The sequence below is a fragment of the Streptomyces sp. NPDC003247 genome, assembly GCF_042888135.1.
Classification (GTDB): Bacteria; Actinomycetota; Actinomycetes; order Streptomycetales; family Streptomycetaceae; genus Streptomyces.
Window position 1 is genome coordinate 108,813 of sequence record NZ_JBIAPF010000011.1, and the last position, 111,360, is coordinate 220,172.

General features: G+C 73.2%; 104 protein-coding genes, 1 tRNA gene and 1 riboswitch (2 of these 106 running past the window's edge). Of the genes, 57 read left to right on the plus strand and 48 right to left on the minus strand.

Annotated elements, in window-relative coordinates:
- Both ACFYWQ_RS32135 and ACFYWQ_RS32140 read right to left on the minus strand, forming a co-directional pair.
- On the minus strand, window positions 1–51 hold the 5' portion of the coding sequence (locus tag ACFYWQ_RS32135) for a hypothetical protein (RefSeq protein WP_389521613.1). The gene continues 408 nt to the left of window position 1, outside the view; only the first 51 of its 459 coding nucleotides appear in the window; it begins with the start codon at window positions 49–51; its stop codon lies beyond the left edge, outside the window.
- 220 nt (window positions 52–271) lie between these two features.
- The gene (locus ACFYWQ_RS32140; RefSeq protein WP_389521294.1) at window positions 272–1,360 is read right to left on the minus strand and encodes an ABC transporter ATP-binding protein; all 1,089 of its coding nucleotides are present in this window, start codon (window positions 1,358–1,360) and stop codon (window positions 272–274) included.
- Between the two features lie 206 nt (window positions 1,361–1,566).
- On the opposite strand from ACFYWQ_RS32140, the gene ACFYWQ_RS32145 reads away from it, so the two are divergent.
- Window positions 1,567–1,639, plus strand: a tRNA-Thr gene (locus ACFYWQ_RS32145).
- Between the two features lie 77 nt (window positions 1,640–1,716).
- Here the strand turns inward: ACFYWQ_RS32145 and ACFYWQ_RS32150 are convergent.
- The gene (locus tag ACFYWQ_RS32150; RefSeq protein WP_389521296.1) at window positions 1,717–2,982 is read right to left on the minus strand and encodes a HEAT repeat domain-containing protein; all 1,266 of its coding nucleotides are present in this window, start codon (window positions 2,980–2,982) and stop codon (window positions 1,717–1,719) included.
- Window positions 2,983–3,270: 288 nt separating this feature from the next.
- On the opposite strand from ACFYWQ_RS32150, the gene ACFYWQ_RS32155 reads away from it, so the two are divergent.
- From ACFYWQ_RS32155 to ACFYWQ_RS32170, 4 genes are all read left to right on the plus strand, one after another.
- Window positions 3,271–3,840, plus strand: a complete 570-nt coding sequence (locus ACFYWQ_RS32155) for a hypothetical protein (protein WP_389521297.1) — start codon at window positions 3,271–3,273, stop codon at window positions 3,838–3,840.
- 14 nt (window positions 3,841–3,854) lie between these two features.
- On the plus strand, window positions 3,855–5,846 hold the full coding sequence (locus ACFYWQ_RS32160) for a GMC oxidoreductase (protein WP_389521298.1): 1,992 nt from the start codon (window positions 3,855–3,857) through the stop codon (window positions 5,844–5,846).
- Window positions 5,843–7,045 (plus strand): ferritin-like domain-containing protein, encoded by a 1,203-nt coding sequence (locus ACFYWQ_RS32165; RefSeq protein WP_389521300.1) that lies wholly within the window; start codon window positions 5,843–5,845, stop codon window positions 7,043–7,045. Before ACFYWQ_RS32160 ends, ACFYWQ_RS32165 begins: the two co-directional genes overlap by 4 nt.
- A 143-nt stretch (window positions 7,046–7,188) precedes the next feature.
- Window positions 7,189–8,592 carry an NAD(P)/FAD-dependent oxidoreductase gene (locus ACFYWQ_RS32170; protein WP_389521302.1) on the plus strand — a complete coding sequence of 468 codons (1,404 nt, stop codon included), beginning with the start codon at window positions 7,189–7,191 and terminating at the stop codon, window positions 8,590–8,592.
- A 243-nt stretch (window positions 8,593–8,835) separates the two neighbouring features.
- Here the strand turns inward: ACFYWQ_RS32170 and ACFYWQ_RS32175 are convergent, their stop codons facing one another.
- The 3 genes from ACFYWQ_RS32175 to ACFYWQ_RS32185 all read right to left on the minus strand — a co-directional run bounded on the left by ACFYWQ_RS32175 (window position 8,836) and on the right by ACFYWQ_RS32185 (window position 12,665).
- Window positions 8,836–10,341 (minus strand): MFS transporter, encoded by a 1,506-nt coding sequence (locus tag ACFYWQ_RS32175; protein ID WP_389521304.1) that lies wholly within the window; start codon window positions 10,339–10,341, stop codon window positions 8,836–8,838.
- 104 nt (window positions 10,342–10,445) lie between these two features.
- Complete coding sequence (locus ACFYWQ_RS32180; protein WP_389521306.1) at window positions 10,446–11,426, minus strand: zinc-binding dehydrogenase; 981 nt, start codon at window positions 11,424–11,426, stop codon at window positions 10,446–10,448.
- 78 nt (window positions 11,427–11,504) lie between these two features.
- Window positions 11,505–12,665 (minus strand): NAD(P)-binding protein, encoded by a 1,161-nt coding sequence (locus ACFYWQ_RS32185; protein WP_389521308.1) that lies wholly within the window; start codon window positions 12,663–12,665, stop codon window positions 11,505–11,507.
- A gap of 246 nt (window positions 12,666–12,911) precedes the next feature.
- Between ACFYWQ_RS32185 and ACFYWQ_RS32190 the strand changes: the two genes are divergently transcribed.
- Complete coding sequence (locus tag ACFYWQ_RS32190) at window positions 12,912–13,589, plus strand: pentapeptide repeat-containing protein (protein ID WP_389521309.1); 678 nt, start codon at window positions 12,912–12,914, stop codon at window positions 13,587–13,589.
- Window positions 13,590–13,662: 73 nt separating this feature from the next.
- Here the strand turns inward: ACFYWQ_RS32190 and ACFYWQ_RS32195 are convergent, their stop codons facing one another.
- The 3 genes from ACFYWQ_RS32195 to ACFYWQ_RS32205 form a co-directional block, all read right to left on the minus strand.
- On the minus strand, window positions 13,663–14,163 hold the full coding sequence (locus tag ACFYWQ_RS32195; RefSeq protein ID WP_389521310.1) for a hypothetical protein: 501 nt from the start codon (window positions 14,161–14,163) through the stop codon (window positions 13,663–13,665).
- A 212-nt stretch (window positions 14,164–14,375) separates the two neighbouring features.
- Entirely contained in the window at window positions 14,376–15,362 is a 987-nt protein-coding gene (locus ACFYWQ_RS32200) for a GNAT family N-acetyltransferase (RefSeq protein ID WP_389521311.1), read from the minus strand.
- A gap of 32 nt (window positions 15,363–15,394) precedes the next feature.
- Window positions 15,395–15,796, minus strand: a complete 402-nt coding sequence (locus ACFYWQ_RS32205) for an ATP-binding protein (RefSeq protein ID WP_389521313.1) — start codon at window positions 15,794–15,796, stop codon at window positions 15,395–15,397.
- 223 nt (window positions 15,797–16,019) lie between these two features.
- Here ACFYWQ_RS32205 and ACFYWQ_RS32210 point away from each other — a divergent pair, with 223 nt between their 5' ends.
- Genes ACFYWQ_RS32210 through ACFYWQ_RS32220 form a run of 3 tightly spaced genes read left to right on the plus strand, consistent with a single transcriptional unit; the run spans window position 16,020 to window position 17,251 of the window.
- The gene (locus tag ACFYWQ_RS32210) at window positions 16,020–16,874 is read left to right on the plus strand and encodes a helix-turn-helix domain-containing protein (protein ID WP_389521315.1); all 855 of its coding nucleotides are present in this window, start codon (window positions 16,020–16,022) and stop codon (window positions 16,872–16,874) included.
- Window positions 16,875–16,885: 11 nt separating this feature from the next.
- Entirely contained in the window at window positions 16,886–17,062 is a 177-nt protein-coding gene (locus tag ACFYWQ_RS32215; RefSeq protein ID WP_389521317.1) for a DUF397 domain-containing protein, read from the plus strand.
- A gap of 12 nt (window positions 17,063–17,074) precedes the next feature.
- A complete protein-coding gene (locus tag ACFYWQ_RS32220; protein ID WP_389521318.1) occupies window positions 17,075–17,251 on the plus strand; it encodes a DUF397 domain-containing protein in 177 nt (58 codons plus the stop codon).
- Between the two features lie 149 nt (window positions 17,252–17,400).
- Here the strand turns inward: ACFYWQ_RS32220 and ACFYWQ_RS32225 are convergent, their stop codons facing one another.
- Complete coding sequence (locus tag ACFYWQ_RS32225; protein ID WP_389521320.1) at window positions 17,401–17,976, minus strand: TerD family protein; 576 nt, start codon at window positions 17,974–17,976, stop codon at window positions 17,401–17,403.
- Window positions 17,977–18,158: 182 nt separating this feature from the next.
- Here ACFYWQ_RS32225 and arfB point away from each other — a divergent pair, with 182 nt between their 5' ends.
- Window positions 18,159–18,596, plus strand: coding sequence for an alternative ribosome rescue aminoacyl-tRNA hydrolase ArfB (arfB, locus tag ACFYWQ_RS32230; protein ID WP_389521322.1), 438 nt, complete (start codon window positions 18,159–18,161; stop codon window positions 18,594–18,596).
- 29 nt (window positions 18,597–18,625) lie between these two features.
- Here arfB and ACFYWQ_RS32235 read toward each other — a convergent pair whose 3' ends face one another.
- Both ACFYWQ_RS32235 and ACFYWQ_RS32240 read right to left on the minus strand, forming a co-directional pair.
- Window positions 18,626–19,201, minus strand: a complete 576-nt coding sequence (locus tag ACFYWQ_RS32235; protein WP_389521324.1) for a GNAT family N-acetyltransferase — start codon at window positions 19,199–19,201, stop codon at window positions 18,626–18,628.
- A 48-nt stretch (window positions 19,202–19,249) separates the two neighbouring features.
- Window positions 19,250–19,768: a flavin reductase family protein gene (locus ACFYWQ_RS32240; RefSeq protein WP_389521614.1), complete on the minus strand. Its 519-nt coding sequence runs from the start codon at window positions 19,766–19,768 to the stop codon at window positions 19,250–19,252.
- Window positions 19,769–20,235: 467 nt separating this feature from the next.
- On the opposite strand from ACFYWQ_RS32240, the gene cdgB reads away from it, so the two are divergent.
- Entirely contained in the window at window positions 20,236–21,906 is a 1,671-nt protein-coding gene (gene cdgB, locus ACFYWQ_RS32245) for a diguanylate cyclase CdgB (protein WP_389521326.1), read from the plus strand.
- A gap of 142 nt (window positions 21,907–22,048) precedes the next feature.
- The gene (locus ACFYWQ_RS32250; protein WP_389521328.1) at window positions 22,049–23,005 is read left to right on the plus strand and encodes a carbohydrate-binding protein; all 957 of its coding nucleotides are present in this window, start codon (window positions 22,049–22,051) and stop codon (window positions 23,003–23,005) included.
- 3 nt (window positions 23,006–23,008) lie between these two features.
- On the opposite strand, the gene ACFYWQ_RS32255 is transcribed toward ACFYWQ_RS32250, so the two are convergent.
- The 3 genes from ACFYWQ_RS32255 to ACFYWQ_RS32265 all read right to left on the minus strand — a co-directional run bounded on the left by ACFYWQ_RS32255 (window position 23,009) and on the right by ACFYWQ_RS32265 (window position 26,217).
- On the minus strand, window positions 23,009–23,929 hold the full coding sequence (locus ACFYWQ_RS32255; RefSeq protein WP_389521329.1) for a 1-phosphofructokinase family hexose kinase: 921 nt from the start codon (window positions 23,927–23,929) through the stop codon (window positions 23,009–23,011).
- A 138-nt stretch (window positions 23,930–24,067) separates the two neighbouring features.
- Window positions 24,068–25,276 (minus strand): N-acetylglucosamine-6-phosphate deacetylase, encoded by a 1,209-nt coding sequence (gene nagA / locus ACFYWQ_RS32260; protein ID WP_389521331.1) that lies wholly within the window; start codon window positions 25,274–25,276, stop codon window positions 24,068–24,070.
- Window positions 25,276–26,217 carry an ROK family protein gene (locus ACFYWQ_RS32265; protein WP_389521333.1) on the minus strand — a complete coding sequence of 314 codons (942 nt, stop codon included), beginning with the start codon at window positions 26,215–26,217 and terminating at the stop codon, window positions 25,276–25,278. Before ACFYWQ_RS32265 ends, nagA begins: the two co-directional genes overlap by 1 nt.
- Window positions 26,218–26,546: 329 nt before the next feature.
- On the opposite strand from ACFYWQ_RS32265, the gene ACFYWQ_RS32270 reads away from it, so the two are divergent.
- The 3 genes from ACFYWQ_RS32270 (at window position 26,547) to otsB (ending at window position 29,116) form a co-directional block, all read left to right on the plus strand.
- On the plus strand, window positions 26,547–27,773 hold the full coding sequence (locus ACFYWQ_RS32270; protein ID WP_389521616.1) for an extracellular solute-binding protein: 1,227 nt from the start codon (window positions 26,547–26,549) through the stop codon (window positions 27,771–27,773).
- A gap of 22 nt (window positions 27,774–27,795) precedes the next feature.
- Window positions 27,796–28,035 carry a DUF3263 domain-containing protein gene (locus ACFYWQ_RS32275; RefSeq protein ID WP_389521335.1) on the plus strand — a complete coding sequence of 80 codons (240 nt, stop codon included), beginning with the start codon at window positions 27,796–27,798 and terminating at the stop codon, window positions 28,033–28,035.
- A 196-nt stretch (window positions 28,036–28,231) separates the two neighbouring features.
- Window positions 28,232–29,116: a trehalose-phosphatase gene (gene otsB / locus ACFYWQ_RS32280; protein ID WP_389521337.1), complete on the plus strand. Its 885-nt coding sequence runs from the start codon at window positions 28,232–28,234 to the stop codon at window positions 29,114–29,116.
- Here otsB and ACFYWQ_RS32285 read toward each other — a convergent pair.
- Together ACFYWQ_RS32285 and ACFYWQ_RS32290 are read right to left on the minus strand one after the other, a co-directional pair.
- Window positions 29,080–30,507: a trehalose-6-phosphate synthase gene (locus ACFYWQ_RS32285; RefSeq protein WP_389521339.1), complete on the minus strand. Its 1,428-nt coding sequence runs from the start codon at window positions 30,505–30,507 to the stop codon at window positions 29,080–29,082. The genes otsB and ACFYWQ_RS32285 overlap by 37 nt on opposite strands.
- Before the next feature lie 107 nt (window positions 30,508–30,614).
- A complete protein-coding gene (locus tag ACFYWQ_RS32290; protein WP_389521341.1) occupies window positions 30,615–31,559 on the minus strand; it encodes a glucosyl-3-phosphoglycerate synthase in 945 nt (314 codons plus the stop codon).
- Between the two features lie 170 nt (window positions 31,560–31,729).
- Window positions 31,730–31,897, plus strand: a riboswitch (SAM riboswitch).
- 18 nt (window positions 31,898–31,915) lie between these two features.
- On the opposite strand from ACFYWQ_RS32290, the gene thrC reads away from it, so the two are divergent.
- From thrC to groL, 4 genes are all read left to right on the plus strand, one after another.
- Complete coding sequence (gene thrC, locus ACFYWQ_RS32295; RefSeq protein ID WP_389521343.1) at window positions 31,916–33,229, plus strand: threonine synthase; 1,314 nt, start codon at window positions 31,916–31,918, stop codon at window positions 33,227–33,229.
- 89 nt (window positions 33,230–33,318) lie between these two features.
- Window positions 33,319–33,594 carry a MoaD/ThiS family protein gene (locus tag ACFYWQ_RS32300; protein ID WP_031478909.1) on the plus strand — a complete coding sequence of 92 codons (276 nt, stop codon included), beginning with the start codon at window positions 33,319–33,321 and terminating at the stop codon, window positions 33,592–33,594.
- Window positions 33,595–34,046: 452 nt separating this feature from the next.
- Window positions 34,047–34,250, plus strand: coding sequence for a cold-shock protein (locus ACFYWQ_RS32305; RefSeq protein WP_004986573.1), 204 nt, complete (start codon window positions 34,047–34,049; stop codon window positions 34,248–34,250).
- A 401-nt stretch (window positions 34,251–34,651) separates the two neighbouring features.
- Window positions 34,652–36,274, plus strand: a complete 1,623-nt coding sequence (groL, locus tag ACFYWQ_RS32310) for a chaperonin GroEL (RefSeq protein ID WP_389521345.1) — start codon at window positions 34,652–34,654, stop codon at window positions 36,272–36,274.
- A 160-nt stretch (window positions 36,275–36,434) separates the two neighbouring features.
- Here groL and ACFYWQ_RS32315 read toward each other — a convergent pair whose 3' ends face one another.
- A complete protein-coding gene (locus ACFYWQ_RS32315) occupies window positions 36,435–37,328 on the minus strand; it encodes a glycerophosphodiester phosphodiesterase (protein ID WP_389521346.1) in 894 nt (297 codons plus the stop codon).
- 426 nt (window positions 37,329–37,754) lie between these two features.
- Here ACFYWQ_RS32315 and ACFYWQ_RS32320 point away from each other — a divergent pair, with 426 nt between their 5' ends.
- Together ACFYWQ_RS32320 and ACFYWQ_RS32325 are read left to right on the plus strand one after the other, a co-directional pair.
- The gene (locus ACFYWQ_RS32320) at window positions 37,755–38,882 is read left to right on the plus strand and encodes an NADH:flavin oxidoreductase (RefSeq protein ID WP_389521348.1); all 1,128 of its coding nucleotides are present in this window, start codon (window positions 37,755–37,757) and stop codon (window positions 38,880–38,882) included.
- 297 nt (window positions 38,883–39,179) lie between these two features.
- Window positions 39,180–40,727, plus strand: coding sequence for a carboxylesterase/lipase family protein (locus ACFYWQ_RS32325; protein WP_389521350.1), 1,548 nt, complete (start codon window positions 39,180–39,182; stop codon window positions 40,725–40,727).
- Window positions 40,728–40,804: 77 nt separating this feature from the next.
- Here ACFYWQ_RS32325 and ACFYWQ_RS32330 read toward each other — a convergent pair whose 3' ends face one another.
- Together ACFYWQ_RS32330 and ACFYWQ_RS32335 are read right to left on the minus strand one after the other, a co-directional pair.
- On the minus strand, window positions 40,805–41,497 hold the full coding sequence (locus ACFYWQ_RS32330) for a DUF4232 domain-containing protein (RefSeq protein WP_389521352.1): 693 nt from the start codon (window positions 41,495–41,497) through the stop codon (window positions 40,805–40,807).
- A 70-nt stretch (window positions 41,498–41,567) separates the two neighbouring features.
- Complete coding sequence (locus ACFYWQ_RS32335) at window positions 41,568–42,203, minus strand: VanZ family protein (protein WP_389521353.1); 636 nt, start codon at window positions 42,201–42,203, stop codon at window positions 41,568–41,570.
- A gap of 157 nt (window positions 42,204–42,360) precedes the next feature.
- Here ACFYWQ_RS32335 and ACFYWQ_RS32340 point away from each other — a divergent pair, with 157 nt between their 5' ends.
- Window positions 42,361–43,557, plus strand: coding sequence for a sensor histidine kinase (locus tag ACFYWQ_RS32340; RefSeq protein WP_389521354.1), 1,197 nt, complete (start codon window positions 42,361–42,363; stop codon window positions 43,555–43,557).
- Window positions 43,554–44,204: a response regulator gene (locus ACFYWQ_RS32345; protein WP_389521355.1), complete on the plus strand. Its 651-nt coding sequence runs from the start codon at window positions 43,554–43,556 to the stop codon at window positions 44,202–44,204. The genes ACFYWQ_RS32340 and ACFYWQ_RS32345 overlap by 4 nt, the downstream gene beginning before the upstream one ends.
- Window positions 44,205–44,329: 125 nt before the next feature.
- Here the strand turns inward: ACFYWQ_RS32345 and ACFYWQ_RS32350 are convergent, their stop codons facing one another.
- The gene (locus ACFYWQ_RS32350) at window positions 44,330–44,896 is read right to left on the minus strand and encodes a hypothetical protein (protein ID WP_389521356.1); all 567 of its coding nucleotides are present in this window, start codon (window positions 44,894–44,896) and stop codon (window positions 44,330–44,332) included.
- 146 nt (window positions 44,897–45,042) lie between these two features.
- On the opposite strand from ACFYWQ_RS32350, the gene ACFYWQ_RS32355 reads away from it, so the two are divergent.
- Window positions 45,043–45,669 (plus strand): hypothetical protein, encoded by a 627-nt coding sequence (locus ACFYWQ_RS32355; RefSeq protein ID WP_389521358.1) that lies wholly within the window; start codon window positions 45,043–45,045, stop codon window positions 45,667–45,669.
- Between the two features lie 129 nt (window positions 45,670–45,798).
- A complete protein-coding gene (locus ACFYWQ_RS32360; protein WP_389521360.1) occupies window positions 45,799–47,364 on the plus strand; it encodes a subtype B tannase in 1,566 nt (521 codons plus the stop codon).
- On the opposite strand, the gene ACFYWQ_RS32365 is transcribed toward ACFYWQ_RS32360, so the two are convergent.
- The 3 genes from ACFYWQ_RS32365 to ACFYWQ_RS32375 form a co-directional block, all read right to left on the minus strand.
- Window positions 47,309–48,865, minus strand: coding sequence for a PTS transporter subunit EIIC (locus ACFYWQ_RS32365; RefSeq protein WP_389521362.1), 1,557 nt, complete (start codon window positions 48,863–48,865; stop codon window positions 47,309–47,311). The genes ACFYWQ_RS32360 and ACFYWQ_RS32365 overlap by 56 nt on opposite strands.
- 16 nt (window positions 48,866–48,881) lie before the next feature.
- Window positions 48,882–49,817 (minus strand): N-acetylmuramic acid 6-phosphate etherase, encoded by a 936-nt coding sequence (murQ, locus tag ACFYWQ_RS32370; RefSeq protein WP_389521364.1) that lies wholly within the window; start codon window positions 49,815–49,817, stop codon window positions 48,882–48,884.
- 176 nt (window positions 49,818–49,993) lie between these two features.
- Window positions 49,994–50,890: a MurR/RpiR family transcriptional regulator gene (locus ACFYWQ_RS32375; protein WP_389521366.1), complete on the minus strand. Its 897-nt coding sequence runs from the start codon at window positions 50,888–50,890 to the stop codon at window positions 49,994–49,996.
- 130 nt (window positions 50,891–51,020) lie between these two features.
- Between ACFYWQ_RS32375 and ACFYWQ_RS32380 the strand changes: the two genes are divergently transcribed.
- Both ACFYWQ_RS32380 and ACFYWQ_RS32385 read left to right on the plus strand, forming a co-directional pair.
- Window positions 51,021–51,449: a hypothetical protein gene (locus ACFYWQ_RS32380; RefSeq protein WP_389521617.1), complete on the plus strand. Its 429-nt coding sequence runs from the start codon at window positions 51,021–51,023 to the stop codon at window positions 51,447–51,449.
- Window positions 51,450–51,456: 7 nt separating this feature from the next.
- On the plus strand, window positions 51,457–51,741 hold the full coding sequence (locus ACFYWQ_RS32385; protein WP_389521368.1) for a DUF4031 domain-containing protein: 285 nt from the start codon (window positions 51,457–51,459) through the stop codon (window positions 51,739–51,741).
- Here the strand turns inward: ACFYWQ_RS32385 and ACFYWQ_RS32390 are convergent.
- Both ACFYWQ_RS32390 and ACFYWQ_RS32395 read right to left on the minus strand, forming a co-directional pair.
- Window positions 51,731–52,612, minus strand: coding sequence for a hypothetical protein (locus ACFYWQ_RS32390; RefSeq protein ID WP_389521370.1), 882 nt, complete (start codon window positions 52,610–52,612; stop codon window positions 51,731–51,733). The two genes, ACFYWQ_RS32385 and ACFYWQ_RS32390, sit on opposite strands and share 11 nt — an antisense overlap.
- Window positions 52,613–52,825: 213 nt before the next feature.
- The gene (locus ACFYWQ_RS32395; RefSeq protein ID WP_389521372.1) at window positions 52,826–53,470 is read right to left on the minus strand and encodes a hypothetical protein; all 645 of its coding nucleotides are present in this window, start codon (window positions 53,468–53,470) and stop codon (window positions 52,826–52,828) included.
- Window positions 53,471–53,680: 210 nt separating this feature from the next.
- Here ACFYWQ_RS32395 and ACFYWQ_RS32400 point away from each other — a divergent pair, with 210 nt between their 5' ends.
- Window positions 53,681–54,373, plus strand: coding sequence for a copper homeostasis protein CutC (locus ACFYWQ_RS32400; RefSeq protein WP_389521374.1), 693 nt, complete (start codon window positions 53,681–53,683; stop codon window positions 54,371–54,373).
- A 40-nt stretch (window positions 54,374–54,413) separates the two neighbouring features.
- Here ACFYWQ_RS32400 and ACFYWQ_RS32405 read toward each other — a convergent pair whose 3' ends face one another.
- Window positions 54,414–56,465 carry a HelD family protein gene (locus ACFYWQ_RS32405; RefSeq protein ID WP_389521376.1) on the minus strand — a complete coding sequence of 684 codons (2,052 nt, stop codon included), beginning with the start codon at window positions 56,463–56,465 and terminating at the stop codon, window positions 54,414–54,416.
- A gap of 202 nt (window positions 56,466–56,667) precedes the next feature.
- Between ACFYWQ_RS32405 and ACFYWQ_RS32410 the strand changes: the two genes are divergently transcribed.
- Complete coding sequence (locus ACFYWQ_RS32410) at window positions 56,668–56,868, plus strand: hypothetical protein (protein ID WP_389521378.1); 201 nt, start codon at window positions 56,668–56,670, stop codon at window positions 56,866–56,868.
- A gap of 25 nt (window positions 56,869–56,893) precedes the next feature.
- Here the strand turns inward: ACFYWQ_RS32410 and ACFYWQ_RS32415 are convergent, their stop codons facing one another.
- On the minus strand, window positions 56,894–58,540 hold the full coding sequence (locus tag ACFYWQ_RS32415; protein WP_389521379.1) for a DNA repair helicase XPB: 1,647 nt from the start codon (window positions 58,538–58,540) through the stop codon (window positions 56,894–56,896).
- 145 nt (window positions 58,541–58,685) lie between these two features.
- Window positions 58,686–61,220 carry a helicase-associated domain-containing protein gene (locus ACFYWQ_RS32420; RefSeq protein WP_389521381.1) on the minus strand — a complete coding sequence of 845 codons (2,535 nt, stop codon included), beginning with the start codon at window positions 61,218–61,220 and terminating at the stop codon, window positions 58,686–58,688.
- A 75-nt stretch (window positions 61,221–61,295) separates the two neighbouring features.
- Between ACFYWQ_RS32420 and ACFYWQ_RS32425 the strand changes: the two genes are divergently transcribed.
- Together ACFYWQ_RS32425 and ACFYWQ_RS32430 are read left to right on the plus strand one after the other, a co-directional pair.
- Window positions 61,296–62,363 (plus strand): hypothetical protein, encoded by a 1,068-nt coding sequence (locus ACFYWQ_RS32425; RefSeq protein WP_389521382.1) that lies wholly within the window; start codon window positions 61,296–61,298, stop codon window positions 62,361–62,363.
- A gap of 70 nt (window positions 62,364–62,433) precedes the next feature.
- The gene (locus ACFYWQ_RS32430; RefSeq protein ID WP_389521384.1) at window positions 62,434–63,063 is read left to right on the plus strand and encodes an HAD family hydrolase; all 630 of its coding nucleotides are present in this window, start codon (window positions 62,434–62,436) and stop codon (window positions 63,061–63,063) included.
- An 82-nt stretch (window positions 63,064–63,145) separates the two neighbouring features.
- Here the strand turns inward: ACFYWQ_RS32430 and ACFYWQ_RS32435 are convergent, their stop codons facing one another.
- Window positions 63,146–63,397, minus strand: coding sequence for a hypothetical protein (locus tag ACFYWQ_RS32435; protein WP_389521386.1), 252 nt, complete (start codon window positions 63,395–63,397; stop codon window positions 63,146–63,148).
- A 165-nt stretch (window positions 63,398–63,562) separates the two neighbouring features.
- Here ACFYWQ_RS32435 and ACFYWQ_RS32440 point away from each other — a divergent pair, with 165 nt between their 5' ends.
- Complete coding sequence (locus ACFYWQ_RS32440; protein WP_385069837.1) at window positions 63,563–63,946, plus strand: cold-shock protein; 384 nt, start codon at window positions 63,563–63,565, stop codon at window positions 63,944–63,946.
- Window positions 63,947–63,996: 50 nt separating this feature from the next.
- Here ACFYWQ_RS32440 and ACFYWQ_RS32445 read toward each other — a convergent pair whose 3' ends face one another.
- From ACFYWQ_RS32445 to ACFYWQ_RS32460, 4 genes are all read right to left on the minus strand, one after another.
- Window positions 63,997–64,848, minus strand: a complete 852-nt coding sequence (locus ACFYWQ_RS32445; protein ID WP_389521387.1) for a 1,4-dihydroxy-6-naphthoate synthase — start codon at window positions 64,846–64,848, stop codon at window positions 63,997–63,999.
- Window positions 64,838–65,557: a futalosine hydrolase gene (locus ACFYWQ_RS32450; protein ID WP_389521389.1), complete on the minus strand. Its 720-nt coding sequence runs from the start codon at window positions 65,555–65,557 to the stop codon at window positions 64,838–64,840. Before ACFYWQ_RS32450 ends, ACFYWQ_RS32445 begins: the two co-directional genes overlap by 11 nt.
- Window positions 65,558–65,571: 14 nt before the next feature.
- Entirely contained in the window at window positions 65,572–66,084 is a 513-nt protein-coding gene (locus ACFYWQ_RS32455) for a DUF2771 domain-containing protein (RefSeq protein ID WP_389521390.1), read from the minus strand.
- A 109-nt stretch (window positions 66,085–66,193) separates the two neighbouring features.
- Window positions 66,194–67,627 carry an MFS transporter gene (locus ACFYWQ_RS32460; protein WP_389521392.1) on the minus strand — a complete coding sequence of 478 codons (1,434 nt, stop codon included), beginning with the start codon at window positions 67,625–67,627 and terminating at the stop codon, window positions 66,194–66,196.
- A 324-nt stretch (window positions 67,628–67,951) separates the two neighbouring features.
- Here ACFYWQ_RS32460 and ACFYWQ_RS32465 point away from each other — a divergent pair, with 324 nt between their 5' ends.
- The 3 genes from ACFYWQ_RS32465 to ACFYWQ_RS32475 all read left to right on the plus strand — a co-directional run bounded on the left by ACFYWQ_RS32465 (window position 67,952) and on the right by ACFYWQ_RS32475 (window position 74,333).
- A complete protein-coding gene (locus ACFYWQ_RS32465) occupies window positions 67,952–68,878 on the plus strand; it encodes a DUF3027 domain-containing protein (protein WP_389521394.1) in 927 nt (308 codons plus the stop codon).
- Between the two features lie 976 nt (window positions 68,879–69,854).
- The gene (locus ACFYWQ_RS32470; RefSeq protein ID WP_389521395.1) at window positions 69,855–73,001 is read left to right on the plus strand and encodes a sacsin N-terminal ATP-binding-like domain-containing protein; all 3,147 of its coding nucleotides are present in this window, start codon (window positions 69,855–69,857) and stop codon (window positions 72,999–73,001) included.
- A gap of 462 nt (window positions 73,002–73,463) precedes the next feature.
- Window positions 73,464–74,333: a hypothetical protein gene (locus ACFYWQ_RS32475; protein WP_389521397.1), complete on the plus strand. Its 870-nt coding sequence runs from the start codon at window positions 73,464–73,466 to the stop codon at window positions 74,331–74,333.
- 167 nt (window positions 74,334–74,500) lie between these two features.
- Here ACFYWQ_RS32475 and ACFYWQ_RS32480 read toward each other — a convergent pair whose 3' ends face one another.
- Together ACFYWQ_RS32480 and ACFYWQ_RS32485 are read right to left on the minus strand one after the other, a co-directional pair.
- Entirely contained in the window at window positions 74,501–76,867 is a 2,367-nt protein-coding gene (locus tag ACFYWQ_RS32480; protein WP_389521398.1) for an HAD-IC family P-type ATPase, read from the minus strand.
- A 97-nt stretch (window positions 76,868–76,964) separates the two neighbouring features.
- On the minus strand, window positions 76,965–77,249 hold the full coding sequence (locus ACFYWQ_RS32485; protein WP_389521400.1) for a DUF2530 domain-containing protein: 285 nt from the start codon (window positions 77,247–77,249) through the stop codon (window positions 76,965–76,967).
- Window positions 77,250–77,451: 202 nt separating this feature from the next.
- Here ACFYWQ_RS32485 and ACFYWQ_RS32490 point away from each other — a divergent pair, with 202 nt between their 5' ends.
- Window positions 77,452–78,903, plus strand: coding sequence for an NCS2 family permease (locus ACFYWQ_RS32490; protein WP_389521402.1), 1,452 nt, complete (start codon window positions 77,452–77,454; stop codon window positions 78,901–78,903).
- 94 nt (window positions 78,904–78,997) lie between these two features.
- Here ACFYWQ_RS32490 and ACFYWQ_RS32495 read toward each other — a convergent pair whose 3' ends face one another.
- A complete protein-coding gene (locus ACFYWQ_RS32495) occupies window positions 78,998–79,180 on the minus strand; it encodes a ribbon-helix-helix protein, CopG family (protein ID WP_389521404.1) in 183 nt (60 codons plus the stop codon).
- A gap of 165 nt (window positions 79,181–79,345) precedes the next feature.
- Between ACFYWQ_RS32495 and ACFYWQ_RS32500 the strand changes: the two genes are divergently transcribed.
- The 3 genes from ACFYWQ_RS32500 to thpR all read left to right on the plus strand — a co-directional run bounded on the left by ACFYWQ_RS32500 (window position 79,346) and on the right by thpR (window position 81,893).
- Window positions 79,346–79,783: a MarR family winged helix-turn-helix transcriptional regulator gene (locus tag ACFYWQ_RS32500; protein ID WP_389521406.1), complete on the plus strand. Its 438-nt coding sequence runs from the start codon at window positions 79,346–79,348 to the stop codon at window positions 79,781–79,783.
- A 25-nt stretch (window positions 79,784–79,808) separates the two neighbouring features.
- Window positions 79,809–81,170 (plus strand): MFS transporter, encoded by a 1,362-nt coding sequence (locus ACFYWQ_RS32505; RefSeq protein WP_389521408.1) that lies wholly within the window; start codon window positions 79,809–79,811, stop codon window positions 81,168–81,170.
- Window positions 81,171–81,320: 150 nt separating this feature from the next.
- Window positions 81,321–81,893 (plus strand): RNA 2',3'-cyclic phosphodiesterase, encoded by a 573-nt coding sequence (gene thpR / locus ACFYWQ_RS32510; RefSeq protein ID WP_389521410.1) that lies wholly within the window; start codon window positions 81,321–81,323, stop codon window positions 81,891–81,893.
- A gap of 355 nt (window positions 81,894–82,248) precedes the next feature.
- Here the strand turns inward: thpR and ACFYWQ_RS32515 are convergent, their stop codons facing one another.
- From ACFYWQ_RS32515 to ACFYWQ_RS32525, 3 genes are all read right to left on the minus strand, one after another.
- The gene (locus ACFYWQ_RS32515) at window positions 82,249–83,241 is read right to left on the minus strand and encodes an aldo/keto reductase (RefSeq protein WP_389521411.1); all 993 of its coding nucleotides are present in this window, start codon (window positions 83,239–83,241) and stop codon (window positions 82,249–82,251) included.
- Window positions 83,242–83,289: 48 nt separating this feature from the next.
- Complete coding sequence (locus ACFYWQ_RS32520; RefSeq protein ID WP_389521413.1) at window positions 83,290–83,877, minus strand: Uma2 family endonuclease; 588 nt, start codon at window positions 83,875–83,877, stop codon at window positions 83,290–83,292.
- A gap of 101 nt (window positions 83,878–83,978) precedes the next feature.
- A complete protein-coding gene (locus ACFYWQ_RS32525) occupies window positions 83,979–84,656 on the minus strand; it encodes an SGNH/GDSL hydrolase family protein (RefSeq protein WP_389521414.1) in 678 nt (225 codons plus the stop codon).
- A 152-nt stretch (window positions 84,657–84,808) separates the two neighbouring features.
- Between ACFYWQ_RS32525 and ACFYWQ_RS32530 the strand changes: the two genes are divergently transcribed.
- The 6 genes from ACFYWQ_RS32530 to ACFYWQ_RS32555 all read left to right on the plus strand — a co-directional run bounded on the left by ACFYWQ_RS32530 (window position 84,809) and on the right by ACFYWQ_RS32555 (window position 92,327).
- Complete coding sequence (locus tag ACFYWQ_RS32530) at window positions 84,809–85,810, plus strand: WD40 repeat domain-containing protein (RefSeq protein WP_389521416.1); 1,002 nt, start codon at window positions 84,809–84,811, stop codon at window positions 85,808–85,810.
- Between the two features lie 89 nt (window positions 85,811–85,899).
- On the plus strand, window positions 85,900–86,574 hold the full coding sequence (locus ACFYWQ_RS32535) for an MSMEG_1061 family FMN-dependent PPOX-type flavoprotein (protein WP_389521418.1): 675 nt from the start codon (window positions 85,900–85,902) through the stop codon (window positions 86,572–86,574).
- Between the two features lie 120 nt (window positions 86,575–86,694).
- On the plus strand, window positions 86,695–87,573 hold the full coding sequence (locus ACFYWQ_RS32540) for an ABC transporter ATP-binding protein (protein ID WP_389521420.1): 879 nt from the start codon (window positions 86,695–86,697) through the stop codon (window positions 87,571–87,573).
- The gene (locus ACFYWQ_RS32545; protein ID WP_389521422.1) at window positions 87,570–88,550 is read left to right on the plus strand and encodes an ABC transporter substrate-binding protein; all 981 of its coding nucleotides are present in this window, start codon (window positions 87,570–87,572) and stop codon (window positions 88,548–88,550) included. The genes ACFYWQ_RS32540 and ACFYWQ_RS32545 overlap by 4 nt, the downstream gene beginning before the upstream one ends.
- A gap of 9 nt (window positions 88,551–88,559) precedes the next feature.
- Entirely contained in the window at window positions 88,560–90,620 is a 2,061-nt protein-coding gene (locus ACFYWQ_RS32550) for an iron ABC transporter permease (RefSeq protein WP_389521424.1), read from the plus strand.
- 165 nt (window positions 90,621–90,785) lie between these two features.
- A complete protein-coding gene (locus ACFYWQ_RS32555; RefSeq protein WP_389521426.1) occupies window positions 90,786–92,327 on the plus strand; it encodes a cellulase family glycosylhydrolase in 1,542 nt (513 codons plus the stop codon).
- A 38-nt stretch (window positions 92,328–92,365) separates the two neighbouring features.
- On the opposite strand, the gene ACFYWQ_RS32560 is transcribed toward ACFYWQ_RS32555, so the two are convergent.
- A complete protein-coding gene (locus ACFYWQ_RS32560; RefSeq protein WP_389521427.1) occupies window positions 92,366–92,836 on the minus strand; it encodes a hypothetical protein in 471 nt (156 codons plus the stop codon).
- A 7-nt stretch (window positions 92,837–92,843) separates the two neighbouring features.
- Window positions 92,844–93,068 (minus strand): DUF397 domain-containing protein, encoded by a 225-nt coding sequence (locus ACFYWQ_RS32565; protein ID WP_389521429.1) that lies wholly within the window; start codon window positions 93,066–93,068, stop codon window positions 92,844–92,846.
- A gap of 194 nt (window positions 93,069–93,262) precedes the next feature.
- On the opposite strand from ACFYWQ_RS32565, the gene ACFYWQ_RS32570 reads away from it, so the two are divergent.
- Both ACFYWQ_RS32570 and ACFYWQ_RS32575 read left to right on the plus strand, forming a co-directional pair.
- Entirely contained in the window at window positions 93,263–94,018 is a 756-nt protein-coding gene (locus ACFYWQ_RS32570; RefSeq protein WP_389521431.1) for a DUF6879 family protein, read from the plus strand.
- Between the two features lie 18 nt (window positions 94,019–94,036).
- On the plus strand, window positions 94,037–94,885 hold the full coding sequence (locus ACFYWQ_RS32575) for a helix-turn-helix domain-containing protein (RefSeq protein WP_389521432.1): 849 nt from the start codon (window positions 94,037–94,039) through the stop codon (window positions 94,883–94,885).
- Between the two features lie 90 nt (window positions 94,886–94,975).
- Here the strand turns inward: ACFYWQ_RS32575 and ACFYWQ_RS32580 are convergent, their stop codons facing one another.
- From ACFYWQ_RS32580 to ACFYWQ_RS32590, 3 genes are all read right to left on the minus strand, one after another.
- Entirely contained in the window at window positions 94,976–95,605 is a 630-nt protein-coding gene (locus ACFYWQ_RS32580) for a hypothetical protein (protein WP_389521434.1), read from the minus strand.
- An 81-nt stretch (window positions 95,606–95,686) separates the two neighbouring features.
- The gene (locus ACFYWQ_RS32585) at window positions 95,687–96,004 is read right to left on the minus strand and encodes a hypothetical protein (RefSeq protein WP_389521435.1); all 318 of its coding nucleotides are present in this window, start codon (window positions 96,002–96,004) and stop codon (window positions 95,687–95,689) included.
- The gene (locus tag ACFYWQ_RS32590) at window positions 95,985–96,401 is read right to left on the minus strand and encodes an ATP-binding protein (RefSeq protein WP_389521436.1); all 417 of its coding nucleotides are present in this window, start codon (window positions 96,399–96,401) and stop codon (window positions 95,985–95,987) included. The genes ACFYWQ_RS32585 and ACFYWQ_RS32590 overlap by 20 nt, the downstream gene beginning before the upstream one ends.
- 137 nt (window positions 96,402–96,538) lie before the next feature.
- On the opposite strand from ACFYWQ_RS32590, the gene ACFYWQ_RS32595 reads away from it, so the two are divergent.
- From ACFYWQ_RS32595 to ACFYWQ_RS32605, 3 genes are read left to right on the plus strand one after another with little or no spacing between them, the layout of a single operon-like run.
- Window positions 96,539–97,408, plus strand: a complete 870-nt coding sequence (locus ACFYWQ_RS32595; RefSeq protein WP_389521438.1) for a helix-turn-helix domain-containing protein — start codon at window positions 96,539–96,541, stop codon at window positions 97,406–97,408.
- Window positions 97,405–97,584 (plus strand): DUF397 domain-containing protein, encoded by a 180-nt coding sequence (locus ACFYWQ_RS32600; RefSeq protein WP_389521440.1) that lies wholly within the window; start codon window positions 97,405–97,407, stop codon window positions 97,582–97,584. The genes ACFYWQ_RS32595 and ACFYWQ_RS32600 overlap by 4 nt, the downstream gene beginning before the upstream one ends.
- Window positions 97,585–97,632: 48 nt before the next feature.
- The gene (locus ACFYWQ_RS32605) at window positions 97,633–97,878 is read left to right on the plus strand and encodes a type II toxin-antitoxin system Phd/YefM family antitoxin (RefSeq protein ID WP_389521442.1); all 246 of its coding nucleotides are present in this window, start codon (window positions 97,633–97,635) and stop codon (window positions 97,876–97,878) included.
- A 112-nt stretch (window positions 97,879–97,990) separates the two neighbouring features.
- On the opposite strand, the gene ACFYWQ_RS32610 is transcribed toward ACFYWQ_RS32605, so the two are convergent.
- From ACFYWQ_RS32610 to serC, 3 genes are all read right to left on the minus strand, one after another.
- The gene (locus ACFYWQ_RS32610) at window positions 97,991–98,344 is read right to left on the minus strand and encodes a hypothetical protein (protein ID WP_389521444.1); all 354 of its coding nucleotides are present in this window, start codon (window positions 98,342–98,344) and stop codon (window positions 97,991–97,993) included.
- On the minus strand, window positions 98,341–98,820 hold the full coding sequence (locus ACFYWQ_RS32615) for a hypothetical protein (RefSeq protein WP_389521446.1): 480 nt from the start codon (window positions 98,818–98,820) through the stop codon (window positions 98,341–98,343). The genes ACFYWQ_RS32610 and ACFYWQ_RS32615 overlap by 4 nt, the downstream gene beginning before the upstream one ends.
- Before the next feature lie 244 nt (window positions 98,821–99,064).
- A complete protein-coding gene (gene serC / locus ACFYWQ_RS32620) occupies window positions 99,065–100,183 on the minus strand; it encodes a phosphoserine transaminase (RefSeq protein ID WP_385070781.1) in 1,119 nt (372 codons plus the stop codon).
- A 155-nt stretch (window positions 100,184–100,338) separates the two neighbouring features.
- Between serC and ACFYWQ_RS32625 the strand changes: the two genes are divergently transcribed.
- The 7 genes from ACFYWQ_RS32625 to ACFYWQ_RS32655 form a co-directional block, all read left to right on the plus strand.
- Window positions 100,339–103,458 carry an FAD-linked oxidase C-terminal domain-containing protein gene (locus ACFYWQ_RS32625; RefSeq protein WP_389521448.1) on the plus strand — a complete coding sequence of 1,040 codons (3,120 nt, stop codon included), beginning with the start codon at window positions 100,339–100,341 and terminating at the stop codon, window positions 103,456–103,458.
- A gap of 215 nt (window positions 103,459–103,673) precedes the next feature.
- Window positions 103,674–103,796, plus strand: a complete 123-nt coding sequence (locus ACFYWQ_RS32630; protein ID WP_389521450.1) for a hypothetical protein — start codon at window positions 103,674–103,676, stop codon at window positions 103,794–103,796.
- A 113-nt stretch (window positions 103,797–103,909) separates the two neighbouring features.
- Window positions 103,910–106,150, plus strand: coding sequence for an ABC transporter transmembrane domain-containing protein (locus ACFYWQ_RS32635; protein ID WP_389521452.1), 2,241 nt, complete (start codon window positions 103,910–103,912; stop codon window positions 106,148–106,150).
- A 116-nt stretch (window positions 106,151–106,266) separates the two neighbouring features.
- Window positions 106,267–107,199: a DMT family transporter gene (locus ACFYWQ_RS32640; RefSeq protein WP_389521453.1), complete on the plus strand. Its 933-nt coding sequence runs from the start codon at window positions 106,267–106,269 to the stop codon at window positions 107,197–107,199.
- 241 nt (window positions 107,200–107,440) lie between these two features.
- Window positions 107,441–108,826, plus strand: coding sequence for a hypothetical protein (locus tag ACFYWQ_RS32645; protein ID WP_389521455.1), 1,386 nt, complete (start codon window positions 107,441–107,443; stop codon window positions 108,824–108,826).
- 128 nt (window positions 108,827–108,954) lie between these two features.
- Window positions 108,955–109,749 carry a TIGR03084 family metal-binding protein gene (locus tag ACFYWQ_RS32650; RefSeq protein WP_389521457.1) on the plus strand — a complete coding sequence of 265 codons (795 nt, stop codon included), beginning with the start codon at window positions 108,955–108,957 and terminating at the stop codon, window positions 109,747–109,749.
- Window positions 109,746–111,360: the 5' portion of an acyclic terpene utilization AtuA family protein gene (locus tag ACFYWQ_RS32655; protein ID WP_389521458.1), read on the plus strand. Its footprint extends 53 nt past the window's final position; the window shows 1,615 of its 1,668 coding nt (coding positions 1–1,615); the start codon lies at window positions 109,746–109,748; its stop codon lies off the right edge, out of view. Before ACFYWQ_RS32650 ends, ACFYWQ_RS32655 begins: the two co-directional genes overlap by 4 nt.

The window sequence follows — 111,360 nt, forward strand, 5'->3', positions numbered from 1 at the left end:
CCGGGCGGGGCCCCGGCCGCGTCGCGTCTGTGGGGTGCTGGAGTGCTTCACGGAGTGCTTCACGCGTGTGAGGGTAGCGCGGGGTAACGGTGTGGCGACGTCGCGTCACCCGGTCGGGGGATGAGGCGGTGCCTCTTTCTGGGTAAGGGGTTGACGCGCGCTGGCGGAATCACCCGGTGTGCGGGGGCTTCGACCACGACGAGAAGGGCCCCGCGGCGGTCCGCGGGGCCCTTCTCGTCGTCGAACCGGGGGTTCACCCCGTGGTGTGTCCTCAGTCGGAGAGGCGCGCGCCCGTGGAGGTCGAGAACACGTGGGTCTCGCCCGCGCGCGGGACGACGTGCAGCGTGCTGCCCTTCTCCGGGACGTCACGGCCGCCGACGCGGACGACCAGGTCCTTGTTCTCGCCGCCGACCTGGGCGGTGCCGTAGACGAACGCGTCGGAGCCGAGCTCCTCGACCACGTTCACGGTGACCGCGACACCCTGGTCGGAGTCGGCGCCGGCCACGTCGAAGTGCTCGGGGCGGACACCGACGGTGACCGTCTTGTCGGTGGCGGCGGAGAGCGCGTCACGCTGCACCGGCACCACCGAGTTGCCGAACTTCACGCCGCCGTCGGTGATCGGGACCTCGACGAGGTTCATCGCCGGGGAGCCGATGAAGCCGGCCACGAAGAGGTTCGCGGGGCGGTCGTACATGTTGCGCGGGGTGTCGACCTGCTGGAGCAGACCGTCCTTGAGGACCGCCACGCGGTCGCCCATCGTCAGGGCCTCGACCTGGTCGTGGGTGACGTAGACGGTGGTGATGCCGAGGCGGCGCTGGAGCGAGGCGATCTGCGTACGCGTCGACACGCGGAGCTTGGCGTCGAGGTTGGACAGCGGCTCGTCCATGAGGAAGACCTGCGGCTCACGCACGATGGCGCGGCCCATCGCGACACGCTGGCGCTGACCGCCGGAGAGGGCCTTCGGCTTGCGGTCCAGGTACTCGGTGAGGTCGAGGATCTTCGCGGCCTCCTCGACCTTCTGCCGGATCTCCGCCTTGTTGACGCCGGCGATCTTGAGCGCGAAGCCCATGTTGTCGGCGACCGTCATGTGCGGGTAGAGCGCGTAGTTCTGGAACACCATGGCGATGTCCCGGTCCTTGGGCGGCAGGTGGGTGACGTCGCGGTCGCCGATGCGGATGGCGCCGCCGTTGACGTCCTCGAGACCGGCGAGCATCCGGAGCGAGGTGGACTTGCCGCAGCCGGACGGGCCGACCAGGACGAGGAACTCGCCGTCCGCGATCTCGATGTCGAGCGCGTCGACGGCGGGCTTGGTGGAACCCGGGTAAACGCGGGTCGCCTTGTCGAACGTGACAGTGGCCATGGTGATGGGCCCCCTTCTACCGGCAGGAACGTGCCGGACGATCCGTTGTAGGAAGGTGGTTGGTGTAGTCCACACGGGTGAACTGGTTCAGGACCGTACCTGGCGTTCGCCTGATCTGTCAGTACCCGGGGCGATGTGAACTTCGCGGAAATTTTCGACGGGGCACCCCCGTGGGCTGGGTACACTGCACGGGCACCTGTGTGCACGCCTCCTTAGCTCAGCTGGTAGAGCACCGCTCTTGTAAAGCGAAGGTCGTCGGTTCGAGTCCGACAGGGGGCTCTGGGTCTGTGGCCGTCCCGCCCGGTCGGGGTGGGCGCGGTAGAACGCGCGTGTGCCGCGTGCTCCGGGCGGCACGTCTAGATGCGCAGCATTCCGGTGAACGGGCCGTGGCCCACGCCCTCCTCCGTGATCGCCAGCCAGCCGTGGCCGCGCAGGGGGGTGTGCTCGCCGACACCGGTCGGGTCGAGGGAGAGTTCGCGGGCGGCGACGTCGACGCTGGAGGCCAGGGTGGCGTTCGGGGCGTGGTCGTCGTCGGGGTCGTAGTCCGGGTCCTCGCTGAGGGGCTCCTCCCAGTCCAGGGGGTCGCCCTGCCATTCCGGTTCGCCGTAGCGGCAGTAGCCGCGGCGCATCGTTCCGTCGAGGGCGAGGAGCCAGATCATCGAGTCGCTGTGGTCGTCCTGGAGGAAGTACTGGGCCTGGCCGCACGCCGCGCTGATCCGGCGGAGGAGGGCCTCGACGTCCCAGTGCATCTCCCACAGCGGGGTGTCGGCGTAGACCAGCCGCCAGCCGTCCAGTTCCGGTGTGACGAACACGCGGTACGCCGTGTGCTTCGTGCCGTCGGGGGCCGTGACGACCGCCGTGTCGTCCGCCATGGCGGACAGTCCCATCGAGACCGTGCAGGGCCGTCTGTCGTGCAGCCCCATGGCCTCGAAGAGGCCCTCGTACGTCGCGCCGGGGACGGCCAGCCAGCGGTGCTCGGGCAGGCCCTGCGGGGTGTCCTGGGCCGACTTGACGCGGACGAGCCGCTCCAGGGCGCGCAGGTCCCGCTCGTCGAGCGCGGCCTCGCCGCCGATGAGGGCCAGGGCGCCCAGCGCGTGCCGGCGCAGCCGGGCGGGGCCCGTGCGGCGGATGCCGCGCAGCTCGGGGCCCGCCTGCCGGCCGATGGCCCGGATCGTCCTCTCGGCCTTGTAGCGCGTGAAGCTGTCCCGGTCGTTCAGGAACGGCAGGACGTCCGCGACGGCGCCGGCGGCGGCCTCGCCGAGGTTCTCCAGGCCGCCCAGCGCCTGCTGCCGTATCTCCTTCATGGGGTGCGACAGCGCGGCCAGGTACTGGGGGAGGCACCGCTCGTCGAAGCCGCGCAGCACATGGCCCAGCTCCCACCACTCGGGCACCTTCTCGGCCCGGGCGCGGGCCGCCACCGCGGCGTCGAAGGCGGGCGGGCCGATCAGGCGCAGGGCGTCCCGCAGTCCCCACGTCGCCTGCCGGCTCGCCGTGCCCAGCGCGGCGACCAGACCGGGTGCGGCGTCGGCGCCCGGCTCGGCCAGACGGCGGACGATCCGCGCCGTCAGTTCCTTGTCGTGTCCGGCCTGTTCCAGTTCCGCGAGCAGTGCACCTTGATCCATGCGGCCGACGATAGCCGGAGCCTGTGACAGTCCCTTCGAGGGAGGTCCGTCGCCCGTCCGTGCGACCGGGGGAGGCGTCCGGTGGCCATCTGTTCACCTGGCGCCGCCCGGACGGCGGGTTTGCCGCCGGGGTGTCTGCTCCGGGTGGGTGAAGTGCGGTGGGGGCGCGTGCGCCCCCGGGGCGGCGCATCCGTGCACGTCGTGGCGGTCGCCCGGTGTTCCCGCAGGTCGGGGGGAGGAGGTGCCGTCGCGGTTATTTGTGTCGGTTTCGTGGCGATTGAGGGGGTTATGACGAGTCAAGGGCTCCAGGGCGTCCCGCGCCCCGCACCCCAGCAGATCTTCACCGACCTCTCCGTCGCCCTCACCGGCTTCGACCGGGCCGAGCTGGCCGGCACCGGTCTGATCGGCACCTACTACGACACCCTGCTGCGGATCATCGGCGAGCCGGAGACGGGCCGGCTGCTGTGGGCCGCCGCCGAGGCCCTGGAGACGGACCGGAGGAACGGCGGACGCGGGGCGCTGGAGGCGGAGGTGATCGACAGCCCGCGCTTCGGCCCGGTCGCGGTCAGCCTGATCAAGCTCTGGTACCTCGGCGTCTGGTACCCGCTCGCCCGTGGCCACCGCGACGCCGACGGCACGACGGCGGGTGACACCGACGGCACGACCGCGGGTGACACGAACGACACGGCGGCGGGCGATGCGAACGGCGCGTCCGCGCGCGACGTCGAGCACGTCGTCTCCGCGCAGGGCTACCGCGAGGGACTCGTCTGGGCCGCCGCCGGAACGCACCCGATGGGCGCCAAGGCGCCCGGCTTCGGCTCGTGGGCCGAACCCCCCTACCTGCCCCCGGTCCTGTGACTTCGGAGACGAGCATGAGCAGCGAGCACTTCGACCTGGTGATCGTCGGCGGCGGCATCGCGGCGGCCACGGTCGCCAGGACGGTCGTCGAGCGGGCCGCGGAACGCACCCCGCCCCGGCACCCCCGCGTCCTGGTCCTGGAGGCCGGCCGGGCCACGGCCATGAGCGCCGACACGTACGACACGTACGTCGAGGCCTACCACGAGGCGCTGGAGAAGGTCCCCAACTCGCCCTACCGGGCGAGCGCTTCGGCGCCGCAGCCGGACGTGCGGGACATCCGCAGGCCGGTCATGGACGGCAAGCGGACCAAGGCGCCCGCCGACCAGGGGTACTTCGTGCAGATGGGTCCGCTCCCCTTCGGCAGCGACTACGTCCGCACCCTCGGCGGCGGCAGCCTGCGCTGGACGGGCACCTGCCTGCGGATGCTGCCCCAGGACTTCCGGACGTACTCGACGTACCGGCGGGGCGTCGACTGGCCGCTCACCTACGAGGAGCTGAAGCCGTACTACGAGCGGGCCGAGTGGGACGTCATCGGCGTCGCCGCGGACGTCGCCGACCAGCGCTACCCCGGCTTCGCTGCCGACCCCGCCGCGTTCTTCGCGGCCGCCGACACCAAGAGGTTCCCGGACGGCGTCTACGGCTTCCCGATGGAGCGCATCCCCTCCAGCCACCTCGACCAGTACCTCGCCAAGCTCGCCGACGGCATGACCGTCGAGCTGACGGGCCGGGACGGCACCGTCCACGCCTTCACCCTGAGGATCACCAACACCCCGGTCGCCCGCAACTCCACCCCGGCCCTCCCGTCGTACGAGGTCGTCGGGGCCGTCGGCGACGCCGGGCGGGGGCAGCGCTGCGAGGGCAACTCCAGCTGCGTCCCGATCTGCCCCGCGCAGGCCAAGTACAACGCGCTCAAGACCCTGCACCGGCTGGTCGTCCACCACCCCGACCGCGACCCGGGGGACGGGCGGCGGGCCCGGGCGCGGGTCGCGGTGCGCAGCCGGTGCGTCGTCACGGAGGTCCTGCACACCCAGCGGCCGGGCGAGACCGGCACGGTCACCGGGCTGCGCTACAAGAGGTACTACGACAACGGCACCGCGCCGACGGACCACACGGTGACCGCCGACACGTACGTCCTGGCCGCCAACGCCGTCGAGAACGCCACCCTGCTGCTCGCCTCGGGCGCCGGCAACAACAGCGACCAGGTCGGCCGCAACCTGATGGACCATCCGCTGCTGCTCACCTGGGGGCTGCTCCAGGACGACGCCGGCGCGTTCCGGGGGCCGGCGTCGACCTCCGGCATCCCCGCCTTCCGCGACGGCACCTTCCGCAAGGAGCGCACCGCCTTCCGCGCCGAGATCGGCAACTGGGGCTGGAGCGACCCGGAGAACGCGCCGTACTCCACCGTCCACGACCTGGTCGGCGGCGGCAGGGACGGCAGGGCCCGGCTCCACGGCAAGGACCTGCGCCGGAGGATCGGCGAGATCCTGCCCCGGCAGGTGCGGATCGCCTGGCAGCTGGAACAGGACCCGGAGCCCGCCAACCGGGTCTCGGTGGACGACCGTTACCGGGACGCGCTGGGCAAGCACCGGCCGGTGATCCACTACGGGCTCTCCGCGTACGTGCGCTCCTCCCTGCCGTGGGCGGCGGAGGCCGGCCGGCAGCTGTTCCGGCGGCTCGGCATCGCCGAGACGCAGCGGCGGCCGCTGTACGAGGCCGGCGACTTCACCCACTACGACCCGCGCGACGCGTCGGCCGTCGAGTACGACGGCGTGACCTACTGGGTGCGCGGCGCGGGCCACGCCGTGGGCACCCACCGGATGGGCGACGACCCGCAGTCCTCCGTCGTCGACACCCATCAGCACAGCCACGACCTGGACAACCTCTACGTCGTCGGCTGCGGCAGCATGCCGACGCTGGGCACCTCCGACCCGACGCTCACCATGACCGCGCTGGCCATCCGCACCGGCGACCGGATCGCCGGGGAACTGAAAGGAGGGGGCAGGTGACCGAGCCGACCCCGATCGCGAGGCCGACCGAGCTGAAGGCCGCGCTCCAGCTGGCCGTCGGCCTCCGCCTCGGCACCGTCCCCGTCCACCTCACCGCCCTCTGCTCCGTCCGGGACGGCCGCAACACCGAAGCCGCGCGGGTCGTCCGCGGCGCGGTCATGCGGGAGATGCTCCACATGACGCTCGCGGCGAACGTCCTCAACGCCCTGGGCGGGACACCGAGCCCCGAACCGGTCGCCTTCCAGGGCCACGAGCACCTGAGCCCGCTGCCGTCCGGCTTCCCGACGGACAGCCCCGTGGTCCCCGGCCTCGGGACGCTGGAGCTGCTGCCGCTCTCCCCGCGGGCCGTGGACGCCCTGGTCCGCATCGCCCGCCCGCCGCACAGCGCGCCCTCCTCCTCCGCCGCTACGGGAGAGGGCGGGCGCGGCCACCGCACGGTCGGCGCGTTCCACGACGCGATCGCGACGGCCCTGGCGGACCCGGAGATCTGCCCGGACGCGATGTTCCGGCACCGCCGCCAGGTGCCGGACACCCAGTTCTACGGCGGCGGCGCCGGGCGGGTGGTCGAGGTGCACGACCGGGCCTCCGCGCTGAAGGCGATCAGGACCGTCGTGGACGGGGACGCGTGCCCGCCCCCGCAGGCCCCGGAGGTCTTCCACGCCCCGGAGCGCGAGCCGGAACACGCCCCGGAACACGCCCCGGAGCGCGAGCCGGAGCGCGAGCCGGGACGGGCCGCCGCCGAGGACGGGCGCCGTTCCGGCCGGTGGACGTCCTCGTCCTACGCCCGTCTGCGCGAGCTCCAGGCCGGCCGCCGCTTCCTCCCCGGGCAGTCGCCCGACGAGGAGCCCGAGGGCGCGCCCGTGCTGGTCGACTACGGCGCCGTCCACCCGGCGGAGCACCTGCCGGGCACCGGCGACACCGCGGACGGCGGCCCCGAGACCGCGGCGCTGGTCGAGTTCGACCTGGCGTACTCGCTGCTCGTCGACGGCCTGTACCGCGCGTTCGCGGGCGAGCCGCGGGCGCTGACGACGGCCGTCCACGGCATGCACGAGCTGAGGCACCGGGCGGTCTCCCTGATGCGCACCCCGAACCCGGCGGACCCCGCGCACACCCTCTGCCCCGGCTTCTCCTACCTGCCCCCCGGCGACCGCGAGAAGGCGGCCCGACAGGCACGGGAGCTGCGACAGCGGAACTGGTAGCCCGGTGCCTGCGGGGGCCGCACCGGCGCGCCCGGAAGCTCGCGGCCGGTGCCTGCGCGCCCGTCGGCCCGGCCGCCCCCACCTGCGGGAAAACCACGAAATCCGAAGGGGACAGCCGCTGTCCGGGCGGGTAGCGTCCGGGCATGAGCTCGATGAGCGGTGTCGTGAACGGCGGGGTCTCCTTCTGGTACGCGGACGACGGCTTCCCCGCGGTGCGGGAGCCGCTGGCCGGTGACGCCGACGCGGACGTGGTGATCGTCGGTGGCGGCTACACGGGCCTGTGGAGCGCGTACTACCTGAAGAAGACGGCGCCGTCCCTGCGGATCACCGTTCTGGAACAGCGGTTCTGCGGCTACGGCGCCTCCGGGCGCAACGGCGGCTGGCTGTACAACGGCATCGCGGGCCGCGACCGGTACGCGGAACTGCACGGGCGGGAGGCCGCCGTACGGCTCCAGCGGGCGATGAACGACACGGTCGCCGAGGTCGTCCGGGTGGCCGGCGAGGAGGGCATCGAGGCCGACGTCCACCGGGGCGGTGTGCTCGAGGTGGCGCGTACGCCGGCCCAACTGGCCCGGCTGCGGGACTTCCACGCGCACGAGCTGGCGTTCGGCGAGAAGGACCGCGAGCTGTACGGGGCGCGGGAGACCGCGGAGCGGATCCGGGTGGCCGGCGCGGTCGGCTCGACGTGGACGCCGCACGGCGCGCGGGTGCACCCCGTGAAACTGGTCAAGGGGCTGGCGGCGGTCGTCGAGGCGCTCGGGGTGACGATCCACGAGACGACCCCGGTGACCGGGATCCGGCCCCGGCAGGCCGTCACGCCGTACGGCACCGTGCGCGCTCCGTACGTGCTGCGCTGCACGGAGGGGTTCACCGCGTCGCTGAAGGGCCAGAAGCGCACCTGGCTGCCCATGAACTCCTCGATGATCGCCACCGAGCCGCTGAGCGACGGGCAGTGGGAGGCGGTGGGCTGGACGGGCCGGGAGACCCTCGGGGACATGGCGCACGCGTACATGTACGCGCAGCGCACCGCCGACGGACGGATCGCGCTGGGCGGGCGCGGGGTGCCGTACCGCTTCGGCTCGCGGACCGACAGCGACGGGCGGACGCAGGGGCCGACGGTGGCGGCGCTGCGGGAGATCCTGACCGGCTTCTTCCCGGCCCTCGCCGGGGTGCGCGTCGCGCACGCCTGGTCGGGGGTGCTGGGTGTGCCCCGCGACTGGTGCGCGACGGTCACCCTGGACCGTTCGACCGGTCTGGGCTGGGCGGGCGGCTACGTCGGCTCCGGCGTCGCCACCGCCAACCTCGCCGGCCGCACGCTGTGCGATCTGGTCCGGCTCGACTCCGGGCAGGGCGGCCCGACCGCGCTGACCGGCCTGCCGTGGGTCGGCCACCAGGTCCGCAGGTGGGAGCCGGAGCCGCTGCGCTGGCTCGGCGTGCAGGGCATGTACGCCACCTACCGGGCGGCGGACCGGCGGGAGACCGCCCGGCACAGCGCGGGCTCGTCCCGGCTGGCGCGGGTCGCGGACCGGGTGGCGGGCCGGCACTGACCCCGCGGCGCCTGCTTACCCCGCGGCGCCTGCTTACCCCGCGGCGCCTGCTGTCACCGGAGCGCCCGGTGACACCGCGGCGCCCGCCGGCACCGGAGCGCCCGGTGACACCGCGGCGCCCGCCGGCACCGGAGCGCCCGCTTACCCCGCGGCGCCCGCCGGCACCGGAGCGCCCGCCGACACCGCAATGCCCGCCCACCCCGGAGCACTCGCTGCCCCCCGAACGTCCGCTGCCGCCGGTCGTCAGCCCACCGACTCCGGCACCGGCGCGTCCGGCGCGTCCGTCGCGGCGTACGGTCGCGGCGGCCTCGCCGTGACCAGGAGCCCCGCGGACAGCGAGGCCAGCAGCATGATGGCGGCGGCGCAGGAGATGGCCACCGTGTAGCCGTGCACCGTGCCCTGCGCGGTGAGGTCCGCCGGGCGGTGCGCCTCGCCGAGGCGGGCGGCGACGTACGCGCTGCCGCTGGAGGTGGCGACGGTGTTCAGCAGCGCCGTGCCGATGGAACCGCCGACCTGCTGCGAGGTGTTCAGCATGGCCGAGGCGACGCCGGAGTCCTCGGGGGCGACGCCCGCGGTCGACGTGGAGAACACCGGCATGAACGTCAGGCCCATGCCGAGGCCCATCAGGACCAGGGCGGGCAGGATGTCGGTGGCGTACTCGCTGTGCACCGTCATCCGCGTGAGGAACAGCATGCCGGTGGCGGCGAGGAGCATGCCGGGCACCATCAGGGCGCGGGGCGGGACGCGGTGGATCAGCCGGGCCGAGATCTGGGTGGAGCCGGTGAGGATCGAGGCGGTCATGGGGAGGAAGGCGAGTCCCGTGCGCACGGGGGAGTAGCCGAGGACGGTCTGGAGGTAGTAGGTCATGAACAGGAACATCCCGAACATGCCGATGACCGCCAGGGCCATGGTGAGGTAGCAGCCCAGGCGGGTGCGGTCCTTCAGGACGCGCAGGGGCAGCAGCGGCACCGCCGCCTTCGTCTGCCACCACACGAACACGGCCAGCAGCGCGGTCCCGGCCGCGAACAGGGCCGGGACCAGCGGGTCGGTCCAGCCGCGCGGCTCCGCCTCGCCGAAGCCGGCGACGATCGCGACCAGCCCGCCGCACCCCAGCAGCACGCCGGGCACGTCCAGGCGGGTGCCCGCACGGGCGTGACGGTCGTGCAGGAGGGTGAGGGCGCCGACCACGCCGAGGACCGCGACGGGCACGTTGACGTACAGGCACCAGCGCCAGGTGAGGTACTCGGTGAGCAGTCCGCCCACGATGAAGCCGATGGCCGCGCCGCTGGCGGAGAGCGTGCCGTAGATGCCGAACGCCCGGCCGCGTTCCCTGGGGTCGGTGAAGGTGGTGGTCAGCAGGCTGAGGGCGGACGGGGCCAGAACGGCGGCGAAGACGCCCTGGAGGGCGCGGGCGCCGAACAGCATGGCCGGGGTGGTGGCCGCGCCGCCGAACGCGGAGGCGGCGGCGAAGCCGATCAGGCCGATGACGAAGGTGCGTCTGCGGCCCACCAGGTCGGAGATCCGGCCGCCGAGCAGGAGCAGACCGCCGAAGGCGAGGGCGTAGGCCGTGATCACCCATTGGCGGTCGCCGTCCGACATGCCCAGGTCCCGCTGCGCGGAGGGCAGCGCGATGTTCACGATCGTCCCGTCCAGGACGACCATGAGCTGGGCCAGGGCGATGGTCCACAGGCCCCACCAGCGGCGGGGGTCCGGCTCCGCGTCGGGTTCCTCTGTCCAGGCGCCACTCACGCGGACAGAAGATCACAGAACGGACGGGCGCGCACTCCGGATGCGGCCGTGTCCCGGGGCCGGTTCGGGCGCCGTGGGAGCCTCGGGCCGGATCGGGGGAGTCGTCAGGGTTCCAGGACCACCTTGCCCGTCGTACCCCGGCTCTGGAGCGCCCGGTGGGCTTCGGCCGCCTCGGACAGCGGGAAGCGGTGGACGGCCGGGGCGAGGCGGCCGGCGGCGGCCTCGGCGAGGGCGCGCAGCTCCAGGGTCCGCAACGGGTCGGGGCCGCCCGCCCGCTCCAGCATCACCGGGCCGAGGACCTGTTCGGAGACGCCCTCGACGAGGTACGGCGTGCCGTCGCGCAGCCCCTCCGCCGACCAGCCGAAGACGATGTGCCGGCCGCCGGGACCGAGCAGGGCGGTGGCCTCGCGGGCCACGTCGCCGCCGACGCCGTCGAAGACGGTCGTGGCGGGCCGGCCGCCGAGGTGGGCGCGGACCTTCTCCGGCCAGGCCGGCTCGGTGTAGTCGACGGCGAGGTCGGCGCCGTTCGCCCGGACGAGGGCCGTCTTCCGCGGGCCGCCCGCCAGGCCGACGACGGTGGCGCCCGCGTTCCGGGCGTACTGCACGAGCAGGGTGCCGATGCCGCCGGCGGCGGCCGGGACGACGACCACGGAGCCGGGGCCCGGCTCGGCGAACTGCACGATCCCCATCGCCGTACGGCCCGTGCCGATCAGGGCGACGGCCTGGGCGGCGTCGAGGTTCGGCGGGATCTCGTGGAGGCGGGTCACGTCGGCGACGGCCAGCTCGGCGTAGCCTCCCGGGACGAAGCCCAGGTGGACGACGACCCGGCGGCCGAGCCACGCCGCGTCGACGCCGTCGCCGAGCGCGTCGACGACACCGGCGACCTCACGGCCCGGGACGGTCGGCAGGGCGGTCGGCTCCGGCAGAGGACCTCGCATGCCCTCCCGCAGCGCGGCGTCCAGCAGGTGCACTCCGGCGGCCCGGACGGCGACGCGGACCTGGCCCGGGCCGGGGCGCGGGTCCTCGACCTCCTCGTAGGTCAGGTTCTCGGCGGGGCCGAAGGTGTGCAGACGGATGGCGCGCATGGGTCCCCCCGGGGGTTTCCTGCCGGCGTGCGCCGTGCGTGCGGCGCTGCCGGATGCCGATGGCCCCACTCTCCGACCTCAAGCATGCTCGAGGTCAAGGGTGTTCCGGCCGAGGGCCAGGGAGACGGCCGTCAGGGCGCTGGTGAAGGACACCTCCGAGAGCACGCCGGGCGCGGCGACCCGGTCGCCGGCCAGGTACACGCCGTCGCCGCGGTCCACGGCGGGGCGGTCGCGCCAGCTCGTCCCGGGCGGGTCGACGGCGCCCGTACGGCCGTCGGCGAGGGCCTCGCGCCGCCAGGTGACGCGCTCGCGCCAGCCGGGGAGGCCGAGGTCGAGGAGCTGCTCCGCGCGGGCGACGCCCGCGGCCCTGGACTCGTGCGGGGCGATCGGGATCTGCCCCTGGATCAGCTGCTCGCCGGCCGGGGCGAGGGTGCGGTCCTGGGCGGTGAACCGTTCGATCCAGCCGGGCGCGTCCAGGTCGGAGACGGCGAAGGCGTCGCCGCGCCGGGTGCGGACCGCGAGGTCGATCAGCGCCGTACGCCCGCTCGGCCAGGTCAGCGAGTCGTCGCCCAGGAGGCGGCGGGCGGCGTCGAGGGAGGTGGCGACGATCACCGGGGCGCCGGTGGGGAGCGTGTCGACGCGGGAGCAGGTCTCCATGCGCACCCCCAGGTTCCAGGCGCGGGCCGCCATCCGGTCGACGAGGGAGTCCCAGCCGCCGCGCGGGTAGTGCGCCTCGGGCGGCAGCTTGGTGGCGCGGCGCAGACGCTCCTGCACGAAGGCGGCGGACAGGGCGCCGGGGTCGTGGTGGAAGAGGGCGACGGCGGAGAAGTGGGCGGCGGCGCGGGCGCCCTCCTCGCCGGCCAGCCCGGTCGCCCAGGTGAGGAAGTCGGCGTCGACGGGGGCGCGGCGGATGCCGGGACGCAGCAGCTTGAGCATCGCGAACGGAGGGGTGCGGCGCAGCACGCCCCGGTGCCGCAGCCGGAGGCGGGCGGCCTCCAGGGGCGGGAGGGGCGCCAGCGGGCCGATCAGGTCGCGCTGCGCGAGCCAGGTCCAGTGCGGGCCGCCGTTGTAGAGGGCGTGCGGTCCCTCGTTCGTCCGGTACGGGGCCGGGGCGGTCCTGGCCCGCCCGCCGAGGCTGTGGTGGGCCTCGTGCAGGGTGACCCTGACGCCCGCCTCGGCGGCGGCGACGGCGGCGGTGAGGCCGGCGAGGCCGCCGCCGACGACGGTGAGATGACGCATGGAGGGCTCCTTGTCGGTCGGGGACGCCTGTACCGGTACGACGGCGGGGGGCGCCGGTTCGTGACATCGGCGCCGAACGGCGGGGGCCGGTGGCGGTGCCGGCCCCCGCCGGTCGGCGCCGGCGGCGGGGGCGGTGACGGTGCTGGCGCGGGCGGCGGGGCCGGTGGCGCGGGCGGGCGGCCGGCGTCGGTGCGGGCGGGCGGCCGTCGTCGGGGGATTGTCAGTGGCGGGGTGCAGGATGGGGGCATGGCGAGGACGGGTACGGGCGCGGGCAGGGTGAAGGGGGCGCGGCGGCCGGAGGTGCGGCTGCCGGCGCTGGAGGCGTACGGGGGCGGGGAGGTGGAACCCGACGGGGACTACGACGGGGTGGAGTTCGCGGGGACGGACCTCACCGGGCAGGACGGCGCGGGGGCGCGGTTCCTGGACTGCGCGCTGACCGGCTGCGCCCTGGACGGGACACGGCTGTCCCGCGCCCGTTTCCTCGACTCGGTCCTCACCGGCGTCCGGGGCGTCGGCACCGACCTGGCCGGGTCGACCCTGCGGGACGTCGAGCTCGTCGACGCCCGCCTCGGCGGCACCCAGGTGCACGGCGCGGTCTGGGAGAGGGTCCTGGTGCGCGGCGGCAAGATCGACTACCTGAACCTGCGTCAGGCCCGGCTTCGGGACGTGGTCTTCGAGGGCTGCGTCCTGGTCGAGCCCGACTTCGGGGGCGCCCGGCTGGAGCGGGTGGAGTTCGTGGACTGCGCCCTGAGAGCGGCGGACTTCAGCGCGGCCACCCTGACCGACGTGGACCTGCGCGGCGCGACGGAACTGGGCGTCGCGGGCGGCGTCGACCGGCTGGCGGGCGCGGTGATCAGCTCGGCGCAGCTGCTGGACCTGGCGCCGGTGCTGGCGGCGGAGCTGGGGATCAGGGTGGAGGGCTGAGGCGGGGGGCGGGTGAGGACCGGCGCCTGGCGCCGGGGTCCGGTTGCGGACCCGAGGCGGGGCCGTCCGCTGGTCACCCCACCCGGGGGAACTTCGCCTGAAGGGTCCAGATCGCCGGGTTCTCGCCCAGGTCCTCGTGGAGGTCGACCAGGTCGGCGATCAGGTCGTGCAGGAAGTCGCGGGCCTCACGGCGCAGTTCCGCGTGCGAGAAGGTCAGCGGGGGTTCCTCGGCCGGCATCCAGTCGGCCTCGACGTCCACCCAGCCGAAGCGGCGCTCGAAGAGCATGCGGTCGGTCGACTCGGTGAAGTCCAGCTCCGCGTACTGCGGGCGGGAGGCGCGGGAGCCCGCCGGGTCCCGGTCGATCCGCTCCACGATGTCGCACAGCGCCCACGCGAAGTCGAGCACCGGCACCCATCCCCAGGCTGTGGACAGCTCCCGGTCCGCCTTGGTGTCGGCGAGGTAGACGTCCCCGCAGAACAGGTCGTGCCGCAGCGCGTGGACGTCCGCGCGGCGGTAGTCGGTCTGCGGAGGGTCGGGGAAGCGGTTGGAGAGGGCGTAGCCGATGTCGAGCACGTAGGCGATGGTGTCACGCCCCGCGCCGGCCCTGCCTCCGCGGCCCGCCTCACCCCCGCGCCGCTCTCGCTCCGGGCCCGCCTCGCCCCGCGCCGGGGGCCCGCCTTGCCTCCGAGCCCCGCCTCGTCCCGTGCCCGCCCGCTCAGGGCTCGCTTTGCCTCCGTGTCCGCCCCGCTCCGGGCCCGCCCCGCGCCGGGTGGCGGGATCACGGATCACCGCCGTCGGGAGGCGTCGGCGTCCCACTCGTCCAGCAGGCGGGCGAGCCCGGTCGGCCACACCGGCTCCGCCTCCTCGGCGAGTTCCTGCCGCGTCCACCAGCGCCAGGCGAGGATGGCGTCGGCGGCGTGCGCGGCGGCCAGGTCGGCGCCGGAGGGCTCACGGCGCGGGCCCGGTGTGACGTAGACGTGCTCGTGCTGGCGGACGGCGATGTGCACGCGGGTCTCCCCGCGGGAGGCGACCCGGGTGAAGTCGTGTTCCCAGGTGCACAGCAGCGGTCCGGGCTCCAGGTCCGTCCACCCGGTCTCCTCGGTCAGCTCCCGCAGGGCGCCCTCGCGCGGCGACTCGCCCTCCTCCAGTCCGCCGCCGGGCAGCGCCCAGTGCACGCCGACCTCGACGTTGTCGTACCGGAGGAGCAGGACCGACCCGTCGGGTGCGACCACGGCGACGCGGGCCGCGCGCCGGAAGGTGCGGAGCGGCTTGCGCAGCACGGCGCAGGGCCGGCCGAGCCGCAGGTCGGACCGGTGGTCGACGACCTCGTACCCGAGCGCCTGCCAGAAGGCGAGCCCCCGTGGATTGGCGTCCAGCACGGCCAGCCGTACGGCGTCGCGGCCGGCGGCGCGGAAACGGTCCTCGACGGCCTCGGCGATCCGGCGCCCGTGCCCCCGGCCCTCCACGGCCGCGTCCACCATCAGCAGCCCGATCCAGGGATCGGGGTCGGCGGGGTCGGGATGGCGCCCGAGGGTGGTCACGACCCCGACGAGCCGCCCCTCGCTCCGCGCGAGCAGCACCTCCCCGTCCAGGTGCGCCATCTCCTCCGCCAGCGACTCCGCCACCTGCTCCGGCCGGACCCCTTCCGGGCCGGGAAAGTCACCGCTGAGCGCGTGGAACGCGCGCTGGGAGGCGTAGAGGGCGGTGAGCTCGTCGAGGAGGGCGGCGGGGATGCGGTGGTCCGGGGTGAGGGGGAGGGGGCTGAGGATCACCCGTGCAGGGTAATGGGCGACCGGTGGGCGGATCAGCCGGACAGCTCGAACCAGACGTGTTTGCCGGGCCGGCCGGGATCGTGGGCCGGACCCGTGCCCCACGCCTGCGCCAGCGCCTGGACGAGGAGTAAGCCGCGGCCGTTCTCGTCGCTGACGGTGGGCGCGGACGGCACGAGGTTCGGCAACGGCCCGTCGTCGTACACCGCCACCCGCACACCGTCCCTGGTGACCGCGGTGGTGAGGTGGATGGTGGGGGTCGAGGTGTGCCGTACGGCGTTGGTGACGACCTCGGAGACGAGGGTGCGGGCGGTGTCGGCGAGGTGCGGGGCGTGACCGCTGGTGGTGAGGAGTAGGGCGACGGTGTCGCGGCAGATGCGGGGGCTGAGCGGCGAGTTGGGGGTGGTGAGGTGGTAGGTCTGCGGGGTGGTGTCCATGACTTCGGCTCCGGGTTTTGTCGAGGGGATGCGCGGGTGGGCCACCGTGGCTCGGGCGCCGTGGAGTGCCTGCACTGCGGGTTCACTGGCGTGCCGCGCGCTGACATGTCGACGGTAGGGACAACCTTGCTCCGGAGCAAGGTTGTCCCGGGATGTTCACCCGGGTGAGTGGACCGGCCCTGTCGGGACGCGGCAGACTCGGGCGCCGAGAGGAACGGGACCCATGCCACTGAGAGACAACCCCTCCGCCCGCCAGATGAGACTGGGTGCTGAACTGCGGAAGTTGAGGGAGTACGCGGGGAGGACGGCTCGCGAGGCTGCCGGTCTGCTGTCGACCGACCAGGCGAAGATCAGCCATATCGAGGCGGGACGTCTGGGGATCAGCGAGGAGCGGATCCGACGGCTGGCGGTGTTCTACTCGTGTGACGACGTGAAGCTGGTCGATGCCTTGTGCGCCATCGCCCGGGAGTCCCGAGGCCAAGGGTGGTGGGAGGCGTATCGGGGGATCCTGGCGCCCGGGTTCCTGGACATGGCAGAACTGGAGCAGCACGCGACGCACCTGCGCGCGCTCCAGCCGATGACGATCCCCGGTGTCTTGCAGACAGAGGACTACGCACGAGCGATCTACGGTGGCCATATCCCCGGGCTGCCGGCCGACGAGGTGGACGTACGCGTGGAGTTCAGACTGAAGCGTCGCCAGATCCTCGAACGGACTGCCCCGCCGCCCTTCACCGTGGTCGTGCACGAGGCGGCGCTCAGGATGCGGATCGGTGGCCGGAAGGTCGCCCGCGCGCAACTGGGCCATTTGCTGGAGGCATCCGAGCGGCCGGCTGTCACCCTGCGGGTCATTCCGTTCGCCGGCGAGGAGTTCGTCGAAGCCACCCAACCCGTGTACTACGCGGGCGGCGTCGTCCCCCAACTGGACACCGTCCAGGTGGACAGCGCGGTGGGCGGGGTCTTCCTGGGCGTGGGCACTCAGCTCAAGAAGTACGGCACGCTGCTCGACCTCGCGGAGCGAGCAGCGCTCGACGCCGAGTGCTCCCGCCAGTTCGTCCACGACATCGCACGAGACTTGTGAGGTCCCACACCATGCCTGACCAATGGCAGAAGTCCTCTTTCTCCGGGGCCGGCGGAGAGAACTGCATCGAAGTAGCCTCCGATGAACCTCTCCTCCTCCTCCGTGAGAGCGAAGAACCCGACGACGCACTCGAACTGGCTCCCGCGGGCCTGCAGGGCCTGATATGCCACCTCAAGGCCAAGGCATAGGAGGGTTCACACGTGTCCGTGCAGTGGCAGAAGTCGTCGTTCTCCGGGGTGGAGGGTGGGAACTGCATTGAAGTCGCCCCCGCCGAACCCCGTCTACTCCTCCGCGAGAGCGAGGCCCCCGAAGCCGTACTCGAACTGGCTCCCGCAGGCCTGCTGGGCCTGATACGCCGTCTCAAGGCCGTGGCGTAGGCGCCGGGGCGCAGGGAGGGTGCTCGACGCGGGCCGCATGCCTTCGTCCAGCGCGAAGAGCCCCCCGCCGGAAAGGCAAGGGGCTCCCGTGCGACAGGGACGGACGAACCGTCAGGACGGGCGAACCGTCGGGACGGACGAACCGTCGGTCAGACGTTCACGCCGAAGTCCTGGGCGATGCCCACCAGGCCCGAGGCGTAGCCCTGGCCGACCGCGCGGAACTTCCACTCCGCGCCGTTGCGGTACAGCTCGCCGAAGATCATGGCGGTCTCGGTCGCCGCGTCCTCGGACAGGTCGTAGCGGGCGACCTCCGCGCCGCCGGCCTGGTTGACGATGCGGATGTAGGCGTTGCGGACCTGGCCGAAGTTCTGCGAGCGGTTCTCCGCGTCGTAGATGGAGACCGGGAAGACGATCTTGTCGACGTCGGCCGGGAGGGCCGCCAGGTTGACGTTGATCGCCTCGTCGTCGCCCGCGCCCTCGCCGGTGCGGTTGTCGCCGGTGTGGACGATGGTGTTGTCCGGGGTCTGCTTGTTGTTGAAGAAGACGAAGTGGGCGTCCGAGTAGACCCTGCCCTGGGTGTTCACCGCGATCGCGGAGGCGTCCAGGTCGAAGTCGGTGCCGGTGGTCGTACGGACGTCCCAGCCGAGGCCCACGGTGACGGCGGTCAGGCCCGGAGCCTCCTTGGTGAGCGAGACGTTGCCACCCTTGGACAGGCTTACAGCCATGGTTGGGAGTCCTTTCCCTCGGTGCGTAGAGGCTTCGTGCGCCACGAAGCTACAGCTATCCCTATGAACGCGGCGAAGGGTGCCCAAGGTTCCCCGTGTCTTTACTTTCTTTACCGAATCGGAGGAGGCGCGCCGGGCCGGGCCGGATATTGGGGTGACGTGGACCGGTCACAGGCGGGAACATGTACGGCATGTCCGGTCCCTATCCCGTCCGCGGCTCCGTCTCGCTCCCCGAGGCCGAGCTCATGTGGCGTTTCTCGCGGTCGTCGGGACCCGGCGGGCAGCACGTCAACACCAGTGACTCGCAGGTCGAGCTCCGCTTCGACCTGGCCCGCACCGAGGCGCTGCCCGAGGTGTGGAAGGCGCGGGCGCTGGAGCGGCTCGCCGGGCGCCTGGTCGACGGCGTGGTGAGCGTCCGCGCTTCCGAGCACCGCTCCCAGTGGCGCAACCGCGAAGCCGCCGCCGTACGCCTCGCCGCCCTCCTCGCCGAGGCCACCGCGCCCCCGCCGAAGCCGCGCCGGCCCACCCGCATCCCGCGCGGGATCAACGAACGCCGGCTGCGGGAGAAGAAGCAGCGGTCGCAGACCAAGCGGGGGAGGAACGGGCGGGACTGGGGCTGAGGGGACCCGCCCGAGGGCCGGTCAGGTGGTCAGGTCAGTGCCAGCACCCCCACCGTCTCCCCCTCGACCCGTTCCCCGGTGTCCCGGAAGCCGAGGCCCAGGTAGAAGCCCTCGGGACCGTGCTCGCCGGGGTGCCAGGTCACGTACATCTCGGTGCCGCCGCGGCGGCGGATCTCCGCGGCGACGGATCGTACGGCGAAGCGTCCGTAGCCGCGGCCCTGCTCCCGCGCGTCGATGTTCAGGCGCCACAGACCGGAGCGGACGAGGCTGCCGCCGTCTTCCTTCCAGTCGATGTCGAGGAACGCCATCAGGAAACCGACGGGCCGGTCCCCGTCGACGATCAGGCGGGGCCAGGCGGCCGCGGGGTACACGTAGGCCTGCGCGAGGGACTTCACCACCGGGGAGACCGCGAATTCCTGCTCGGGCCGGACGCGAATGGCGAGCGCGGATTCGATATTCGCGGGAGTTATTTCCTCGAGCCTGACGGAAGACGCCGTTCCCGTTGCGGCCGGCGTCGCGGCCGGCGTTGTTCCCGCCGCCGTTCCCGGCGTCGTTCCCGCCGTTGTCGTCACTGTTCCCGTCGCCGTTCCCCGGTCGTTCGTCATCGGGGCACCGTAGGGCGTGCGAGCGGGGAACGGCCACTGAATTGCCGTTCAGTCCAACTGGCGGTAACGGCCCTTGAAATAGAGGAGCGGACCGCCTTCCGCGCTCGGTACCCGGGCCCGCAGCACCCGGCCGACGACGAGGGTGTGGTCGCCCGCCGCCACCCGCTGCTCGGTGCGGCACTCCAGGGTGGCCAGCGCGCCGCCGACGAGGGGCGCGCCGGTGGCCTCGCCGCGGGTGTACGGGATGTCCTCGAAGAGCAGGCGGTCGCTGAGGCGGCCCTTCATCGCGAAGCGGCCGGCGATGTGGCGCTGGCTCTCGGCGAGGACCGACACCCCCCACAGCGGCTGCTCGTCCAGCAGGTCGTCCATGCGGGAGCCGGTGCGCAGGCTGACCAGGACCAGGGGCGGGTCCAGGGAGACGGACAGGAACGCCGTGGCCGTCATGCCGGCGTACTCGCCCTCGGGCGCCCGCGGGTCGTCCGGGTCCAGCGGCGGCTCCTGCGAGGTCACCAGGACCACACCGCCGGCGAGCCGGGACATCGCGGCGCGGAACTCGTCGTCGCTCACCCCCTCAGCATGCCCGGAGGCGGCGGGGGCGGCGGGGGCGGGGAGCGTCTTGGACACGTCTGGAGGCACGTCTGGAGGCTAGTGTCCGCGCGGACCGCGCCGCATCGGACCTCCGCCCGAGAACGGTCGCGGGACGGTCGTAGGACGGGTCGTAGGTCCGCGGACGGATTCGCGTACGCTCGGCCGTGCACGGCCATGTGCTCAGTAAACGCACAGGGGAGACGCGGAATCTCCACGTAATTGCTCACGTTTTTATGTGACTTGAGTCACAAGAGTCGGGAATTGTTGACCCTGTGTACCGAGTGGGGAGCACGCTGTGATTCAGTGGCGGGGACGCCACTGGTTCAGACACCCGGCAGAACGACGTCGGAACGGCGTCGGAACAACGGCAGACACGACGAAGAGAAACGACGTCACGCCGAAGACAACCCTTGATTCGCTGCGAAGTCTCGGGGGGAGGGCGAAGCATGGAGACCGAGTCGGAGCCGTACGTCCGTCTTGCGTCCCTGCGACAGCTGCACCAGGTCATGGCCGACATGAACACGGCACGGAGCCTGGCCGACACACTGCAGACCGTCGCCGACGGAGTGGTCAACGCGCTCGGTTACGAGCTGGCGTGCGTCAACCTCGTACGCCCCGACGGCGACCTGGTCGTCGCCGCCTTCTCCGGCAACCCCGCCGCCGAGGCCCTCATCACCGGCCGGGTCGGCTCCCGGGAGTCCTGGGAGCGGCGCCTGGGCATGGGCGAGAACTGGGGCGACCTGGTCTTCATATCCCACACCGAGGGCTGGGTCCTCGACGACGACGACGTCCCGCAGTGGTACACCGACGGGCCCGCCCCGCGCTTCGAGGACGAGTGGCACCCCTCCGACCGCCTCTTCGCGCCCATGTACATGCCCGCCTCGCCCGGCGGCGGCGCCTGCGGCGAACTGATCGGCATCCTCTCCGTGGACCGGCCCCGCAACGGCCGGCGGCCCGGCGCCTGGGGCCGCGAGGCGCTCCAGATGTACGCCTTCCAGGCCGCCATCGCCATCAGCAACGCGCGTCTGCGGGCGAACATGCAGCGCGCCCTGGTCCGGCTCGAACGCGAGCAGCAGGCCCTGCGCGCCAGTGAGGAAAGCTTCCGGCAGGCCTTCGAGTACGCCCCCTCCGGCATGGCCATCGCCGAGATGGGCGGCGACCAGCACGGCCGGATCCTGCGCACCAACGACGCCCTGTGCCGTCTGCTGGGCCGCCCCGCCTCCGCGATGCGCCGCTACTCCTTCTCCGACCTCGTCCACCCCGAGGACATGGGCACCCTGCTGCGCACCTCCGCCGAGGGCGGCCGCGCCGAGCTCCGCCTCGGCCGCCGCGACGGCAGCTACGTCTGGGTCTCGCTGCGCAACAGCGTCGTCGCCGACGCCGCCGACGGGCCCCGCTTCCTCCTCACCCACGTCGAGGACATCGAGGAACGCAAGCGGCGCGAGCTCCAGCTCGCCCACCGCGCCTCCCACGACTCCCTCACCGGCCTGCCGAACTCCGCGGAACTGCGTTCCCGCCTCTCCGCCCGGCTCTGCCGGCGCCCGCAGTCCACCCACCCCACCGCCGTCGACGCGATGGACGCCGCCTACGACCACCCCGCCTTCGACACCGGCGGCGGCCACGGCTTCGACTACCACCCGTCCGGCAGCGAGGCCTACGACGCCTACGACCACCACGTGCACACCGTCGCCCCCGAGGAGAGCGGCCGCGACGACGGCACCAAGGGGCTCGCGGTCCTCTTCTGCGACCTCGACGGCTTCAAGTCGATCAACGACCGGTTCGGGCACAACGCGGGCGACGCCGTCCTCGTCGAGGTCGCCCGACGGCTCTCCCACGGCGTCCGGGACGGCGACACCGTCGCCCGGCTCGGCGGCGACGAGTTCGTGATCCTCGCCGACGGACTCGGCCGCGCCGACGCCGAGGACCTCGCCGTACGCCTGCGCAACGAGATCATCCAGCCGATCCGCGCCGAGGGCCGGGCCGTGCGCGTCGGCGCCAGCTTCGGCATCGGCTGGGCGCACTGCGGGATGACCGCCGACGAAGTCCTGAAGTCGGCGGACGAGCGGATGTACGTCGAGAAACGATCTCGTCCCAAACAGCACAGGCGGGCCGGATGATCCGCAGGTCAGGGACTTGATGGGCGAGTTCGTGCGATCCGGGTCACCCGTTCGTGGCCCGCGGACCGGGTAGGCTCGTTCTTCTCCGCACCTATTCACACGCGTACGCATCCGCCCCGCACCTGTTGAGGAGTACGAGAGGATGACGCCCGGCAACAACGGCGCGAGCACGCCCGAGGACGACGACCCGTTCGGCTATCTCTACGCCGACGGCCAGGCCAACGGAGCCCAGCCCCCCTCGGGCGGCTACGGCTACCCGAACTCCGTCAGCCGCGTGCGCACCGTCGGCGAGCGCAGGTACGGGCAGCAGCCGCAGCAGCAGACCGCGCAGTACGGGCAGTACGGCCAGCCGACGGTGCCGCAGCAGGGTGCGTACGGGCAGCCGAACGGTCACACCGCGCCCGGGACCGCCCCCGGCGGCAACGCGCCCTCCGGCGGACGCCGGCCGGCGCCCTCCGGCGGCCGGGGCCGCGGCCCCAACACCAAGGGCCTGCTGATCGGCGCCGTGGCGGTCCTCGCCGCGGTCGTCGTGGGCATCGCCGTCGTCATGGCCAACGGCAGCGACGACGACAGCCAGGACGACGCGGACCAGGTGACCACCGCCCCCACCGCCACCGCCAGCGCCTCGCCCAGCGAGTCCGGCGCCGACGACGCGGACGACGAGGCCGAACTGCCGACGATCGACGCCAAGGCCCTGCGCCTCGGCGGCGCCGCCGCGCTGGCCTCCGACGTCGAGGGCGCGCAGGCGGACGGCGGCATCTACGTCGCCAACCTCAACCAGGTCGGCAGCTCCGTGACCTGGACCGTCGACGGCATCCCCGAGGAGGGCACCTACACCCTCTTCGCGCACTACAGCACCGCCGGCGACGACCAGTCGATGACGCTCACCATCAACGGCAAGAAGTTCGGCACCCCGCTGAGCATGAAGAACTACGCGCACGCCGCCGACGGGGACTTCGCCAAGGGCTGGACCACCACCTACGCCTACCCGACCCTCACCAAGGGCACCAACACCGTCAGCCTCTCCTGCGAGAACGGCGACAAGTGCAACGCGCTCCTGGACCAGCTGTGGCTGAAGCAGGGGCAGGTCAAGCAGTAGCGCTCAGGCCGCGCCGGCCTCGCCGGTCACCGCCACCCGCGCCACCAGTTCCTCGTACGCGGCCCGGTCGAACCCGCCGGCCGCCGGGGACGGCGCGGTCGCCGCGGACAGGGCGAGCGCGCGGGCCAGCCGCTGCGGCCAGGGCAGCCGGTCCACCAGCCCCGACAGCAGACCGGCGGTGACACGGTCGCCGGCCCGCACCGGCGTGCCGCGCGGCCGGACGGGCGGGAGGGCCCGCCAGCGGCCCTCCGGGGCCGCCGCGACCAGGCCCTCCGTCCCCAGGAACGCCACCACGGCGCGGGCGCCGCGTCGACGGGCGTCCTCCGTGGCGCGCAACGGCTCGTGCGAGCCGGTCAGTTCGGCCAGTTCGCCGGCGTCCGGCGTGATCAGGTCCGGGCGGGCGGCGACCGCGCGCCGCAGCGGCTCCCCACCGGTGTCCAGCAGGACCGGCGTCCCCGCGGCCCGCGCGGTGCGCACCAGCCCCGCGTACGCGCCGACCGGTACGCCCGGCGGCAGACTGCCGCACAGGGCGACCGCCCGGGCCCCGGCCACCAGGGCCTCGTACGTCCGCTGGAAGGCCGCCCACTCGGCGGGCGTGATCACGGGGCCGGGTTCGTCGAACCGGGTGGTGTCACCGGTGCGTTCGTCGACGACGGCGACCGTGCGGCGGGTCGTGCCGGAGACCGGGACGAGGGCGTCGGTGACGCCCGTGAGGAGGTCGCGCACCTCCCGCCCGGTGGCCCCGCCCACGAAACCGGTGACCGTCACCTCGTGTCCCAGCGCGGCCAGCACCCGCGCGACGTCCAGGCCCTTGCCGCCGGCGCGTTCCGTCACCTCGGTCACCCGGTGCCTGGTGTGCGGGCGCAGGGCCGGGACGCGGTGGGTGATGCCGAGAGCGGTGTTGAGCGTGACCGTGAGGATCACCGTGCCGACCTCCCCCGATATGGCGCGCGTTCGCCTTCTGTTTCCTTCTTCCCGGGTTTCCGGGGGCTCGATCATGCCAAAGAGACGGCGGACGGCCCAGACCCCGGACCCTCCACCGTCTCCCAGCGGGCGGACGTTTCAGGCCAGTTGGGGATCGACCACCCATTCCCCTCGCCGCATCACGCCCTTCAGCGCGAAGTCCTCGTCCAGCAGGACCAGGTCGGCGTCCTTGCCGGGTTCCAGGGAGCCCACGCGGTCGTCCACGCCCAGCAGCCGGGCCGGGGTGGCGGACAGGGCCTCGACCACGTCCTCGACCGGGAGGCGGTCGACCGTCACCGCGCGCCGGAAGGCGCGGTCCAGGGTGAGGGTGGAGCCGGCGATGGAACCGCCGTCCACCAGACGGGCCACGCCCTCGCTGACCTCCACCTCCAGCGGGCCGAGCAGATAGCGGCCGTCGGCGCTGCCGGCCGCGTCCATCGCGTCCGTGATGAACGCCACCCGCCCCGCGCCCGCGTGACGGAACGCCAGCTCCAGCGCGGCCGGGTGCAGATGGACCCCGTCGTTGATCAGCTCGACCGTGACCCGCTCGTCCTCCAGCAGCGCGGCGATCGGGCCGGGGGCGCGGTGGCCGAGGACGGGCATCGCGTTGAAGAGGTGGGTGGCGACGGTGGCGCCCGCCTCGATCGCCTCGACGGTCTGCTCGTAGGTGGCGTCCGTGTGGCCGACGGCGGCGATCACGCCGTGCTCGACGAGCAGCCGTACGGAGTCCAGGCCGCCCGGCAGTTCCGTGGCCAGCGTGAGCATCTTCGCCCGGCCGCGCGCCGCGTCGACCAGCTTGCGCACCTGCGCCGGGTCCGGGTCGCGCAGCAGCTTCTCGGAGTGCGCGCCCTTGCGGCACGGCGAGATGAACGGCCCCTCGAAGTGGATGCCCGCGATGTCGCCCTGCTCGGCCAGCTCCGACAGCAGCCCTGCCTGGCGGACGAGGAGGTCCATGTCGTCGGTGACGGTGGAGGCGACGAGGGTGGTGGTGCCGTGCCGGCGGTGGGTGCGGACGGCCCGCAGGACGTCCTCGGCCGGGCCGGAGAACGAGGCTCCGCCTCCGCCGTGGTTGTGCAGGTCGACGAAGCCGGGGACCAGCCAGTGGCCCCTCGCGTCGATCACCTGGACGCCGTCCGGGGCCGTGGCGGCGATACGGGTGCCGTCGACGACCACCCGGCCGCCGCGGACCGTTCCGCCGGGGAGGACCACGTCGGCGCCGGAGAGGACGAAGGGCGCCTCGCCGGCCGCGGGCCGCGGGTGGTGTGCGGTCTGTCGCGCAGTTCCCCGCGCCCCTGCGTGGGTGACCATCAGGGCGTTACCTCCGTACCGTCGGTCGTCTTCAGGAGATCCCGGGCCAGGAGTCCCGCGCCCAGGCATCCGGCGGTGTCGCCCAGGGCGGCGGGGGCGATCGTCGGCAGTTTCTGGAAGGTGAGGCGCCGCCGGACGGCGTCCCGTAGTGGTGTGAACAAGGTTTCCCCCGCCTCGGCGAGCCCGCCACCGATGACGAGCGTGCGGGGGTCCAGCAGGGTGAGCGCGGTGACCAGGCCGTCGGCCAGGGCGTCCACGGCCTCCTGCCAGATCCGGACGGCGTCCGGGTCGCCGGACGTGACGGCCTTCGCGCAGTCCGCCGCGTCCGCCCCCGGATCCCCGCAGGCCGCCGCCCACGCCTCGCTCACCGCCGCCGCGGACGCGTACCGCTCCAGGCAGCCGCGCTGCCCGCACGGGCACGGCGTTCCGCCGGGCCGTACGACGATGTGGCCGATCTCGCCGGCGAAGCCGTGCGCGCCCGCCTCGACCCGGCCGTCGACCCCGATGGCGCCCGCGATGCCGGTGCCCAGCGCCACGAACAGGAAGCGGTCGGCGCCCCGGCCCGCGCCGATCCGCCCCTCGGCGAGGCCGCCGGTGCGCACGTCGTGGCCGAGGGCGACCGGGATGCCCAGGCGGGTGGCGAGCAGGTCGCGCAGGGGGACGTCCCGCCAGCCGAGATTGGCCGCGTAGACGGCGACGCCCCGGGCCTCGTCGATGATGCCGGGGACGGCGATCCCGGCCGCCGCCGCGGGTTCGCCCAGGTGTTCGACGCCGTGGGCGTGCAGCTCGGCGGCGAAGTCGAGGATGCCGGCGACGACCGCGTCGGGGCCGTGCTCGCGTCCGGTGGCCCGGCGGGCCCGGTGCAGCAGCGTGCCGTCCGCTCCGACCAGGGCGGCCTTCATCCCGGTGCCGCCCACGTCGAGGGCGATGACATGTCTCACGGGGGACAGTGTGGCCCGAGGACCCGGGAGAGGTCTAGTCCAGTTACAGGGCTTTGGGGGAGCTGTACGGGGTCCGGCGGGGGTCGTCCGGGGCCCGTCCGGGGGTCGTCCGGGGGTCGTCCGAGGCCTGCGCGAGGGCGGTGCGAGGCCCGCGAGAGGTCTAGTCCACAGAGGTGGTGTAGACCTTAGTTCGGATTCCGGTCCATTGGTATGAGCAATCAGTTGTCCAGAGTGCGGACAACGGACGCACGAAGCAGTTGGGGAGACGAAGCGCAGTGCAGCGGCGGGCAGGCAGGTCAGGAACGATCGCGGTGGCATCCGCCCTCGGTATGACGGCGGTCCTCGCCGGGTGCGGGGTCACCGGCGACTCCGGAGACGTCACCCTCAGACTCGTCGCCGCCGACTACGGCGACAGCAGCGCCAACAGCTCGAAGAAATACTGGGACGCGCTGGTCGAGGAGTTCGAGAAGGACCACCCCGGCATCAAGGTCGAGGTCACCGTCCACTCCTGGAACGACGTCGACCGCGAGGTCAAGGAGATGGTCGACGACGGCGAGGCGCCCGACATGGCGCAGATCGGCTCGTACGCCGACTACGCCGCCGACGACCTGCTCTACAAGGCCGGTGACGTCCTCTCCATCCCCGTCCAGGCCGACTTCGTGTCGCAGCTCGCCGACGCGGGCGAGGTGCGGGGCGTGCAGTACGGCATGCCGTTCGCCTCCTCGACGCGGCTGCTGTTCTACAACAAGACCCTCTTCGAGAAGGCCGGGATCACCACCCCGCCCACCACCTGGGACGAGCTCGCCGAGGACGCCGAGGCGCTCGAGGAGGAGGGCGTCGACTACCCGTACGCGCTGCCCCTCGGCTCCGAGGAGGCACAGGCCGAGACCATGCAGTGGCTGCTCAGCGGCGGGGGCGGCTACACCGCGACCGCCACCGGCTACAGCATCGACTCCACCGAGAACGTCGAGACGTTCACCTGGCTGAAGAACGAGCTGGTCGGCGAGGGACTGACCGGGCCGGTCGCGCCGGGCAAGCTCAACCGGGCCGACGCGTTCGAGGCGTTCACCGCCGGGAAGGTCGGCATGCTCAACGGGCATCCCTCGCTGATGAAGGCGGCCGAGAAGAAGGGCGTGAAGTTCGGCATGGTGGCGATGCCCGGCGTCGACGGCCCCTCCAAGGTCTCCCTGGGCGTCGCCGACTGGATGACCGCCTTCAAGCAGAACGGGCACGCCGAGCAGATCGGTGAGTTCCTGGACTTCGTCTACAGCGAGGAGAACGTCCTCTCCTTCTCCCGCGAGTACGACCTGCTGCCGGTCACCACCTCCGCCTCCCAGGTCATGAGCACGGCGTCGGAGGACGCGGACCTCAAGCCGTTCCTGGACCAGCTCCCGTCGTCCGAGCTGTATCCGGTGGGGCGGACCTCGTGGGCGACGGTCAGCGCGGACATCAAGAAGCGGATCGGCCAGGCCGTGACCGCCGACGGCAGCCCGGCGGGCGTCCTCGGCCAGATCGAGGCGACGGCGACCACCGCGGAGAGCGGCGCCACCGGCTGAGCCGTTGGGTTACGGTGCGGGCATGCAGCGGCCAGAGGCGGAACTGGGGGCGAGGGAGCGGGGCATCCTCGCCCTGGAACGGCGCGGGATCTCCGCGCCCGGGGCGAAGGAACGGGCGATCCGTGAGGAGCTGGACCTGTCCCCGGTCCGTTACTACCAGCTGCTCAACGCGCTGCTGGACGATCCTCGGGCGCTGGCTCATGATCCGGTCACGGTGAATCGGTTGCGGCGCGTGCGGGAGGGGCGTCGGGCCGAACGCTGAGGCGGTGCGGCCCGCGGTATGCGGGGGCTCCGCCCCCGCGCCCCCGGTCGGCCCTGGACGGGCCTCGTCCTCAAACGCCGGACGGGCTGGTTGCCCGGCCGGGGCTGTGAGGGGCCGCTGCTCTTCGCAGGCCGGACGGGCTGGGTTGCCCCGGCCGGGGCTGTGAGGGGCCGCTGCTGCCGGTTATCGTCGCCGTATGGGCACCCCAGAGACGTACTCCATGGAACCCGCACTCCCCGAACCCGCCACCGCCGCCGGGCGGGACGCGCTCCGGGCGATTCTGGCCCGGCCCGCCGGGACGCTCGTCGGTCTTGATTTCGACGGTACGCTCGCGCCGATCGTCGAGAACCCGGACGACGCGCGGGCGCACCCGGACGCCGTTCCCGCCCTCGCGCGGCTCGCCCCGCAGGTCGCCTCCGTCGCCGTCGTCACCGGGCGGCCCGCCGCCGTGGCCGTGCGCAACGGCGGCTTCGCCGGTGTGCCGGGGCTGGAGCACCTGACCGTGCTCGGCCACTACGGGGCCGAACGGTGGGACGCCCGGACCGACACCGTCAGCGCCCCCGCCCCCCACCCCGGCGTCGCCGCGGTCCGTGCCGAGCTGCCGGGCGTGCTGGAGGCGGCCGGCGCGTGGCGGGGGACCTGGGTGGAGGAGAAGGGCCGGGCCGTCGCCGTGCACACCCGCCGGGCCGAGGACCCGCAGGCCGCCTTCGAGGCCGTACGGCAGCCCCTCGGCGACCTCGCCGCCCGCCACGGACTGATCGTCGAGCCGGGCCGGATGGTCCTGGAGCTGCGGCCGCCGGGCGTGGACAAGGGCGTGGCGCTGCTGGAGCACGCCCGCGAGACCGGCGCCGAGGCCGTGCTCTACGCCGGTGACGACCTCGGCGACCTGCCCGCCTTCGCCGCCGTGGAGAAACTCCGCTCCGACGGCGTCCCCGGACTGCTCGTCGCCAGCGGCAGCACGGAGGTCACGGAACTCGCCGAGCGCGCCGACCTGGTCGTCGACGGCCCGGCTGGCGTGGTGGACCTGCTGCGGGCGCTGGCGGATCAGCTGGCCCGCGTCCCCCGCAGCGCCTCCAGCTGATCCAGGAACCACCGGGCCGGAGGCAGCGCGGTCGCGGCGGCCGCCAGCCGCTTGGTGCGCTGCGCCCGCTCCTCCGGCGCCATGGTCAGCGCCTCGTGCAGGGCACCGGCGGTCTCCAGCACGTCGTACGGGTTGACGGTGAGGGCGTCCTCGCGCAGCTCGCCGTACGCGCCGGCCTCCCGGGACAGCACCAGCGCGCAGCCCCGGTCGGAGACGACCGGAACCTCCTTGGCGACCAGGTTCATACCGTCGCGGATGGGGTTGACCAGCGCCACGTCCGCGAGGCGGTACGCCGCCAGGGAGCGGGCGAAGTCGTCCTTCACATGCAGCACGACCGGGGTCCAGCCCGCGGAGCCGTACCGCTCGTTGATCTCCCCGGCCAGCCGCTGCACCTCGGCCGTGTAGTCGCGGTAGACGGCGAGGTCCTGGCGGGAGGGGTAGGCGAAGGCCACGTGGGCGACCCGCTCGTGCCACTCGGGGTGGTCGTCGAGGAGCTGCCGGTAGGCCAGGAGACCACGCACGATGTTCTTCGACAGCTCGGTCCGGTCCACCCGGACGATCACCTTGCGGGCGCCGCCTTCGGGAGCCGTGCCGATCTCCTCGCGCAGGGCCGCCAGACGCTCCTCGACGTCCCGCTCGCGGGAGCGGGCGCGCAGGAAGTCGGCGTCGGCGCCCAGGCCGTGCACGCCGATCTCCGTGCCGCCCGTGCCGCCGGTGAACTCCGCGCAGCACGCGGCGAACGCGTCCGCCCAGCGGCGGGTCAGGAAGCCGAGCCGGTCCGCGCCGAGCATGCCCCGCAGCAACTGGACGCGGATGTCGCCGGGGAGCAGCCCGAAGTAGTCCACCGGCGCCCACGGCGTGTGCGAGAAGTGGCCGATGCGCAGGTCGGGGCGGAGCTCGCGGAGCATCCCCGGCACCAGGCACAGGTGGTAGTCCTGGACGAGGACCGCGGCCCCCTGCGCCGCCTCCTCCGCCAGCGCCTCGGCGAAGGCGCGGTTGTACGTCTCGTACGAGGCCCACTGGCGCCGGAACTCCGCGTCGAAGACCGGCTCCAGCGGGGTCTGGTACAGCAGGTGGTGGACGAACCACAGCACCGAGTTGGCGATGCCGTTGTACGCGTCGGCGTGCACGTCGGCCGGGACGGGCAGCATGCGCACGCCGTCCTCGCCGACCCCGCGCCGGACCGCCTCCCGGTCGCCGTCGGACAGCGCCGAGCACACCCACAGGGCGCCCGCGTCCGGGCCGATCGCCGACAGCCCGGAGACCAGCCCGCCGCCGCCGCGTCTGGCGTGCAGCGAGCCGTCCTCGCCGACGGTGTACGAGACCGGGCCGCGGTTGGACGCGACCAGCACCTGAGCACCCTGAGCAGCAGCACCGTGCGTGGAAGCCATACGCCTCAACCTAGCCCGGACCCGATCCGCTCAAACGTACGGACACGGGGCGTGAACCGGCCGTGTCCGGCCGTATACGGCGCGTCCGCCGGGGCGTCGCCGCCGGGTCACGCGACCTTGCGGGTCGCGTACTCGGCGATCTCCGCCATCGGCGGCCGCTCCTCCGTGTCGACCGAGTAGGTGCGCGGCTCGAAGCCGTCCGCGCCCCGCTCGAACTGGGTCAGGGACGGGCGGACGAGATGCCCGCGGGCCAGCCGCAGCTGCGCCGTGCGGTAGATCGCCGCGGCCATCCGGCCGAGCGCCTGCCCGTCCTGGTGGCGGTGCTTGCGCACCCCGACGTCGACCTGGGCCAGCGCGTCCAGGCCCACCAGGTGCAGGGCGTCGACCAGCATGCCCAGCTCCACGCCGTACCCGACGGGGAAGGGCAGCTGCTCCAGCAGGCGGCGGCGGGCCGCGTACTCGCCGCCCAGCGGCTGCACGAACCCCGCGAGCTGCGGCCAGTGCATGTTGAGCAGCGGGCGGGCCATCAGCTCCGTCACCCGGCCGCCCTGGCCGGCGCCGCCGGCCAGCGGGCGGTCGTACATGGCCTTGACCAGGTCGACGCCCGGATCGGTGAGCAGCGGGCCCACGATGCCCGAGACGAAGTCGGAGGAGAACTCCTTCAGGTCGGCGTCGACGAAACAGACGATGTCCCCGGTGGTGACCAGCAGCGAGCGCCACAGGACCTCGCCCTTGCCGGGCACGGCCGGGAGACGGGGCAGGATCGTGTCCCGGTGGACGACCCGGGCCCCGGCCGCCGCGGCCACCTCGGAGGTGCGGTCGGTCGATCCCGAGTCGACGACGACGATCTCGTCGACCAGCGGGACCTGGTGCATGAGGTCGTGGCGGACGACGGAGACGATGTCGCCGACCGTCTCCTCCTCGTTCAGCGCGGGCAGCACGACGGACACCGTCTGGCCCGAGGCGCGCTTGGCGGCCAGGATCCGGTGCAGCGGGCGATCGGTCACGGACCAGGAGCGGGCGGCCAGCCAGCGCTCGACTTCTTCCAGCACGGTCTGCGGCTCCTCACTGTCGTGATCACACCAGGTACACGCGAGGTGACAGTGTGATCCATCTCGCGGTTCGGACGGTCTCACTCAACTGTCCTGGCCTTCGGTTACAGTCTTGAACAACGCGGATGACCATCGCATGTCCGGGGTCGCCCGCGCTCACAACCACATACCGCTCATCCAGAGGGGCAGAGGGACACGGCCCGATGAAGCCCCGGCAACCCTCCAGCCGGTCTCGTACGGATCGCTGCCACAGGCAGTCGACGATCCCCGCGAGGCTCCCGGCTCGGGAAGGTGCCAATTCCGTCTCACGGCGAGATGCGTCGTGGGGAAGATGAGGAGAAAGGGCCTCGCCTCACATGGCTGCGCAGACAGTTGCAAGCACCACCCCCTCCGTCACCGCCCCCTCCGGCACCACCCCCTCCGTCGACCTCGGTCCGGCCGCGGCGCTCTCCTGTCGCGAGTGCGGTCACCGCGTGCCGCTCGGCCCGGTCTTCGCCTGCGAGGAGTGTTTCGGCCCGCTCGAGATCGCCTACGACTTCTCCGGATACGACCCGGAGGAACTCCGCAAGCGCATCGAGGCGGGCCCCGCGAACATCTGGCGCTACGCCCCGCTGCTGCCCGTCCCGGCCGACGTGGCGGACAAGCCGAACATCAACCCCGGCTGGACCAAGCTCGTCCAGGCCGACAACCTGGCGCGTGAGCTGGGCGTCGAGGCCGGGAAGCTCTTCGTCAAGGACGACTCCGGCAACCCGACGCACTCCTTCAAGGACCGCGTCGTCGCCCAGGCCCTGGAGGCCGCCCGCGCCTTCGGCTTCACCACCCTCTCCTGCTCCTCCACCGGCAACCTGGCCGGCGCCGTCGGCGCCGCGGCCGCCCGCGCCGGCTTCCGCTCCTGCGTGTTCATCCCGCACGACCTGGAGCAGGGCAAGGTCGTCATGGCCGCGGTCTACGGCGGCGAACTCGTCGGCATCGAGGGCAACTACGACGACGTCAACCGCTTCTGCTCCGAGCTCATCGGCGACCCGGCGGGCGAGGGCTGGGGCTTCGTCAACGTCAACCTGCGGCCCTACTACGCCGAGGGCTCCAAGACGCTCGCGTACGAGATCTGCGAGCAGCTCGGCTGGCGGCTCCCGGACCAGATCGTGGTGCCGATCGCCTCCGGCTCGCAGCTCACGAAGATCGACAAGGGGCTCCAGGAGCTGATCAAGCTCGGTCTGGTCGAGGACCGGCCGTACAAGATCTTCGGTGCGCAGGCCGAGGGCTGCTCCCCGGTGTCCGTGGCCTTCAAGGCCGGCCACGACGTGGTCCGCCCGCAGAAGCCGAACACCATCGCCAAGTCACTCGCCATCGGCAACCCGGCCGACGGCCCCTACGTCCTCGACATCGCGCGCCGCACGGGCGGTGCGGTGGAGGACGTGAACGACGAGCAGGTGGTCGACGCGATCAAGCTGCTGGCGCGGACCGAGGGCGTCTTCGCCGAGACGGCGGGCGGTGTGACGGTCGGCGTCACCAAGAAGCTGATCGAGGCCGGTCTGCTGGACCCGACGCTGACGACCGTCGTGCTCAACACCGGAGACGGCCTCAAGACGCTGGACGCGGTCGCCGGGACCGGGCTGACGGCCACCATCCGCCCGAACCTCGAGTCGTTCCACGAGGCCGGTCTCGCCTGAGAGAGGCCGTTGTTCGTCTGCGGGCCGCGGGGGCTGGTCGCGCAGTTCCCCGCGCCCCGCAGGGCGCCTACCCGTCCGGAGGAAACACCGTGAGCGTCACCGTCCGCATCCCCACCATCCTGCGCACCTACACGGGCGGTCAGGCCGAGGTCGCCGCCGAGGGCGCGAACCTCGCCGAGGTCATCGCCGACCTGGAGAAGAACCACACCGGTATCGCCGCGCGCGTCCTGGACGACCAGGGCAAGCTGCGCCGGTTCGTCAACGTGTACGTCAACGACGACGACGTGCGGTTCGAGCAGGGGCTGGAGACGGCGACCCCGGACGGCGCCGGCGTCTCGATCATCCCGGCCGTCGCCGGCGGCTGACACCCACTCCGTACCCACCGGTAGTAACCCTCGGTAACACCGATTACCCAGAGTTCATCGAATTGCCTCCTCCGTAAGAGAAGCGGAGGAGGCAATTCAATGTGGTTGAGCACGGTACAGTTGGGGAACGCGCTGCCCATCGCATGCCGAACGCATATGAGCCCGGACTTCACATGCGGTGAGAAGTAGCCAAAGTGTGCAGGTCTTTTGCGCCTTCTGTTCCCTTTATGTGGCCCGAATTGCCCTGAATTCGGGAGAATTCTCACCATATTCCGGACCGTCGACGTCCAGAATTCTCGTCCGATTGACCTGTTGCAGACGGCAGTGGGACAGATACATTCAGCCGCGGTCGACGCGTTCCGGCGCACGCCTCCAATCAACTGGGGGGTGAGGTCTGACCCGGATCCGCGAAGTGTGGATCTGTGCAAGGGCCAGTAATAGGGGAGTTAGGCATGGCTCAGGGCACCGTCAAGTGGTTCAACGCGGAGAAGGGGTACGGCTTCATCGCGGTCGACGGTGGTGCGGACGTCTTCGTCCACTACAGCGCGATTCAGATGGACGGCTACCGCACCCTGGAAGAGGGCCAGCGGGTCGAGTTCGAGATCTCGCAGGGTCAGAAGGGCCCGCAGGCCGACATGGTTCGCGTCACCGCCTGAACGATTTTCAACGTTTTCCAGCGAAGGGCCCGCACCCCGACGGGGGCGCGGGCCCTTCGTGCTGCCCGGCGCCGCCCGCGCCGCGCCGGGGCACCCCGGGGGCCTTTGGTGGCCCGGGACGGCGGGATGCTCCGGGCCCCCGGGAGCCCGCGCCGCCGGGGCGGTGCAGGCGCCTTCGTCCGGTTCGCCCCGGGGCCGATCCCCCCGAGGCGCTTGCACTCGGCATGCCCGAGTGCTAATCATTGGCGTTAGCACTCTGAAGGTGAGAGTGACAACGAAGGACCGGGTCGGTGAGGCCCGCAGGCCGGGTGGGGAAGGAACCACGAGGCAGGCGAGCCGTCCGTCGCGGGCGCGGGCGCGGTCCGAAGGAATCACCCCCAGTCCTGGAGGGACCACTTCACATGGCCAAGATCATCGCGTTCGACGAGGAGGCGCGGCGCGGCCTCGAGCGCGGCATGAACCAGCTCGCGGACGCCGTGAAGGTGACGCTCGGCCCCAAGGGCCGCAACGTCGTCCTCGAGAAGAAGTGGGGCGCGCCCACGATCACCAACGACGGTGTCTCCATCGCCAAGGAGATCGAGCTCGAGGACCCGTACGAGAAGATCGGCGCCGAGCTGGTCAAGGAAGTCGCCAAGAAGACGGACGACGTCGCCGGTGACGGTACGACCACCGCGACCGTTCTCGCCCAGGCCCTGGTCAAGGAGGGTCTGCGCAACGTCGCCGCCGGTGCCAACCCGATGGCCCTGAAGCGCGGTATCGAGAAGGCCGTCGAGGCCGTCTCCGCCGCCCTGCTGGAGCAGGCGAAGGACGTCGAGACCAAGGAGCAGATCGCCTCCACGGCCTCCATCTCCGCCGCCGACACCCAGATCGGCGAGCTCATCGCCGAGGCCATGGACAAGGTCGGCAAGGAAGGCGTCATCACCGTCGAGGAGTCCCAGACCTTCGGTCTGGAGCTGGAGCTCACCGAGGGTATGCGCTTCGACAAGGGCTACATCTCGGCGTACTTCGCCACCGACATGGAGCGTATGGAGGCCGTCCTCGACGACCCGTACATCCTGATCGCGAACTCCAAGATCGCGAACGTCAAGGACCTGCTCCCGCTCCTGGAGAAGGTCATGCAGTCGGGCAAGCCGCTGCTGATCATCGCCGAGGACGTCGAGGGCGAGGCCCTGTCGACCCTGGTCGTCAACAAGATCCGCGGCACCTTCAAGTCCGTCGCGGTCAAGGCCCCGGGCTTCGGCGACCGCCGCAAGGCGATGCTGAACGACATCGCCATCCTCACCGGCGGCGAGGTCATCTCCGAGGAGGTCGGTCTCAAGCTCGAGAACACGACCGTCGACCTGCTGGGCAAGGCCCGCAAGGTCGTCATCACCAAGGACGAGACCACCATCGTCGACGGCGCCGGCTCCTCCGAGCAGGTCGCGGGCCGCGTGAACCAGATCCGCGCCGAGATCGAGAACAGCGACTCCGACTACGACCGCGAGAAGCTCCAGGAGCGCCTGGCCAAGCTCGCGGGCGGCGTGGCCGTCATCAAGGCCGGTGCCGCCACCGAGGTCGAGCTCAAGGAGCGCAAGCACCGCATCGAGGACGCCGTCCGCAACGCGAAGGCGGCCGTCGAGGAGGGCATCGTCGCCGGTGGTGGCGTGGCCCTGCTCCAGGCCTCCCAGGTCTTCGAGAAGCTGGAGCTCGAGGGCGACGAGGCCACCGGTGCCGCCGCCGTCAAGCTGGCGCTCGAGGCCCCGCTGAAGCAGATCGCGGTCAACGCCGGCCTCGAGGGCGGCGTCGTGGTGGAGAAGGTGCGCAACCTGACCCCGGGCCACGGCCTGAACGCCGCGACCGGCGAGTACGTCGACCTGGTCGCCGAGGGCATCATCGACCCGGCGAAGGTGACGCGCTCCGCGCTGCAGAACGCCGCGTCGATCGCCGCGCTGTTCCTCACCACCGAGGCCGTCATCGCCGACAAGCCGGAGAAGGCCGCTGCCCCGGCCGGCGGCGGCATGCCGGGCGGTGACATGGACTTCTGATCCTCCCGAGGATCGGACCCGTCCGCGGTACCGAGGGCGGCATCCCCTGTTCCGACAGGGGGTGCCGCCCTCGGGCGTTCCCGGGCGGGGGACGGGCCCGCCGTGCCTACCTTGCCCGCCGTGCCTACCTTGCTCGCCGGGGGCGGTGGGTGATCCCCCGTCAGTCCTGCCCCAGCGCCTTCCCGATCGTGTCGGGGACGTCGGTGGTGATGCCGTCCGCGTGCCAGTCGCGCAGGAGGCGGGCCGGCCCGGCGGTGTTCACCGTCCACGGCCACACCTTCAGCGGCCGGCCGTGCGGGCCCTTCAGTGCCTGCGCCTTGCGCACATAGCCCTGGGTGAGGGCCCGGTGGTCCGGGTTGATGACGTCCACGAACGTCGCGTACGCCGCCAGTTCGCCGGACGACGGGGTCTCGTCGCAGATGCCCAGCCTGATGTCGGGACGCCTGGCGCGGACCTCCTTCAGGGCGCCGGCCAGGAAACTGATCACGTAGAGGCGGTTGTCGACGTGGTGGGCGTCCAGCCAGCCCTTCCGTTCGAGGACCTTCAGGATGTCCCGGGTGACGCCGGGGAAGTTCCCCGGCCACTTCACCTCCAGCAGCAGCCCCTGGCCGTTGCGGTCGAGCCGGTCGAGCACCTGGCCGAGGGTGGGGATACGGGCCGACGCGTACGCGGTCCCCTTCCACTGGGGTGAGGCCCCCGCGCGGAGCCTGCCCAGTTCCGCCATGGTGAAGTCACCCACCTTCCAGGGGGAGCGGTGGGGGAAGACCGTGCGGACGTCGGTGGTGCGGACGAGGTCCTGGTCGTGCATGACGACCAGCACGCCGTCCTTGCTGCGCTGGATGTCCACTTCGACCCAGTCCACGCCCGCCCGGTCGGCCCGGTCGATGGCTTCCAGGGTGTTCTCCGGGGCGAGGCCGGCCGCGCCGCGGTGGCCGATGATCAGGGGCGTGGCCTGTGCCGCGGCGGCGGGCGCGGAGTGCGGGGAGGGCGCGAGGAGGGACACGGAGGACAGGGCGAGGGCGGCGGACGTCAGGGCGAAACCGTGTACGGGCATGGGTGATGGCCTTTCGGATCGGGTTCCACCACGAGCCTGGGCCGGTCGGCGACGAGGTGCCCAGCGGTGCTGCTCCACGTGAGGAGAGCCGGGAACATCCCGTAACGGAAGGCGAATTGACGATGAAATGTCGGGAAACGGGAGGGGGTTTCGAGGGGCGGCGGGGAGCTGGGGTGAGGGGGTGGGCGTGGTCGGGCGGTCGGGCGGTCGCGCGGTCGGGCGTGGGCGGGATCACAGGGCGGGCCGGCCGGACGCGGAATGCCGGGCGGGCCGGAGCGGGTTGACGTGCTCGCAGGTACTCGATGCATGTGCACATACCGATCGGTCCCCGCGCCTAGGGTCTGTCGTTCGGATCAGGTCGCAGGGATCCGACGGTGCCCTGTGAGCTCACGCGTGATCCGAACGACAGACCCTAGGAGCCCCTACGTGACCGTCACCGCTTCCGCCGCCTCCCGTGCCGCCGAGATCCTCTCCCGTCCGGTCTCGCTGGGCGGCCTGACCGTCCCGAACCGGATCGCGATGGCGCCCATGACCCGCATGTTCTCCCCGGACGGCGTTCCCGGCGACGACGTCGTGTCGTACTACGCGCGCCGCGCGGGCGCCGGCGTGGGGCTGATCGTGACCGAGGGGACGTACGTCGGTCACCCGTCGGCCGGGCAGAGCGACCGGGTGCCGCGGTTCCACGGTGAGGAGCAGCTCGCGGGCTGGGCGAGGGTCGCCGAGGCCGTGCACGCGGCCGGCGGGACGATCGTGCCGCAGCTGTGGCACATCGGCATGGTGCGCGAGCAGGGCCGGCCGCCCTTCGCGGACGCCCCGGCCGTCGGCCCCTCCGGCCTCCGTGTCGACGGCACCGAGGGCACCGGCGAGGCGATGACCCAGCGCGACCTGGACGACGTCATCGGCGCGTTCGCCGAGTCGGCCGCGGCGGCCGAGCGCATCGGCTTCGACGGTGTGGAGATCCACGGCGCCCACGGCTACCTCATCGACCAGTTCCTGTGGGCGGGCACCAACCGCCGCACCGACGCCTACGGCGGCGACCCCGTGGCCCGTACGAAGTTCGCCGCCGAGATCGTGGCCGCGGTGCGCGAGACGGTATCCCCCGGCTTCCCGGTCGTCTTCCGCTACTCGCAGTGGAAGCAGGAGGCCTACGACGCCCGGCTCGCCGAGACCCCCGAGGAGCTGGAGGCCGTCCTCACCCCGCTCGCCGCGGCCGGCGTGGACGTCTTCCACGCCTCCACCCGCCGCTACTGGGTGCCGGAGTTCGACGGCTCCGACCTCAACCTCGCGGGCTGGACGAAGAAGCTGACCGGCAAGCCCGTCATCACGGTCGGCTCGGTCGGCCTCGACGGCGACTTCCTCCACGCCTTCCGGGGCGAGGGCGCCCCGCTCAAGGGCCTCGACGACCTCCTCGACCGGCTGGAGCGCGACGAGTTCGACCTGGTCGCCGTCGGCCGCGCCCTGCTCCAGGACCCGGAGTGGGCGGCGAAGGTCCTCTCCGGCCGCTTCGACGAGCTGAAGCCCTACGACGCGGCGGCGCTGCGCACGCTGAGCTGAGGCCGTGCCGCGCGGCGGGGCTGGTTGGTCCGTGGAACCGGTGGTTCGCGGGGCTGGGCGTTCGTGGGGCCGGTGGTCCGTGGGGCCGGTGGCTCGTGGGGCCGGTGGTCCGTGGGGCCGGTGGCTCGTGGGGCCGGGTGGTCCGTGGTGAGGCGGCCGTCGTGGGTGCCGGCGCACGGCCGGGTGCCCCGCCGGGGCCGCCCGCGCCGGCGGGACGGTGGCCGCCCGGCACTTTCCGTGCCGCCGCTCCGTTTCCCGGAGAGCCCCTGAAGCCCCGCAGTGAGGAGTGGCGAAGCGATGACGACAGCCGAACACCGGGAGCAGGCGCCCGCACCCGTCGTACGGACCGCCGCCGGGGCGGTGCGCGGGAGCCGGGAGGACGGTCTGGCCGTCTTCCGGGGCATCCCCTTCGCCGCGCCCCCGGTCGGGGCGGACCGCTTCCAGGCCCCCCGCCCGCCCGTCCCCTGGGAGGGCGTCCGGGAGGCGGACGCCTTCGGCCCGCCGCCCCCGCAGGAGGCGGGCCTCCTCGGCCCCCGGGGAGCCACCCCCACCGGCGACGACTGGCTCACGGTGAACGTCTGGACGCCGGACCCGAGTCCCTCCGCCGCGCCCCGCCCGGTGATGGTCTGGATCTACGGCGGCGCCTACAAGATCGGCCACTCCGGCAGCCCCGGCTACGACGCCCAGCACCTCGCCCGCGCCGGCGACCTCGTCGTCGTCACCCTCAACTACCGCGTCGGCATAGAGGGGTTCGCCCGGATCGACGGCGCCCCCGCCAACCGGGGGCTGCTCGACCAGGTCGCTGCCCTGGAGTGGGTGCGGGACAACATCGCGGCCTTCGGCGGGGACCCGGGCCGGGTGACCGTCTTCGGGGAGTCGGCGGGCGCCGGTTCGGTGGCGGCGCTGCTGGCCGTGCCGAGCGCGCGGGGCCTGTTCGGGCGGGCCGTCGCGCAGAGCGTGCCCGGCACCTACTTCTCCGACGAGCTGGCCCGTGACCTGGCCGCCGCCATCGCCGCCGAGGCGGGGCTGCGCCCGACCGCCGCCGACCTGGCCACCGTCGATCCGCGTGAGCTGCCCGAGGCGGGGGCGGCGCTGGGCGAGAAGATGGCGGCGCGCGTGGACCGGTGGGGCCGGGTCGCGCCCACCGTCACCCCGTTCTCGCCGGTCGTCGACGGCGAGGTCCTGCCGGTCACCCCCTGGCAGGCGCTGGCGGCGGGCGCGGGCCGGGACGTCGAGCTGCTCGTCGGGCACAACGCGCAGGAGTACCGCCTCTTCGTGGCCATGGCCGGGCGCCTGGGCAAGGTGACGGAGGATCAGGCGACGGACGCCTTGCGGATGTTCGGGCCGGGCGGCGGGGAGGCGGGGGAGCGGGCGTACCGCGCCGCCTTCCCGCAGGCCGGGCCGGGCGAGTTGTACGAGCGGGTGCAGTCGGACTGGCTGTTCCACATGCCCTCCCTGCGGCTGGCCGAGGCGCAGGTCGCGGGCGGCGGCCGGGCCCACGTCTACGAGCTGACCTGGCCGGCCCCCGCCCTGGACGGCGCCTTCGGCGCCTGCCACGGCCTGGACATCCCCCTGCTGTTCGGCACCTACCGGGCGGACCTCGGGGCCCTGCTGTTCGGGGACGCGGAGGTGACGGAGGAGGCGAGGGCCCTGTCGTCCTTCATGCGCGGCGCCTGGACGGCGTTCGCGGGCACCGGCGACCCGGGCTGGCCGGCGTACGACACGGAACGGCGGCTGGTGCAGATCCTGGACGCGCGGCCGGAGGTGCGCCCCTACCCGGAGGAGACCTCGCGCCGCCTGTGGGAGGACCACGACTTCCCGCCGCTGCCGCTGCTGGGGGCCTGAGACCGACGCCGGGGGGGGGGGGGGGGGGGGGGCCCCCCCCCCCCCCCCCCCCGCCCGGCCCGTTCCGGGGACGGTTCTCAGGAGGTGAAGGGGACGGCGTCCTGCGGGTCGGTGTGCCAGTTGGTGACGAGGGGCTCCTCGACGAGGACGCTGCCGACGTCGAGCGAGAGGGGGTTGGGGTCGTCGTCGGCGACGGAGACGATGACGGTGCCGTACTCGGTGCCGCCGTCGCCGTCGGTGCTCTTCGGGCTGACACCGGCGTAGACCGTCGTGTCGCCGGAGAGGGTGATCTCGTCGCCGGCGACCTGTTCGGCGGGACCGGCCTGGGTGCCGCCCGAGCCGAAGGCGATGACGGGCAGGCCGCCGGGCAGGACGCAGGTGATGCCCGGCTCGGCCTTGACGCTGATCCGGTAGTAGCCGCCGGCCTGGGTCATCTCCTCGGCGCTCCAGGTCAGGTCGTTGGTGCCGCAGGACTGGCCGTAGCCGGACTTGTCCCCGGCCTCCGTGGAGGAGCCCGAGTCGGAGTCGGTGCCGGTGCCGGTGCCGGTGGCCCGGCCGGTCGTGGTCGACTTCGCACCGCCGTCGTCGCTGCCGCCGTCGGTGGAGGTGCCCTGGGCTCCGCCGGACGAGGGGGAGGAGCCGGCGGCCCCGGTGGTGTCGGACGCGGCGACGGGAGAGGCGTCGGTCGTGCCCTCCTCGCAGGCGGTCATCAGGAAGCCGGCGGTGACGGCGGCGGTGACGACGAGGGCGGTGCGCAGACGGCGGTTCATCTCGGTGGGTTTCCTTCTCGACACGGTCATGGGTGATGACGGATGGTCACGGATGTTCGGTGGGCGGGGTTCAGGGACGGGTGACGGGGGCCGCGATCGGGGCGGGCCGGGGCCCGTCGGCGGTCGCTGTCCGCCGGCGGTCGCCCTGGAGCGCCGCGGAGCGGGGCAGCGAGGCCGCGAGGAGGGGCGTGCGCAGGGCCGGCGTGCGCAGGGCGTAGGTCACCAGGGCGTAGCCGGCGAGTCCGCCGAGCGCGTTGGCGAGGACGTCGTTGACGTCCACGGAACGGCCGTTGTTCAAGGCGATGTACGACAGCAGCTGCGCGGCTTCCACGGTCAGGCTGACCGCGGCCGTCATCAGGGCCGCCCGCTTCGGTGAGGTGGCGTGCCGGGACAGCAGGGGCAGCAGGAAGCCGGCCGGGACCATCATGATGACGTTGGCGACGATCGTGATGTCCGCGGTGAGCAGCGGGACGAAGTTGATCTGGCCGTACCAGGGGGCCTGGTTGGCGTACGTGCCCCACGTCACGTCCAGCGGGAAGATCGTCAGGGACAGTACGGCGGCGGCGTAGACGGCGGCGGCCAGCTGGAGGAGGGCGCGGCGCATGTTCCACGCGCCGCGCCACACCTGGACGGCGGTGACGGCCGCGAACAGGACGAGCGCGGGGCCGAGAACGGGCGCGGATTCCACCTGGTAACGGATGTCCATGACGGGTGATCCTTCGGTCGGGACGAGCGGTGCTGACGTCGTCCAGCTTCCTTCCGGGGCCAGGTCCCGCGGATCTCCCGAAAGATCCATTCCTCGCCGGACGGCTATGACTTTCGGCAGAGGGGGCCCGCTGGTGGGCGCGGCTAGGGTGCTCATCATGTTCAGATCACCGCGCGCCGTGGCGGTCGGCCGGTTCGCCGGCGGTGCCCTGCTGCTCTGCGTCCTCGGTGTGGCCCTGCTGATCGACCTGGGCGCCGACACCCTCCACCATCAGGGGACCGGGGTGCTGCTGCCCCTGTCGACGGCCGCGGCGGCGGCCGGTGCCCTCCCGGCCGTGGGGATCAGGCTGCCCCCTTCGGTGCTGGCGTGGGGGGCGTGCGGTGTGGCGCTGGTGTCGCTGGTCTGCTCGGCCGGGCTGGGTGTCGTGGCGGCGGGCGGCGGCTCGGTGCTGGACGAGGCCTCCGACACCTACACCCTGTTCGAGCCGGCCGCCCTGATGGTGCTGCTGCACGTGACGGCGCGCCGTGGGTCCCCGGCCGGCACCGCCGTCGCCCTGCCGCTGCTGATGACCGCCGTCGTCCTGCGTCCGCTGGTGATCGAGGTGGACGAGGGCAGCAGCATCGTCGCGCTCATCCTGACGCTGGTGGCCAGCGGCGCCCTGGCCTCCGGCCTCACCGTCCGTCTGGTCGTCGCCGCCCGCCGGCAGCGCGAGGAGCAGATCAGACTCGAACAGCGCCTCGGCTTCGCCCGTGACCTGCACGACTTCGTCGCCCACCACATATCGGGCATCGTGGTCCAGGCGCAGGGTGCCCGTGCCGTCGCGGCCAGGAAGCCCCAGGCGGTGGGCGACGCCCTGGAGCTGATCGAGAGCACCGGTGCGGAGGCGCTGACCGCCATGCGCAAGATGGTCGGCGCCCTGCGCGAGGACACCGTCCCGGACACGCGGGCGCCGGGGACGGACGCCGTCCGCGCCCTCGTCGCCGACTGCCGACTGCCCGGGGCCCGGGTCGACCTCACCGAGACCGGCCCGGCCGACAGCCTCCCCGCGGACGCCGCCCACCTCGTGGAACGCGTGGTCATGGAGGCGCTGACGAACATCCGCAAGCACGCCCGCGACTGCACCACCGCGCGGGTGCACCTGGACGTCTCCCGCCGCCGGGTGACCGCGCGGATCACCGACGACGGACACCACCGCCCGTCCGACGGCACCGGCGGCACCGGCGGCTACGGCCTGCGCGGCCTGCGCGAGGTCACCGACGCCGCCGGGGGCACACTGACCGCGGGCCCCGGCCCCGAGGCCGGCTGGCACGTCGTACTCGAACTCCCTCTCCCCCTACGGCAGGTGCCCCGATGACCATCCGTGTCCTTCTCGCGGACGACCAGACGATCGTCCGCACCGGCATGGCCATGATCCTCGCGGCGGAGGACGACATCGAGGTCGTCGCCCAGGCGGCCGACGGGGTCGCCGCGATCGAGCAGGTCGACCGGCACCGCCCCGACGTCGTCCTCATGGACATCCGCATGCCGCGGCTGAACGGCATCGAGGCGCTGCGGCACCTGCACCGTCCCGGGGCCGCGCATCTCCCGAAGGTCGTCATGGTGACGACCTTCGACGACGACGAGTACGTCCACCAGGCCCTGCACCACGGTGCCTGCGGCTTCCTCCTCAAGGACGCGGGGCCTCGTCTGCTGGCCGAGGCCGTGCGCTCCGCCGCCTCCGGCGAGGCCCTCATCAGCCCCTCCATCACCGTCCGCCTGCTCCGGCAGTTCGCCCGCCCCGCCGCCGCTGCCGCCCCGGCCCGTCCCTCGCCCCTGTCCCAGCGCGAGACCGAGGTCGCCGTGCTCGTCTCCCGCGGGCACACCAACGCGGAGATCGCCGCCGCCCTGCACATCGGCACGGGCACGGTGAAGACCCATCTCACCAACATCCAGAGCAAACTCGGTGTCCGCAACCGGGTCGAGACGGCGGCCTGGGCGTGGGAGTCGGGCCTCGCCCGCTGACCGGACCGCGCGTGGCGGCCCCACGGACCCCCACGGACGGGGCGGGAACGGTACGGATCGGATCGGATCGGAACGGATAGGAACGGAACAGATCCGTGCGGTCCGCGTGATGGCCGGGAGAGGCCTCAGACGTTCCCCAGCGGCTCGATGTCCACGCGGACCGGGGTGCCCCACACGCGCAGGACCTCGTAGTCGGTGAATTCGTGCACGAGGCGGTAGGCCATGGCGGGCCGGGAGCCGCGCCGCGCGGCGGCGAGGTACGCCTCGGCCTCGCGCCGGTCGCGGCGGGGCGTGCCGCACAGCTGCCACTCCTGGCCGTTCCACAGCTCCGGCAGCCAGCGCTGCTGGGGCTGGGGGCGGTCGGCGCGGGTGCCGTAGCGGGACGGGGCGGTCGGGTGCGGGGTCTGCGGGGCGGGGCCGTTGAACTCGGCGCGCCGGGCCGCCCGGCGGCGGGTCTCGCACAGCAGGCACAGGTCGGGGGCGCTCTCGTCGACGGGCCCGTTCGGGTGCTCGGCGCAGCGGGTCGCGGGCGGGGCGCTGCCGGCGCTCTCGTCCAGCAGCTCCAGGGCCCGCCGCAGATCGGCTCTGACCTCGTGCAGCTTGGCGTCGGGGGTGTCCGAGGAGAGGGCGTCGCCGTGCTCACCGAGGAGGCGGAGGGCACGGCCCAGGTGGGTGAGCTGGGCGTGGTTCATGGCGAGCGGCTCCGTTCCCTGCTGCTTTCCGTACTCGTGCGCTGTGCGCACGCGTGCGCCGGACTGCGATGACACCACCGTCGCACACCGCACCGACAGACCACCCGCGGGCGGGGTCACGGGCGGCGGGTCCTACCGTGTGGCGCATGAGCGCACACGAGACAGTCGCCCCGGACGGCGCACGCCCCGCGGCACCGGCGCCGGCCGCGAGAAGGACCCTCCCTTCCCTCCTGTGGGCCCTCGCCCTCCCCGCCGGTCTGCTGCTCGCCTCCGGTGTCGCGCAGTGGGTGACCGCGGTCGGTGTCGTGCTCGTCCTGGCCGTCGTCGCCGTGGGCGCCTGTCTCGTCGGCGGGAGCTGGCACCGGGCCGGGGCGGCCACGCTCGTGTGCTTCGGGGGGTTCGCGCTGACGCTGTTCGCCGGGCCCGCCGTGTACGAGGGGTACATGAGGACGGTGGGGGAGCCGGTGTCCGCGGTGGTGGTCCGCGTCGTCGACCAGGACGTCAGGCGCGGGGCCGACATGGTCTGCACCGTCCGTGAACTCACCGGTGAGCGGCGCACGTTCGAGGTGTCGCAGCAGCAGAACTGCTTCGGGCAGGCGGAGGAGGGGGACCGTGTCGTGCTGCGCGAGGATCCGCTCGGGCTTCTCGACCCGTGGCTGCCGTACGGCTCCGGCGACCGCGGCACCGCCGGCATCACCCTCGCCTGCACCGCCGGCCTGACCCTGCTCGTCGGCGGGGCCACGTTCTACGGAGGGCTGCGCCGCCGCGGCTGACCGCCTCCGGCATGGATGCGATCACGCCATTTCCACGCCCGCTCCGCGTAATTGTTGACAGTTTTGGTGACGATTGGCAGTGTCATCGCCGCCGCCGAAGCTGCCCATCGAGAGACGGAAGTGAAGCGAGTGAAGCGCAGAACCGTGGTCATGGGTCTCACCGCCGCCGGGGTCGCCCCCGCCCTCGGGTTCGCCACCGACGCGCGAGCGGCGAGCGGAGGCGACACGACCGGCGGGACGGGCGATACGACGGGCGGGACGGGCGTGACGGCCGCGACGGGCGCGGCCGCCGCCGATGCTTCCCTGGTCTTCGACCCGGCCGCCTACACCGAGCAGACCATCGCCATCAAGGACACCACCGGCACCACCCACAGCGTGACCTACCGGTTCCACAAGGTCGCGAGCTACGTGGCCCGGCCGGTGAACGCCGCCTACCAGTCCCTCAACGTCAGCGTGCCGGTCGCCGTCGACGGCACCGCCGTCGACGCCTCCGACGCGCCGATCCTCCTCGCCAACTCGGTCGGCGGCTACATGCCGTCGAGCGTGGCGGACAACACCGGGATCATGGCCTCCGGGATGGGCGGCGGCACCAGCCGGCAGGGGCTCGCGCTCGCCGCCGGGTACGTCGTCGTCGAGCCGGGCGCGCGCGGCCGGACCCTCGTCGACGCCGACGGCGTCTACTACGGCACCGCCCCCGCCGCGATCGTCGACCTCAAGGCGGCCGTGCGGTACCTGAAGTACAACAAGGGCCGCGTGCCCGGTGACGTCGAGCGGATCGTCTCGTCCGGCGTCAGCGCGGGCGGCGCGCTGTCCGCGCTGCTCGGCGCCTCCGGCGACAGCCCGCTCTACGCCCCCTACCTGGAGGAGATCGGCGCGGCCGACGCCTCCGACGCGATCTTCGCCAGCGGCGACTGGTGCCCGATCACCGACCTGGAGCACGCCGACGCCGCCTACGAGTGGAACTGGGGCGCCAACCCGCTGGCCTCCGGGGCGCTCGTCGACCAGACGCTGTCGAAGGAGCTCGCGGCCGAGTACACCGGCTACCTCGCCTCCCTCGGGCTGCGCGGCAAGGGCTACGGCGCCCTCACCGTCCGCAACCTCGACGGCTACCTCGTCGAGCGGTACCTCCAGCCCTCGGCCACCGCGTTCCTCACGGGCCTGACGGACACCGCCCGCGCCGACTACCTCGCGGCGCACCCCTTCCTCACCTGGTCCGCCGGGAAGGCCTCCTTCACCTGGGCCGGCTTCCTCACCCACGTGGGCGCCCGCAAGAAGAACGCGCCGTCGTTCGACGCCTTCGACCTGAGCAGCCCCGAGAACAACCTCTACGGCACCGGCACCACCCGGGCCCGCCACTTCACCCTCCACAGCCTCCGCCACGAACAGGGGCCCGGCGCCCGGCTGGACGCCGACCTCCCCGAGAAGCTGCGGCTGATGAACCCGATGTACCACCTCGTGGACAAGGTGAACCCGTACCGCGCCCGGCACTGGTGGATCCGCGTCGGCACCAAGGACAGCGACACCTCGCTGTCGGTCGTCGCCAACCTGGCCACCCGCCTGGAGAACCTCGGCGACGACGTGAACACCCTCTACTACTGGGACGGCGGCCACGGCGCCGACCAGGACCCGGGCGACTTCATCACCTGGATCGCGAAGGTGTCGGGCCACCGGACCCGGTCGGCACGCGGTCGGTGACGCCGAAGACGTACGTCGCGGCGAAGCCGACCGCGTACCCCGTCAGCAGCCCGCCCGCGTAGATGCCGAGCAGTGTCCCCCAGCCCCGGTTCCCGGCCAGCAGGGGGAACAGGGCCCAGCCGGACGGGCCGATGGCCGTCGCGCCGACCCGGTCGCCGAGCATCGCGAAGAACCCGACGAAGGCCCCGCCGGCCGCCCCGCCCGCGCACGCCGTGAGGAAGGGGCGGCCCAGCGGGAGCGAGACGCCGTAGATCAGGGGCTCGCCCACGCCCAGCAGGCCCGCCGGGAGCGCCGACCTGATCGTCGTGCGCAGGGACGTGTCGTGGCGCAGGCGGACGTACACCGCGAGGGACGCGCCGACCTGGCCCGCGCCCGCCATCGCCAGGACCGGCAGCAGCACGGTGTACCCCTGCTGCTCGATCAGGGTGGTGTGCAGCGGGATGAGCGCCTGGTGCAGGCCGAGCATCACCAGCGGCAGGAACAGGCCGCCGAGGACGAACCCGGCGAACGCGCCCGTCGTCGCCAGCAGCCAGGTCGCGGCCGTGCCGACGGCCGAGGAGACCGCGCCGGCCGCGTACATCAGGCCGTAGAGCGTGGCGAGGCCCGCGACCAGGACCGTGAGGGTGGGGGTCAGCAGTACGTCCAGGGCGTCCGGGAACCGCCCCCGGCACCACCGCTCCACGTACGCCGCGAGCAGCGCGGCCGCCAGCGCGCCCAGGACCCCGCCCTGGCCGGGGGCGAGCGTCACCCCGGCCACGCTGACCTTGGCGACCCCCGGATACACGACGATCGCCGCGACCGCGCCGCCGAGCACCGGCGTGCCGCCGAACTCCTTCGCCGTGTTGTGGCCGACGAACACGGCGATCAGCGCCATGAAGCCGGAGGCGACGGCGGCCAGCGCGGGTGTCAGCCACGGCAGCAGGCCGGCGTTCAGCAGCAGCCCGTTGACACCCGCCAGGATCCCGCAGCCGATGAGGGCGGGGATGAGCGGCACGAAGACGGCGGCGACGCGGCGCAGCGCCGTCTTGACGGGCGTGGCGTTGCGCCGCCGCCGTTCCTCCTTCAACGCCGCACCCCGCGCGGCCAGTTCCTCCGCGGCCGACGGCCTTCCCGGCGCCGCCGTTTCCTCCGCGGCCGACGGCCTTCCCGGCGCCGCCGCTTCCTCCGCCGTCGGCCGCCCTCCCGGTGCCGCCGCTTCCTCCGCGGCCGACCGCCCTCCCAGCGCCGCCGGTTCCTCCGTCGTCGGCCGTGCCACCAGCTCCTCGAACGCGGCCGTCACCCGCGTCACCACCCCCGGCCCGAGCACCACCTGGTACGTGCCGTCGGCCACGACCAGGCCGAGCACTCCGGGCAGTGCCCGCAGCGCCTCCTCGTCCGCGCGGGACGGATCGGCCAGGCCCAGTCGCAGCCGGGTCATGCAGTGGGCGACGGACGTGACGTTCGCGGGGCCGCCGACCAGGGGGAGGAGCGCGGCGGCCGTGGCAAGGGGATCGTTGGGCACTCCCCGAGGGTGCGGCTCAGGGCCGTGCCCCGGCGAGCGCGGCACGCAGATGACCGCCGGACTCCTCCAGAAGGCGGGCGGCCGCCGGCCCGTCCACCCCCGCGAGCAGGACCAGGATCGCGGGCTTCACCTCGCCGCCGGTCGCCGCGAGGGCCCGCTCGATCTCGTCGTCGCCCGCGCCCGTCGCCAGGGCGACGATCCGCCGCGAACGGGCGCGCAGCTTCTCGTTGGAGGCGCGGACGTCGACCATCAGGTTCCCGTACGTCTTGCCCAGCCGGATCATCGTGATCGTCGACAGCATGTTCAGCACCAGCTTCTGGGCCGTGCCCGCCTTCAGCCGGGTGGACCCGGTGAGCAGCTCCGGTCCGACGACCACCTCGATGCCGTGCTCGGCGGCCGCCGCCAGCGCGCTGCCCGCGTTGCAGGCCAGCCCGACGGTCAGGGCGCCGCGCGAGCGGGCGTACGCCACGGCGCCGAGCGCGTACGGCGTCCGCCCGGACGCGGAGACGGCGACCACCGTGTCGTCGGCGGTCAGCGCGAGCGCGGCCAGGTCGGCCTCCGCCAGTTCCCGGGAGTCCTCGGCGCCCTCGACCGAGGTGACCATCGCCCGCGGGCCGCCCGCGATCAGCCCGACGACCTGGCCGGGGGCCGTGTTGAAGGTGGGCGGGCACTCGGAGGCGTCCAGCACCCCCAGCCGGCCGGCGGTGCCGGCGCCGGCGTGGACGAGCCGTCCGCCGCGGGCCATGCGCGCGGCGATCGCGTCGACGGCGGCGGCGACGGCCGGCAACTGGCGCGCGACGGCGGCGGGTACGGCGGCGTCCTCGCCGTTCATCAGCCGGGCGATCTCCAGGGTGGGCAGCCGGTCGATCTCGGCGAGGTCCGGGCGGAAGGCCTCGGTGGTGAGGGAGTCGAGCTGGTCGCGGAGGCCGTGAGGGCGGGAGGCGGAGGTCATGGGAAGAGGTTCTCTCCGGTGCGGTGCGGTGCGGGGTGATCAGGGAGTGGTGCAGCGTGCCCCGCGAGGGGCGGGGGGAACCGCGCGACAGGCCGTGACGGGCCCGCTGACGCCCCGGACGGTCACTCCTACGGTCCACGGCTCACGGGTGCCGGTGGCTCACCGGTGCCGGTGGCTCACCGGTGCCGGTGGGCCAACGCCTCGTAGCTCGCGGCCAGCGAGGGCGCCGCCGTGTCGTAGGTCCGCTGGGCCACTCCCACGAACAGACAGTCCACCACCAGCAGCTGTCCCGTGCGCGACGACATCGCCGCGGGCCGCAGCTCGCTCTCCCGCGCGGTGGACGTCGTCAGCACGTGGTCCGCGTACTGCGCGACCGCCCCGCCCGGCCGCCCGGTGATCGCGACGGTCGTCGCCCCCCGCTCGAACGCCACCCGCAGCGGTTCGACGACGTCCCCGGTCGACCCGGAGTGCGTGACGGCGACGGCGACGTCCCCCGCCCGCAGTTGCACGGCGCCGGTGACGGCGAGGTGCGGATCGCCGTGGGCGTGGGCCACCAGCCCGATCCGCAGCAGCTTCTGCACGAGGTCCTGGGCGACCAGCCCGGACGCGCCGACGCCGTAGACGTCGGTGCGGCGGGCGGCGGCCACCGCGTCGGCCACCGCGCCGAGCTGGACGGTGTCCAGGCCGGCGGCGGTGTCGGCGAGGGTCTGCCGCTCGTCGTGGGCGAGTTTGGCGACGACGTCGGCGAGGGGGTCGTCGACGGCGATGTCCGTGGCGATGACGGGCGCCCGCCCGGACTGCTGGTGCGCCGCGAGACCGGCGAGGGCCAGCCGCAGGTCGCGGTAGCCGGGGTAGCCGAGCAGGCGGGCGGTGCGCACGACGGTGGCCTCGCTGGTGCCGGTGCGCTCGGCGAGGCCGGTGACCGTCAGCGCGGCGCAGCCCGCCGGGTCGCGCGCGACGGCCTCGGCGACGCGCTGCATGGAGCGCGTCAGGGACGGGGCGAGCGTACGGATCTTCGAGGCCAGCGCGGAGGCCGGGGCGCCGCCGAAAACGTCCTTCACGTCCTGCGTCACCTCCGAAACGTATTTTCAGCTCGGTGCGGCGGTCAAGAGTGCGCACAATGGGGACATGGACCCCTCCGACACGCCCTCCGGCACACCCGCCGACCTGCCCTCCGACACGCCCTCCGGTACCCCCGCCGACGTGCCCTCCGGCGCCTCCTCCGACGCGCCGTCCGGGACGCCGTCCCCCACCCCCGTCAGCCCCCTGGAGCAGGCCCTGCACGCGGCGCGCGCCCTCGTGCTCGCCGACCTGGCCGCGGGCGAGGTGGCGGCGGCGGACGTGGTCTCCCTGGTCGAGGACTCCGTCGCGCAGCGGCGGTGGTGGGTCGGGCAGTGGCCGGACGGCGTGGAGTTCGTCGCGGGGCTGGTCGCGCAGGACGTGCAGGACGCGCTGCTGGAGCGGTACGGGCGCTGGCCGCTGTGCCCGGTGTGCGGCTCCGGCGATCCGCACGCCCTGGACGTGGAGCCCGAACTCGGGCCCGATCCGCAGTGGGTGTGCCACAAGGCGGGCGTGCGGGTCGCGGCGGTGGGCGCGCTGGGCTCGGCGACCGGCGGGCGGGCGTCCTCGTGAGGCGCCGGTGACGCTCTACATCGACCCGCCGACCTGGCCGGGGCACGGACGCCTGTGGTCCCACCTCGTCAGCGACGTCTCCTTCGACGAACTGCACGCCTTCGCCGAGCGGTTGGGTGTCCCGCGGCGGGCCTTCGAACGCGACCACTACGACCTGCCCTCGCACCGGTACGCCGACGCGGTGGCGGCGGGCGCGGTGGAGGTCGGCAGCCGCGAGGTGGTGCGGCTGCTGACCCGGGCGGGTCTGCGGCGGCGCAAGGGGAAGGGGCGGGCCGGCGGCGTCAGCCGGTGAACACCCGGTCCATCGTGTGCCACCAGGCGACGAGGCTCCCCTGGTCGGGGCCGGTGACCTGGACGAGGGCGGGACGGTCGTAGTAGCTGCACAGGAAGACGTACTGCCCGGAGGTCGCCAGGTAGCAGACCACGTCGCCCGCGGCCTCGTCGGGACTGTCGTTCTCCGACCAGCTGCCGTACACGTTGGTCTGCGTCTCGCAGTCGCCCATCTGCACCCGGGAGGCGTACTGCTGGAAGACGGCGTCCCGGGCGCTCTTCGTCGCGTACGTCACGACGCTGGCCTTCCCGGTGAGCGCGGCGCCGGTCTCGTCCGTGGTGGTCACCGTGCAGAACAGGGCGGCGTCCGAGCCCGGCCAGAGGGCGCGCGTGCAGCTGTCGCGCGACCACTGGTCGCTGTTGAGCGAGTCGCGCAGGGCGTGCTCGGCGTCGGTGAGGCCGTCCGAGCCGCCGTCCGAGCCGCCGTCCCCGGAGGTGCTCCCGGAGTCGGACGTGCCGCCCGAGTCCGAGGTGCCGCCGGCGTCGGAGGCGCCGCCCGCGTCCGACGTGCCGCCGTCGGTGACGTCGACGGGGCTGGGGCTGTCGCTCGGGTCGGTGTCTCCGCCGGAGCCCGAGTCGCCACCGGAGTCCGTGTCCCCGCCGGAGACGGTGCCGCCCGAGCCGGTCCGGCCGCCGCTGCTCGTCGTACCCCCCGAGTCGGCGCCGTCGGACCGCTCCGCGTCGATGTACAGGCCGATCACGGCGAGGACCGTGCTGATCACCACGCCGATGATCGTCCAGCGCACGCTCCGCCGGGCCAGCCGGTGGGGGTCGGGGTCCGGCAGCGGGGGGCCGGGCGGGTCCGGTGGCGTGGACGGGCCGTTGTCGCTCATGACGCTCCCCCGCTTCCCCCGGCGTACGCGGTCCGCGCGCGGCGGCGCGGCCGTACGGCATTATCGGAAGCGGGCGGGGGAGCGCGGAGGGGGAAAGCCCGAGGTTGGGCCCCGCCTACGCCAGGTCGAGGCCGCCCGGGCAGCACATTCGCGTAGACCGTCCGGCCCGCGTCGGCCGTCCGTGCGCGGCGCGCGCGTCACCGCCCGTCCCGGTCAGCGGGTCAGCAGGTCCAGCTCCCCGCGCAGGTTGTAGCGCGCCGTCGCCTCCCACGCGCCCGCGCCGTGCGGGGTGCGGAACAGACGGGGCAGGTCCAGGAGCCGGCGCAGGATCGCCGCCCGGCCCTCGCGGAAGGCGTCGTTCGGGACGAAGTGGTACTCCTCGCGGACGGCGGCCGTGTACGCGGCGTACGCCGACGGCGGCGCGGCCAGGACCGCCAGGTCGGCGTCGCACAGCACCTGCCCGTCGCGGTCGTCGTCGGCCGGGTCGTGGCCGGCGGTGAGCCGGACCAGCCGGGCGACCCGCGCGGTCCTGGCGTCGGACAGGCCGGCCTCGGGCAGGGCGCGTTCGGCCAGCCGCGCCGAGCGCTCCTCGTTCTCGGAGCGGTCGGGCAGGTAGACCGCGTCGTGGAACCAGGCGGCCAGCCGGACGACGTCCGGGTCGTCGGCGTATCCGGCCAGGGTGTCGACGTGGTCCAGGACCGCGGTGAGGTGGGTGAGGGTGTGGTAGCGGCGCTGCGGCTCCGCCCACCGGGCGAGGAGGGCGTCGGCGTAGGGGGCGGGGTCCGGGGCGGTGACGGGGGCGCGGGCCGCTTCCAGGGCTCGGGCGAAGCGGGCGCGGAGGGCGTCGGGATCGGCCATGGGGCCATTCTCGCGCGGCCGGGAGCGGGCGTAGGCTTAAATTGGACTAGACCTGTAGAGCCGCCGATGGATGACTACGACCGGCGTACGACCACGACCGGCGTACGACCACGACCTGTGTACGACCACGACCTGTGTACGACCACGACCTGTGTACGACCACGACGGACGTCCGGCCACGGCGGACGTCCGACTGACGAATGGGGTCCCATGAGCAAGCGTGCAGTCCTGGAGGTGATCGCCCTCGACGTCGAGGACGCGGTCGCCGCCCGGGCCGGAGGCGCGGACCGCCTCGAGCTGGTCACCGACATGGCCGCCGACGGTCTCACCCCGCCCGTGGCGACCTTCGCCGCGATCCGTGCCGCCGTCGACGTCGACCTGCGCGTGATGCTGCGATTGACCGACGGGTTCGCCGCCGGGGACCGGCGGCGGCTGGTCCGGGCCGCGCGGGAGCTGCGGGACGCCGGGGCCGAGGAGTTCGTCCTGGGGTTCCTCGACCCGCAGGGCGGGGTCGACCTGGACGCCGTGGAGTGCCTGGCCGGGGAGCTGGACGGCTGCCGGTGGACGTTCCACCGGGCGATCGACCACGCCGCCGACCGGGACGCCCTGCGCAAGCAGCTCGCCGAGCTCCCCGGACTCGACGCCTACCTCACGGCCGGCTCCGCCGCCGGGGTGGACGACGGCCTCCCCACCCTGCTCACCGAGGCCCGGCGCGGCGGGGAACCGGGCTACGAGCAGCGCCTCCTGGTCGGCGGCGGCCTGCGCCTGGACCATGTGCCACGGCTGCGCGCCGCCGGCCTCGACGCCTTCCACATCGGCGGCGCGGCCCGCCCACGGGGCTGGAGCGGGCCGGTGTCGGCGGAGTCCGTGGCGCGGTGGCGCGGGGCACTGGACGGGGACTGAACGGGGACTGACCGGGGCTGGGTGAGGCCTGCCCTGGTCTCTAGCCCAGCTGCGCCGGCAGTGGTGCCGTGTGGGTGACGATCAGGCCCGAGACCGCTCGGGTCAGGGAGACGTACAGGCGGCGCAGGCCGGTGCGCTCGTCCGGTTCGCCGTCCACCACGGCACGGGGCTCGTCGAGGACCACGTAGTCGTACTCCAGTCCCTTGGCCAGGGAGGCCGGGACCAGGGTCAGGCGGGTCTCGGCGGTGGTCTCCTCACCGGGCGCGAGGTACGGCACCCCGGCCGCCGTGAGGGCCTCGGCCAGGGCCGGGACGCGGGCGTCGGCGGCGATCAGGCCCGTGGAGCCCTCGTTGCGCAGCGACTCCTCGCAGGCGGCGACGGTGTCGGCGGTGTCCCGGACCGGGCGCACCTCGAAGGAGCCCGGGTTCTCGCGGACCGACGCGACCGGGGTGAGGCCCGGTGCGATGTGCGGGAGCAGGCGGGAGGCGTAGGCGATGACGTCCGTGGGGACGCGGAAACCGGCCGTCAGCTCCTCCACCGCCGCCTCCGGCTTGCCGAGGTGCGCCAGCGCCTCCGTCCAACTGCGGGTCGCCCACGGCGTGGTGCCCTGCGCCAGGTCGCCGAGGACGGTCGCGCTGCCGGTGGAGCAGCGGCGGCCGACGGCCCGGTACTGCATGGGGGACAGGTCCTGCGCCTCGTCCAGCACCACGTGCCCCAGCGAGTGCGTGCGCTCCACCAGGTCCGCCGCCTCGTCGATCAGCACCGCGTCCGCTGCCGACCACCGCGCGGACTTCACCAACCGCACCGGCCGCGCCCACAGGATCGTCTTGCGCTCGTCCTCGGTGAGGATCCCCTCGGCGTGCGCGGCGAGGAAGTCCGCGTCCGTGAGCAGGCGCAGCACCAGCTTCGCCGGGTCCACGGCCGGCCACACCGCCTTCACCGCGGCCTTCACCGCGCCGTTGCGGGCGACGGCGTCCTGCACCCGGTCGTCCGGGGCCTCCCCGGCCCGCTCCATCTGGACCAGCACGGCGTGCGCGATCCGCTGCGGCAGGGCGTCGCGCGCGGCGCCGTAGCGGATGTCCCGGTCGAGCAACTCCCGGACGATGTCCGCCAGTTCGTACGCCGGGACGCGCCAGCGGCGGGAGCCGCGCACCACCACGACCGGCTCCGTGGGCGGCGTGACGTGCGCGTACACGGCCCGGCGGAGCACCTGCGCCATCCGGGCGTCGCCCTTGACGACGGCGGCGGCCGCCTCGTCCGCGCCCCGCACCTCCACGTGCGCCACCAGGTCGTCGACCGTGGCCTGGCGCACCGTCAGCTCGCCGAGCGCGGGCAGCACCTGTTCGATGTAGTGCAGGAAGGACCGGTTCGGTCCGACGACCAGCGTCCCGGTGCGGGCGAGGCGCTCGCGGTGGGCGTAGAGCAGGTACGCGACGCGGTGCAGGCCGACGGCCGTCTTGCCGGTGCCGGGGCCGCCCTGGACGCAGACCGAGCCGGAGAGGCCGGAGCGCACGATCTCGTCCTGCTCGGGCTGGATGGTCGCCACGATGTCGCGCATCGGGCCGACGCGCGGCCGCTCGATCTCCCGCTGGAGCAGCTTGCTGGTGGTCGCCTCCTCGGCCGGGTCCGAGAGGCGCTCGTCCTCGTACGCGGTGAGGTCGCCGCCCGTGTACCCGAAGCGGCGGCGCAGCGCGACGTCCAGGGGGTCCTTCCTGGACGCCCGGTAGAACGGCTGCGACACCGGCGCCCGCCAGTCGATGACCATCGGGTCGCCGTCCGCGTCGTGCACGTGCCGGCGCCCGATGTAGAAGCGTTCGCCCTCCGCGCCCTCGGCCCGGTCGGCTCCGGGAGCGTGCAGGTAGTCGAGCCGGCCGAAGAACAGCGGGGTGTCGCTGAGGTCGGCCAGCGCCTTGACGCGCTCCTGGATCTGGCGCTCCAGGATCTGGGCGTTGACCCAGTTCGCGGTGACGTCGCTGATGTCGAGGGCCTCGACGTCCTCGCGCATGGCGCGCAGCGCGGACCGGGAGGCGCTCAGGTGGGAGCGCTCACGGGCGAGGGGATCGCCGGGGGAGCCGTGGGCGGGCGTGGACAAGGGGGTGCCTCCGGAGGGACCTGCGGGGAAGGGCGCTGCGGGATGCCGTCCGGTTTCCGTCCGGGCGGCGGCACTCCATGAGGGAGGCGGGCAAGAGAGGGGAGTCTAGGTGAGGGGGCGGAGGGAAGCCAACGGATTTCCGGCCCCGCGACGGTTCCCGTCCCGGGGTGGCTTTCCCGTCCCGCGGTTCCACCATGGAGACATGAGTGCAGCGACCATCCACCCGGCCCCCGGCCCCGGCCCGGCCCCCGGTCGCCCGTCCGGGGCGACCCCCCTCTCCGGCGGCGGCCACCGCCACCTCCTCGGCGACGCCCTCCGCGCGCTGAGGGTCTTCGCCGGCGCCGCCTTCGACGTCGTCGTCCTCGGCGAGTACGGGGAGGAGGCGGGCGTCCGCCACAGGTGACGCCCGTCGGCCCGCCCGCCCCCGCTCAGCCCCCGTCCGCCAGCAGTTCGTCCGCGTCCACGATCCGGTACGCGTACCCCTGCTCCGCCAGGAACCGCTGGCGGTGGGCCGCGAAGTCCTGGTCGATGGTGTCGCGGGCGACCACCGAGTAGAAGTGGGCCTGGTGGCCGTCCGCCTTGGGACGCAGGACGCGGCCCAGGCGCTGGGCCTCCTCCTGGCGGGAGCCGAAGGTGCCCGACACCTGGATGGCGACCGTCGCCTCCGGCAGGTCGATCGAGAAGTTCGCGACCTTCGACACCACCAGCACGCTGATCTCGCCCTCGCGGAAGGCGTCGAAGAGCTTCTCCCGCTGGGCGTTGGAGGTCTCGCCCTTGATGACCGGGGCGTTCAGGTGCTCGCCCAGTTCGTCGAGCTGGTCGATGTACTGGCCGATGACGAGGATCTGCTGCCCGGCGAACCGCCGCACGATCGCCTCGGTCACCTTCCGCTTCGTCGCGGTCGTCGCGCAGAAGCGGTACTTCTCCTCCGTCTCGGCCGTCGCGTACGCCAGCCGCTCGGAGTCCGTGAGGTTGACCCGCACCTCGACGCAGTCCGCGGGCGCGATGTACCCCTGCGCCTCGATCTCCTTCCACGGCGCGTCGAACCGCTTCGGGCCGATCAGCGAGAACACGTCCGACTCACGGCCGTCCTCCCGCACGAGGGTGGCGGTCAGACCGAGCCGCCGCCGCGCCTGGAGGTCCGCCGTGAACTTGAAGACCGGCGCGGGCAGCAGGTGGACCTCGTCGTAGACGATCAGGCCCCAGTCGCGGGAGTCGAACAGCTCCAGGTGCGGGTAGACGCCCTTCCGCCGGGTCGTCAGCACCTGGTACGTGGCGATCGTGACCGGCCGGATCTCCTTCCTCGTCCCGCTGTACTCGCCGATCTCGTCCTCGGTCAGCGAGGTCCGCTTCACCAGCTCGTGCTTCCACTGCCGGGCGGAGACGGTGTTCGTGACGAGGATCAGCGTCGTGGACTTCGCCTGCGCCATCGACCCGGCGCCGACCAGCGTCTTGCCCGCGCCGCAGGGCAGCACGACGACACCGGACCCGCCGTGCCAGAAGTTCTCCACGGCCTGCTTCTGGTACGGCCGCAGCGCCCACCCGTCCTCGGCCAGCTCGATCGGGTGCGCCTCGCCGTCGACGTACCCGGCGAGGTCCTCGGCCGGCCAGCCCAGCTTCAGCAGCGTCTGCTTGATCTGGCCGCGCTCGGAGGGGTGCACGGCGACCGTGTCCGGGTCGATGCGGGCGCCGACGAGCGGGGCGATCCGCTTGGACCGCAGGACCTCCTCCAGGACGGGCCGGTCGGTGGACGTCAGGACCAGGCCGTGCGCGGGGTGCTTGGACAGGGTCAGCCGGCCGTAGCGGTCCATCGTCTCGGCGATGTCGACCAGCAGCGCGTGCGGCACCGGGTAGCGGCTGTACTGCACCAGCGCGTCCACGACCTGCTCGGCGTCGTGCCCGGCGGCGCGCGCGTTCCACAGGCCGAGCGGGGTCACCCGGTAGGTGTGGATGTGCTCCGGCGCCCGCTCCAGCTCGGCGAACGGCGCGATGGCGCGGCGGCAGTCGTCGGCCCGCTCGTGGTCGACCTCCAGGAGCAGGGTCTTGTCCGACTGGACGATCAGCGGTCCGTTCACGTACGCACATCCCTTCCGCACGGCCAAACGTCCAGTGTGCCTCACCCGAGGGGAAAGCGGTCGGCCGTCGGCCATGGTCGGCCGTCGGCCGCGGCCGGTCGTCCGCCGCGGTCGGACATTCGCCGCGGCCGGTCGTCCGTCGCGCTCACTCGTCGGCCAGCTCCGCCACCCCCGTGATCCGGTGCAGCGGGTACGTCCGCACCTCGTCCGCCGTGTGGTCGTACGCCGTGACGAAGCCGCCCTCCACCCGGACCGGGGCGATGACGCGCTGGCTGGCGCCGCCCTCGGCGTTGACGTAGCCGATCCACAGGGCCTCGCCGGTCAGGACGGCGGCCTGCACGGTGGCGAGGGTCTCGGCGGAGCTGGTGCGGGGGAGTTCGCCGGGGGCGAGCGGGGCGGTGTCGGTCGGCTTGCGGGGGGCGGTGGAGGCCAGGTCGCCCGCCCGGACCGCGCGGATCGCCGCCGTGAGGAGCGTGGCGTCCGGGACGGGCGGCCCGTCGGGGACCGGCTCGGGCGCCGTGCGCGGCGGGGTGCGGTGGGCGTGCGCCCGGGCGATCAGGACGTCGCCCTCGGCGGACTCGGCGGCGGGCGCGAAGCCCATCGCCCGCAGCCCGTCGAGGAGGGCCGCCGGGTCGGCCTGGGCGGCCAGCACGGTCGGCGCGAGGCGGCGCAGGCGCAGACCGGCGGAGCGCTTGTCGGCGAGGATCTCGTTCAGCAGGGCGTCGTCGTCGCAGCGGACGTACGCGGAGGCCGCGCCCACCCGCAGGTGGCCGTGTCTGCGGGCCACGTCGTCGATCAGGTAGGCCAGCGGCTGCGGCACCGGCGTACGGGAGTGCTCGGCCAGGAAGGCGTGCAGGTCGGAGGCGGTCCGGCCGGCGTCCAGGGCACGGCGTACGGAGGCCGGAGTGAACCGGTAGACGGTCGCGCCGCCCTTCGACTCGACGTTCGCGAGGACGCCCAGCACGTCGGCGAGCGGGCGCCGCAGCGGGCCGGGGGCCACCGCGGTGAGGTCCGCCTGGAGCAGGACGTGGTCCAGCGGTTCGGGCAGCAGCGGGGCGAGGAGGCGGGCGGCGGCCGCGACGGCGACGGCCTGCTCGGGAGGGGACAGCGGGGCCGGGGGGCGCGGGGCCGGGGCGACCGGGGTGGGCTCGGCGGGCACGGCCGGGCGGTCAGGGCCCGGGACCCCGGCCGGTGACGCCCCCAGCAGGGCGCGGCCGTGCGCCGACAGCGCGCCCCGGCCGGTGACGCCCAGCAGTTCGGCCTCCGCCAGCGTCCACCGGCCGAGCCGGGACCGCAGGTCGTCCTCGCCCGCCGTGCCCTGCGGGCCGCGCAGCGGCCGCTCCCAGCGCAGCCGGCCGAGCACCGCCTCCGCGTCCGGCGCGCCGCCCTCCGGCAGCCCCGCCAGCAGCGTCAGCACCCGGTGGCGCACCTCCGGCGCGGCCGAGCGGTCCAGTCCCGGACCCAGCGCCGACAGCGCCCGGTCCTTCGCGTCCCGGCCGCCCACCAGCCCCGCCGTCCGGGTCGCCGCCAGCCACGCTCCGGCGAGCCCCGCCCACCGCTCCGCCGCCGGACGCTCCCGCCACTCGTCGTACGCCGGGGTCGCCGCGTACCGCTCGTCGGCCTCCCCGTCGGAGGCGAGCAGCCCCGCCGCGTACGCCAGTTCCACCCAGAACGCGGCCACGGGCTCGGCGACGTCCAGCGCGACGGCGGTCCGCTTCAGGTCGCGGACGCTGAGCCCGCCCGCCCGCAGCACCGCGGGCCCGCCCTCGTCCCACTCCTTCAGCAGCTCCTCGACGGTCGCCAGCGCCGTGTACGCCTGGCCCGCCGCCGTCGCGTCCACATCCTGTGGGCGGTGGGTGACGGCCGGCTCGACGGCCGGCGGCAGCGGCTCGGGCGCCCGGTGCGCGCGGCCCGCCCGCAGGTGCAGCGCGACCTCGCGGGGCAGCACCACGGTGCCGGGCGCGGTCGGCAGCAGCAGACCCCGGTCGAGCAGCCAGCGCAGCCGGGGCGCGGGGTCGGCGGTGACCTGGCCGTACGGCGGTCCCCACACCAGCCGGTCCAGGACGTCGAGGGAGTCGGCCGGCGCCCGGCCGAGCAGCGCGCCCAGCTGCGTACGGTCCGTGAACAGGCCGGTCAGCGCGGTGACCGCGGACACGGAGTCATGGGTCGACGGCAGCCCGACCGCCGACACGATCGCCTGGACGCGGCCCGGCGACATGCCCGCGGTGGCCTCCCGCACGGACGGGCCGAGCCCCGTGGGGGAGGGGTGCTGCGGGGACGGCGCCAGCAGTTCGCGGGCGGTGCGGACCAGGCGCAGCCGGTCGTCGTCGCCCCAGACGAGGGCCTGCTCGCGGAGGGCGGCCACGGCGCCGGGGAGCGCGCGGGCGACGGTCTCGTCGGCCGTGTCCCCGGCCATGAGCCCCAGCAGTTCGCCGTAGGCCGCCGGGTCCCCGGCCACGGCCAGCGCCTCCGCCGTCTGGAGCGCGAACCGGTCCAGCCGCTCCAGCGCGCGCACGACGGAGGCGCGGGTCCCGGCGCGGGTGGCGAGCTGGGTGAGGTCGGTGGGGACCGGGGTGATGAGGTCGGGGCGACGGCGCAGGAGCGCGGCCAGGGAGTCGTCGTCCCGGGCGCGGAGCGCCTCCGCGAGGGACCGCGGGGCCGGAGGGTCCTCGGTGCTCATCCCACCCACGGTAGCGGGTCGCCTCCCGGGGTCGAGGTGACGTGCGCCCGGCGGTCCGCGCGGTAGCGTCCTCCCGTGGGGATCGAGAGCGACCAGGTCGTCTACGAGTATCTGAGCCGGGTCGGGGACGTGGCGCAGCAGCGGCAGTTGTCGTCGGCCACGCGGATGCGGCTCGTGTCGGATCTGCGGAACGAGATCGACCGCCGGCGGGCCAGGGCGCCCGTCGACAGTCCCGCCGCCGTCCGCCGGATCCTGGACCGCCTCGGCACTCCGGACGAGATCGTCGAGGCCGCGGCCGGCGACCGCCCGGAGCCGACGGCGCCGCCCGCGCCGCCCGCGCCGTCGGCACCTCAGGCGCCGCCCGCGTCCTCCGTGCCCGTGCAGCGGGACCGCGGGGAGGAGCGGCCCAAGGGGGCGAAGAGCTGGTGGGCGGTGGCGTTTCCCCGGCAGCGGTCCGAGGGGGAGAGGCCCGCGGCCCCGGACGTGCCGTCGCCGCCGCACCCGGCCGGTGCGCACGGACTCGGCGACGGGGTGGAGGGCCCGGACTGGTGGCGGCGGAGCGACGGCCTGTTCGGGCTGGACGACTCGGTGCCCGGCTTCGTCGGCGGCATCGAGATCCCGGCCATGCTGAAGCCCCCGTCGCCGGCAGGGGACGCGCAGGCCCCGGCGGGAGCCGGGGCGGCGAAGGACGCGGGGAAGACGGGCGAGGCGGGGAAGAAGGGCGGGGCGGGGGAGGCCGGGGAGGCCGGGGGGACTCCCGTCCGGCGTCGCCGGTTCCTGCCCCTGCCCCCGCTGCGGGCCGCCGCCGGCTGGAGCAACCCCCTCCTCCTCGGCGCCGCGGCCTGCCTCGCCGTCGGCGCGCTCATCGGCGACTGGCGCGTGATGGCCGTGGGCTGGCTCATCGCCTACGTCTCCCGCCGGCTGACCGATCTGGAGACCAAGTGGGCGGTGATGGTCCTGCCGGGCCTGGCGGTCGTGGCCGGCTTCACCTGGCTGTGGGGACGCAGCGCGGGCCGCTGGGGCGACCCCATAGCCGAAGGCGGGATGAACGACGCCGTCGACGCCACCCTGCCCTGGGTGATCCGGGGCGCGGCCGTGGCGTCGGCCCTGTTCCTGCTGTGGCGCTCACAACGCCGGAAATGAAACGCCAGAAATGAGACGTCCCGTCCCGGAAGGGCCGGAGGCCACGGGGCGGACCGGCAGAATGACCCATATGGCTTCCTCCGGTTCCCCCGCGCCGACCGTCGGTTTCGACCTCGACATGACCCTGATCGACTCCCGTCCGGGCATCCACGCCACCTACACGGCGCTGGCCGAACGGACGGGCGTGCACATCGACGCCGACCTGGCGGTCACGCGCCTCGGGCCGCCGCTGGCGGAGGAGCTCGCGCACTGGTTCCCGGCGGAGCGGATCGCGGACGTGGCCGGCCTCTACCGTGAGCTGTACCCGTCCTACGCGATCATCCCCACCCTCGCGATGGCGGGCGCCCGGGAGGCGGTGGAGGCCGTGCACGCGGCCGGCGGACGGGTGGTCGTGGTGACCGCGAAGTGGGAGCCGAACGCCAAGCTCCACCTGGAGCACCTGGGCATCGACGCCGACGCGGTCGTGGGCGACCTGTGGGCCGAGCAGAAGGCGGCGGCGCTGCGCGAGCACGGCGCCGGCGTCTACGTGGGCGACCACGTCGGCGACGTCCGGGGCGCCCGTGCCGCGGGCGCGCTCGCGGTGTCCGTGGCGACCGGCCCGTGCGGCGCGGAGGACCTGGCCGGCGCCGGCGCCGACGTCGTCCTGCCGGACCTGACGGCGTTCCCGGACTGGCTCACCGGCCACCTCGCGCAGCGCTAGCCGGCCACGGCGGCGGTCATGGCGGCGGTCATGGCTGCGGTCACGTCTGCGGGCAGGGCGGCGGCCGCCGCGGCCGCCGTCGTCACCGTCCGGTCGTCCGGGCCTGCCGGCGTCCGGCCGCGACGGACTGAAGGACACCCGCTCCCGCGACGAGGAACCCGACGCCCATGAGCATGCTCAATCCGAACATGTACGTCGGAAAAGGCGTCGTGCCGAAGAACAGCGGGGCCACGGTGACGAGAGTGGCCACGGCACCGATGAAGAAGACGATGGCACCGGCACGGATCAGTCGGTCACCGGGCGCGGTGGAATTCGTTTGGGTTTTGTCACGCACCCGACCAGGGTAGTTCCCAGCGCGAGGGAACGACCGGGCGACGTCTTGTCACCGGCTCGAAGACCATTAGCCTTGGTACCGGCGGGTCATGGTCGACCCGCTGTAGTGCTATCAAGAGCCGTTTTCCGAAGCAGTTTTCCGACGAGTACGAGGACGAGGACAGACGTGCCTACCGGCAAGGTCAAGTGGTTCAACAGCGAGAAGGGCTTCGGCTTCCTCTCCCGCGACGACGGCGGTGACGTCTTCGTCCATTCCTCGGTCCTCCCCGCCGGAGTCGAGACCCTGAAGCCGGGACAGCGCGTGGAGTTCGGCGTCGTGGCCGGACAGCGCGGCGACCAGGCCCTCTCCGTCGTCCTCCTCGACCCGACCCCGTCGGTCGCCGCCGCGCAGCGCAAGAAACCGGACGAACTGGCCTCCATCGTCCAGGACCTGACGACCCTCCTCGAGAACATCACCCCGATGCTGGAGAAGGGCCGCTACCCCGAGAAGGCCTCCGGCAAGAAGATCGCCGGACTGCTGCGCGCGGTCGCCGACCAGCTGGACGTGTAGGGCTGGACGTGTAGGGCTGGACGTGTAGGGCCCGCCCCGACGCACCCGGCTCAGGGGAACGCGAGCGCCTCCGGGCCGAGGGGCGGCACCAGCCCCTCGGCCGCCGCCCGCGCGAGCAGCCCGCGCACGGCCGCGTAGCCGTCCTCGCCGAGGTCCGCCGTGAACGCGTTGACGTACAGCCCGATGTGCTGGTCGGCGACGGACGGGTCCATCTCCTGGGCGTGCTCCATGACGTACGGGCGGGAGACCTCGGGGGCGTCCCAGGCGGCGCGTACGGAGGCGCGGATCGCGTCGGCCAGCCCGGTCAGGGCGGCGGCGCCCAGCGACCGCCTGGCGATGATCGCGCCGAGCGGAATGGGCAGGCCGGTCGTGGACTCCCAGTGCTCGCCCATGTCGGCGAGCTTGTGCAGCCCGTAGCTGCGGTACGTGAAGCGCGCCTCGTGGATCACAAGCCCCGCGTCCACCTTCCCGTCCCGTACGGCCGGCATGATCTCGTGGAACGGCATCACGACGATCTCGCCCACCCCGCCGGGCACGGTGTCCGCCGCCCAGAGGCGGAACAGCAGGTACGCCGTCGACCTCTCGCTGGGCACGGCGACCGTCCGGCCGGTCAGGTCGGCCCCCGCCTCCCGGGTCAGCACCAGCGGCCCGCAGCCCCGCCCCAGCGCGCCCCCGCACGGCAGCAGCGCGTACCGGTCGAGGACGTACGGCAGCACGGCGTACGACACCTTCAGCACGTCGTGCTCGCCGCGCTCCGCCATGCCGTTGGTGACGTCGATGTCCGCGAACGTCACGTCCAGCGCGGGCGCGTCCGGGACGCGGCCGTGGGCGAGGGCGTCGAAGACGAAGGTGTCGTTGGGGCAGGGCGAGTACGCGATGCGCAGCTGCTGCTCAGTGGTCATGCCGGTGCCAACTCTCCAGGACGGGTGCGAGCTTCCCGAAGGCCGCGGTGAGCGCGTCCAGCGCGTCGGCGATGCGCCAGGCCGCGCGGTCGCGGGGGCCGACGGGGTTGGAGACCGCGCGGATCTCCAGGACGGCGGTGCCGTGCGCGGCGGCCGCCTCGGCGACGCCGAAGCCCTCCATCGCCTCGGCGAGGGCCCGCGGGTGGCGGGCGCGCAGGGCGGCGGCCCGGTCGGCGGTGCCGGTGACCGTCGAGACGGTCAGGATCACGCCGGTGCGGGCTCCGGTCGCGGCCGCGGCCGCGCGGACCAGGGACCGGGGCGGATGGTGGGTGACCGTGCCGAAGCCCAGCTCGGTGACCGGCAGGAAGCCGTCGGCGGTCTCCGCGCCCAGGTCGGCGGCGGTGATCAGGTCGGCGAGGACCAGGGAACCGACCGGCGCGTCGGGCGGGAAGCCGCCGGCGATCCCCGCCGAGACCACGAGACCGTACGGCGTGCCGTCGAGGGCGGCGGCGGTCAGCGCGGCGGAGACGGACGCGGCGGCCAGGGCGGGCCCGACACCGGCGGCGAGGAGGTCGTGGCCGTCGCCCACGCGGTGCAGGGTGACGCCGGGACGGTGTTCCGTGCGGCCGGGTCCCTCCCCGAACGCCCGTGCCACCGCGTCCCGCTCCGCCGGGACCGCGGTGGCCACGAGGACACGCGGGCCGGTCACGGGGGCGGACGTGGTCAGTCGTCCTTCTCGAGCTTGAAGGACCACAGGCCGGTGACCGTCTGGCTGTCCTTCTTGCCGTCGCCCGCCTTGATGGAGACCAGGGTCGAGTCGCCCTGGGCGCCGTACTGGGCGTTGAAGAACACGCTGCCGGGGATCGTGCGGTACGTCTTGTCGCTGTCCTCGGTGAGCGGCTGACCGTTCATCAGGATCGTCCAGCGCTTCTCGGCGACGTCGGGGTCGACGCCGAAGCGGACGGTCTCGTCCGGGTCGACGCTGATCGACGCGATGCCCTTGTCCGCCAGGCACTTCGTCAGCGCGGCGGGCTGAAGGGCCTTGCCCTCGCCGCCGCAGGTGGCCTCCTCGCTGACCGAGGACTGGCCGACGGTGATCGTGGACAGCGGCGTCGGCTTGTCACAGGCCGACAGGACGAGCAGTCCGGCGGAAACGGCGCCGGCGGCGGCGACGGCGCGGCGGCGTCGTACGGCGCGGTGAACATCAGCGGCTTCGCCGCGGGGCAGCGTGGTCATGGCCGAAGGTTATCGGGCACCTCGGGCGGTCTCTCTACGTGGGGGCGGCGTGGCCGGGTGTCGCGCCCCACGGGCCCCGTGCGCCCCGGACGTCCCACCCCCGCAGGGATCAGGCCAGGTCCGTCCGCGGGGTGCCGCCGTGCCGGGCCGAGCCGAGCAGGCCGCGGACGGTCGTCAGCCAGCCGGCCGCCACGACGGCCGCCGCCACCGACAGGCCCAGCGCGCCGTTCAGCGGCATCGCGATGCCCACCGCGCCGCCGAACACCCACGACATCTGGAGCAGCGTCTCCGAGCGCGCGAACGCCGATGTCCGCACCGGCTCCGGCACGTCCCGCTGGATCAGCGCGTCCAGGGACAGCTTGGACAGCGCCTGCGAGAAACCGGCGACCGCCGCCAGGCACGCCACCAGGAACGCCCCGAAGAACACGGCCGCCGTGACCACCGCTCCCAGGACGACCGCCACCACCGTCACGATGATCAGCTCCGGCGCCCGGGACCGCAGCCACGCCCCCACCGCCGTACCCAGCGCGTTGCCCGTGCCCGCCGCGACCGCCACCATGCCCAGCGACACCGCCGCGCTCTGCCCCGTCAGCGGGTGCTCGCGCAGCAGGAACGCCAGGAAGAAGGTCAGGAACCCCGACAGCCAGCGCAGGGCGGCGTTCGCCCCCAGGGCGTGCGTCACGGCGATGCCGACCGTCCTGAGCCCCGGACGCTTCACCGGCCGGCGGTGGGGGCCGTGCAGGTGCTGCTCGTCCGCGGCGAGCAGCGCGGTGTCCTCGCCCTTCGCCGAGTCGACCTTCCGGGGCAGGGAGAACGACAGGAACGTCCCCGCGACGAAGATCACGAAGGCGCCGTAGAGCGGGTAGCGGGGGCCGAGGAGCTGGAGGCCGGCGGCCGCGGGCGCGGCGATGCCGGTGGCCAGCAGGCCGCCGAGCGTCACCCGGGAGTTCGCCTTCACCAGGGAGAACCGGGGCGGCAGCAGCCGGGGCACCACGGCGCTCCTGACCACGCCGTACGCCTTCGACGCGACCAGCACGCCGAGGGCGGCCGGGTACATCTCCAGGCTGCCGGTGACGACCGCGCCGGACAGGACGAGGGCGAGCAGGGCGCGGGCGGCCATCGCGCCCGCCATCGCCGCCCGGCGGCCGTGCGGCAGCCGGTCCAGGAGCGGGCCGATCACCGGGGCCAGGACCGTGAACGGCGCCATCGTGATCGCCAGGTACAGGGCGACGCGGCCCCGGGCCTCGTTGGTGGGGACCGAGAAGAAGACCGTGGAGGCGAGGGCGACGGTGATCATCACGTCGCCGGCGCCGTTCACGCCGTGCAGTTCGATCAGCTTGCCGAGGCCGGACTCACCGGCGCCGTGCGCGTGGGTGGCCTTGCGGATGCCGCGGGCGGTGCCGGTGAACGGCAGGTGCAGGGCGCGGCCGACCGCGCGGACGGACCCGCTCATCCGGCCCGGACCGCTCACCCGGCTCCCCCCTTTGTTCCCCTTCGTCCCACCTGTACCGGTGGCTCCCCGGGGTGTCCTCGCGGTTGCCACCCCGTCATAGTGCCCCGAGATGGACGTGTGTAGTGCGGTTACCGCGCGTATGGCCGTGTGCCGTCCGGCCCGCCGGCCAGGGGCGCCGGGCCGTTGCGCACCGGGAAACAGGGGCGCGGAGCACGGTGGAAGCACCGTCGGTGTGGGCTGGGAGCGCGCGAACAGGTAGCGTGCGTATCTCAGCCATCCCGCACAATGGATGGCACAGGTGCGCCCGAGCGCGATCGGACGCAGACGTCGACGCGGTCCCGAGGTCCGCTCCGTCCGCTCCACCGCCGGAGGCAATCCGCACCCTGGAGACGGCGTAGGAGAGAAGCGATACCTGTGAGCGCAGCGACCACGCGAAGCCGCACCCCCGACCGCCTGTGCGCCGAGGCCGTCGACCTCGCCCGCGCCGCGGCAGAGGAGGCCGCCGCGCCCGGCGTGGTCGGGGAGCACGTCGGTGTGCTCTCCGAGGGCGACCGCGTGGTGACGCACTTCTTCGACTGCCGGGAGCTCGGGTACCGGGGCTGGCGCTGGGCGGTGACGGTCGCGCGGGCGTCCCGCGCGAAGATCGTGACGCTGGACGAGGTGGTGCTGCTGCCCGGCCCGGACGCGGTGCTGGCGCCGGAGTGGGTGCCGTGGAGCGAGCGGCTGCGCCCCGGCGACATGGGCCCCGGCGACCTGCTGCCGACGGACGCGGAGGACCTGCGTCTGGAGCCCGGGTACAGCGGCGAGGACGCGCCGCCGCCCAACTCCGCCGTCTCCCCGCAGATGGCGGACCTGGTGGAGGCGGAGGACGCGGAGGTCACGGCGGGCCCGCCGGCGAAGCTTCCGACGGCGCCGTCGCGCGGGTCGGTCGCGGCGGTCGCGGAGGAGCTCGGCATGCGCCGCGCCCGGGTGCTGTCGCGCTACGGGCTGCACACCGCCGCGGACCGCTGGGACGAGGCCTTCGGGGCCAAGACCCCCATGGCGCAGGCCGCCCCCGCGTCCTGTGTCAGCTGCGGTTTCCTCACGCCCATCGGAGGCTCCCTCGGGCAGGCCTTCGGCGTCTGCGCCAACGAGTTCTCCCCGGCGGACGGCCGCGTCGTCTCGCTGGCGTACGGCTGCGGGGGCCACTCCGAGGCCGCCGTCATGCCGAAACCCCCGCAGCCGCCCGCGCCGGTGATCGACGAGACACGGGTGGACCCGTTCCCCCTGCGCCCGGCACCGGACTCCGGCTCGGTACCGGCGGCGGCGGACGAGGAATCGGCCGAACTGGGGCACTCCTAACCACGGTCCTGCGCCGACTGGCAGCCCTGGCCGGTTGGCCGGGTGCCGGCCGGTGGGTCCCTCCTCGGCCGGTCGGCCGGGTGTCGGGGGGTGGGTCTTTCCTCGGCCGGTCGGCCGGGTGTCGGCCGGTGGGCGCCTCCTCGGCCGGTTGGCCGGGTGCCGGCCGGTGGGTCCCTCCTCGGCCGGTCGGCCGGGTGTCGGGGGGTGGGTCTTTCCTCGGCCGGTCGGCCGGGTCTCGGGCGGTGGGCGTCTCCTCGGCCGGTCGGCCATCTCCCGGCTGGTCGGCCTCTTGTCGGCCGGTGGGCCAGGTCCGGTTCGGTGGTGTCTCCGTGGTTGGTCAGCCACGTTCTCGGCCCGTGGGCCCGGTCCGGTCCGGTGGCTTCTCCGCGGCCGGCCAGCCGTGTTCTTGGCCGATGGGGCAGGTCCGGGCCGGCCGGCCTTCCCCGGCTGTTCCGCCCTTCCCCGGCGGGCGGGATTTCTCCCAGCGGTCGGCTGCTTCCCGGCCGATCGGTCTCGGCGCCGGAGGGCCGACCCACCAGCCCGTCTGGGGGTGCCCCCGCTGGGGGAGTTTGAGGACGAGGCCCGTCCAGGGCCGAAGCGGGGGTTCGGGGCGGGCAGCCCCTGGGAGGTCGCGCGGCCGTCGGCGGGGTGGGCGCGGGTTCGGGGCGGGCAGCCCCGGCGAGGTCGCGCGGCCGTCGGCCGGGCGTACGCGGGTCCGGGGTGGCAGCCCCTGGGAGGTCGTGCGCGGCACGTCGGCCGGGTGGGCGCGGGTCCGGGGCGGCAGCCCCTGGGAGGCTGTGCGCGGCACGTCGGCCGGGTGTACGCGGGTCCGGGGCCGCGGTCCCGAGGGGCGGTCCGTACCGCCCCGGCAGGGTGCCCGGCGTCAACCCGGCGGGGCGGCAGACCGAGGCCGACGCGTCGCACTCCCCGGCGCGCGGTACCTTCGAGCCCACGCCGATGAGGAGAGTGAACCGACGTGAGCAAGTTCGTGCGGCCGGCAGCTGAGGGCGCGGACCCCTTCGGTACGGCGCGTCTGCGCCGCGGAGTGCTGGACGCCTGGGCCACCAGCCCCGCCCGTTTCCGGGAGGACGCCAACGCCGAGGAGGACCTGGTCCTCGGCGGCTACCGGGACCGGCTGGTCGTGGAGCTCGCTCAGAACGCCGCCGACGCCGCCGCCAGGGCCGGGGTCCCGGGCCGGCTCCGGCTGACGCTGCGCGAGCAGGTCCTCGTCGCCGCGAACACCGGAGCACCGCTGGACGCCGCCGGCGTCGAGTCGCTCGCCACCCTGCGCGCCTCCGCCAAGCGGGACACGCAAGCGGTCTCGGTGGGCCGGTTCGGCGTCGGCTTCGCCGCCGTCCTGGCCGTCACCGACGAGCCCGCCGTCGTCGGACGGCACGGCGGGGTCCGCTGGTCCCTGCCGGAGGCCCGCGAGCTGGCCTCCGAGACCGCCCGGCACAGCCCCGGCCTGGGCGACGAGATCCGGCGCCGGGACGGGCACGTACCGCTGCTGCGGCTGCCGTTCGCCGCTGAGGGCACCGCGCCGGAGCCGTACGACACCGCCGTCATCCTGCCCCTGCGGGACGCGGCCGCCGCCGACCTCGCCGAGCGGCTCCTCGCGGCCGTCGACGACGCCGTGCTCCTCGCGCTGCCCGGGCTGGAGGAGATCGCGGTGGAGATCGGGGACGCGCCCGCCCGCGTCCTGCGCCGGCACACCGACGGCGCCCTCACCGTCGTGGAGGACTCGCGGGACGGGACGACCCGCTGGCGGACCGCCGGCGGCCACGGCCCCCTCACCCCCGACCTGCTCGCGGACCGGCCGCTGGAGGAGCGGCTGCGGCCGCACTGGTCGGTGACGTGGGCCGTGCCCGTCGACGCCGAGGGGGCGCCCGCCCGCCCGCGGACCACTCCCGTCGTGCACGCGCCGACGCCCAGCGACGAGCCGCTCGGCGTGCCCGCCCTGCTCATCGCCTCCTTCCCCCTGGACACCACCCGCCGCCACGCCGCGCCGGGACCGCTCACCGACTTCCTGGTGCAGCGGGCGGCGGACACGTACGCCGAACTGCTCGCCGACTGGCGGCCGGTGACCGCCGGCGCCGTCGACCTCGTGCCGGGCCCGCTCGGCAAGGGCGAACTGGACGGGGCGCTGCGCCAGGCGATCCTGGAGCGGCTGCCGCGCACCGCCTTCCTGCCGCCCGCCGTACGGCCCGCCGCCGACGACGGCGAACTGCCGGAGGCCCTGCGCCCGCGGGACGCCGAGGTCGTGGAGGGCGCCGGCGCCGACACCGTGCGGGTGCTGGCCGAGGTGCTGCCGACGCTGCTGCCCGCCGGGCTGGAGCGGCGCGTGGAGCTGCGCACCCTCGGGGTGGCCCGGATCCCGCTCGCCGACGCCGTCGACCGGCTGGCCGGGCTGGAGAAGGCCCCGGAGTGGTGGCACCGGCTGTACGAGAGCCTCGCCGGCGTGGACCCCGACCGGCTCTCGGGGCTGCCCGTGCCGCTGGCCGGGGACACCTCCCCGGCGACCGGCGCGGCGCGGACCACGATCGGCCCCCGGCAGGTGCTGCTGCCCACGGCGGAGTCGGCGGGCGTCGACGCCGGCGTCCTCGCCCGGCTCGGCCTGAAGATGGCCCACCCGGACGCCGCCCATCCGCTCCTGGAGAAGCTCGGGGCGCTGCCCGCGACCCCGCGCGCCGTCCTGACCACCCCGCAGGTGCGGGCCGCCGTCGCCGCCTCCCTGGACGACGACGGAGGCGCCTGGGACGAGGACGCCCCGGACGCCGAGGAGCTCGCCGACACCGTCCTCGCCCTGGTGCGCGACGCCGCTCTGGAGCCCGGCGACGAGCCCTGGCTCGGCGCGCTCGCCCTGCCGGACGAGGACGGCGAGCTCGCCCCGGCCGGTGAACTCGTGCTGCCCGGCAGCCCGTTCGCCCAGGTGATCCGGGAGGGCGAACTGGCCTGCGTGGACGCCGAACTGGCCGAGAGGTGGGGCGAGCAGCCCCTCGCCGCGTGCGGGGTGCTCGCCGACTTCGCGCTCGTCCGCGCCACCGACGTCGTCCTCGACCCCGACGAGCTCGAACCCCGCGAGGGCGACTTCGCCGAGCCCGACGACGCCGGGCTGCTGGACGCGGTCGACGTGTGGTGCGAGGACGTCCTGGACCGCTTCCCGGACACGCCCGTGCCCCCGGTCGCCACCGAGCTGGTCGCCGTCCGCGACCTCGACCTGGTCGACGACGACCGGTGGCCGCAGGCGCTCGCCCTGCTCGCCCAGCCGCCGCTGCGCGACGCCCTGACCCAGCCGGTGCGCATCCTGCTGCCCGACGGCACGCACGAGGTCGTACGGCCCTACACGGCCTGGTGGCTGCGCGGGCACCCGGTGCTCGACGGCCGCCGTCCGGCGGGGCTGCTCGCCTCCGGCGGGGACCCGCTGCTGCGCGGGCTGTACGACGAGGCCGACGCCACCGGCTTCGACGACGAGCAGGTGCTGCGGGCGCTGGGCGTGCGGACGTCCGTGGCGGCCCTGCTCGACGAGCCGGGCGGCGCCGCCGAGCTGCTGGAGCGGCTCGCCGACCCGGAGCGGCCGGTCACCGCCGCCCAGCTGCACGGGCTGTACGGGGCGCTGGCCGAGCTGGACCCGGACCGGGTGACCCTGCCGGACGAGGTGCGGGCCGTCGTCGACGGGCGGGTGGAGGTGGTGGACGCGGCCGACGCGGTCGTCGTGGACTCGCCCGACCTGCTGCCGTTCACCGAGGGCGTCCCGCTGCTGCCCGTGCGTCCCGCGCGGGCCGCCGAGCTGGCCGAGCTGTTCCAGGTGCGGCGGCTGAGTGAGTCCGTGACGGGCGAGGTCGGCTCCGAGGGCACCGAGCACGAGGTGCCGGACCCGGTGCGGGTCCTGCTCGGTCCGCGGACGCCGGACACCTACGTCGAGCACGGCGAACTCGTCGTCGACGGCGTGGAGATCGACTGGCGGCTGACGGAGGACGGCGTCCTGCACGCCGCCACCCTGGAGGGCGTCGCCGCGGGGCTGGCCTGGGCGGCGGGCCAGTGGCCGCGGCGGTTCGAGGTCGCCGCCCTGCTGGAGGACCCGTCGCGGACGGGCGAGCTGGCGCGGGACCGCTGGTTCGACTGACGCCCTTTCACGTCTCCCGCGCAATTCCTCCGTTTGACGTGCAACCGTTCGACGGGGTGGTGAGTCTCATGCGGTGAACCGGCACCACCAGCCGGTTCACCGAGCACTCGGGCCCCGCGGGACACATCCGTCCCGCGGGCCACTGAACACGGGGGACACCACATGCGCACCCGCACCCGCACCCGCGTCGCCGCCTCGCGCGGAGCCCACGCCGTCACCGGCCCGGCCGCGACGACGGCCGCGAGCGGCTTCACCGACGTCAAGTAGGAGCCCGGGTGCGGGAGACGGGTCCGGGGGGCCCGGACGACGGCCCCTCGGCGGGACCGGCCGCGCAGTGCGGCCGTGACCCGTACAACCATTCCCCCGCGTCGAACATCTGATCTTGCGAGCCGACAGGCTCGCGTCCACTCGGGCTCACCGGAGGCACCCTCCCGGACAGCCCCTTCTTCACTTGGGACATGCATGCGTACACGTGCCACCCTGGCCGCCGTCACCGGCGCCCTGGCCCTCTCCGCCCTCGCCGTGCCGGCCGCGCAGGCCGACGACTCCACCTACCACGAGCGCGCGGAGGCCGCCTTCGCCGCCGCCCACGGCGGCTCCCAGAAGTCCGCGTTCAGCACCGCCGTCTACGGCGACCTGGACGTGTCCTACTCCAACTTCAAGCTCACCTCCGCGATCACGGTCGGCACCACCGCCCACGTCGCCACCACGGTCACCTACACGCTGACGCACGGCGCCGACGTGGACATCCACTCCGCGGACTTCGCCACCGGCCCGTACATCTACAAGGGCTCGTTCGACGCCCCGGACAACATCCTGTTCGGCTACGACGCGGCCACCTGCACCGACACCTCGGCGACCACCGCCACCTGCAAGGGCCTGGTCGACATCTACCCGGACGAGGGCGACCTGGTGAACTCGGACGCCGGCACCTGGAAGGGCGGCGCGCTGGCCCTCGACTACGCCACCGGCACCTACGCCGACCAGGGCGACCTCGGCACCACGCTGGTGAAGCGCGCCTCCAAGCTCACCGTCAACGCCTCCCCGGAGCCGGTGACGAAGGGCAAGACCATCACGGTCACCGGCCGGCTGACCCGCGCGAACTGGGAGACCGGCACGTACACCGGTTACTCCGGTGTCTACGCGCAGCTCCAGTTCCGCAAGAAGAGCTCCACCACCTACAGCACGGTGAAGAGCGTCAAGACCACCTCGACCGGCGGTCTGGCCACCACCGTCAAGGCGTCGGTCGACGGCTACTACCGCTACAGCTTCGTGGGCACCACGACCGCCCCGGCGGTCAAGGCCGCGGGCGACTTCGTCGACGTCCGCTGAGACGACGTCCGCTGAGGCGACGCCGCTGAGGCGACGTCCGCCGAGACGACGTCCGCCGAGTCCCGAGGGACGCACCGTGAAGGGCCCGCACCCCGCAGCCGGCGGGGCGCGGGCCCTTCCGCGTCCTTCCCGGCGTCCTCCTGGCGCCTTCCCGGCGTCCGCCGCCGTCAGGCGGGCACCCGGCGGTCGACCTGTCTCCAGACGATCTCCAGGACGGCCGCCGCCACGACCGCGACGCCCACCGCGATCCACGGCATCGTCACCCCCACCAGCTTCAGCGCGAAGAAGTCCTGGAGCCACGGGACCACCAGCACCACCAGGAACCCCGCGCCCATCGCGGCCACCAGGGCGATCCGCCACCAGGTGTAGGGGCGGGCGATGATCGCCAGGACCCACAGGGTGATCAGGAACAGCGTCAGCGTCGCGACGCTCGTCTCGGCGTCCAGCGCCCCCGGCCCGGTGTAGTGGTGCCGGGCGATCAGGTACGTCACGAAGGTCGCGAGGCCCGCCAGCACCCCGCCCGGCACCGAGTACCGCATGACCCGGCGCACGAAGTGGGGGCGGGCCCGCTCCCGGTTGGGGGCGAGGGCGAGGAAGAAGGCCGGGACGCCGATGGTGAGGGTGGACAGCAGGGTCAGGTGGCGGGGCAGGAACGGGTACTCCACCTGCCAGCACACCACCAGCAGCGCCAGCAGCACCGAGTAGACCGTCTTCACCAGGAAGAGCGTCGCCACGCGCGTGATGTTGCCGATGACCCGCCGGCCCTCCGCCACCACCGCCGGCAGGGTGGCGAAGCTGTTGTCCAGCAGCACGATCTGGGCGACGGCCCGGGTCGCCTCGGAGCCGGACCCCATCGCGACGCCGATGTCCGCGTCCTTCAGCGCGAGGACGTCGTTGACCCCGTCCCCGGTCATCGCGACCGTGTGCCCGCGGGACTGGAGGGCGCCGACCATGTCCCGCTTCTGCCGCGGGGTGACCCGGCCGAACACGGTGGCCTCGTCCAGGGCCCGCCCCATGCCGTCCCGCTCGGCGGGCAGCCGGCGCGCGTCGACCGTCCGGGCGTCGAGACCCAGCTGGGCGGCGACCGCGCCGACCGAGACCGCGTTGTCGCCGGAGATCACCTTGGCGTGGACGTCCTGCTCGGCGAAGTAGCGCAGGGTGTCGGCGGCGTCCGGGCGCAGCCGCTGCTCCAGGACGACGAGGGCGGTGGCGCGGGCGCCGCGGGCGACCTCGTCGTCGTCGAGGTCACGGACGGCGCGGGCGAGCAGCAGCACCCGCAGGCCCTGTTCGTTGAGCCGCTCGGTCTCGGCGAGGGCGGGGTCGCCCGCGGGCAGCAGGACGTCGGGTGCGCCGAGCAGCCAGGTGCTGGTCTCGCCGCCGCCCTCGCTGAAGGTGGCACCGCTGTACTTGCGCGCGGAGGAGAAGGGCAGCGACTCGGTGCAGCGCCAGTCGTCGCTGTCCGGGCAGGCGTCGATGATCGCCTGGAGGGAGGCGTTGGGGCGCGGGTCGGACTCGCCGAGCGCGCCCAGCACCTGCCGTACGTAGGTGTCGTCGCTGCCGTCGAGGCGGCGGACCTCGGCGACGTCCATGCCGCCCTCGGTGAGGGTGCCCGTCTTGTCCAGGCAGACGGTGTCGACGCGGGCGAGGCCCTCGATGGCCGGGAGTTCCTGGACGAGGCACTGCTTGCGGCCGAGGCGGATCACGCCGATGGCGAAGGCGACGGAGGTGAGGAGGACCAGGCCCTCCGGGACCATCGGGACGATCCCGCCGACCGTGCGCGCGACGGAGTCCTTGAGGTCGTTGCCCTGCACGACGAACTGGGTGACGACCAGGCCGATCGCGGCCGGGAGCATCATCCACGTCACGTACTTGAGGATCGTGGAGATGCCGGAGCGCAGCTCGGAGTGGACGAGGGTGAAGCGGGACGCCTCCTCGGCGAGCTGGGCGGCGTAGGCCTCGCGGCCGACCTTGGTGGCCCGGAAGGCGCCGCTCCCGGCGACGACGAAGCTGCCGGACATCACGGTGTCGCCGTGGCGTTTGACGACGGGGTCGGCCTCGCCGGTGAGCAGCGACTCGTCGATCTCCAGGCCGTCGGCCTCCGTGCAGACGCCGTCCACCACGATCTTGTCGCCGGGCCCGATCTCGACGATGTCGTCCAGGACGAGGGCGGAGGTGGCGACCTCGGCGGCGACCCCGTCGCGGCGGACGGTCGGCCGGGCCTCGCCGATCACCGCGAGGGAGTCCAGGGTCTGCTTCGCCCGCCACTCCTGGATGATCCCGATGGCGGTGTTGGCGAGGATCACGAACCCGAAGAGGCCGTCCTGGATCGGCGCCACGACCAGCATGACCAGCCAGAGCACGCCGATGATCGCGTTGAAGCGGGTGAGGACGTTGGCCCGGACGATCTCGCCGACGGTGCGGCTGCTGCGCACGGGGACGTCGTTGACCTGACCGCGCGCGACGCGCTCCGCGACCTCGGCACTGGTGAGCCCGGTCGCCGTGCGGGCCGGGGCGGCGGCGTCGGTATGGGTCATGGAATCGACGGTACGTGCGGATCCGGGCGTTCACCCGCCGGATGCCCGGAAGATCCGACCTCGGGAGGAGGGCCGTCGTGCGGTGGTAGTACTCGGCCTACTCGGCCCCGGACGTCTCCTTCGGGGCCGCGGCGTCCCGGGCGGCCGCGCTCTTGAGGGCCGCGTCCCGGCGGCGGACGTACCAGACGCCGATCAGCCCGAGGCCCCCGCCGGCCAGGCAGGTCCACAGCCACCACAGATGGCCGTGGTCGTCGAACCAGCCGTAGAAGGGGAGCTGGACGAGGAAGAGGGCGAACCAGAGGATCGTGCCGCCGGTGATGGTGGCGACCACGGGCCCCTCCAGGGGCTCCGGCGCCTCGTGCCTCGGTGTCCACTTCGCCATGTCCACAGCTTACGAGGCGCGGGGGCCGGGCCGTGGGGCGCGGGGGACGGAGGGGGCAGGGCCGTGGGGCGCGCGGGGTCTACGCGCGGAGATAGCGATCACGGTCTCATATGTTCATACTGAAACCGTTTGTGCCTGTCCACTTATGTTCGTAGGAAGCGCCAAAGCGGCTGGGGGAAGTCCGCTGGTGATGAGGTTCCGCATGTCCACCTCGGCCCCCGCCAAGGTTCCCACGCCCGAAGGGCCGGGCGGCGCGTCCGCGTACGGCGCGCTCGACCGGTACTTCCGCATCTCCGAGCGGGGCAGTTCCCTCGCCCGTGAGGTGCGCGGCGGTTTCGCCACCTTCTTTGCGATGGCGTACATCATCGTGCTCAACCCGATCATTCTCGGCAGCGCGAAGGACATGTACGGGCATCAGCTCGACAACGGTCAGCTGGTCACCGCGACCTGTCTGACCGCCGCGTTCACCACGCTGCTGATGGGCGTCATCGGCAACGTGCCGATCGCGCTGGCCGCCGGTCTGGGCGTGAACTCCGTCGTCGCGCTCCAGCTCGCGCCCCGCATGTCCTGGGCGGACGCGATGGGCATGGTGGTGCTGGCCGGTTTCGTGGTCATGCTGCTGGTCGCCACCGGCCTGCGCGAGCGCGTCATGAACGCCGTGCCGTTCGGGCTGCGCAAGGCCATCTCGATCGGTATCGGCCTGTTCATCATGCTGATCGGGCTCGTGGACTCCGGGTTCGTCACCCGTATGCCGGACGCCGCCCAGACCACCGTCCCGCTCCAGCTCGGCGCCGACGGTCACCTCGACGGCTGGCCGGTCCTGATCTTCATCCTCGGTGCGCTGCTCACCCTGGCCCTGATCGTCCGCAAGGTGCCCGGCGCGATCCTGATCTCGATCGTCGCCATGACCGTCCTGGCGATGGTCGTCAACGCCGTCGCCACGGTGCCGTCCTGGGGCCTCACCGTCCCGGAGTGGCCCGGCAACCCCGTCGCCACCCCCGACTTCGGCCTGATCGGTGAGGTCAGCCTCTTCGGCGGGTTCTCCGAGGTCGGCGTGCTGACCGGGATCCTCTTCGTCTTCACCGTGCTGCTGTCGTGCTTCTTCGACGCGATGGGCACGATCATGGGCGTCAGCGACGAGGCCAAGCTGACGGACGCGCAGGGCCAGATGCCGGGCATCAACAAGGTCCTCTTCGTCGACGGTCTCGCCGTCGCCGCCGGCGGCGCCAGCTCCTCCTCCGCCACCACCGCCTTCGTGGAGTCCACGGCCGGCGTGGGCGAGGGCGCCCGCACCGGCTTCGCGAACCTCGTCACCGGCGGTCTCTTCGCCGTCGCCCTCTTCCTGACCCCCGTCGCCACGATGGTCCCGTCCCAGGCCGCCACCCCCGCCCTGCTCGCGGTCGGCTTCCTGATCCTGGCGAACTCCGTCAAGGACATCGACTGGGCGGACTACACCATCGCCGTCCCGGCCTTCATCACGATGGTGATGATGCCGTTCACCTACTCGATCACCAACGGCATCGGCATGGGCTTCATCACCTTCGTGGTGCTGCGCCTGGCGGCCGGGCGGGGCCGGGAGGTCCCGGCGGCGCTGTACGCGGTCTCGGCCGTGTTCGCCTTCTACTACCTGATGCCGGCCCTCGGCCTCACCTGAGCCTGACACCGGCCCCCGGGCCGTGCGCGGTCCCGGTGACGGGCCGCCGGGTCGGTGCCGCCGGGTCGGTTGCCGCCGGGTCGGTGCCGCGGGATCAGGTGAGCCCGTAGAACTTCTCCGTCTCCTCGACGGCGGTCTGGAACCGTTCGTCGAAGTCACCCCGAATGAGCGTCCGGACGACATAGTCCTGGACGCTCATTCCTCGTTTGGCGGCGTGGTGCCGGAGCCGTTCGAGCAGGTCGTGGTCTATTCGCAGGCTGAGCACACTGGTCCCCATGGGTACGAGGGTCGCGGCCCGGTTCCGTCCGGTGGGTGGCGTTCCGCACTCCTATCACCCGTATGAGTGACTTCCGGTAGTGGCTGAGAATGAGTGGCGGGCGTCACGGGCAAAGGGGCACCCCCGCGGTGGTCCTTAGCGAGGGTAATGAGTTACGCTAAAGACATGCCGGACCTTAGCCATGGCGACGACGCGGCCGCCGTGAACTCCCTGCGCTCCGCCGTGATGCGGCTGTCCCGTCGGCTCAAGCACCAGCGGGTCGACGAGTCGCTGAGCCCGACCGAGATGTCGGTGCTCGGCACCCTGTCCCAGTGCGGCAGCGCCACCCCGGGCGAGCTCGCCCGCAAGGAGCACGTGCAGCCGCCCTCGATGACTCGTATCGTCGCCCTGCTGGAGGCCAAGGGCCTGGTCCGGCTGGAGCCGCATCCGGAGGACCGGCGGCAGAAGGTCGTCACCAAGACCGAGCAGGCCGAGACCATGCTCGAGGAGAGCCGCCGCAAGCGGAACGCGTTCCTCGCCACCCTGGTCGACGGCCTCGACGAGGACGAGTGGGCCAAGCTGCGCGCAGCCGCCCCCGTGCTGGAGAAGCTCGCACATCTGTAAGCAGTTCACGAGGAGGCGAACCCTTTTGAGTACGGGATCCGGAGCAGACTCCGCCCCCGCACCGACCACCCACGATTCCCCGCCCGCCCCCGACGCCCCCCGCAAGTCCTCGATGTTCGCCGCCCTGAAGGTCAGGAACTACCGCCTGTTCTTCGGCGGCCAGGTCGTCTCCAACATCGGCACCTGGATGCAGCGCATCGCCCAGGACTGGCTGGTGCTCAGCCTCACCGGCTCCGCCACCGCCGTCGGCGTCACCACGGCGCTTCAGTTCCTGCCGATGCTGCTGTTCGGCCTGTACGGCGGTGTCCTCGTCGACCGGCTGCCCAAGCGCCGCACCCTGCTCGGGACCCAGGCCGCGATGGCCGTCACCGGTATCGCGCTCGCGCTCCTCACCCTCTCCGGGCACGTGGAGGTCTGGCACGTCTACGTCGCCGCCTTCGCCGTCGGTCTCGCGACCGTCCTGGACAACCCGGCCCGCCAGTCCTTCGTCAGCGAGATGGTCGGCCCGGATCAGCTCCAGAACGCGGTGAGCCTGAACGCCGCGAACTTCCAGTCCGCCCGCCTCGTCGGCCCCGCCGTCGCCGGCGTGATGATCACCGGTGTGGGCACGGGATGGGCGTTCCTCTTCAACGGCCTGTCCTTCGTCGCGCCCATCGCCGGGCTGCTGCTGATGCGCGCCCGCGAGCTGCACGTCGTCCAGCGGGCGCCGCGCGGCAAGGGCCAGCTGCGGGAGGGCCTGCGGTACGTCGCCGGGCGTCCGGATCTGACCTGGACGATCGTCCTGGTCGGGTTCGTCGGCACCTTCGGCTTCAACTTCCCCGTCTACCTCTCCGCCTTCGCCGACGACGTCTTCCACGCGGGCGCGGGCTCCTACAGCCTCTTCAACACGCTCATGGCGGTCGGCTCGGTGGCCGGCGCGCTGCTCGCGGCCCGGCGCGGCACGGCCCGCATGCGTGTGCTGATCGCCGCGGCGGTCGCCTTCGGAGCGATGGAGCTGGTGGCCGCCGTGGCGCCTTCGCTGTGGCTGTTCGCCCTGCTCATGGCCCCGATCGGCATGTTCGGCATGACGATCAACGTCACCGCGAACACCAGCATCCAGATGGGCACCGATCCGGCCATGCGCGGCCGTGTCATGGCCCTGTACATGATGGTCTTCCTGGGCGGTTCGCCGGTGGGCGCGCCGATCGCCGGCTGGATCACCGACGCGTACGGCGTCCGGGCCGGGCTGGCGGTGGGCGGCGCGATCGCCGCGCTCGCGGCCGCGGCCATCGGCCTGGTCCTGGCCCGGGTGGGCAACCTCCGCCTGGCGGTGGGCTGGCGCCACGGCCACCCGACGGTGCGGTTCGAACCCCGGGGACGGCGAGAGGAACTGGCGGCGGCGGCCTGACCGACGGGGGCGTCAGCCCCGGGGAGGGGGAGCCCCCGGGGGAACCGGTCGGCCCCGTGGGCGGCCGGGCGCGCGGTACGACGATACGCACGGTGATCGGGACACGTCCGGACGCGCGTGGTGGCGGTCACACTGGCCCACACTGGCTCCATGAGACTTTTCGCCGCCGTCCTGCCCCCGCGGGCCGTCACGGACGAACTCGCCGCCGAGGTGGCCGTGCTGCGGAGGCTGCCGGGGGCGGACGCGCTGCGCTGGACCGGCCTGCCCGGCTGGCACTTCACGCTCGCCTTCTACGGCGAGGTCGACGAGGACGTCGTACCGGAGCTGTCGGCGCGGCTGGAGCGGGCCGCGCGGCGCAGCGCGCCGTTCGAGCTGGCGTTGCGGGGTGGCGGGCAGTTCGGGCGCGGGCGGGCCCTGTGGACCGGCGCGGAGGGGGAGGTCGCCGCGCTGCGGCTGCTGGCCGGCCGGGCGGAGGCGGCGGCCCGCAAGGCCGGTCTGGACCTGGGGGAGCCCCGGCGCTACCAGGCCCATCTGACGCTGGCCCGCAGCCGGGACGCCGTCGACGTCCGGCCGTACGTCGAGGCGCTGTGCGCCTTCGCCGGCCGGACGTGGACGGTGGAGGAGCTGGTGCTCGTCCGCAGCCGCCTGCCCCGGTCCGGGGTGCCGGGCGAACAGCCCCGCTATGAGCCGGTCGGGCGCTGGGCGCTCGGGGGCGACCGTTAGGCTCGAAGGGTGGACCCGAAGACCCGTAACCGGATCATGGCCGGTGTGCTCGTGCTGATGTTCGTCGTGGTGGCGGTGGCGGCGGTGCTCGGAAAGTAGGCGCTCCGCTGGGGGTGGGGTGTGCGCGTCGGTCGTCGGCCGCGGGCCGGTGGGGGCTGGTCGCGCAGTTCCCCGCGCCCCTGGTGGGGTGTGCCCTTGCGGTGTTGGTGGGGGCGGCCTGTGGGGGCGGGGAGGGCTGCGTCGTCGGTCGGCCGCGGGCCGGTGGGGGCTGGTCGCGCAGTTCCCCGCGCCCCTGGCGGGGTGTGGCCTTGCGGTGTTGCCAGGTGCGCCCCCTGGCGGGGTGTCCCTGGTGGGGTTACCAGGCGAAGGCCTCCGGGGACGGGCCTGGGCCCGGGAAGATGTCGTTCAGGCTGGTCAGGAGTTCCTCGGTGAGGTCCAGGTCGACCGCGCGGACTGCGGAGGCGAGCTGCTCGGCGGTGCGCGGGCCGACGATCGGGCCGGTCACGCCGGGGCGGGTGAGCAGCCAGGCGAGAGCGACCTCACCGGGTTCGAGGGCGTGCTTGTCGACCAGGTCCTCGTACGCCTGGATCTGGGCGCGTGCGGTGGGGTCGGCGAGGGTGGCGGCGGCCCGGCCACCGGTCCGGCGTCCGACCTCGGCCTCCTTCTTGATGACCCCGCCGAGCAGCCCGCCGTGCAGCGGCGACCAGGGGATGACGCCGAGCCCGTACTCCTGCGCGGCCGGAATGACCTCCATCTCGGCCCGCCGCTCGGCGAGGTTGTAGAGGCACTGCTCGCTGACGAGGCCGATCGTCCCGTGCCGGCGGCCGGCGATCTCGTTGGCCTGGGCGATCTTGTACCCGGGGAAGTTGGAGGACCCGGCGTAGAGGATCTTCCCCTGCTGCACCAGCACGTCGATCGCCTGCCAGATCTCCTCGAAGGGAGTGGCACGGTCGACGTGGTGGAACTGGTAGAGATCGATGTAGTCCGTCCGCAGCCGCTTGAGGCTGGCGTCGACGGCCCGTCGGATGTTCAGCGCGGAGAGCTTGTCGTGGTTGGGCCACGCCTCCCCGTCGGCGGCCATGTTGCCGTACCCCTTGGTGGCGAGGACGACCTTGTCGCGGCGGTCGCCGCCCTGCGCGAACCAGTTGCCGATGATCTCCTCGGTGCGGCCCTTGTTCTCGCCCCACCCGTAGACGTTGGCCGTGTCGAAGAAGTTGAGGCCGGCGTCCAGCGCCGCGTCCATGATGGCGTGGCTGTCGGCCTCGTCCGTCTGGGGGCCGAAGTTCATGGTCCCGAGGACCAGTCGGCTGACCTTGAGGCCCGTGCGTCCGAGCTGCGTGTACTTCATGAACGCCCAGCCAACGGCTTGGAGTGCGCTCCATGCAAGAGGGGGCGGTCAGTCGCGGGGGAACTCGCCGGTGGTGAGGACGAGGCCGACGACCGTGTCGGTCAGGTCGATGTCGGTGCCGAAGTTGACCCTGGTCACCGTGGTGTAGTCGCCGTCCTTGGGGTCGGTGTGGACGTAGCAGCGGCCCTGATAGGGGTCGGCGATGAGGTAGACGGGAACCTCGGCGACGGCGTAGGCGGTCTTCTTCGGGCCGTAGTCGTTGGCGGCGGTGCCCTGGGAGATGACCTCGGCGACGAACTCGACGTCCTCGTGGCTCCAGCGGCCCGCGTCGTCCGCCTCCGCGGAGTCGCGGAGCTTGACCACGTCGGGGCAGAAGCCGTTCTCGTGACCGGGGAAGTCGATGCGGACGTCCGAGAAGACCTTGATGCCCTTCCCGAACCTCTCGCGGACGGCACAGGCGATCTGGAAGATGATCTCCCAGTGAGTGGCCCTCTGAGGTGTCATGTGGACGCTGCCCCCGACGATCTCGACCCGGAATCCTTCGGGGACGGGCATCCGCTCGAGCCGCTCGAACCATGCGTCCAAGCGCTCGGTGTTGGCGTCGGCCATCGCGATCCTGTCGTCGGGGACGGTCATGGTGGCGCTCCTCCCCGACCGCCCTCGCTCGAGTGCGGCCGCGCGGTACAACGATACGCACGGTGACCGGGTCACGTGGCGGCCTCACCGCGCCCGTGCGGTCAGCCGGTCCCGTACGGTCCGCCCACGCCCCACCCCTGGTGCATCGCCTCCGCGAACGCCGCAGCGATCTTGTGCTCGCCGCTCGCGTTGGGGTGGGTGCCGTCGTAGGTGTCGGCATGGATGTCGTACGACGGCGGGACCGAGGCCAGCAGCAGCGGGGAGGACGCTTCGTCGAGGTCGGCGGCCGTCTTGCCGAGCAGTTCGTTGAAGAGGGCGACCTGCGCGGCGAAGGGCTCGTCGGCGGCGGCGCGGATGTTGGGGATGACGGGGAGGAGGACCATGCTCACCCGCGGGTTCGCCGTCCGGGCGGCGGTGATGAAGGCGCGGACGTTCTCCGCGGTCTGCTCGGCGTTCGTGTAGAAGCCGAGGTCGATCAGGCCCAGCGAGACCAGCAGCACGTCCGCCCGGCCGGCCCGCACCGCCTCGCCGATCAGCGGGGCCATGTGCAGCCAGCCCTCGCCCCAGCCGGCCAGGTGCCGGCGGGGGAAGCCGGGGTCGGCGTACGCGTACGAGACCGGCGCGTCCGCCGCCTTGTCGTACAGCGTCTCGCGGGGGCCGACGAAGGTGAAGGGGCCGCCGTACGTCGCGCACAGGTGCTGCCACAGGCGGTGGCGCCACGTGTGTTCACCGGCGCTGCCGATCGTCATCGAGTCGCCGACGGGCATCAACCTGAGCATCCGCTCATCATGGTGGATCGGCGGTGGATCGGTCAGACGCGTGGGGTGTGAGGCCCGCCACGGGTCTGCTACGGGCCCGCCACGGACCGCCACGGACCGCCACGAGCCCGCCACGACCCTTGCCGAGCCGGGCGGGGTGGCAGTCTTGGGGCATGCGCCGACCGTTCGCCCTTCTCGCCGGGGCCCTGCTCGTGGCCGCCTGCGCGGTGCCCGTCTCCGCGGTGCCCGCCTCCGCCGCCGACGGGGACGAGGGCTTCACCATCGAGGACCCCCGCATCACCGAGTCCAGCGGACTGGCGGCCTCCCGTCAGCACCCCGGCGTGTACTGGACGCACAACGACCAGGACACCGGCGCCTACCTCTACGCGGTCGACAGCGCCACCGGCAAGACCGTCGCGACGATCACCATGACCGGCGTGGGCACCCCCCGCGACGTCGAGGCGATCGGCATCGGCCCCGACGACCAGATCTACGTCGGCGACATCGGCGACAACGACGGCGTCGAGTGGGACCACGTGTGGATCTACGAGCTGCCCGAGCCGAAGACGCTGAAGGACCAGACGGTCCGCGCCACCCAGTACGTCGTGCGGTACTCCGACGGACCCCGCGACGCCGAGTCGCTCGTCGTGCACCCGAAGACCGGGCGCGTCTACATCATCGACAAGCAGGAGGACGGCGGACACCTGTACGCGGGGCCGGCCCGGCTCTCCGCGTCCGGCACCAACGTCTACGAGCCCGTCGCCCCCATCGACCTGTGGGCCACCGACGCAGCCCTCTCCCCGGACGGCAGCCGGCTCGCCGTCCGCGGCTACTTCGGCGGCATCCTCTACGACTGGAACGACGGCAGCCCCGAGCGGCTGGAGCGGCTCGACGTACCCCTGCAACGGCAGGGGGAGTCCGTGACGTACTCGGCCGACGGCTCGAAGCTGCTGTACGGCACCGAGGGCACCGCCAGCGAGGTGCGGGCGGAGGACGCGCCCGGCGCCTCGGGCGACTCCAAGTCGCCGTCGACCGGCGGGAGTACGGCCGCCTCCGGGAGCGGCGGCGACGGCGGCGGTGAGGGGGCGGGCGGCACCGTGCGGACGGGCGTGCTCGCCCTGGCCGTCGTGTGCGCCGCCGTCTTCGGCCTGCGGCGGCTGCGGCGCCGCGGGTGATGGTGCCTCAGTAAGGTAAGGCGAACCTAACATCAGATAATGTTTTGTTCGCAACTACCTGTGAGGCGTACACATCTGGGGAGCCGGCCTTGCCGCACACGATCGAGACCGCGGAACAGAGTGCGGGACGGACCGCGGAACAGAGTGGGGGGCGGACCGCGGGACAGAGTGGGGGGCGGACCGCGGGACAGACCGCGGGACAGACCGCGAGACGGCCCGCGGGGCACGGGCCCGACGCCGCGACCGAGGAGGGCTGGACCGAGCTCGGGTCCCCCGCCGAGCTGCGCGAACTGCTGGGCGAGCCCTGGCCCGTGGTGATCGAGAAGGTCCACGACCGGCTCACCGACAAGGACCTGGAGATCCTGGCCCGTTCGCCCTTCTGTCTGCTGGCCACCTCCGACGCGCAGGGCAACTGCGACGTCTCCCCGCGCGGTGACGGCGCGGGCTTCACCCATGTCCTCGGGCCCGGCCGGATCGCCCTGCCCGACCGGCCGGGCAACCGGCGCGGCGACAGCTTCCACAACATCCTCCAGAACCCGCACGCGGGCCTGCTGTACCTGGTTCCCGGCGGCACGGAGGTCCTGCGCGTCAACGGCCGGGCCCGCATCCTCACCGACGCCCCGTTCTTCGACGCCCTGACCGCGGACGGCCGGCGTCCCGCGCTGGCCCTGGTCCTGGACATCGACGAGATCTACCTGCACTGCCCGGCGTCGCTGCGCCGTTCGGGCGTGTGGAACCCGGCGTCCTGGCCGTCGGCCGGCTGATTCCGGGACGCCGGTGGGCCGAGTCCGGAACGTCGGTGGGCCGAGTCCGGCGTTCCGGCCGGAAGTTCGATATCAGGACACCCTGTCGAAATCTATTTAGGTGAGGCTAACCTTGCCTGCGTGAGATCTGGTGAAGAAGCAGCCGGCACCCCGCGCCTGCGCGGTCATGAACTGGCGGCCACGGGTGTGACCGTGGCGTACGACGGCACCGACGTCGTGCACGACGCCGCGGTCGTACTCCGGCCCGGCGAGGTGACCGTGCTGGTCGGCCCCAACGGCAGCGGGAAGTCGACGCTCCTGCGGACGGTCGCCCGGTTGCAGCGCGCCCGCAGCGCCACCCTCAGGATCGACACCGACACCGACGGTCTCGCCCTGACGGCCCGTGACTTCGCCCGCCACGTGGCCCTGCTGACCCAGGGCCGGCCCACGCCCAGCGGACTCACCGTGCGGGACGTCGTCGAGTTCGGCCGCTACCCCTACCGGGGGCGCTTCGGCCGGCCCGACCCGGACGCCTCGGCCGCCGTCGACCGGGCGCTCGCCCTCACCGGCGTCACCGAGCTCGCCGCGCGCGGCGCCGACCACCTGTCCGGCGGGCAGTTGCAGCGGGTGTGGCTCGCGAGCTGCCTCGCCCAGGAGACCGGCGTGCTGCTCCTCGACGAGCCGACCACCTACCTCGACCTGCGCTACCAGGTCGAACTCCTCGACCTGATCCGCGATCTGGCGGACGACCACGGCATCGCCGTCGGTGTCGTCCTGCACGACCTCGACCAGGCGGCGGCCGTCGGCGACCGGATCACCCTGCTCGAAGCGGGCCGGATCGTCGCCGACGGACCACCCGAGGACGTCCTCACGCCGGAGCGCCTCACCGCCGTCTACGGCATCCGCATCGACGTCGACACCGACCCCCTCACCGGCCGGCTGCGCACCCGCCCGATCGGCCGTCACCACACGCGGGACACGCGTGGCACTCTCAGCGAAAGGCTCGGCACCACCTCATGAGACGACTCCTGCTGACCGCGGCGACCACCGCCGCCGCGGCGCTCACCCTCGCCGCGTGCGGCACCACCGAGCCCGCCGCCGACCAGGCCGAGAAGACCTCCGAGGCCATCACCGTCACCGACGCCACCGGCGCCAAGGTCACGCTCGACGGCCCGGCCACCAAGATCGTCACCACGGAGTGGAACGTCACCGAGAGCGTCCTGTCGCTCGGGATCGACCCCGTCGGCGTCGCCGACGTCAAGGGCTACAAGACGTGGGACACCGCCGTCCCGCTGAAGAGCGAGCCGAAGGACATCGGCACCCGCGGCGAGCCGAGCATGGACACCATCGCCTCCCTCGCGCCCGACCTCATCGTCGCCACCACCGACCTGACCGCCGCCGCCGTGAAGCAGCTGCGCGAGGTCGCCCCGGTCCTGGCGGTGAAGTCCGCCGACGGCACGGGCCAGATCGACCAGATGCTGGAGAACGTCGACCTCATCGCCGAGGCCACCGGCACCACCGACGAGGCCGAGACGCTCCGCACCGACTTCGAGGCCAAGGTCGCGGAGGGCAAGAAGGCCCTCACCGACGCCGGTCTCGCGGGCGCCCAGTACGCCTTCGCCGACGGCTACGTCGCCTCCAACCAGGTCACCCTGCGCCCGTACACCAGCACCTCGCTGATCGGCGAGGTCAACGAGCAGCTCGGTCTGAAGAACGCCTGGACCGTCGAGGGCGACGCCAGTTACGGCCTCGGCTCCACCGACGTCGAGGGCCTCACCGACCTGCCGGACGACGTCCGGTTCGCCTACATCGGCAGCGACGGCGACGCGAGCAGCACCCCCTTCACCGGCGCGCTCGCGAAGAACGCCGTGTGGACGTCCCTGCCGTTCGTGAAGGCCGGCGACGTGCACCGGCTGCCCGACGGCATCTGGATGTTCGGCGGTCCCGGGTCGATGGGGGCGTACATCGACGCCGTCGTCGACGCGCTGACGAAGTAACGCGCCCCCATGGCCGTCACCGCAACGACCCCCGCCACCCGTCCGTCGACGGCCACGTCCCGGACGGGCGCGGCCGCGGTGACGGCCGGGCTCGTCCTCCTGGTCGCCGTCCTCGCCGTCGTCGACGTCACCCAGGGCACCGCCTCCGTCGGACCGGCCGAGGTGGTCAAGGCCCTGACCGGCCGGGCCGATCCGGCCGACGCGTCCGTCGTGATCGCCTCCCGGCTGCCCCGGATGACGGCCGGCCTCCTGGTCGGCGCCGTCCTCGGCGTGGCCGGCGCCGTGCTCCAGGCCGTCAGCCGCAACGTCCTCGCCTCCCCCGATACCCTCGCGGTGAACGCCGGTTCCTACCTGGCGCTCGGGCTGGCCGGCGCGACCGGCGTCTCCCTGCCGATGCTCGCCTCCTCCGGCGTCGCCTTCGCCGGCGGGCTCCTGGCCGCGGCCGTCGTGCTCGCGCTGTCCGGCCTCGGCACCGTACGGCTGGTCCTCGCCGGCACCGCGCTGGCGCTGGGCCTGAACTCCGTGACGGAGGGCCTGCTCCTGCTGTTCCCCGAACAGACGGAGGGCCTCTACCAGTGGAACCAGGGCAGCATCGGCCAGAACGGCTTCGACGGCGTCCTCCAGATGCTGCCCGTCGCCGTGATCGGTCTCGCCGGACTGCTGCTGACGGCCCGCCGGGTCGACGCGCTCGCCCTCGGCGACGACGCCGCGCGCGGACTGGGCGTCCCGGTCACCGCCACCCGCGTCACGGTCGTCGTACTGGCGGCGCTGCTGTCCGCGGCCGCGGTCACCCTCGCCGGGCCCATCGGCTTCGTCGGCCTGTGCGCACCGGCCCTGGTGCGTCCGCTCGCCCGCCGCCACCGGGGCTTCTTCCGCGCCCGGACGACCCTGCCGGTGGCCGGTCTGGTCGGCGCCGGGCTGGTGCTCGGGTCGGACGTGCTGCTGCGGGCCCTCGTCCCCGCGGACACCGCGGTCGCCGTGCCCACCGGTGTCGTCACCAGCCTGGTCGGCGCGGTCTTCCTGGTGGTGATGGCGCTGCGGCTGCGCGACACCTCCGGCGCCGAGGCCCCGGACCGGATGCGCATCCCGAGCCGCACGGCGTTCCTCGTCACGGTGGCGGCCCTCGTCGCCGTCGCCGTCGGCGTCACGATCGCCGGCGTCCTGCTGGGCGACAGCAAGCTCCTGCTCGGCGACGTCGTCAACTGGGCGCAGGGGCGGGCCGGGCGGGCCGTCTCCTTCGTCCTCGACACCCGCGTGCCCCGCGTGCTCGCCGCCCTGTGCGCGGGCGGGGCGCTCGCCCTGGCCGGCACGCTGGTGCAGGCCGTGACCCGCAACCCGCTCGCCGAACCGGGCGTCCTCGGCGTCTCCGGCGGAGCCGCGCTGGGCGCCGTCCTGCTCGTCACCACCGTGCCCGTCGCCGGCACCTGGAGCGTCGCGGGCGCCGCCTTCGCGGGCGCCGCGGCGGCCTCCGCGATCGTCTTCGGGCTCGCCGCGCGGGGCGGCTACCAGCAGAACCGGCTGGTCCTCGTCGGCGTCGGCGTGGCCGCCGGGACGACGGCGCTGATCAGCCTGCTCATCGTGCTCACCGACCCGTTCAACGCCACGAAGGCGCTGACCTGGCTGTCCGGTTCGACGTACGGGCGGACCCTGCCGGACGTGGCGCCCGTCGCGCTCGTCCTGGCGCTGGGCCTCGCCGTCGCGGTCGCCCGGCGCACCGAGCTGGACCTCGTCTCGCTGAACGGCGACACCCCGCGCCTCCTCGGCCTGAGCCTGTCCCGGACCCGGCTCGGCTTCCTCGCGCTGAGCGTCCTGCTCAGCGCGACCGCCGTCGCCTCGGCCGGCACCATCGGCTTCGTGGGCCTGGTCGCGCCGCACGCCGCCCGCGCCCTGGTGGGCCGCCGGCACGTCCGGGTGGTCCCGGTCGCGGTCCTCCTCGGCGCCGCGCTCGTCTGCACCGCCGACCTCCTCGGCCGCACGGTCATCGCCCCCGCCCAGTTGGGCGCCGGTCTGATGACGGCGGTGATCGGGACGCCGTACTTCCTGCACCTGCTGGTGCGGAGCCGGCGGTAGGTCCGTGGGGAGACTCGTCCCACTGGGGGCGAGTCTCCCGCCCCGCTTCTTGACGTGCCCGCTTCTTGACGTGGCCATGCAGGGTTAGTTTGCTGGGGGGTGCGCGGTGTGTGGGAGCGCTCCCATATGTTCCGGGCCCGCGCCTCCCCGAGAGGAAGCAACGACATGTTCCGCACCTTGCGCAGAGCGCTGTGCGCGGTCGGCGCGGCCCTGCTGTTACCGCTGGCGGCCGTCGCCCCGTCCGCCCACGGGGCCGACGGGGCGACCGGCGTCGTGGCGGCCGACGCCGGAGCCGGCTACTGGCACACCAGCGGCCGTCAGATCCTGGACGAGGCCGGGACACCGGTCCGGATCGCCGGCATCAACTGGTTCGGCTTCGAGACGGCCAACCACGTCGTCCACGGCCTGTGGGCCCGCGACTACAAGAGCATGATCGACCAGATGAGGTCGCTGGGCTACAACACCCTCCGGCTGCCGTTCAGCGACGACATCCTCAAGAGCGGCACCGTGCCGGACAGCATCGACTTCTCCGGCGGCAAGAACGCCGACCTGACGGGCCTGACCTCGCTCCAGGTACTGGACAAGATCGTCGGGTACGCCGGCCAGTCCGGCCTGAAGGTCATCCTGGACCGGCACCGCCCGGACGCCGCCGGCCAGTCGGCGCTCTGGTACACCTCGGCGGTCCCGGAGTCGACGTGGATCGCGAATCTGACCTCCCTCGCCTCCCGTTACGCCGGTGACGCCACCGTCGTCGGCATCGACCTGCACAACGAGCCGCACGACCCCGCCTGCTGGGGCTGCGGCGACACGTCCCTGGACTGGCGCCTCGCCGCCGAGCGGGCCGGCAACGCCGTCCTCGCCGTCAACCCCGACCTGCTGGTCTTCGTCGAGGGCGTGCAGTCCTTCAACGGCGTCTCGGGGTGGTGGGGCGGCAACCTGATGGGCGTCGCCCAGTACCCCGTCCGCCTCGACGTCCCGAACCGGCTCGTCTACTCCGCCCACGACTACGCGACGAGCGTGGCCCAGCAGAGCTGGTTCAGCGACCCGTCGTTCCCGTCCAACATGCCCGGCATCTGGGACAAGTACTGGGGCTACATCTTCAAACAGGACATCGCCCCGGTCTGGCTCGGCGAGTTCGGTACGACCCTCCAGTCGACGGTCGACCAGCAGTGGCTGGCCGCCCTCGTCGACTACCTGCGCCCGACCTCGGCGTACGGCGCCGACTCCTTCCACTGGACCTTCTGGTCCTGGAACCCCAACTCCGGGGACACCGGCGGCATCCTCAAGGACGACTGGACGACCGTGGACACGGTGAAGGACGGCTACCTGGCGAGCGTCAAGGCGGCGGGCTTCGACCCGGGGGACGGCGGTACGGACCCCTCGGACCCCGAGGACCCCGGCTCCACGGCGGCCTGCACCGCCGCCTACACCGTCACCAGCGACTGGGGCAGCGGCTTCAACGCCGACGTGAAGGTCACCAACACCGGGACGACGGCGATCACGTCCTGGCGGGTGACCTGGACCTGGCCGGGCGCCCAGCAGGTCACCAGCATGTGGAACGCCTCGTACACGCAGAGCGGGGCGACGGTGACGGCGGTGAACGCGGCCCACAACGGGTCGGTCGCGGCCGGGGCTTCGGCGAGCTTCGGCTTCGGGGGCGCGCCCGGGGGCGGCGGCGTGCCGAGCGTGAGCTGCACGGCGGCGTGAGGGAGGGGCGCCCGGTGGCCGTGCCGCCGGGCGCCCCTTCATGCCGCCAGGGGACAGGGGAGGTGGGCGTTCTCGCGGTTGGGAGAACAGGTCACCAGGGCCAGGGAGAGGTACGAGGGCCGTTCGAGGTAGAACCCGAGCGACACGTCGTGGCCCGACCCCAGCCGTTCGGCGGCGGAGGCGACGAGATCGGCCAGGTGACGGGGGTCGCGCTGGGCCTCGGACGCGAACCGGGTGACGTAGGCGTTCACCTGTGTACCGAGCCAGGCCGCCGCCTCCGCCGGGTCCGGCCAGGTCCCGCGCACGAGCGAGCGCGGCTTGACGAGCCAGTACGCGGTCTCCAGCGGCGGCAGGTCCGACGCGGGGAACTCCGCGGCCACCTCGCGGTAGCGCTGGATCAGCTCGGGCCGGCTGCCGGGCGGGGGCGGATCGGGGTGCGGCGGCCGCCGCAGCGCCTCCTGGTCGAAGCGGGCCTTGGGACCGGTCCACAGGTAGGCGTGGTGGTGCACCGGCCGTTCAGATCGGCAGCCCGAAGCGGGTGGGATCGATCCCGGCCACGCTCAGCTCCTCCGTGCTGAAGCGCAGCGGCTGCACGTCCGGCCGCTTGCTGTCGCCCAGGGCCCAGGCGTCCTCCCCGATCCGGGCGAGGGTCACGCAGCCCTCTGAGCAGGGGCCGCCGCAGGCCTTCACGAAGGAGGTCGCGGTGAGGTCGAGGGCGTAGAGGTCGGGTGTGTTCGGCATGGGTGGGCCTTTCCGTCGCGCCTTGTGGTGGCGAAGTGATTGCGGTGAGTGATCAACCTAGGTGACGGTCGGGGCCCGAATGGAGAATATTCTCCGTTATTCGCCCGTGGTCACTCTGGATGCATGGACATGTGCGGAGCGGAGTCGAGATGCTGGGTCCGCTGGCAACGTCTAGATCCGAAAGGTAGCCACATATGGCACGCAGGCTTCGCTTCAACGGGACCGGCAGCGACATCGGCGGATGTCCGTCCGTCCACGAGGACTTGGACAGCGGTGAGGTGATCGTGCACGGCCCACCGCTCGCGGACCCGGTTGACGTGGCGCGGCTCCAGCACCTCTCGGAGGGAGAGGTGGCGGTCGTCGTCCCGCGGGACCTGCTGGTTGACTGGGCTCCGAAAGAGCGGACGCGACAGGTGCGGACCATCGACCTGGAGGAGTTCAACAGCCTGTTCGCGAAGTTCGAGCACACCGCGTGGCGGCTGGAGACGCGCCGGCGGTACGCCAGTGACGAGACCAGTGACCGCTGGAGGCGGTTCGTCGAGACCGGATCGGTCGGCGACGACTCGGCGGAAAGTCCGGCCGTCGGGCGGTGGCTCGAGACGATCCGCAGGCAGACCGCGCAGGGGAAGCGGGTCGAACGGGTTCGTATCGTGGACCGCCCCGCCACCACCGGTCAGCGCTTCCTCCTCGACAGCGCCAGGCGCAACATCGGCGCTGGTGAGGACATCCGCAATCTGTGGCGGACCGACGCGGACCGACTCCACCTCCCCGCCGAGGACTTCTGGCTGTTCGACAGCCGCCTCATCGCGCTCCTGCGGTTCGACGACGACGATCAGCTCACCCACGTCGACCTGATCACGGAGCCCGCCGAGGTGGTGCGCTGCTCGGTGATCCGGGATGCTGCTTGGCATCACGCCGTCCCATGGCGGGAGTTCACGGCCGGAATGTAGGCGACAGAGCGGGTACTGGTGAGCACGGACTATCAGAGGGCACGAGAGGAACTCGGACGCAGGCTGCGTGAGTTGCGTGTCGAGAGCCCTGCTGGACGGCTCACCGGTGTCCAGCTTGCGCAGCGGCTGGGCTGGCAGCAGTCGAAAATCAGCAAGCTGGAGAACGGCCGGCAGACGCCGACGGACGACGATCTCCGGGCGTGGGCCGTAGCCACCGGGCAACCTGACGTTTTCGCCGAACTCCGTGCGCGGCTGAAAGGATTCGAGAGTCACATCCGCTCCTGGCGACGCCAACTCGCGGCAGGTCACGGCCCTGTCCAGGAAACTTGGAACAACCTCGTCTCCGACGCTCAGACGATGCATGCGGTGAGCAATGCCGCTGTCAGCGGGATGCTTCAGACCGCCGACTACGCTCGGCACGTCTTCGAGCACCACGCCGCACTCCAGAACACGCTGCCGGACACGGAAGTCGCGGTGCGGGCCCGCATGAAGCGGCAGGAGTGGCTGTACCGGCCGGGCAAGCGGCTGAACCTGCTCATGCACGAGAGCGTGCTGTGGGCCCGGATCTGCCCGCCGGACGTACTGGCGGCCCAACTCGACAGACTGCTCGGTGTGGTGGGCATGGACACCGTGCGCATGGGGATCCTGCCGCTGGACGCCCCGCTCCGGCTGTCGCTGGGCAACTCGTTCTGCATGCTGGACGAACGCCTGGTCGTGGTGGAGGACTGGCACGCCGAACTCTGGCTCGACGACGCCGAAACGATTGCCCTGTACCGCCGGGTGTGGGACGCCTTCGCGGACGCGGCGGTCTTCGGCGTGGACGCCCAGCAGGTCATCGCCCGGGTCCGCCGGAGCATCAAGGTCTGAGGAGTTACGTCGACGGCGAGGTGGGTACCCGCAGTACCCACCTCGCCGTTCCCGGTCATCTCGGCGGCAGGGGTCGCGCCGTGTGCCGGGTCAGTCCCAGCCGCCGAGGAGTCCGGCGTTGGCCTGCGCGTGGCAGATGTTGTATCCGCCGGACGCGTGGGCCTTCTCCGTGTGGCCGTCGACGGTGACGGAGCAGTTGATGTCTCCCGAGCCCTGGAGCTGGGCGGTCACCGTGTAGTACAGCGCGTCCTCGTCCAGGGGCAGGGTGGCGGTGAATTCACCGTCCTTCCACGTGCCGTCCCGGCTGTCGCTGTCGGAGCCGTAGGTGATGTCCAGCGGGCCGAGGGCCCCGGCGGGAGCGGTGCCCCACACCTTGAAGGTGGCGACCTTCTTCTTCGCCGTGTCCTCCTTGGCCGGGCTCTCCGCGGCTTCGCCGGACTCGGCGTCGGCGGCCGGTTTGTCGTCCTCGGCGGCGGAGGCCGCGGAGGCAGCGGGCTCGGCGCTGCCGGACTCGTTGTCGCCGCTCCCACCACCGGCGATCGCGCTGATGACGCCGATCAGGACGAAGAGGCCGATGATGCCGGCGCAGCCGAGGCCGAGGATCTTGCCGACGCCGCGCCTCTTCGGGGGCGGCGGGAAGCCGGGCTGGGGGCCGCCGCCCCATCCGGGCTGCTGCGGGTGGGGCTGGTTCGGCTGCTGCGGCGGGTACTGCTGGCTCATGGTCTCCCCGAAGGCATAAAAGGTCACGTGTGAACGTACGACTTGTGTCGCAAGCTGTGAGGTTGCGGGGAATGGTGGGGTTCACCCGAAAGGGGCCGAGCTCGACCGCGCCGCCGTCGGTCTGAGGACGTACGCCCGCACCACGTCGTCGTCGGTCTGCCAGGCCGGTGGCCGGGGAGGGGGCGGGCTCTGCCAGCAGGCCTCTCCGTCGCACGGGAACGGCAGGCAACGGCCGGCCGCCCGAGAGCGTTTGGCCCAGCGGCGCCAGCGGGCGTCGCGCGGGTTGGGGAGCCGCCAGACGTACGGGTCCGGCGCCCGGACCTCCCGCACGGGATTCCGTTCGTCCGCCTTGGTGCGGCCCAGCAGGCGGACGACCGCGTCACGAACCGGCCGGAGCATGGGCCCTCTCCACGAGCGTGAACCGGGCCCACACGCACTTCGCGTACCGCTCCTGTCGGCATCCCCAGGCGTCGGCGAGCGCCTCCACGAGCGCGAGTCCGCGTCCGCCCTCCTCGTCCGGGCCGGAGTGGTGGAGCCGGGGGAGTCGGTCCCGGTCGGGGTCCGAGACCTCCAGAATCAGGTCGGTTCCGTGGTGGATGAGCGTGACGCCGACCTGGGCGTAGGAGACCCGGCAGTGGGTCACGGCGTTGGTGACGAGTTCGTTCGCCAACAGGGTCACGCCGTCGGCCAGTTCGTCGGCGACTCCCCAGTCGGCGAGGGCCTTGCGTACGCGCTGGCGGGTGCTGGGCACGTGTCGGCGGTGCCCGGGGACGCGGAAGGTTTCGGTGAGGGGCATGTCCGGAAGCTACGGCTGCATTCGACGTCAGCACAATGAACTCAAGTGAATGCATGCAGTCGTCCACTCGATCGAGTGATGGGTTGTCAGTTTTGTCGACCCGTGTGGGATCGTTGCCGCAGAAGAGGGGAGAACTCATGCCCGCAGGTGGACGACCGACGGTACGCAGCAGGCGTTTGGGTACGGCGCTCAGGCAGTACCGACTTGCCGCAAAGCTCGACCAGCCGCGGGCCGCCGAGGTGATCGCGGCAAGTCAGGCCAGAATCAGCCGCCTTGAGAGCGGGCACGTCACCGCTCGCGTCATCGAGGTGCGCCTGCTGCTGGACGCGTACGGCGTCACGGATGCTGGAGTGCGGCACAAGCTGGAGGAGTTGGCCAAGCACTCCAAGAACCGCGGCTGGTGGCTTGAGCATGCGGCGCACCTGCGTCCGGACTACGTTGACCACATTGCGCTTGAGGACGATGCGACGTACATCCGGGAGTGGCAGCCGGTACTGGTTCCCGGGCTCCTACAGACCCCGGCCTATGCGGAGGCGGTCATCGCAGCGTGGCCTGACTATGTCGCCCCGGATGTGATCGACCAGTTGGTGAAGGTTCGGGAGGGGCGCCAGGCCAAGATCGAGGAGGGTGGAGCGTCGTACACCGCGATTCTCTGGGAGACAGTCATTGCGCACCCATTGGTGGGCGTCGGGATCCACCGGGAGCAACTCGCCGCGATCCTTGAGATCGGGAAGCGGAAGAACGTCACCGTGCAGGTGCTGCCCTTCAGCGCTGGTGTACTTGGAGCGGTGACCTCGGCCTTCTCCACCTTCAGTTTCGATTCCGAGCCGACGGTCGAAGCGGTGACCCTGGAGAACCTGAGAGGGGCATCGGTCCTTGAGGACGGGGAAGACCTCACCGCTTACGCCAATATGTACGACCTACTACGATCGTCGGCACTGGCACCGGATGCGAGCGCGCAGCTCATCCGGGGCGTACTGCGGACGTTGAAGGAAGAAGGATCGTGATCGAGGTCATAAGCCCCTTCCGGAAGTCGTCGTACTCCGGACAGCAGAGCAACTGCGTAGAGGTGGCCGGCACCGCCGCCCACGGCCGTGCCGTCCGTGACAGCAAGCAGCAGGACGGCCCCCTGATCGCCGTCTCCCGTCAGAGCTGGCACGCGTTCATCCAGCAGTTCGGCTAGGACGGCGCACGACGGCGAACGGCATACAGGGCGGCAAAAGGTTCGATCGTGAAGACCATGACGTGTTCCGACTTGCGCGCCCGGTACGCCGAGGTGCTCGACTCCGTCACCGACGACCGCGAAGAGGTCGTCATCACGCGTGCCGGGCGTGAGCCGGTCGTCATCGTCTCCCTTGAGGACTACGAGTCCCTGAAGGAGACGGCGTACCTGCTACGGAGCCCGGCGAACGCCTGGCGCCTGCTCGCGTCCATCGACGAGCTGGAGAACGGCGGCGGAACACGCTGCGAGAGCTGACCGGGTCCGACCCGGATCGACCAGATCCCCGGTCGGCCCGGGTCCGGCCCTCGTCGTCGGCGCTGGGACAGGACGACGGACGCAGCGGACTGCGCCGAACGGCGAAGGGCGATCAGTCGGTTGCTCTGGGGTGTCCGGTGCCTGCATAGGTGATCCAGGCGGTTCGGTTGGCGTCGTCGACCAGGTACCAGATGCGACCGCCGCCGGTGACCTCGTACTGCCAGCGCTCCAGCGTCTGCCCCTTCCAGACTGTGGAGCCGAGCTTGCCCTTGAGACGGTGGTGGCGCTCGGGGTCATCGGTGGCGCGCGGGGCGGATCGAATCTTGTCGAAGGCGCGGCGGAGGTTGCCTGCCGCGTGGCGGGAGAGATGGTCCCAGCCGTTGGCCGCCTCGGTGTTGGCGAAGCGCAGGTCGAGCTCGTCGCCGACCGGGGGTGGGGCCGCGCGGTCACCGCGTTTGGGGCTCACTCGTCGGTCTCGCCTTCGGGCACGGGGACACTGCCGAGGTCGCCGTCGGGCTCGCGGGTGAGGGCGGCGTGCAGGGCGGGGTCGGCGTAGATCTCGGCACTGTGCCGCCACTGGGCCAGCAGCAACGCGATGGGAGCCAAGTTCTCCAGCGCAGCAGCTCCGCGGGCGGTGTCCACCAGCTCGTCGAGCATTGCCTCGACGTCGTCCTCAGGGAGGAAGACCGACCAGGGCAGGGCATCAGGCAGGGCCTGGCGCAGTGCGGCGGTGTTTTCGGTGCGGACCAGCCCGGCGAGCAGGCGGGCGGTGAAGTCCACCACGGTGGAGTCCTGCTCCAGCTGGTCGGCGCGAATGAGCGCGAGGTCGCCCGCGTCGCGTCGGCGCAGGCGCAGGGCGCGGACCGAGTCCAGGCGCCGGGCGGTGGCCGCGGGATGGTGGAGCAGCTCGCTGAAGGGCACGTCCTCGTAGGCCGTCGTCATGACATCCACAGTAGCTCGGATGTCCTGGCTCAGGTAGCGGCTCTCGGTCGGAGCCGCTCGGCAAGGATATGGTCGCGATCACCGCGCGGTCCGAGGCGGATCGAGCAGATCCCCGGTCGGCCCGGGTCCGGCCCCCGTCGTCGGCGCTGGGACGGGACGACGGACGAGGCGGGACTGCGCCGAACGGCGAAGGGCGCCCGGCGGGAGGTCCGCCGGGCGCCCTTCGCTGTCGTTCAGGCCGTGACTACAGCTTCTCGATGACGTAGTCGATGCACTTGGTCAGCGCCTCGACGTCCGTCGGGTCGATCGCCGGGAACATGGCGACGCGGAGCTGGTTGCGGCCGAGCTTGCGGTAGGGCTCGGTGTCGACGATGCCGTTGGCGCGCAGGACCTTGGCGACGGCCGCCGCGTCCACCTCGTCGGAGAAGTCGATCGTGCCGATGACCTGGGAGCGCTTGGCGGGGTCGGTCACGAACGGGTTGGCGTACTTGACGTCCTCGGCCCAGCCGTAGAGCGTGCGGGCGGAGGTGGCGGTGCGGCGGACGGACCAGTCCAGGCCGCCCTGGCCGTTGATCCACTCCAGCTGCTGGTTGAGCAGGAAGAGGGTGGCCAGCGCCGGGGTGTTGTACGTCTGGTTCTTGCGGGAGTTGTCGATCGCCGTGGGGAGCGAGAAGAACTCCGGGATGTGGCGGCCGGACGCGTGGATCCGCTCCGCGCGCTCGATGGCGGCGGGGGAGAACACGCCGATCCACAGGCCGCCGTCGGAGGCGAAGGACTTCTGCGGGGCGAAGTAGTAGACGTCCGTCTCGGCGATGTCGACCGGGAGGCCGCCCGCGCCGGAGGTGGCGTCCACCAGGACCAGCGCGCCCTCGTCGGCGCCCTCGACCCGCTTCAGCGGGGCGGCGACACCGGTGGAGGTCTCGTTGTGCGTGAAGGCGTAGACGTCGACGCCCGCCTCGGCCGCCGGCTCGGGGTGCGTGCCCGGGTCGGAGGCGATCACGGTGGGCTCGGCGAGCCACGGCGCCAGCTTGGCGGCCTTGGCGAACTTGGAGGAGAACTCGCCGAAGTTCAGGTGCTGCGACTTGTTCTCGATCAGGCCGTGCGTCGCGACGTCCCAGAACGCGGTGGAGCCGCCGTTGCCGAGGATGACCTCGTAGCCCTCGGGGAGCTGGAACAGCTCGCGGATGCCTTCCCGGACCTGGCCGACCAGGTTCTTGACCGGGGCCTGGCGGTGGGAGGTGCCGAGGAGGGACGTGCCGGTGGCGGCCAGGGCGTCCAGCGCCTCCACCCGCACCTTGGAGGGGCCCGCGCCGAATCGACCGTCGGCGGGCTTGATGTCAGCAGGAATCTGGATCTCAGCCACGAGGCGGAGCGTATCCCCTGGGCGAAACCCTACGGAAACGTGTCCCGTCGGATGAGACGGGATTCCCGGCTTCCGGACCTGTACGGATGTACGAGGCGGCCCTTCGCGAGGCGGAAGCCGCCGTCACTGTCAGTGACGAGGTGCATGCTGGACCCATGACCGATCCCGGGGATCTCGAGGGTGAACTGCGCAGGGCCGTGCGCGGTGACGTCGGCTTCGACGTCACCTCCCGCGCGCTGGTCACCATGGACGCGTCCAACTACCGGCGGGTGCCGCTGGGCGTGGTCGCGCCGCGCGACGCGGAGGACGTGGCGGCGGTGCTGGAGGTGTGCCGGACGCGCGGTGTGCCGGTCGTGGCGCGCGGCGGGGGCACGTCGATCGCCGGGCAGGCGACGGGCACGGGCGTGGTGCTGGACTTCACGCGGCACATGAACCGGCTCGTCGCCCTCGATCCCGTCACCCGGACGGCCGTCGTCCAACCGGGGCTGGTGCTCGACCGGCTCCAGGAGGCCGCCGCCCCGCACGGCCTCCGCTTCGGCCCCGACCCGTCCACCCACAGCCGCTGCACGCTCGGCGGCATGATCGGCAACAACTCCTGCGGCTCCCACTCGGTGGCCTGGGGGACGACCGCGGACAACGTGCGGGAGCTGTCCGTCGTCACCGCGCGCGGACAGCGGCTGCGGCCCGGCCGGGGCTGGGCGGGCGCGCCGGACGGGCTGCGCGACCTCGTGGAGGGCGAGCTGGCCCGGCTGCGCACCGGATTCCCCGACCTGCCCCGCCGTATCTCCGGGTACGCGCTGGACGCGCTGCTGCCGGAGCGGGGCGCCGACGTCGCCCGCTCCCTCTGCGGCTCCGAGGGCACGCTGGCCGTGCTCACGGAAGCGGTCGTCGACCTCGTCGAGGCGCCCCGCGCGCGTGCGCTGGCGGTGCTGGGGTACGCCGACGAGGGCGCCGCCGCCGACGCCGCGGCCGGACTGCTGCCGCACCGGCCGCTGACGGTGGAGGGGATGGCAGCCGACCTCGTGCCGTCGGCCGCCGGCCTGCCGCGCGGCGCGGCCTGGCTGTTCGTCGAGACGGGCGGGGAGTCGGCGGCCGAGGCACGCGCGCGTGCCGAGGCGATCGTGCGCGCGGCGGACGTCGTCGACGCGGCCGTGGTGACCGACCCGGCGGGGCAGCGCGCCCTGTGGCGTATCCGGGAGGACGCGAGCGGCACGGCGACCCGCATGCCGGACGGCTCCGAGGCCTGGCCCGGCTGGGAGGACTGCGCGGTCCCGCCCGCCCGGCTCGGCGCCTACCTGCGGGACTTCCGCGCCCTGCTGACCTCCCACGGCCTGCGCGGCACGCCCTACGGCCACTTCGGGGACGGCTGCATCCACGTCCGCGTCGACTTCGACCTGCTCACCGAGGCGGGCGTCGGCCGCTTCCGCCGCTTCTCCGAGGAGCTCGCCGACCTGGTCACCGCCCACGGCGGGTCCCTCTCCGGCGAGCACGGCGACGGACAGGCCCGCGCCGAACTCCTGCCGAGGATGTACGGCGACGACCTGGTCCGCCTCTTCGAGCGGGCGAAGGCCGTCTGGGACCCGGACGACCTGCTCAACCCGGGCATGCTGGTGCGCCCCGAGCCCCTCGACGCCAACCTCCGCTTCGCCGTCCTGCCCCGCGAGCCCGTCGACGTCGCCTTCGGCTACCCCGGCGACCGGGGCGACTTCTCCGCCGCGGTCCGCCGCTGCGTCGGCGTCGCCAAGTGCCGTACGACGACGGCGACCGGGCCGGCCGTGATGTGCCCGTCGTTCCGGGTCACCGGTGAGGAGCAGCACTCCACGCGCGGCCGGGCCCGCCTGCTGCACGAGATGCTCGCGGGCGGGCCGGTCACCGACGGCTGGCGCTCGACGGAGGTCCGGGACGCCCTCGACCTGTGCCTGTCGTGCAAGGGCTGCCGCTCCGACTGCCCGGTCGGCGTCGACATGGCCACCTACAAGGCGGAGTTCCTGCACCACCACTACGCCGGACGCCGCCGCCCGGCCGCCCACCACAGCATGGGCCGGCTGCCGGAGTGGCTGCGCGCGGTGGCCCGTACGGGCACGGCGGGTGTCGTCAACGCGCTCGCCTCCCTGCGGCCGCTCGCCCTGGTCATGAAGAGGGCGGGCGGGATCGCGCCGGAGCGGCGGATCCCGCGGCTGGCCCGGGAGACGTTCAGCCGGTGGTGGCGCGGGAGGGCGCCGGTCCCCGGCGGCGGCGCGTCGGGTGGGCGGGAGATCGACCCCGGTACCGGCGGCGCGTCGGGTGGGCGGGAGATCGACCCAGGTACCGGGGGCGCCTCGGGTGGGCGGGAGGCCGACCCCGGTATCGGCGGCGCGTCGCGGGGACGGGAGGCCGACCCCGGTACCGGCGGCGACCTGGTGGTCCTGTGGCCGGACACCTTCACCGAGTACCTCTCACCGTCCGTGGGCCGGGCGGCCGTCGCCGTGCTGGAGGCGGCGGGCCTGCGGGTCGCGCTGCCGCCGACCCTGCGGATGCGCGGACGGCCGGTCGGGGACGGGCGCTCCAGGTCCCCGGCCGTCCTGCTCTCGGCCCGCCGCGGCCGGGTCTGCTGCGGCCTGACGTACGTCTCCACGGGCCAGCTCGACCGCGCCCGCGCGGTCCTGCGCCGCACGCTCGACCTCATGGCCCCGGTCCTGGAGACGGACGTACCCGTGGTCGTACTGGAGCCGAGCTGCGCGGCGGCCCTCCGCGGCGACCTGCCCGAGCTGCTGCACGACGACCCGCGCGCGGCCCGTCTCGCCGCCCGCGTCCTGACCTTCGCGGAGGTGCTGGAACGCCACGCCCCGCACTGGAGACCGCCCCGCCTGGACCGTCCGGTGACCGGCCAGACCCACTGCCACCAGCACGCGGTCCTCGGCGACACCGCCGACCGCCGTCTGCGCGAGGCCGCCGGCCTCACCGGTGACCTGAGCGGCGGCTGCTGCGGCCTCGCCGGGAACTTCGGCTTCGAGAGGGGCCACTTCGAGGTGTCGGAGGCCTGCGCGGAGGAACAGCTGCTGCCCGCGGTGCGCCAAGCCCCCGAGGGAGCCGTCGTGCTGGCGGACGGCTTCTCCTGCCGGACCCAGCTGGAGCAGCTGGCGGGGGTACGCGGGCGCCACCTCGCGGAGGTGCTCGCGGAGGGACTGCCCCAGGACGGGGGACCGGCCGACGACCGGGGACCGGCTCGCGACGGGGGACCGGCTCACGACGGGGACCGGCCTCGCGACGGGGACCGGCCTCGCGACAAGAGATGACGGAAACATGACGACAGAAGCGCCGGCGAGAGATGACGGAAACATGACGGAAGGAGCGGCTGCTGAACCAATCCCCAGGTTTTCCAAGGGTATTCACAGCGCTGCTTTGCCTTTTTTACCGCTGAACTGCAACGCAAGCGTGTAGGTTCTGTGACGTCGGTTCGGGATTTCCCGCCGACAAGCACCTCAGGTACAGCGCAATCCAAGGAGTTGGAATGAGCCTCAAGAAGCTTGCTCCCCTGCCGAAGTCCAAGTCGAAGCAGCTCCCGCCCCCGCCGCAGCCGAAGAAGGCCGCCAAGAAGCAGCCGCTTCCCAAGCCGGTCTCCGGCCGCGACTGATAATTCGGTCCTGAAGCCGTGAATGGGGGTCGGCCGTGCACAGTCGACCCTCATTTCTGCGTGGTTTCATGAACCAGGGAAATTGATTCCTGTTCGGGCAAGGGGAATGCGGCGTGGATGACGACGAGTACGAATACGAAACGCCCACCATTCCCGCCCGCGTCGCCTTCCGCCGCTTCTGGCCGCTGACGAAGGGGCTGCGCGGACGCCTCATGGTGGTCTGGCTGTGCACGGTGCTGGCCGCGCTCGCCGAGACCGCCGCCATCCTGCTCTTCAGCGAGCTCACCGACCACGCCCTCCAGGAGGGCTCACTGGCCGCGTTCTGGAAGCCCGCGGGCCAGTGGCTGGTCGTGGCGACCATCGGCGCGATCATCGCGTACGCGGGGAACTCGCTCGCCGCCTGGACCACCGAACGGTTCGTGATGCGGCTGCGCGAGCAGGTCTTCGACCATGTCCAGCGGCTGCCTCCGCACTTCTTCCAGAACCACCGCCAGGGCGATCTGCTGTCCCGCCTGACCGGCGACGTCGAGGCCATCGAGACGATGGTCGTGTCCGGGCTGGTCGGCGCCGGCTCCGCCCTGTTCAGCGCGCTCTTCTACTCGGCCGCCGCCTTCTGGCTGCGCTGGGACCTGGCCGCGGCCACCTTCATCCTCGCGCCCCTGTTCTGGCTGGCCGCCCGCCGCTTCTCCGGCTCCATCAAATCGGTCGCGCGCGAGGGCCGGGTCGCCGACGGCGCGATCACCTCCGTGGTCGAGGAGTCGCTCGGCAACATCGTCCTCACCCAGGCCTACGACCGGCGCGACGCCGAGCGGCGGCGGCTGAACGAGGAGGCGACCGCCTGGTTCCGGGCGTCCGTCCGCTCGACCCGGCTGAACGAGGCGTACGAACAGCTCGTGGCGGTCATCGAGACGATCTGCGTGCTCGCCGTCATCGGCATCGGCGCCTGGGAGATCTCCACCGGCCGGATGACCCTCGGCCAGCTGCTCGCCTTCTCCGCCTTCCTCGGCTACCTCTACCCGCCCGTGCGGGGCCTGGCCCAGCTCGGGCTCACGATCACGGCGGCCACCGCCGGTGCCGAGCGGCTGATCGAGATCCTGGACGTACGGCCCTCGGTCAGCGATCCCCGGCGCGAGACGGACACCGGCCGCCCGGACGGCCGCGTCGAGCTGACGGACGTGTCCTTCCGCTATCCGGGCGCGGACGGCATAGCCCTGCGGGACCTGTCCTTCACCGTCCACCCCGGCGAGCTGGTGATCGTGACCGGCCCCAGCGGCGCGGGCAAGTCCACGGTCTCCAAGATGCTGCTCCGCTTCTACGACCCCGACTCCGGCACGGTCCGCCTCGACGGCGTCCCCCTGCGGGACTTCCCGCTGGCCCGGCTGCGCGAGTACATCACCCTCCTGCCCCAGGAGACCCTCGTCCTGCACGACACCGTCCGCGCGAACATCGCCTGCGGCCGGCCCGGCGCCAGCGAGCAGGCCATCGTGGAGGCGGCCAAGGCGGCCGACGCGCACGACTTCATCGAGAAGCTGCCCGAGGGCTACGACACCAGGGTCGACCCCAACTCGGCCCGGCTCTCCGGCGGCCAGATGCAACGCCTCGCCATCGCACGGGCCATCCTGCGCGACGCGCCGGTCCTGGTCCTCGACGAGCCGACGACCGGCCTGGACGCGATGGCCGCGCGCCGGGTGGTCAAGCCCCTGCGCCGCCTGATGACGGGCCGCACGACCATCATGATCACCCACGACCTCAACCTGGCCCCCGACGCCGACCGCATCCTCGTCATCGACAACGGCCGCATCGTGGAGACCGGCCGGCACGACGAGCTGCTGGCCCGGGGAGGCGCGTACGCGCGGCTGCACCGCTCGCAGAACAACGCCATGATGGACACGGGTGAACTGCGGCTGCCGCTGTTCGACACGCAGCCACCGCAGCAGCCGGCCTACGACTACGCGGCCGCCGCCCACGCCCAGCAGCAGGTACCCCAGCAGATGTACCAGCAGGCGGCCCAGGAGATGTACCAACAGGTCGCCCAGCTGCTCCCCCAGGAGATGGCCCAGCAGGTCACCCAACTGATCCCTCAGCAGGTCACCCAGCTGATCCCTCAGCAGGTCACCCAGGTGCTTCCCCAGCAGATGGCGCAGCAGGCGACCCAGGTGCTCCCCCAGCAGACCTCCCCGTACCCGTACCCGTACCAGCAGGCCCACGAGCAGTACAAGCGCGAGACCTACGAGCACGAGCGCTACGGGCACGAGCACGACCACTACGAGTACGTCCCGCCCGAGGGGATCCCGACCGTCCTCGACGACGGCCGCCCCCTCTTCCGCGACGAGGTGCCCTGGGCGGGGCTCTGACCATATCCTGGGACATTGGCGTAACGGCTTCACACACCTGACACAGGTCCACTACTCTGGACTTGGCAGTACATCAGGCTGCACGTTCTCTTCGCGCCGAACCCCCAGGACCGCCCGTGAGCACCCCCGACACCGCCACACCCACCCGGCCGGCCTCCGCCGTCGACGAGGTGGGCGCCCCGGGCCGCCTCGGCTCGCTCGGGCCGGTCGGCCTCGTGCTCGCCGGCGGTGTCTCCGTGCAGTTCGGCGGGGCGCTCGCGGTGATGCTGATGCCGAGGGCGGGCGCGCTCGGGGTGGTGACGCTCCGACTGGTGGTCGCGGCCGTCGTGCTCCTGCTGGTCTGCCGGCCCCGCCTGCGCGGGCACACACGGGCCGACTGGGGCACGGTGATCGCCTTCGGTATCGCCATGGCCGGAATGAACGGCCTCTTCTATCAGGCCGTCGCCCGCATTCCGCTCGGCCTGGCCGTCACCCTGGAGGTCCTCGGCCCCCTCGCCCTCTCCGTGCTGGCCTCGCGCCGGGCGGTCAACGTGGTCTGGGCCGGGCTGGCCCTCGCCGGGGTCTTCCTGCTCGGCGGCGGAGGATTCGGCGACCTCGACCTGGTGGGGGCCGCGTTCGCGCTCGGGGCGGGCGCCATGTGGGCGGCGTACATCGTGTTCAGTGCCCGTACCGGCCGCCGCTTCCCACAGGCCGACGGGCTGGCGCTGGCGATGGCGGTGGGCGCGCTGCTCTTCCTGCCGCTGGGCATCGCCGAGTCGGGCGCGAAACTGGTCGACCCGGTGACGCTGGGCCTGGGCGCGGCGGTGGCGCTGCTGTCCTCCGTCCTCCCCTACACCCTCGAACTCCTCGCCCTGCGCCGCCTGCCCGCCTCCACCTTCGCGATCCTCATGAGCCTGGAGCCCGCCCTCGCGGCCGCGGCCGGCTTCCTCGTCCTCGACCAGGCCCTGTCCGCCATGGAGGCGGTCGCGATCGCCCTCGTCATCGCGGCGAGCATGGGCGCGGTCCGCACCCAGGTGGGCCGGGTCAGGCCCCCGGTCCCGGAGGCCTGAAGCCCGAGGCCCGAGGCCCGAGGCCCGAGGCCCGAGGCCCGAGGCCCGAGGCCCGAGGCCCGAGGCCTGAGGCCCGAGCCCCGAGGCGGCCTGGGGCCTCAAGGCCAGGCTGCCCGACCGATTCCTCGGCGGCGGCCGGTTCACCACGTGGTGAACCGGTTCCGCATATGGCTCGTTTCTCTGCGCATACCGGCCGTTCCGCCCTCCATGGCTCCCACGGGGGTGGTGGCGGCCCACGACAGTGCCGACCTCGAAGGCTGCGATGCGCGTCCACGAATCAACCACCCGCCGCGACGGTGCCGAGCCCCATCGGTCTCCTGCCCGCACGCCCGCCAAGGCGCCGGGCCCGGAGGCCGCGACGCCCTCGCGGGCCCTGCTCGCCCAGCAGGGCGCCGCGGGCAACGCGGCGGTCGTCCAGATGCTCCGCCAGGCGGGCCACTCCTGGGCTCAGCACCGGCACGGCGCCGGCTGCGGTCATCGGCGGACCGGAGACGCCGGTGCGCCCCCGGCGGCGGGGGCGGGCACGCCGTCGGTGCAGCGCATGATGCGCTACGACCCCGTCAAGATGAACGCCGGGTACGACGCCGACCACTCCGACTACTCCGACCACTCCGACGCCGAGCGGGGCCGACCGCGCCGTCCGGGCCCGCAGGCCGCCGCCCGTCCCGCCTCGGCACCCCGGCAGGCGTCGCCGCCCGCGGTGTCGCCCGCTCAAAGGGCCCACGAGATCGCGTGGTACGTCGCTTACGACATCTGCGCTCCGCAGTCGGAAGAGGATCCCCGGAAAGCCGCCGACATCAAGGCATTCATGACTGACGTGGCGCGACGGATCGCCGACGAGGTGGGCGCCATCGCCATCGCACCCGGAACGAGAGATGCCACGGAGTTCGAGAACGCGTTCCTGACCACGTGCACCAAGATATTCGAAAAGAAATATGACAAGGAAAATCGAACTGCCGGGGCCGCTGCGGACATCGCGCGCACGGTAGCCGCTGACGTGCGCGCCGTCCTGGCGCTCGACAGGCGACTCCAAGGCGTCCATGGAGTCCCTGATCTTCCACTGAACGAACTGATCGCCCCTTTCCGGACCTTCATCAGGGAAAGCGTGGAGGACGGCGAGACGGAGTCGTACAAGGTCACCGTCAAGGCCGACCGCGGCAAGCCCTGGCACACTCCCGGCTTCTACCGTGATTTCGAGGTGGGGCACGTCTGGGTCCAACTGGAGACCGGCAATGGAAAACGCACTTCGTTCGGCTTCTATCCGAAGGGCCTCGCCGGGCCGGTGCAGAGTGTCCCCGGCATGATCCGCTGCCCCGAGCCGCACCACGCCTACACCGACAAGTTCTCGCAGCACGTTCCGCTGAGCGATGTCATCGGCGCGTACATGCTCGCCCACCGACGGTCCGGGGAGTCCTACAACTTCCTGCGCTACAACTGCACCAGCTTCGCGGCCGAGATATGGCAGGCCATGACGGGGCAGCGGCTGCCCAGGGGAATGCTGGTGTCCAACCCCGCCTCCGCGGGCAGCGCCCTCTACGAGGCGTACCAGCAAGCCGGCCGGAGCAGGGCGGGAGACGGCGCCACCGGCCCGTTCGCCTACAGCGACTCCGAGCGGGGCGGTGCCTGACCGAGGGATACGTCCGCTCCGCGATGCGCCCTGGGCCGGAACACCGCGGAGCGGGACGCAGGGTCGACGACCCCCAATTCATGCAAGCATGCTTGCTTGTTTCTACCCCCGCTGCCATGCTCCTCCCCATGGCCGACCCGACGCCCGTCCTCGACGACCTACGCGCCGAAAGCGACGAACTCGACCGCCTGGTAGCCGAGTTGACCCCCACTCAGTGGGCCCTCGCCACCCCCGCCCCCGGCTGGACCATCGCCCACCAGATCGCCCACCTCGCCTGGACGGACCACTCCGCCCACCTCGCGGCGACCGACCCGGAGGCCTTCCGGACCCTGGTCGAGAAGGCGCTCGCCGCACCCGACTCCTTCGTCGACGACGGAGCGGAGGACGGTGCCCGCCTCCCGCCCGCCGAACTCCTCACCCGGTGGCGGGAAGGACGTACCGCCCTCGACCGGGCCCTGCGCGAAGCCCCGCCCGGCGCCCGGTTCCCCTGGTACGGGCCGCCCATGTCGGCCGCCTCCATGGCCACCGCCCGCCTGATGGAGACCTGGGCGCACAGCCTGGACGTCTCCGACGCGCTCGGCGTCCCGCGCACCCCCACCGACCGGATCCGGCACATCGCCTTCCTCGGGGTCCGCACCCGCGACTTCGCGTACGGCGTCCACGGACTCCCCGCCCCCACCGAGCCGTTTCACGTGAAACTCGTCGCCCCCTCCGGCGACCACTGGACCTACGGCCCCGAGGACGCCGCGCAGCGCGTCACCGGCCCCGCCCTCGACTTCTGCCTGCTGGTCACCCAGCGCGCCCACCGCGCCGACCTCGCCCTGCGCGCCGAGGGCCCCGACGCCGACCGCTGGCTGGACATCGCCCAGGCCTTCGCCGGCCCGCCCGGCGGCGGACGCCCCCCGAAGGGGGACCCGGAGTGACCCTGCGCATCGGCAACGCCTCCGGCTTCTACGGCGACCGCTTCGACGCGATGCGCGAGATGCTCACCGGCGGGGAGCTCGACGTCCTCACCGGCGACTACCTCGCCGAACTCACGATGCTGATCCTCGGCCGCGACCGGCTGAAGGACCCCGCCGCCGGCTACGCCCGCACCTTCCTGCGCCAGCTGGAGGAGTGCCTCGGCCTCGCCCACGACCGCCGCGTCCGCCTCGTCACCAACGCCGGCGGCCTCAACCCGGCCGGCCTCGCCGACGCCGTCCGCGCGCTGGCGGAACGCCTCGGCGTCCCCGTCCGCGTCGCCCACGTCGAGGGCGACGACGTCGGCCCCGGCCACCCCGGCAGTCTCACCGCCCACGCCTACCTCGGCGGCTTCGGCATCGCCGCCTGCCTGCGCGAGGGCGCCGACGTCGTGGTCACCGGCCGGGTGACGGACGCGGCCCTGGTCACCGGTCCCGCCGCCGCCCACTTCGGCTGGGGCCCCACGGAGTACGACCGGCTCGCGGGCGCGGTCGTCGCCGGGCACGTCCTGGAGTGCGGGACGCAGGCCACCGGCGGCAACTACGCCTTCTTCCGCGACGGCGACGTCCGCCGCCCCGGCTTCCCCCTCGCCGAACTGCACGAGGACGGCACCTGCGTGATCACCAAGCACGCGGGCACGGGCGGCTTCGTCGACGTCGGCACGGTCACCGCCCAACTGCTGTACGAGACGGCCGGCGCCCGGTACCCGGGACCGGACGTCACCGCCCGCCTGGACACCGTACGGCTCACCCAGGACGGCCCCGACCGGGTCCGGATCGACGGCGTGCGCGGCGAGCCCCCGCCCCCGACGCTCAAGGTCGGCCGCACCCGCCTCGGCGGCTTCCGCAACGAGGTCGTCCTCGTCCTCACCGGCCTCGACGTCGAGGCCAAGGCCGCCCTGGTCCGCGAGCAACTGGAACCGGCGCTCGCCAAGGCCGCCGACGTGCGCTGGGAACTGGTCCGCACCGACCGGCCCGACGCCGGCACCGAGGAGACCGCGAGCGCCCTGCTCCGGCTCGTCGTGCGCGACCCCGACCAGGCCGTCGTCGGACGGGCGCTCAGCGGCGCGGCGGTCGAGCTGGCGCTGGGCAGCTACCCCGGCTTCCACCTGCTCGCCCCACCCGGCAAGGGCGCGCCGTACGGCGTCTTCGAGGCCGCGTACGTCCCCCAGGACGAGGTCGATCACCTGGCCGTGCTCCACGACGGGCGCCGCGTCCCCGTGCCGCCGCCCCCAGACCGCCTCGCCCTCGAAGACCTGCCGGAACCGCCCCTGCCCGAGCCGCCTGCCGCCGGGCCGGTGCGCCGAGCCCCCCTCGGCCTCGTCGCCGGCGCCCGCAGCGGCGACAAGGGCGGCGACGCCAACGTGGGCGTGTGGGCGCGGTCGGACCAGGCCTGGCGGTGGCTCGCCCACACCCTGACCGTGGACCGCTTCCGCGAGCTGGTCCCGGAGAGCCGCGAGCTGACCGTCACCCGGCACGCCCTGCCCGCCCTGCGCGCCCTGAACTTCGTCGTGGAGGGCCTCCTCGGCGACGGCGTCGCCTCCCAGCACCGCTTCGACCCGCAGGCCAAGGCCC

Excerpts from the sequence above, each read along its gene's own strand:
- ACFYWQ_RS32190 (WP_389521309.1), top strand. The coding sequence starts at position 12,912 with ATGGCGAGGACGGGTACGGGCGCGGGCAGGGTGAAGGGGGCGCGGCGG.
- ACFYWQ_RS32590 (WP_389521436.1), bottom strand. The coding sequence starts at position 96,401 with ATGCCCCTCACCGAAACCTTCCGCGTCCCCGGGCACCGCCGACACGTG.
- ACFYWQ_RS32315 (WP_389521346.1), bottom strand. The coding sequence starts at position 37,328 with ATGCCCGTACACGGTTTCGCCCTGACGTCCGCCGCCCTCGCCCTGTCC.
- ACFYWQ_RS32335 (WP_389521353.1), bottom strand. The coding sequence starts at position 42,203 with ATGGACATCCGTTACCAGGTGGAATCCGCGCCCGTTCTCGGCCCCGCG.
- ACFYWQ_RS32525 (WP_389521414.1), bottom strand. The coding sequence starts at position 84,656 with ATGCTCAGGTTGATGCCCGTCGGCGACTCGATGACGATCGGCAGCGCC.
- groL (WP_389521345.1), top strand. The coding sequence starts at position 34,652 with ATGGCCAAGATCATCGCGTTCGACGAGGAGGCGCGGCGCGGCCTCGAG.
- ACFYWQ_RS32250 (WP_389521328.1), top strand. The coding sequence starts at position 22,049 with ATGACGCCCGGCAACAACGGCGCGAGCACGCCCGAGGACGACGACCCG.
- ACFYWQ_RS32160 (WP_389521298.1), top strand. The coding sequence starts at position 3,855 with ATGAGCAGCGAGCACTTCGACCTGGTGATCGTCGGCGGCGGCATCGCG.
- ACFYWQ_RS32500 (WP_389521406.1), top strand. The coding sequence starts at position 79,346 with ATGCCGGACCTTAGCCATGGCGACGACGCGGCCGCCGTGAACTCCCTG.
- ACFYWQ_RS32530 (WP_389521416.1), top strand. The coding sequence starts at position 84,809 with ATGCGCCGACCGTTCGCCCTTCTCGCCGGGGCCCTGCTCGTGGCCGCC.
- ACFYWQ_RS32215 (WP_389521317.1), top strand. The coding sequence starts at position 16,886 with ATGCCTGACCAATGGCAGAAGTCCTCTTTCTCCGGGGCCGGCGGAGAG.
- ACFYWQ_RS32430 (WP_389521384.1), top strand. The coding sequence starts at position 62,434 with ATGGCTTCCTCCGGTTCCCCCGCGCCGACCGTCGGTTTCGACCTCGAC.
- ACFYWQ_RS32585 (WP_389521435.1), bottom strand. The coding sequence starts at position 96,004 with ATGCTCCGGCCGGTTCGTGACGCGGTCGTCCGCCTGCTGGGCCGCACC.
- thpR (WP_389521410.1), top strand. The coding sequence starts at position 81,321 with ATGAGACTTTTCGCCGCCGTCCTGCCCCCGCGGGCCGTCACGGACGAA.
- ACFYWQ_RS32185 (WP_389521308.1), bottom strand. The coding sequence starts at position 12,665 with ATGCGTCATCTCACCGTCGTCGGCGGCGGCCTCGCCGGCCTCACCGCC.
- ACFYWQ_RS32390 (WP_389521370.1), bottom strand. The coding sequence starts at position 52,612 with ATGAGCGACAACGGCCCGTCCACGCCACCGGACCCGCCCGGCCCCCCG.
- ACFYWQ_RS32170 (WP_389521302.1), top strand. The coding sequence starts at position 7,189 with ATGAGCTCGATGAGCGGTGTCGTGAACGGCGGGGTCTCCTTCTGGTAC.
- ACFYWQ_RS32485 (WP_389521400.1), bottom strand. The coding sequence starts at position 77,249 with ATGGCGAAGTGGACACCGAGGCACGAGGCGCCGGAGCCCCTGGAGGGG.
- ACFYWQ_RS32555 (WP_389521426.1), top strand. The coding sequence starts at position 90,786 with ATGTTCCGCACCTTGCGCAGAGCGCTGTGCGCGGTCGGCGCGGCCCTG.
- otsB (WP_389521337.1), top strand. The coding sequence starts at position 28,232 with ATGGGCACCCCAGAGACGTACTCCATGGAACCCGCACTCCCCGAACCC.
- ACFYWQ_RS32420 (WP_389521381.1), bottom strand. The coding sequence starts at position 61,220 with ATGAGCACCGAGGACCCTCCGGCCCCGCGGTCCCTCGCGGAGGCGCTC.
- ACFYWQ_RS32570 (WP_389521431.1), top strand. The coding sequence starts at position 93,263 with ATGGCACGCAGGCTTCGCTTCAACGGGACCGGCAGCGACATCGGCGGA.
- ACFYWQ_RS32615 (WP_389521446.1), bottom strand. The coding sequence starts at position 98,820 with ATGACGACGGCCTACGAGGACGTGCCCTTCAGCGAGCTGCTCCACCAT.
- ACFYWQ_RS32350 (WP_389521356.1), bottom strand. The coding sequence starts at position 44,896 with ATGAACCACGCCCAGCTCACCCACCTGGGCCGTGCCCTCCGCCTCCTC.
- ACFYWQ_RS32285 (WP_389521339.1), bottom strand. The coding sequence starts at position 30,507 with ATGGCTTCCACGCACGGTGCTGCTGCTCAGGGTGCTCAGGTGCTGGTC.
- ACFYWQ_RS32455 (WP_389521390.1), bottom strand. The coding sequence starts at position 66,084 with ATGACCACGCTGCCCCGCGGCGAAGCCGCTGATGTTCACCGCGCCGTA.
- ACFYWQ_RS32270 (WP_389521616.1), top strand. The coding sequence starts at position 26,547 with ATGACGGCGGTCCTCGCCGGGTGCGGGGTCACCGGCGACTCCGGAGAC.
- ACFYWQ_RS32565 (WP_389521429.1), bottom strand. The coding sequence starts at position 93,068 with ATGCCGAACACACCCGACCTCTACGCCCTCGACCTCACCGCGACCTCC.
- ACFYWQ_RS32235 (WP_389521324.1), bottom strand. The coding sequence starts at position 19,201 with ATGACGAACGACCGGGGAACGGCGACGGGAACAGTGACGACAACGGCG.
- ACFYWQ_RS32395 (WP_389521372.1), bottom strand. The coding sequence starts at position 53,470 with ATGGCCGATCCCGACGCCCTCCGCGCCCGCTTCGCCCGAGCCCTGGAA.
- murQ (WP_389521364.1), bottom strand. The coding sequence starts at position 49,817 with ATGACCTCCGCCTCCCGCCCTCACGGCCTCCGCGACCAGCTCGACTCC.
- ACFYWQ_RS32150 (WP_389521296.1), bottom strand. The coding sequence starts at position 2,982 with ATGGATCAAGGTGCACTGCTCGCGGAACTGGAACAGGCCGGACACGAC.
- ACFYWQ_RS32495 (WP_389521404.1), bottom strand. The coding sequence starts at position 79,180 with ATGGGGACCAGTGTGCTCAGCCTGCGAATAGACCACGACCTGCTCGAA.
- ACFYWQ_RS32325 (WP_389521350.1), top strand. The coding sequence starts at position 39,180 with ATGACGACAGCCGAACACCGGGAGCAGGCGCCCGCACCCGTCGTACGG.
- ACFYWQ_RS32225 (WP_389521320.1), bottom strand. The coding sequence starts at position 17,976 with ATGGCTGTAAGCCTGTCCAAGGGTGGCAACGTCTCGCTCACCAAGGAG.
- arfB (WP_389521322.1), top strand. The coding sequence starts at position 18,159 with ATGTACGGCATGTCCGGTCCCTATCCCGTCCGCGGCTCCGTCTCGCTC.
- ACFYWQ_RS32480 (WP_389521398.1), bottom strand. The coding sequence starts at position 76,867 with ATGACCCATACCGACGCCGCCGCCCCGGCCCGCACGGCGACCGGGCTC.
- ACFYWQ_RS32625 (WP_389521448.1), top strand. The coding sequence starts at position 100,339 with ATGACCGATCCCGGGGATCTCGAGGGTGAACTGCGCAGGGCCGTGCGC.
- ACFYWQ_RS32580 (WP_389521434.1), bottom strand. The coding sequence starts at position 95,605 with ATGAGCCAGCAGTACCCGCCGCAGCAGCCGAACCAGCCCCACCCGCAG.
- nagA (WP_389521331.1), bottom strand. The coding sequence starts at position 25,276 with ATGGTCACCCACGCAGGGGCGCGGGGAACTGCGCGACAGACCGCACAC.
- ACFYWQ_RS32330 (WP_389521352.1), bottom strand. The coding sequence starts at position 41,497 with ATGAACCGCCGTCTGCGCACCGCCCTCGTCGTCACCGCCGCCGTCACC.
- ACFYWQ_RS32210 (WP_389521315.1), top strand. The coding sequence starts at position 16,020 with ATGCCACTGAGAGACAACCCCTCCGCCCGCCAGATGAGACTGGGTGCT.
- ACFYWQ_RS32410 (WP_389521378.1), top strand. The coding sequence starts at position 56,668 with ATGAGTGCAGCGACCATCCACCCGGCCCCCGGCCCCGGCCCGGCCCCC.
- ACFYWQ_RS32400 (WP_389521374.1), top strand. The coding sequence starts at position 53,681 with ATGAGCAAGCGTGCAGTCCTGGAGGTGATCGCCCTCGACGTCGAGGAC.
- ACFYWQ_RS32180 (WP_389521306.1), bottom strand. The coding sequence starts at position 11,426 with ATGCGCGCCATCCGTCTGCACACCTTCGGCCCCGCCGAGAACCTGACC.
- ACFYWQ_RS32155 (WP_389521297.1), top strand. The coding sequence starts at position 3,271 with ATGACGAGTCAAGGGCTCCAGGGCGTCCCGCGCCCCGCACCCCAGCAG.
- ACFYWQ_RS32205 (WP_389521313.1), bottom strand. The coding sequence starts at position 15,796 with ATGGACACCACCCCGCAGACCTACCACCTCACCACCCCCAACTCGCCG.
- ACFYWQ_RS32520 (WP_389521413.1), bottom strand. The coding sequence starts at position 83,877 with ATGACCGTCCCCGACGACAGGATCGCGATGGCCGACGCCAACACCGAG.
- ACFYWQ_RS32515 (WP_389521411.1), bottom strand. The coding sequence starts at position 83,241 with ATGAAGTACACGCAGCTCGGACGCACGGGCCTCAAGGTCAGCCGACTG.
- ACFYWQ_RS32630 (WP_389521450.1), top strand. The coding sequence starts at position 103,674 with ATGAGCCTCAAGAAGCTTGCTCCCCTGCCGAAGTCCAAGTCGAAGCAG.
- ACFYWQ_RS32550 (WP_389521424.1), top strand. The coding sequence starts at position 88,560 with ATGGCCGTCACCGCAACGACCCCCGCCACCCGTCCGTCGACGGCCACG.
- ACFYWQ_RS32445 (WP_389521387.1), bottom strand. The coding sequence starts at position 64,848 with ATGACCACTGAGCAGCAGCTGCGCATCGCGTACTCGCCCTGCCCCAAC.
- ACFYWQ_RS32545 (WP_389521422.1), top strand. The coding sequence starts at position 87,570 with ATGAGACGACTCCTGCTGACCGCGGCGACCACCGCCGCCGCGGCGCTC.
- ACFYWQ_RS32305 (WP_004986573.1), top strand. The coding sequence starts at position 34,047 with ATGGCTCAGGGCACCGTCAAGTGGTTCAACGCGGAGAAGGGGTACGGC.
- ACFYWQ_RS32345 (WP_389521355.1), top strand. The coding sequence starts at position 43,554 with ATGACCATCCGTGTCCTTCTCGCGGACGACCAGACGATCGTCCGCACC.
- ACFYWQ_RS32340 (WP_389521354.1), top strand. The coding sequence starts at position 42,361 with ATGTTCAGATCACCGCGCGCCGTGGCGGTCGGCCGGTTCGCCGGCGGT.
- ACFYWQ_RS32650 (WP_389521457.1), top strand. The coding sequence starts at position 108,955 with ATGGCCGACCCGACGCCCGTCCTCGACGACCTACGCGCCGAAAGCGAC.
- ACFYWQ_RS32140 (WP_389521294.1), bottom strand. The coding sequence starts at position 1,360 with ATGGCCACTGTCACGTTCGACAAGGCGACCCGCGTTTACCCGGGTTCC.
- ACFYWQ_RS32275 (WP_389521335.1), top strand. The coding sequence starts at position 27,796 with ATGCAGCGGCCAGAGGCGGAACTGGGGGCGAGGGAGCGGGGCATCCTC.
- thrC (WP_389521343.1), top strand. The coding sequence starts at position 31,916 with ATGGCTGCGCAGACAGTTGCAAGCACCACCCCCTCCGTCACCGCCCCC.
- ACFYWQ_RS32490 (WP_389521402.1), top strand. The coding sequence starts at position 77,452 with ATGTCCACCTCGGCCCCCGCCAAGGTTCCCACGCCCGAAGGGCCGGGC.
- ACFYWQ_RS32475 (WP_389521397.1), top strand. The coding sequence starts at position 73,464 with ATGCGTACACGTGCCACCCTGGCCGCCGTCACCGGCGCCCTGGCCCTC.
- ACFYWQ_RS32355 (WP_389521358.1), top strand. The coding sequence starts at position 45,043 with ATGAGCGCACACGAGACAGTCGCCCCGGACGGCGCACGCCCCGCGGCA.
- ACFYWQ_RS32595 (WP_389521438.1), top strand. The coding sequence starts at position 96,539 with ATGCCCGCAGGTGGACGACCGACGGTACGCAGCAGGCGTTTGGGTACG.
- cdgB (WP_389521326.1), top strand. The coding sequence starts at position 20,236 with ATGGAGACCGAGTCGGAGCCGTACGTCCGTCTTGCGTCCCTGCGACAG.